This is a genomic window from Flavobacterium sp. RSSB_23 (assembly GCF_051547145.1).
Taxonomy (GTDB): Bacteria; Bacteroidota; Bacteroidia; order Flavobacteriales; family Flavobacteriaceae; genus Flavobacterium.
Genome location: NZ_JBPTTO010000012.1, coordinates 1 through 84,951, shown reverse-complemented (window position 1 = coordinate 84,951; position 84,951 = coordinate 1). Strand labels below are relative to the sequence as shown.

The window sequence follows — 84,951 nt, the reverse complement described above, 5'->3', positions numbered from 1 at the left end:
AGTGTACTGATTGTACTATTACTGAATTGAATCAAAATCCAAGTATCGAGGTGGTTAAAACTGCTATTACAACAAGTTTTGCAAAAATTGGAGATATAATCAATTATGTAATTACAGTTAAAAATACTGGAAACGTTACTTTGAACCAAGTAATGGTTAAAGACCCATTGACAGGTTTAAATGCAACCATTGAAGTATTAGCTACAGGTGAAACTAGAGAGTTTCCTCAAAGCTATACGGTAACACAAGAAGATTTGAACAAAGGCTCAGTGCTTAATGTGGCATCAGCTACTGGCAAAGATCCAAAAGGAGGTACTGTTTCTGATGAAGACAGCGAAATTGTTAGCGAAAAAGAAACTCCAATTGATGCCGTAAATGATACTGCTGGACCAATTGTTGGAATAAATCAAATTACAACTAATGTAATTAATGTTTTCACTAATGATACGCTAAACGGAACTGCTGTTAATCCAAATGATGTGATACTTTCAACAGACAATTCTAACCCATACCTACATTTAAATGAAGATGGTTCAGTTGATGTATTAGCAAATGCACCAGAAGGCACTTTGACACTAACCTATCAAATATGTGAAAAATTGAACACAACCAATTGTGATACTGCAACAGTAACTATTACAATTGTAAAACCAATTATGACGGTTACTGCAGAAGCTATTTGCATCAATGATGTTCCCTATTTAAAATACACCACGACAGCAGTAAACTTTACTCCTACTAACGGTGTTACATTAACTTGGGTAGATGGAACTAATAAAATAGTTAGTACAATGGAAAACTTACCATTAAACGGACAAGTTTTATGGCCAGGTGCTACCGTTGACTCAAATGGTGTAGGAACAGATTGGCCTGGTTGGTTGCTTGTTGATAATAAATGGATTCAAGGAGCAGATGGATTCGAAAACATCAGACCTACTGCCTCTGTAACTTTTGCATTGAATCCAGAAGTTACTGTGATAGTAAATTATCCACCTGCTGACCCTTTCTGTACTTCAAGACCAACATTCAAAATTGATGCAGTAGATGATACAGCTGGCCCAATTAACGGGTTCTATGGAGCAACTAATGTTCTAAATGTTTTCACAAATGACACTCTAAACACTGTGGCGGTTAATCCAAGTGATGTAAACTTAAAAGAAATTGCAAACAGTTCTAATGGTCTATTAACACTTAATGCAGACGGAACTGTAGATGTAAAACCTAATACGCCTACAGGAACTTACACATTAACTTATCAAATTTGTGAAAAAGCAGATGCTAACAATTGTGATACAGCTGTGGTAACAGTAACTGTTGTTAATACGCCACCAATAATTCCAATTGTAGCAGAAGATGACTTAGTTTTAAATGTAAATGGTGCTACAGGAGCTACAAACATTTTAAATGTTCTTACGAATGATTTCTTAGATAATAAAACACCAACATTAAATACTGTTACACTAACACTTGTAACTCCAGACCCAACAGGAAGTTTAACCTTAAATCCTGATGGTACTATTAATGTAAAAGAAGGCACTCCAGCTGGAACATACACTTTTGTGTATCAAATCTGTGAAATCGGTAAGCCAACAAATTGTGATACTGCTACGGTAAGAGTAACAGTTATTTGTAATGACTTCACCAAAGTTTATGGTAAAGTTAACAATGTAGATACTAATACACCATTGGCAAATGTGCCTATTACCTTAAAACCATTAAACGGAACTCCTGGACCAGTACTTTTCAGAGTTACTAAAGCAGACGGCTCTTATTCTTTTGACAATATGGTAGCTGGAGAGTATGTATTACAAGTTCAAGATGCTAACTTGAATAGTGCATACGAGTTATTCAACACTACTCCTAGTTTCTTGATTATTACAGTTGAAAAATGTAATTACCAAATAAGAGACTTTGGATATGGCAAAACAGACCTTCCTGTTTTAGGTGACTTTGTTTGGTATGATTTGAATAATAATGGTAAACAAGATGAATGGTATGATGCTAACAATGATAATTTGGTTACCCAAAATATTCCAGACGCTAATGGTATAATTGACTACAGCAAATGGGAATGGATTGATTTCAACGGTGATGGAAGTTACCAAGGAGTACAAAATACAGGAGAATTAAACGCTGCTGGTTTTGGAAACGGAACAACCAATGTGCCTAACATTTATATCACTGGACCTAATGGTTTCTCAAGAACTGTTACAATGGGTATTCTTGGATACTGGAGAACAAGACCTGCTGCAGGTGCCTATGGAGAGTATCGAATTGAAATCAAAGAGGAACCATTATTAGAAGCTGCCTCACAAGCTATTGCTGCAACTGGACTCGTAAAAGTATTACCATCAACTAGTAGTAAAGAAATTAATCCAAAGGTATACAAATCAACTAGCTATATTGATTGTGGTACTACAACAAACAATGTTCTTTTTGCTACACTTACAGCCCAAAAACCTATAAATCTAGATATTGATTTTGGAATTAGTTGTAAAACTTTTGCTGGACTAGATGCTATTGACGATAGCTACAGCTTTGTACAATGTAGCCAAACTGGTGTAATAGGAAATGTAATTACAGCCAACGACCTATTAAATGGAACTATTGCAACTACAAATGATGTTAACTTTAAAATCTTAACAGGTTCTAACCCATTCATCACTTTTGATGGTATTGGTAATGTGACTATTTTGAGTGGAATATCAGTTGGAAAATACACATTTACTTATCAAATATGTAATACTCAATTCCCAACGGATTGTGATACGGCAACCGTTACCATAGAAGTGACACCAATTGCTGGAATAACTATCAATAGTACTGCTTGTAATGCAGACACTTCTGTAATTGATTTGAATACATTGTTACCAACAACAGTTCCTACAGGTGGAACTTGGATTGACTCAAGTAATTCATCTGCACTAAATGGAAGTATTTTTTCTCCTTTTGAACTTGCTCTTGGAAATTATCAATTTGAGTACAAAATCACAAATGGAGATTGCCCACAAAGTGTTGTTATAGATATGAATGTGAATTTTGACTGTAAAGTTTTAGGTTGTGGAACTGTAATTGTTCATAATGCCTTTACCCCTAATGGTGATGGTTTAAACGAAATCTTTAAAATTGACAATATCGACGATACCATCTGTTATCCTGAAAATAGTATTGAAATTTATAATCGTTGGGGTGTATTAGTTTTCGAAACTAAAAACTACAATAATACTTCTAATTATTTTGACGGAGTTTCTAGAGGAAGAACTACTATTAGTCAATCATCAGGATTACCTACAGGAACTTATTTTTATATCTTGAATTACACTTCATTTGATTTAAATGGAAATCCTGTTCAAAATAAAAAAGATGGTTATTTGTATTTATCAAAATAAATACGTAATTTACTCATAATTAAATACATAGTACATTAAAAAAACCTATTAATCTACTGATTTCCTATTAAATCAAATGCTAAAAAATAGCTGTTATGAAAACAAGAATAATTTCCTTCATTACGATGTTACTAGCAATAGTGAGTTATGGCCAACAAGATGCACAATTCACCCAGTATATGTATAACACTATCAATATCAATCCAGCCTATGCAGGAAGTAGAGGTGCTATGAGTATATTTGCGCTACATCGTACACAATGGGTAGGTTTAGACGGTGCACCTACAACTAATACGGCATCTATTAATACTCCTATAAATAACAGTAATTTAGGATTAGGTGTTTCATTTGTGAATGACAAAATAGGCCCAACAAATGAAAACACTATTTCTGCTGACTTATCTTATACCATTCCTACTTCAGAGAATTTCAAACTTTCTTTTGGAATGAAAGCGACCGCAAATCTGTTTAATCTGAATGTCGATAAACTTAATCCAGCTGATCAAGGAGATCCACAATTTCAAAATTTGAGAAATGTATTTACTCCTAACATTGGAGCAGGTATTTACTATCATTCTGACAAAGCTTATTTGGGATTATCAGTACCCAATTTTATTCAAACTAATCGATATGACGATAATGATGTAGCGATTTTTAAAGAGAAGATTAATTACTATTTAATTGGAGGTTATGTTTTTGATTTATCGAATGATATTAAATTCAAGCCAGCATTCTTAACCAAATTAGTTGAAGGCTCTCCATTACAAGTCGATGTTTCAGCAAACTTTATGTTTATAGAAAAAGTAGTGGTTGGCGTAGCTTATCGATGGAGTGCTGCTATGAGTGCTATGGTTGGATTTCAGGTCACAGATGGGATGTATATTGGGTATGGGTACGATTTAGAAACCACTAATTTAGAAAACTATAATTCAGGATCACATGAGATTTTCTTGCGTTATGAAATCTTCAAAAACAATGAAAAAATTGTTACTCCAAGATTTTTCTAAAAATGAAAGTTAGAATAGCCATAGTAGTAATTATTTTATTTAAATACAGTTGGCTGTATAGCAATTTATTATATCAAGACAATAAAAAAAATACAATTAGTCCTTCACTTGATGACAAAAATAAATGGTACGAAGTAACGGAAACTATAAATATGCCCTTTGGAAAATCCATTATTGTCTACACTGTAAGTAACAAAAATCTAATAAGCACTAATGATTTAGGTCCCAACAATACAAGAGTTATAGTAGAAAAATCGAAAACTAAAAAAGGGATTGATAATCCTAAAGTAAATAGTAACACAGTTAATACTACTTCAATTGATTCTAATACAAGTAATGAAAAGAAAGAAACAAAAACTGTTAATGTAAGTCCTTTCGAAACCTATGAAAGAATGGTTGAAAAAGGTGTTAAATCAATTGATATTTTTAAAAGTTTAGGTGATTCCTATTTTTTTAAAAACGAATATGTAAAAGCAATAAAATACTACGAAGCGCTATTTAAAATGACTCATGATCTTGAACCAGAATACTACTTTAGATATTCAAATGCACTAAAAAATATGGGGCAAATAGCATCCTCGGAAGAATTATTGGAAAAATATAAATTACTTATAGCTAAGCAAAAAAACTAAAAGTTACAAGATTTAAAAAATAGATCATGAAAAAAAAGTACATCCTTTGTCTTGCTATCATTTTCCTTTTTTTGGGCCAAAGTTTTGCTCAAAAAGGGAAGATAGCTTCTGCTGATAAAAAATACAATAGCTATGCTTATGTTGATGCAATACAAACCTATGAGCGAATTGCTGCAAAAGGATATCAATCAGCCGAAATGTTCGAAAAATTAGGTAACGCTTATTATTTCAATTCCGATTTCGAAAAGTCCGCACATTGGTATGAACAATTATACCAACTGTCACCAGATTTAGAGCCAGAATATTATTATCGTTATGCACAATCCCTAAAGGCAATAGGAAAAGAATCAGAAGCAGCTACTATTTTGAATAAATTCGAAAGTAAATCCAATCAAGATAGCAGAGGTAAACTATTGAAAAAAAATAGTAACTATTTGAATGAAATAAAAGCTAATATTGGTAGATATACAATTGAAAATGCAGGTATAAATTCAAAATATTCAGATTATGGTAGTGCTATAGTTGATAATAAATTAATTTTTACATCCGCTAGAGATACTGGAGGAGTAAGTCAACGTATTCATACTTGGACAGGAGAACATTTCACAAATCTGTATTCAGCTAATGTTGACGGAGAACTCACACCAAGTGCTCCAATGAGATATGATGCCAATATAAATTCTAAATTTCATGAAGCTTCACCAGTCTTTACAAAAGACGGTACTACTATGTATTTTACTAGAAACAATTATTTAGATGGTAAAAAAGGAAAAGACACCAACAAAGTTACATTACTTAAAATTTACAAAGCAACATTAAAAAATAATCGATGGACTGATGTTACAGAATTACCTTTCAATAGCAATAATTTTAGTACAGCACACCCTGCGTTAAGTCCAGATGAGCAAACAATGTACTTTGCTTCAGATAGACCTGGCACTATAGGACAATCTGATTTGTATAAAGTATCAATCAATGCTGATGGAAGTTTTGGAACACCAATAAATTTAGGTAAAGAGATTAATACCGAAGGAAGAGAGACTTTCCCTTTTGTAACTAAAGACAATCAATTGTATTTTGCATCGGATGGCCATCCTGGACTTGGAGGATTAGATATTTTTACTACTAAAATTAATAATGATGGTACTATTGGAATTGTTGAAAACGACGGAGCTGAAGTAAACTCTCCAAAAGACGATTTTGGATACTACAGAGATAGCACAATTAATAAAGGTTTTTTTACTTCCAATCGTGATGGAGGAATAGGATCAGATGATATATATAAATTTAATTTCAAGCCTAGTTGCAAGCAAATTTTAAAAGGGACAATTACTGATGCCAGTACTGGTTCCGTTTTAGCTGGAACTGTGGTTACATTGATAGATAGTCAATACAATACTATTGCTTCGATTACTACAGATGCTTCAGGAAATTACAGTTTTGATGTGTCCTGTAATAAAAACTACAGTGTACGTGCCATCAAAACCGATTATACTCCAAAAGAAGTTAAAATCAGTATACCCTCCACAACAGGAGAAACAAAACTTGATATTCAGTTAGAAAGTAGCATTTGTAAAGTGGCTATTGGTGATAATCTAGGAAAATGTTTCGGTATTACGATGATATATTTTGATTTGGACAAATCGAATATTCGTAAGGAAGCTGCCTTAGATTTAGCTAAAATACTAGACGTATTGAACCAAAACCCAACAATGAAATTGGATATACGTTCCCATACAGATTGTAGACAAACCGCAAAATACAATATGGCATTATCAGAAAGAAGAGCAAAATCAACTATAGCTTGGTTAGTATCAAAAGGAATAGATCCATCAAGACTAACTGGACGTGGTTATGGAGAATCACAACTAATTAATGATTGCGGTTGTGAGCCGACAAATGCTTCAAGCTGTACCGAAGAACAGCATCAAATGAACAGAAGAAGTGAATTTATTATAACAGCGCTCTAATTATTTTTTCAAAACTAAAAAAGCTACTTATCAATAAGTAGCTTTTTTTATGAAATTGTAAAAAAGTTAATTTAAATCTTTGCAAAAATATTTACATAATATTTTTTTCCAGTAGCGGCATCTTGTCGGATTGATATTCCAAAATGTGTAAAATCACCTACTATGTTTTCTTTATGGCTTGGACTCTTTAACCAAGCGTCAAATGCTCCAGATGGCGTTTGATAATTATAAGCAATATTTTCTGAAACATTTCTTGCACCTAAAACTTTAATTATCTCATTGGATCTAGAAACAAAGTCATTATGATTAACAACATTATTTGCAATCATATATTTAGCATGTTCTTCAGACTTTAAAGAAATGAAGTTTATTTTTACAAGAGCATTTAATCCAATTGATTTTCTATAATTATTAACTAAATCTAGAGTTTCAATCTCATTAGCACTATAATTATAAACAGCTGAATTCTCAATTTCAGTTTTTGTATCTGAAAGGGTTGTTTCTTCAGGCTCAGTTGAGCAAGAGGTCAAAAATAACAGACCTAAAACAACAAACGACACTATTCGATTTGTAGTTTTCATGATAATGGTAGTTTAGGATTAAAGTAGATTTGGGAAAACTGCTTTAAATATTATTGGCTTTAATTATTATACAAATTTAATAATAACATCGGCAAACTACCAAATTTTATCGACGAACTACGTGATTATTAATCATTTATAGCTTAATTCTTATACTAAGGAGACAGTCTATTTATACTCCAAGAATAGTCTTCTTGGAGTACATATTGAATTCTGTCGTGCAAACGATTGGGTCTTCCTTGCCAAAACTCGACCTCGTGAGGAACAACTAAAAATCCGCCCCAAAAATCAGGTCTTGGGATTTCTTTTCCTTCAAATTTTCGTTCTAATTCTTTCAAGTTGTTTTCTAAAAAAGATCTTGATGGAATTACTTCACTTTGATTAGAAACGATTGCACCTAATTTACTTCCATCAGGTCTAGAATCAAAATAGCCATCAGAAACTATTTCACTTGTTTTTTGAGCACGCCCTTTGATTATAACTTGTCGTTCCATACTGTGCCAAAAAAAAGAAAGACAAACATTTGGATTTGCCGCTATTGCTCTCCCCTTTTGAGAATTATAATTAGTGTAAAAAACAAAACCTTCTTCATTAAATTTCTTCAATAAAACAACTCTAGATTTTGGAAATCCATCTAAACCAATGGTAGCAACAGTCATAGCATTAACTTCATCTACACCTCCAAAATCCTCTACTTCATGAAACCATCGGTTAAATAAATTAATAGGGTCTTCTGGAATAGAAGTCTCTAGTAATTCACTTTTATCATAGGACTTTCTGTAATTACTTAAATCTTTCATGGCTTTAAATTTTTAAAAAATATAACAAATTTAAAAAACATCCTTTGTAGTTTTTTAATGTCAAAAAATCTTAACTATATCTCAAAGGATTTTCCATCATCTGCCAATTGCACATTAGAAAAAACAGTTAAGGCTTCCTCTTTAAACGAAGAAATACTTTCGTATCGTGTAGAATAATGTCCCAATAGCAACGATTTAACATTTGCTTTTGACGCAATAGTCGCTGCTTGAATAGCCGTAGAATGCATCGTTTTAGCGGCCAATTGTGACTCACTTTCTAAAAAAGTACTTTCGTGATATAACAAATCTACTTCTTGTACTAAAGGAATTATTGACTCTGTATAAGCTGTGTCAGAACAAAAAGCATACGATTTTGTAGGCTCTCCTGGAAAAGTAAGCTGCTCATTGTCTATAACTTGTCCATTATCTAATGTAACAGTTCCTCCCTTTTTTATCTTTTTATAATAACAAACATCTATCGACAATTCTTTAATGGCATCAATGTTTAATTTTCTATCTCCTTCTTTCTCTCGAAATAAAAAGCCGTTGGTATATACTCTATGTTTTAATGGAATAGTGTGAACTGTTACTTTTTCATCTTCAAATATCAATTCACTTTCTTTGGCATCTAACTCATGAAAATGTATTTCATAATTGGTCCACGAGTGTGAAAGCTTTAATTGTAATTGAATAATTTCTTTCAAGCCTTTGGGACCATAGATATGCAAATCTGCCACTCTTGATAAAAGGGAGAAAGAAGAAATTAAACCTATAAGGCCATAAAAATGATCTCCGTGTAAATGAGAAATAAAAATATGACTGATTTTGGTAAACTTAACTTTGTTTTTACGAAGTTGTACTTGAGTTCCTTCACCGCAATCAATTAAAAAATACCTATTTTTTACTTCCAACAATTGAGCTGTTGGATTTGTAAAAGTTCGAGGTGTTGCAGCATAGCAGCCAAGTACGGTTAATTTCAAAGTTATGAATGTTGTTTTTAGATAAAATGTAATCTAATCTTGAGAAAGTTTTTATTAAAAGCCTAAATCTCTTTCAATTTCTTCCATTTCAATGATATCATTTGCTTCTAACAAAGAGGGAACTACAGTTATGGTTTGTGGAACCGCATTAAAATCAATAGCATCAGCAACAATAACCAATGACTTTTTAGCTTTTTTATGTGCTTTAGCCAAAGGCAAAAAAAGTTTTATTGAAGCAATATCGACTGTTTTATCATTGGATACATCCAAAATCAAATTAAAATCTTTGAAACTGGCATATTGATTTGTTACTTTTTCAATAAAAGTAGTTACAACACCTTCAGTATCTTTAATAGTTATTGTATGTCCTTTAGTATCTACTTTCATCTTATTGAATTTTTGAAGCTAATAAATAAATCACTGCCATTCGAATGGCTACTCCATTCTCTACCTGATTCAAAATAACAGATTGTTGAGAATCTGCCACATCAGAAGTAATTTCAACTCCACGATTGATAGGTCCTGGGTGCATAATTACAATCTCTTTACTTAACGAATCTAATAAATTTTTATCGACTCCATATTGTTGAGCATATTCTCGTGTAGAAGGGAAAAAGTTAACATCCATTCGTTCATTTTGCACTCTCAACATATTTGCTACATCACACCATTCTAACGCTTTACGTAAATCAGATTCAACTGTTACTCCAAGTGATTCAATATATCTAGGGATTAATGTTTTTGGTCCACAAACTTTAACTTCTGCACCTTGCATTTGCAAAGCATATATATTAGATAAAGCTACTCGCGAGTGTAAAATATCTCCAACAATAACTACTTTTTTTCCTCCTACATCACCTAATTTTTCTCTTATAGAATAACTATCTAACAACGCTTGTGTAGGATGTTCATGAGCACCATCTCCTGCATTTACGATACTTGCTTTTACATTTTTTGACAAAAAATAAGCAGCTCCCGGATTTGCATGACGCATAACAACCATATCCACCTTCATTGATAAAATGTTGTTAACGGTATCAATTAACGTCTCCCCTTTTTTAACAGAAGATTGAGCGGCAGAAAAACTAATTACATCTGCGGATAAACGCTTTTGAGCCAGCTCGAACGAAAGCTTGGTTCTTGTACTGTTTTCAAAAAAAATATTGGCTATGGTAATGTCTCGTAAAGAAGGAACTTTTTTGATGGGTCTATTGATAACTTCTTTAAAATGATCAGCTGTTTCAAAAATAAGGTCAATATCGTTTTTGGTGATATATTTAATTCCTAATAAATGATTTACGCTTAACTCGCTCATTTTTATATTTATTGATTATTATTGATTAAAAAAACACCATCTTCTCCTCCTTGTTCAGCCCAAGTAACTTTAACTTTTTCGTCATTAATTGCATCCACTTGACGACCGCGATAATCCGGCTGAATGGGTAAATCACGACTAAATCTTCTATCGATTAAGGTCAAAAGTTCAATACCTGAAGGTCTACCAAAGGACTGAATTGCAGTTAAAGCAGCTCTAATACTTCTTCCTGTATACAAGACATCATCAACAAAAATTACTTTTTTATTTTCGACCAAAAAATCGATTTGTGTAATATTAGCTTCCAAAGGTTTATCGGTTCTTCTAAAATCATCTCTAAAAAAAGTGATGTCTAAAAATCCTATTTTAATGTTTGCTACTTGGTAGTCGTTTTCTAAAATACTTTTTAAACGTTTGGCCAAAAATGTACCTCTAGGCTGAATTCCGATTAAGATGGTTTCAGAAAAGTCAAGATGTTTTTCGATTAATTGACAAGCCAAACGGTTAAGGATGATATTGACTTCTTTGGAAGTGAGCAATACTTTTTGATTCATGGTATAGTTTTGTTTGGTGTACAAATATACAAATTTCGATTTAGCTATAAACTAGGATTAGTGATAAAAGTAAATCTCCTATAAAAAAACCAAAGGCTTTTTAGATTGAGATTAAAACAAAAAAACCTTTCTTTCGAAAGGTTTTAATTAAATTATCGAGTATACATTTTAACTCTTAATTCTTGTATTTTATCGTCATCTAAGTATTCGTCAAATGTCATGTAACGGTCAATGGCTCCATTTGGTGTAAGCTCCACTACTCTATTACCAACAGTTTGTGCAAACTCGTGGTCATGAGTGGTAAAAATAACTGAACCTTTGTAGTTTTTTAATGAATTATTAAAAGCTGTAATAGACTCCAAATCTAAGTGGTTGGTTGGCTCATCTAACATTAAGATATTGGCGCGTTCCATCATCATTCTAGACAACATACAACGCACTTTCTCTCCTCCAGATAAAACTCTACTCGTTTTCAAAGCTTCTTCTCCAGAAAAAATCATTTTTCCAAGAAAACCTCTGATAAATACTTCATCACGCTCTTCTTCAGTTTTTGCATATTGACGTAACCAATCTACTAAAGTTAAATCATTTTCAAAGAAAGAATGATTCTCACTTGGTAAATAGGCTTGATTTGTTGTAACTCCCCAATCAAATTTTCCTGAATCTGCAACTTGATTACCATTCAAAATTTCATAAAAAGCAGTTGTTGCACGAGAATCTTTTGAAAAAAGTACAATTTTATCTCCTTTGGCCATATTCAAATCAACGCCTTTGAACAAAAGTTCTCCATCTACAGAAGCACTCAAATCTTGTACATTCAAAATTTGGTCACCTGCTTCACGGTCTTGATCAAAAATAATAGCAGGATAACGACGGCTTGAAGGTCTAATTTCAGAAATATTCAATTTCGAAATCATTTTTTTACGAGAAGTGGCCTGTTTTGATTTTGCAACGTTGGCACTGAAACGACGGATAAACTCTTCTAATTCTTGTTTCTTCTCCTCGGCTTTTTTGTTTTGTTGTGCACGTTGCTTTGCCGCTAATTGACTAGATTCGTACCAAAACGTATAGTTACCAGAATAATGACTAATTTTATTAAAATCAATATCTGAAATATGCGTACAAACTGCATCTAAAAAGTGTCTGTCGTGAGAAACTACAATTACGGTATTTTCATAATTAGCTAAGAAATTTTCTAACCAAGCAATAGTTTCAAAATCCAAGTCGTTGGTAGGCTCATCCATAATCAACAAGTCAGGATTTCCGAATAAAGCTTGTGCCAAAAGGACACGCACCTTCATTTTTCCTTCCAAATCGGCCATCAAAGTATAATGATTGTCTTCTGTAATACCAAGATTTGATAACATAGCAGCTGCATCAGAATCAGCATTCCATCCATTCATTTCTTCAAATTGCACTTGCAATTCTCCAATTCTATCAGCATTTTTATCGTTATAATCCAAATAAAGTTCGTCCATTTCTTTTTTGACAGCATACAAAACTTTATTACCCATCATCACCGTTTCAAGTACCGTATGTTCATCAAACATGTTGTGATTTTGGTTCAGAACTGACATTCTTTTTCCTGGTTCTAAATGAATATGTCCAGAAGTTGGGTCCATTTCACCAGAAATTATTTTTAAAAAGGTAGATTTTCCAGCACCATTGGCTCCGATTACTCCATAAACATTACCATGAGTAAATGTAGTGTTTACTTCGTCGAATAAAATTCTTTTACCAAATTGAACTGATAAATTATTAACTGTTAACATGAATTGCTTTTTTAAAAATTTTTTGCAAAAATACAAAAAAATACTGATTTAATTTTGCAGAAATAAATCAGTATTTTCGGAAACAATCTCGAGTTACTTAATTGACTTGTTTTACTTTATCAATTGCATCCACCATTCCGTTTTGGTTTTTATCCAATATCAATTCCCAAAACATGATGCCTCCAAGCTTCTTCTTGATAGCATATCTTGTTTTAACTCCTACTGATTTAAGGTCATCGCCAGTAGCAAACAATTGCTCTTTTTCGTTGTACCAATAAGGAGCTTGTGCTTTTTCATCCCAGAAATAGTTCCAACCTTTATCCTTGGTCAATTTGGTATCAAAATCTTTAAAATCTATTCCGTTTGTAGCGGCACCTGATTGATACAAACCGTTATTGATAGAAGCGACATCTTTCCAAATACGAGTATAAAAAGCCGCCCCAATAACAAGTTTTTTAGCTGGTAAACCCAACTTTAAAAGGTAGTCAACAGCTTTGTTTGTTGATTCGTCTTCTATTCTAGAACTATATAAAGGCGTATGGTGACCTGTTACGACGGCATAGCCGTTTACTAAATCATAGCTCATAATATTTACTCTATCTACCAACGGAATAATCGCTTTCCAATCTACAGCTTCTTTCAGGTACTTCATAAACCCTCCTGCGGCAAAACTCAATTGGTTTTTGGGACCTAAAGCTTCACGTAATGCAACTACAAGAGCCGTAAAATTAGACTTATCTTGGGGTTGAAATTTATGCCCTGGAAAACCTTCGATTGTAGGGTATTCCCAATCTAAATCTAATCCATCGCATTTAAAATAGGCATTTACTTCCTGTACAGATTTGGCAAAAACAGCAATTTTCTCAGCTGAATCAAAACCCTCAGAGCAAGGTTCGCAACCTCCCCAACCTCCTAGAGACAACATCACTTTTAGTTTTGGGTTTATTGATTTTAGAGAAACCAAATGCTTTATAGCTGCTGTGTCTTTAGCTGTATCTACATTTAACTTTCCTCCTTTTAAATGACAAAAACTATAAATAATATGAGTTAATTTTTTAACATCATAAGTATCGATTTGCTTATCATCGCCTGTATAGTAGCCAATAACAGAAAAATCTTTATGCCTTTGTGCCACAGCAAAAAAAGAAAACAAAAGGAAAATAATCAAAAATTTACAATCTTTCATCGATATTTTAATTTAAATTAAAGACACTACTATTTACAAAAAAACCTGGTAAAACTACCAGGTTTTCTAAATTAATTTCTCAAAAAACAATAACCAAATTGAAAAGAAATTAACACCAATTCAAGTATTAATAGAAACTAAATAAACCAAACTTAATCAAACTAAACACTATTAATAATTGAACGAATAATTATAATTCTACCATTTTTTTTAATCCTAAATAAACCGCCAATTCAACATCTGCGTGTGCTTTGGAGTTGCATTTTTCTAATAACTCTTTCGCTGTACCAGCGTTATAACTAGAATTCTTTTGCAACTTATAAAGCAATTGTTCTGAAATGTCTTGCAATGCTTTGGATAAAGGTAAAAGAGGTTGTACCAATGGCGCATTTTGACTTAATACCTCTAATTCTTTATGATTTTGTATCCATTTGTTCAAAAATAAAGCAATCTCTTTCTCTGACTTCACCTCTTTGTTCTTTACAAATTCTTCAACCAATCCATTAAAAACCAATGCATCTTCAGCATCTGGAGTACAAGCATCAGCAAACAAAGTAAAAGGAGAATACATTTGATATTCAGTACCGCCCGCATTACGAGAATAAATTTTCAAAGGTTCACAAACTGCTGAAAATGTTTGTAAAGCAGTTGTATTTTGATTGTTACTAATATTTCTCAACACCACTTCTTTATTGCGAATATGCGTAATTCCTAATTCTTCCAATCGAAATGAAATTGTTTTCAATCTTTTTCGCATACTTGCCAAATCAGTTACACTAGCATCAGACCAAAGTCTTTCAGCAATAGCTGCAGTTCTTGGCCAAATTCTAGAATCAATTGTCTCGGGAGTAACTAATTCGCTCCACATTGTAGCTTCTCCACCTAAAATTCTAGCTTTTTCTTCTGATGAAAGTGAAGTATTTTTAGGCATTGGATCATTCAAATAATGATTCTCAACTCCTTGAACCAAGTCCACATAAAAACCATTGGACAAAACTGTTTTATAACCATTTGTTGCCGCAGCTATCAATGAACTACCAGCTGCTACACCTTCGTTTGGTCCTTTCCACGAATGAATTATCGCCTCCTTAGACATATTCTTAGTCATAATTTCTTCCCAACCCATCAATTCTTTTTGATGCTTTTTTAACATTGGAATTAACTGCATTGTAAAATAAGTTTGCAATTCATGATTGTTGGCTAACTTATTTTTTTTCATAAATTCCTGAATCTTAGGATTAGCATCCCAATCTTTACCTTCGTTTTCATCACCACCAATGTGGAAATATTTCCCAGGAAACAATGGGCAAACTTCATCAAAAATTTCATTCAACAACTGGTACGTTCTTGGATTAGAAGGATCTAATGTTGGTGTAAAAATACCTGCATTTCTTTCTAAGGTATAAGTTACTAGACCAGATGCTTTCTGGGTAGTTTCAGAAGAGCCTTTATTTATCGTAACAACTTTACTTCCTATTTCTGGAAAAGCAGTCAAAATTGCAGAAGCATGACCTGGAACATCAATTTCAGGTACAATCAAAATACCTCTATCAGCAGCATATTTTACGATACCTTTAATTTCTTCTCGAGTGTAAAATAGACCATCAGAAGCTTTATCTGTAAGCACTTTATGCTTTTTCATTTCTATTCTCCAACCTTGATCGTCTACCAAATGCCAATGAAAAACATTCATTTTCATAGCAGCCATAGCATCTAAGTTTCTTTTAATAACATCAACAGGTTGAAAATGTCTTGCAGCATCAATCATTAGTCCACGCCAAGTAAAACGAGGCATATCTGTGATGGTTACGTTAGGAAAATAGAAAGAAGTAGCATTATTTTGAAGCAATTGCAAAAGAGTTTCCAATGCATGCATCGCTCCTAAATCTGAGGAAGCATTGATTGCAATAGTATTTGATTCAATAATCAATTGATAACTTTCATCTTCATACAAACCAATTTTGCCTGATTTTACACAATTAATTTGCAATTGTGCATTAGGAAATTCATTGGTTGCAGTTACAAAACCTTGCTTAAAAAACAACCCTGTTCTACCATCCAATCGTCTCAAAAAGTTAGAAGCTGCTACAAAAATTCTCGAATTAGGTTGCCCAGTAACATTTACTTTAAAAGATGAATTTAAAGCAAAATTTCCAGACTTTAATTCAATTTTTTGCGGCCAAGGCATTAAATTTAAAGACTCTTTACTGACTTGAGCAGTGGTCGATAATGTTATAAAAAACAGTATAAAAAGGTATTTCATAAGTGGTTTTGGTATATAAAATCTTCCATCAGGTGGTTAATCCTAATGTTGAGAAGAACCATTCGGCCGAATACACAACCGAATGGATTTTTAATTCTTAATAGTCAAATCGTTTAAATGCCTCGATGGCTTCATATTCTGCCAAACCTAAGTCATCGTATAATTTGGCTGTATTTTTATTGCGGTCTTCAGCGCGTACCCAAAATTCTCTTGAGTCATTACCTTGGAACATCACGCGATCTTTTTGAGATTGGTGAAATAAAATCGCTTGTCGTTTTAACAACACTTCGTCAGGGCTTAATGGAACAGCCATATCAATTTCGTGTAAATCCCATTCGTGCCAAGCACCTCTGTATAACCACAACCAACAATCTTTCATGTAAGGTTTGCCTTTTAATTGTTTTAAAGCGGCAAAAATGGCATTCAAACATACTTCGTGAGTTCCGTGTGGATCTGCTAAATCCCCTGCTGCAAAAACTTGATGTGGTTTAATTTTAGCGATGATATCAGCTACAATTTCAATATCTTCTGTTCCAAGAGGGTTTTTCTTTACTTGACCTGTTTCATAAAAAGGCAAATCCAAGAAGTGAACATTTTCATCTTTTAAACCGATGTAACGTACTGCAGCATACGACTCTCTTCTTCTAATTAATCCTTTTAATTTTCTAACTTCTAAAGAATCGATTTGATTGTCATTCTTGTTTTTTAAGAAATCAATTACGGCTTGGAAGTTGATTTTACTGCTATCTTCACCAACAAAATCATTACATACTTCGGCAAATTTTAAGGCCTCATCATCAGTTACCGCTATATTTCCAGACGTTTGATACACTACATGAACTTCATGTCCTTGTTTGATTAATTTAGCGAAAGTACCTCCCATAGAAATCACATCATCATCAGGATGAGGGCTAAATAAAATCACTCTCTTTTTAGCTGGATTAGCTCTTTCAGGTCGGTGTGCGTCATCAGCATTTGGTTTTCCTCCAGGCCAACCAGTAATGGTATGCTGCAACACATTGAACATGTTTATATTCAAATCATAAGCAGAACCTTCTTGCGCTAACAAGTCAGACATACCGTTGTTGTTGTAATCTCTATCGGTAAGTTTTAAAATAGACTGATTTGTTTTTTGGCACAACCAAACAATCGCTTTACTTTTTAGTTCTTGATTCCAAATACACTCCCCTACTAACCAAGGCGTTTCAAAACGAGTTAGTGCAGAAGCAGCCGATTGATCCAAAACAAATGTTGCGTTAGGATGATTTTGCAAAAAAGTCGCAGGTACTTCTGAACTAATCTCACCTTGAATGGTTCTTTTTATTACGTCCGCTTTATTTTGCCCCCATGCCAATAAAACGATACGTTTAGAACGCATAATGGTTGAAACTCCCATTGTAATTGCACGTTTTGGAACATTTGCAATTCCGTTAAAATCAGAAGATGCATCTACTCTAGTGATATGGTCCAAAGTTATTATTCTTGTTCCTGAATTGATATGTGATCCAGGTTCATTGAAACCAACGTGACCTGTACGTCCAATCCCTAACAGTTGAAAATCAAGACCTCCTGCATTTTTAATGTTCATTTCATAATCAATACAATATTGATTCAATTCATCGATTGCCACTGTTCCGTCTGGAATATGTACATTATCTGGATGAATATCAATATGATTGAAAAGATGTTGATGCATAAAATAATGATAGCTCTGCTTGCTTTCTTTATTCATTGGATAGTATTCATCCAAGTTAAAAGTAATCACATTTTTAAAGCTTAAGCCTTCTTCTTTATGCATACGAACCAACTCTTCGTATACTTTTATTGGTGAAGAACCTGTTGCAAGACCTAAAACACAGTTTTTGTTTTCTTCTTGTTTGATTCTGATCAAAGTGGCAATTTCTTCGGCTACAATTTTTGAGGCTTCAACTGAATTTTTAAAAATTTCGTTATGAATTTTTTCAAATCTAGTTTCTTCAAATTTACCAGCACTTTTGTAACTAATATCCGGTTTTATCTCTAAAGCATTTTTCATTGTACTATTATTTTTAATTCTATAAGTTCTTTTGGTTTTTTGCTAAATAATTGGTTGAAATATTTAAAAAAGGGGTTGAGTATTTTTTACATTTAATTTACTGATATATTTTGATTTATATCTTAAAAATACTCCTCTAATTTTAAATATACCTCAAATGTAGGCGTATTATTTGTGGCAAAAAAATAAAAAAAACAAACGGTCAGAGTTTATATACCAACGACATTATTTAGTCAATAAAGTGCGTTTCTGGTATGCATATTTGAGAAAATACAGTATTTATGTACCATAAATTTGTTTTTCTACTTCTTCTTAACCCTACCAAAAAAGGAAGAAAAAATTGCATAACTTATATGTTACAGCAAAATATAAATTATGCAATTTGTAATAAAAAGGAATAAGTAACTCTTACATTACTTATTCCCTTTTTTATAAAAACTAAAAGTTAGGTCCTGTAGTATCCCACCACAATCTTGTTCCACCTGTATCAGGCCCACCTAATTTTGCTACACCAGTAGCAACACCACCAGCATTACCATCTTTTTCAGATTGTACGAAGTTTACTCTACGTACACCTAAAGGAGTAGATATTTTTCCTCCACTAGTGTTTTTAAGCACCGGTAACAATTTTGGATAACCTGTTCTTCTGTACTCAGACCATGCTTCTTGTCCTTCTGGGAAACCAGCAATCCATTTTTGAGTGATAATTTTTTGCAATTTCACTTCATTAGAAGCAGCTGCGTCCCAAGCAACAGTTACTGTATTTAGTGCAGCTCCATTATTTACTGGGAAATTTGGATCCACATAATCTTTGGCTGTTTTAGTATTATCAGCAATGTAAGAAGCTACACCAGAAACTCCATGTTGAGCAAAAGAGTTTGTGATTCCTAATTCATACAAACTTTGAGCTGTTCCTCCCATATTCCATCCTCTTAATGCTCCTTCAGCTCTTAATAAATAAACTTCGGCGGTTGTCATTAATACAATTTCTTTAGAATTAACTATTGGTCCAATTTCAGAAAAATCTACGTGATCCGCTTTGGCTGCAATCTCGATACCTGTTCTAACACCTTTGAATTGACCAGGAAATTGTGCAGATGTTTTGAAGTAAACTGGAAGCCTTGGATCTTCATATCCTCCCATAATTGACTCCATATCTGCTGACATTCTGATATCACCCCAAGCACCACTAATAGTTGCTATTGGATTAGTAAAGTTTGGTGAAACTACTTTGAAAATATCATCATTTGTAGTCATCACACCGAATTTATGTGCCAATGCTTTCTCTGCTTCAGCTTTAGCCAAAGTTGGATTTTTCTTTACAATACGCATAGCTAGACGCAAACGCAAAGAGTTAGCAAACTTTACCCATTTCTTGTAATCTCCTTTGTATCCAGATAAATCTGTAGTGGTAAAAGTTGAAGCTTCTCCCGCATCTACTCTTTTCGTCAAATCAGTAACTGCAAAATCCAATTCTTTGAACATCAAATTGTATACTTCTTCTTGAGAATCGTATTCAATTGTTTTATCTGTTGTTCCAAATTTTGAATATACAATAGGACCATAGGTATCCGTAACTCTATGCATTCCCTCTACTTTCAAAATCAAAGCTAAAGCATAAAATTGATCATATTTTCCTTTGGCTTTTTGCTCTACTGAGTAAGCATTGTACATTACATCACCGTAAGCAGCACCCCAAGCAAAACCATTCCAACCATCTACTAAGTCATATGTAGTATTGTTTGTTCCTCCTCTAAAGGCAGTTCCTGTTGCCATATAACCAGACCAAATATCTCCCTGGAGACCTTGTTGAACTTGGTATTTCCATTCTGGAGTCAAAACAATAATGTTATTGAACATAGGAGCAAAGGCTCCTTTTATGTTGTTAAAATCTTGTTCATATTGCGCTTCAGTAATACCAGTCGGGTTGGTATTTATTTCCTCAAAATTGCTTGTGCAACTTACTGCTGCGAGTAAGGAAACACAAATAGCTGTTTTTTTAATTGTATTTAGTTTCATGTTTTTTTAATTAGAAAGTTACGTTTAAGTTAAGACCGATACTTCTTGTAGATGGCATTCCATAAACATCTATCCCTTGTAAACCTTCACCAGTACTTAATGAAATGTTTGGATCAAAAGGAGCATCTTTGTAGATAAATCCTAAGTTTCTAGCAATTAAAGACAAGCTTGCAGATTGTAAAAATGGTAATTTCTTAGTATTGAAAGTATATCCAATAGAAACCTCTCTTAAACTTACATTTGTAGCATCATATACATATTCTCCTGTTGCTCCTGCTCTACCACCAACTTGTTTGTAATAACTTTCTGCAGGATATTTACCTGAATAAGCTGTTCCGTTTGGATAAACCGCATTAATAGTAACACCACCTGCATTTCTAGCATCTCCTGTAGCTCTTGAAACACCAAACTCATCGTTTGTAGCTTCTGTCAAACTCATTACTTCACCACCAAATCTTGCATCAATCAACACATTTGCAAAGAAAGAACCAACTTTGAATGAGTTAGAAAAACCTAACATAAAATCAGGATTAGCGTTTCCTACTTCTTCAAATTCTGTTTTTTGAATGGTTCCGTCAGCATTTAATAGTACTCTACCTTGTGCATCTTTTTTAATGTTAACACCTTCAATCACACCAAAAGGTCTTCCTTGTTGTAAAACATATCTGTAGTTATTCACTCCAGCTTCTGTCAAAATTACTTTTCCTCCTAATTCGGCAGGAATTTCTTCTACTCTATTTGTGTTTTTAGAATAGTTAACGGTTGCATCCCAAGAGAATTTATCTCCTTTTATGATTTTTCCAGTAACTACAGCTTCAAATCCTTTATTAGAAATACTTCCTGCATTAATTCCGTAATATTTAACTCCTTGTGCATTTGTTGGCGGAGCCAAAACTTGCAAGTATTGGTTTTTTGTTTTAGAATCGTAGTAAGACAATTCAAAACCTAAACGGCTGTCAAACATTCTCCACTCTGTACCAATTTCAATCTCAGATTTTAATTCAGGACGTAAAGAAGTTCCTGGTTGTGGAGCTACTGTTGCTGGCTTATTACCTTCAGCTGTAAAACCATAAGTTGGTGATGTTACGAAAGGAAAAATATCATTACCTACTTGAGCATAAGTTGCACGAACTTTACCGTAATTAATAAAATCTGGCATTTTTACCATTTCGCTAAGAATAGCTGTTACCCCAACAGATGGATAGAAAAACCCTGTATTATCAGTATTTGCCAATGTTGATGACCAGTCATTTCTAGCAGCTAAGTCTAAGAATAACATCTCTTTGTAACCTAAAGTTGTAGCCGCAAAAACAGATTGTACTTCTTTTCTTGAGTCAACTGTTTGTAAATTCAAGGCATTATTTACAAAGTTTCCTAAGGTAAACCAGTTAGCGATTTGCAAACCTCCACCAATTCCAGAATCTAATGTCGTTCTTTTGTTTGCCATAGTATTGGTTATACTTGTACCAATGTTAGCATTAAAAGTAAAATCATCATTGAATTTTGTATTGATAGTAGCAATCAAATCACCGTAACGTTGAGTACTTAGGTTGTTTACATCAATATATCTACCATTGATATGAGATAGCGTTCCTTGAGTAGTTGCGAAAATTTCTTTTGTAAATCCGCTTTCAATTCTATTATAACTATATCTAGCTGCAATAGACAACCAATCCGTAGCTTTATAATCTAAAGCTAAATTACCATTGAAAAATTGATTAGTATCTTCTGATTGATTTCTGTTGATTCCCCAAAAAGGATTTTGCATGATATCTCTATCGGTCATCCAATTTTGAACATACATGTTTCTAACTGGATCAAATACTTCAAAATTCTTTTTGTAATCGTTAAAATCATTCCCTCTTGGCATTAAGTAAACACCTGTCAATGGGTTAAAGTACAAACCATTCACAGGTCTATTGTTTACTGTTCTTGTTGTGTAGTTTGCATTAGCTGCAACAGTTAACTTATCAAACAATTTACCAGATTGACGGAAACCAAAGTTGTTTTGTTTCAAACCATTTCCAGGAATAATCCCAGATGCTGTTGTATTTGCATAAGACAATGAAGTCGAAGCTACATCAGAAGCTGTAGTAAAGTTCACGGAAGAAATTTGAGTACTTCCAGTTTCAAAAAAACCTTTTACGTGATCGTTAACTTTTTGTTTTGCTCCCCAAGTTTCCTCACCACCAGCAACAGCTGCATAATCACTTTGGAATTTTGGCAAAAATGCCGCAGACTCAAAAGTTGTTACAGAAGAAGCTTTTAATTGTGATTTTCCTTGTTTAGCTTTTTTAGTTGACAACAACACAACACCATTTGCTCCTTGTGAACCATACAATACAGAAGCCGCTGCACCTTTCAATACAGTCATTCCTTCATAATCATCAGGGTTAATTAAAGAAACTACGTCGCCACCATCACGGTTACCTCCAGCAGTATCACCAAAAGCATTATTTGGTTGTCCTGAAGTACCATTGTACAATGGAATACCATCAATAACATATAATGGTTGGTTGTTGCTTACAGAAGAGTTACCACGAATAACTACTTTAGTAGAACCTCCAGTACCACCAGAACTTCTAGTTACAGCAACACCAGCAATTTTACCAGCTACAGTATTAATAATGTTAGCATCTTTTACTCTTGTAAATTCTTCGCCTTTTAACTCTTGAGCGGCATAAGTAATCGATTTTCTAGTTTTCTTAATACCTAATGAAGTTACTACTACTTCACTTAATGCAGTTGTAGAACCACTTTTTAAGATTACTTTAATAGTATCTTCATCACCTACTACCACCGATTTAGATTCGTAACCTAAATAAGAAATTACTAAAGTCTTACCTACACTTACTTGGATAGCAAAACTACCATCAAAATCGGTAGTGGTTCCTTTGGACTCTCCTTGCACTTGTACATTTGCAGAAGGAATTGGTGCACCACTGGCATCAACTACCGTTCCTTTGAGCGTTTTTACTTGCGCAAATGAGAGTTGCGAAGCAAAAATAATCATAACGATTAATAAAATTTGTTTCATTTTTTTAAATGTATTTGTTAGTTATGATGTAAACTTATCCTTAAGGGTTTGTTAAAAAAAATAAATTATACCAACAGTAACTTTTTTTAAACGAACGACATCTTTTGTTCAATAATATGTTTTGCGAAAACGTTTTCTTGTTTTGTAATTTATTAGCTTTTCTATTTTTACTTCCTTTTTTACTCGAAAAAGCTTGTTTTTATTGACAAAATGATTAAAGTTGCATGTTCAAATAAAAAATGACAAAAGTAATCATCATAATACTTTCCAACCATAAATTTGTATGAGTAAAATAAAAGACATGAATTTCGATATCAAAATCCAGAATCATTTTTGGTTTTGGGGATTGTACTTTTTATTAAATTTTCTGCGTTGGGGAGCCTACTTTAATGATTATGAGTATTCGTTTAAATCTAACCTAATAGAATTTGCTTTGCACATTCCATTAGTATACTTCAATCTATTCGTATTGGTTCCAAGATTGGTTTTGAAATCAAAATACTCACTCTATACTTTAGCACTCTTAATTAGTTTAGGTTGTATTTATATTTTAAAAACGGGGTTGACTTATTTTTTAATTTCAAAAAATATTTGGCCAGAAGCCAACAGAGATTATCAACCGTTCGAAATCAATCATATTCTAGCTGTTTGTATAGGAGAACTATATGTCTTAGCTATGGCATCATCTGTATACCTAACACTAACTTGGCTTAGAGAACGAGAGAGAAACAGAATATTAAGAGAAAACCAATACAAAATCAAGCTAGAGTATTTGAAAAATCAAATTCAACCCCACTTTTTCTTTAATACCTTAAATAACCTGTATGCCCTTTCTCTTGAAGCATCTGATAAAGTTCCCAATGTAATTATAAAATTATCGCATTTGATGGAGTATGTTCTTTATAAAATTGAAGGCACTAAATTTGTTCCTTTGATAAAAGAACTAGACTATATTCACAATTATATCGAAATAGAAAAATTACGTTTTGAAAACGCAACAGTGTTTATTAATCTCGAATCCAACATTGACCAAGTAAGTGTTCCTCCATTATTATTAATTTCTTTGATTGAAAATGCTTTCAAACACGGAGGAATCAACAATAAGGACTTAAAAATTAAAATCAATTGCAAAGTTAGCTCTCAAAATACTCTTGATTTTGAAATAATAAATAATTTTGTACTTTCACAACATGAAAAATCAAAAAAAGGTATTGGGTTAACCAATACCAAAGAAAGATTGAATTTAATATTTAAAAACGATTATCAATTAAGCCATCAAGTCAAGTTTAATTTCTACATAATTCGTTTACAAATCCCTATAAGCAATGAAGATTAAGTGTGTATTGATTGATGATGAACCATTAGCGATTAAAGTCTTATTAAACTATTTTCAAAATTTTCCCGAGTTTGAAATCATTGCTACTTTTAATAATTCTATTGAGGCACTTGACTTTTTGAACAACAATACAGTAGATGCCTTATTTCTTGACATTAATATGCCTTTAATGTCGGGTTTTGAATTGATTCAATTGTACAAAAACAAATCGAATACCAAAATTATAATCACCACTGCCTTTAGAGAATTTGCTGCTGAAAGTTATGATTTAGACGTTTTAGATTACTTAGTTAAACCAATACCATTACCACGTTTTATAAAATGTATTTCGAAAATAACTGGTGAGTTTCAAAACCGAATGATTTCAAAACAAGATAATCACCGTGTTGAACCCCACATTTTTATCAAAGTCGATAAGAAAATGGTTAAGATTAACATTGATGAAATTCTTTTTATTGAGGGAATGAAAGAATACATTAAAGTAGTAACTCCAGAAAAAACTTATATTACACACAAATCCCTTTCTTCATTGACTGAAGAACTCCCTGAAGAACGTTTTATTCGTATTCACAAATCCTTCACTATAGCCTTAGATAAAGTAAAAACTATTGAAGGAAATAGAATACAAATTACTTCCTATACATTACCAATTGGCAGAAATTATAGTAAAGAAGTGAAGAGTAAGATTTTAGATTAAATTCCCTCTCATATTTAAAATAGAAAATTAGCATTTTGTAGAAAAAAACAGGCTGTTGGTTTAAAAGTAACGATTTTTCATCGAAATAATTTTTTTATCTGTTAGTTAAGAAATACATTTACGGTATTGCAGCAACAATTATTTTACTAACCTATTAATTAAATTTAAATTATGAATTCTGAAAATTTAAAAACCAATTGGGGGCAATTTATTCCCCTAGTAACTGTCTTCTTTTTTTGGGGGTTTGTCGCTGCAAGTAATGACATTCTAATCCCTGTTTTTAAAACCGCATTTAATTTATCACAAGGCGAAAGCCAATTAGTTGCTTTTGCATTTTATATTGCTTACACCGTAGGTTCATTAATCTATATGGGAATTTCCCTAGCGATTAAAGAAGATTTAGTAAACAAAATCGGCTATAAAAATGGTTTATCATTAGGACTATTAATCTCTGCTTTAGGTACACTTCTATTTTATCCAGCAGCAAATACAGGTTCTTTCCCTTTAATGCTTGCAGGTCTTTTTATTGTTGGTTTAGGTTTTTCATTGCAACAAACTGTTGCCAATCCACTTGCGATTGCTTTAGGTCCAATTTCAACAGGCTCACAACGTCTTACTTTAGCGGGAGGTATAAACAATTTCGGTACAACAATAGGGCCGCTTATTGTTAGTTTTGCCATTTTTGGTTCAAGTGCAAATGCCAATACAAGTGCAAGCATAGAAAGTGTAAAAATTCCTTATTTAGTGCTAGGAGTTGCCTTTTTATTAGTGGCAATACTTCTTAAATTTTCATCTTTACCAGACAAACCAGCTTTGGTTGAAGAAACAGAAGCTCACGATGGAGTTCCTGCAAAAAAATCAGCTTTACAATACCCTCAGTTAGTAATGGGTATGATTGCTATTTTCTTGTATGTAGGTGTCGAAGTTTCTACAGCAAGTAACTTACCAGCTTATATGGAAAGTAAATTAGGCTTTTTAACGAAAGATGTAGCACCATATATCTCTTTATATTGGGCGAGTTTGATGATTGGTCGTTGGACAGGAGCGGTTGAAGCTTTCACTGACAATATGAGTTGGCAAAAAATATTGCGATTTATTGCTCCATACCTAGCTTTTGGTGTGTTTTTAGGAGTTAACGCAATTGCAAAACACGACTTAACTCCTTTTTACGTTTACGGATTAGTAATTTTGGTTTTAATTGCTGCTGATATGGCTAGTAAAGGAAACCCAGCTAGAATGTTATTAATTTTTTCAACGCTTGGAATCATAGCGACAGGAATAGGAATGACAACAAGTGGAATGGTAAGTGTTTACGCTTTCACAAGTGTTGGTTTATTTTGTAGCACCTTATGGCCTTGTATCTTTACATTAGCAGTAAGTGGACTTGGAAAAAACACTAGCCAAGGAAGTAGTTTCTTGATTATGATGATTATGGGTGGTGGTTTTATCAGTGTGTTACAAGGTAAAGTAGCTGAAGGAATCGGAATACAAGAAAGTTATATTGTTGGAATTCTATGTTTTGCTTACTTAGCTTTTTATGCTTGGAGAGTAAGCGGAATCCTTAGAGCCCAAGGTATTGATTTCGATAAAAAAATAGCTGGAGGACATTAATTTGTCTATTAAATTTTTCAAAAAAAATCTCATTCTTTGCTGAATGAGATTTTTTTTTGAGGATTATACAATTTAAAGCTAAATGTACTTCTTCAATTCATCTGCTTGAATATCGCTATGAGAGGCATCATAGACTACCTTCCCTTCTTTAATAAAAAGAAGTTGTGGTGATTGATGTATAATTCCAAAGCGACTTGCAATTTCATTTGAAATATCCCTGAACTCCAACAGGTCCAGAAAATAAGGATCGATTTGGTTATGCAAATCAAATTCATTTTCAAATTGCTTTAATGCAAACCTACTAATACTACAACGTGTGCTATGCTTAAAGATTAGAACTGGTTTTTCATTTGATAAAGCAATTATTTCATCCAATTGCCCCATCAATTGCAATGGAATCCAATTGACGCCGCTAAGCTTTTCTTTTTTTTCATCAGAACTACCAAAAATGGAATTAAATAGGCTCATATTGTCTCTTTTTATGACTTTTTGTCGTTAAATATTTTGAAAATTAATTAAAAATAGGTCAAAATGTCGTTGATTTTATATTGGAATACCATTTGACGTCTACTCAACAAAATTAGCTAATAAATAGTTATTAATCATCAAATCTACCAATCATGAATAGTAATAAATTTACAATCAAATCCCAAGAGGCAATTCAGCACTCACAACAACTGGTGCAAAGTCTAGGGCAACAACAAATAGAAAATGAGCACATCTTCAAAGCAATTTTTGAAGTTGATGAAAATGTAGCACCATTTATTTTAAAAAAACTACAAGTAAACGTTCCGCTATTTCTTCAATTATTGGATAGCGTTATAAAGAATTTCCCAAAAGTTTCTGGAGGTGAAATTCAATTGTCTAGAAGTGCCAACACCGCACTCAACGAGGCTGAAATTATTGCTAAGAAAATGAATGATGAATTCGTTGCAATAGAACATTTACTAATTGCAATTTTTAACACAAAAAGTAAAGTAGCGCAAATTTTAAAAGACCAAGGAGTAACTGAAAAAAACTTAAAAGCTGCAATTGATGAATTACGAAAAGGTGAAAGAGTAACCTCTGCTTCTGCAGAAGAAACCTATAATTCTTTGAATAAGTATGCAAAAAACCTAAATGATTTAGCCAGAAACAGCAAACTCGACCCTGTTATTGGTCGTGATGAGGAAATACGTCGCGTACTTCAAATTTTAACAAGAAGAACCAAAAACAATCCTATGCTCGTAGGAGAACCTGGTGTAGGTAAAACTGCTATTGCCGAAGGTCTTGCACATCGAATTGTTGCAGGTGACGTCCCAGAGAATTTAAAAGATAAAATCATTTTCTCACTTGACATGGGTGCTTTAATAGCAGGTGCTAAATATAAAGGTGAATTTGAAGAACGTCTAAAATCTGTGGTCAAAGAAGTGATATCTTCTGAAGGTGATATCGTTTTATTTATCGACGAAATTCATACTCTTGTAGGTGCTGGAGGTGGCGAAGGAGCAATGGATGCCGCTAATATTTTAAAACCTGCATTAGCACGTGGAGAACTTCGCGCTATTGGAGCCACGACTTTAGACGAATACCAAAAATATTTTGAAAAAGACAAAGCATTAGAACGACGTTTTCAGAAAGTAATGGTTGAAGAACCCGATACGGAGAGTGCTATTTCTATCCTGAGAGGTATTAAAGAAAAATATGAAACGCACCATCAAGTACAAATTAAGGATGAAGCAATTATAGCATCAGTAGAACTATCACAACGATACATTACCAATCGTTTTTTACCAGATAAAGCTATTGATTTAATGGACGAAGCTGCTTCTAAACTACGTATGGAAATTAATTCTAAGCCAGAAGAACTTGATGTTTTGGACCGTAAAATAATGCAACTTGAAATTGAAATTGAAGCAATTAAAAGAGAAAAAGATGAGAGCAAACTAAAAGTTTTGGGATTGGATTTAGCCAATCTAAAAGATGAACGAAACGAAATTTTTGCCAAATGGAAATCTGAAAAAGACATTGTAGATAGTATTCAATTTACAAAAACTGAAATCGAAAACTTTAAATACGAAGCCGAACGTGCTGAACGAGAAGGTGATTATGGCAAAGTTGCAGAAATTAGATATGGAAAAATTAAAGAAGCACAAGAGAAATTATCCGAACTTACGCATCAATTGCAAGAGAATCAATCTGGAGGAACTTCATTAATTAAAGAAGAAGTAACTCGCGAAGATATTGCAGAAGTTGTTGCAAAATGGACAGGCATACCCGTTGTAAAAATGCTCCAAGGTGAAAGAGAAAAACTTTTAAAACTCGAAGATGAATTACACAAAAGAGTTGTTGGACAAGAAGAAGCTATTGAAGCTGTAAGTGATGCAGTTCGCAGAAGCCGAGCAGGACTTCAGGATATGAAAAAACCCGTAGGTACTTTTCTCTTTTTGGGAACTACAGGAGTAGGAAAAACAGAATTAGCAAAAGCTTTAGCTGAGTATTTATTCGATGATGAAAATGCCATGACTAGAATTGATATGAGTGAATACCAGGAACGTCATAGCGTGAGCAGATTAGTGGGAGCGCCTCCAGGCTATGTAGGATATGACGAAGGTGGACAATTGACAGAAGCTGTTCGTAGAAAACCCTATTCAGTTATTTTGTTAGACGAAATTGAAAAAGCTCATCCAGATACATTCAACATTCTACTTCAAGTGTTAGACGAAGGTCGATTGACTGACAACAAAGGGCGTTTGGCTGATTTTAAAAACACAATTATTATCATGACCTCAAATATGGGTAGTCAAATCATTCAAGATAAATTTGAAAACTTAAAAGGAAGTATTGATGCAGCCACAGAAGCCGCCAAAATTGAAGTGTTAGGTTTGTTAAAACAAACAGTCCGTCCTGAATTTATCAATCGAATTGATGAAATTGTAATGTTCACGCCATTAACAAGTGCAAATATTGCACAAATTGTAAGTTTTCAATTAAAATCAGTGACTAAAATGTTAGCACAACAAGGGATTGTTATGGACGCTACTCCGGAAGCAATTGTTTACTTGTCCGAAAAAGGATATGACCCACAATTTGGAGCAAGACCTGTAAAACGTGTTATTCAACGTGAAGTTCTCAATGAACTTTCAAAGGAGATTCTATCAGGAAAAATTACTGCTGATAGCATCATTTTAATTGATGCTTTTGATGGTAAATTAGTTTTTAGAAATCAAAGTGAATTAGTTAGTTAATTTCTAATTTATTTGAAAACAACCCTTTTAGAACTCAAAAATCTGAAAGGGTTGCTTCTTTAAAAGTAAGTATGTTGCAAAAAAATGCCCCAAAAAGCTAAGTTCTTTTTGGGACATTTTGTTAAAGAATAGAACATTTCATCAATAGAAGAAAACAATTATCAAAATCTATCGAGAAGCGCTTTTTAATGATTTAAATTCTCAACTTCTTTTGGATGATGTTCATGTTTGAATAAGACCGCAAAAGCCACAGCAATAATCAAAGAATAAATAGCGAAAGCTAGCCATATTTGATGCCAATCTTTCATCAATAAAGCAGAATCTAACAAACCATCAGCCGCTACTTTTTTACCTTGAGCGCTAATGAACTCCATCATTTTAGGATTAGTTACTTCAGTTTGTAAAAAACCAGCTAAATCTGTAGTACTTGTAAATGATTTAGTAAAAAACTGGTCAATAGCCCAACCCGACGTAAAACTTCCTAAAATAGCCCCAATACCATTAGTCATCATCATAAACAAACCTTGTGCAGAAGAACGATTCTTAGAATCCGTATTGGTTTCAACAAACAATGAACCTGAGATGTTAAAGAAGTCAAAAGCCATTCCGTATACTACACACGATAAAATAATCATCCACAATCCATTCACTGGGTCACCAAAAGCAAACAAACCAAATCGCAATACCCAAGCCAACATACTAATCAACATTACTTGTTTGATTCCAAAACGCTTTAAAAAAAATGGAATAGCTAAAATAAACAAGGTTTCAGATATTTGAGAAATCGACATAATGATGGTGGAATACTTTACCACAAAAGAATCGGCATATTTTGGAAAATGCTTGAATTCATCCAAGAACACATCACCATAAGCATTGGTTAGCTGTAAGGCTGCTCCCAAAAACATTGAAAATATAAAAAACAAAGCCATTTTATAATTGGCAAACAATTTAAATGACTCTAATCCCATTAGCTCCATAAAAGAAGCGTTTTCTTTGGTTAAATTCTGTGGTTTGCATTTTGGTAATGAAAAAGCATACAATCCCAATCCAATGGCAGCAACTCCCGCAATATAAAACTGGTAAGCCGATGCTTTATTCCCTGTTAAATTGGTAATCCACATCGCAACAATAAAACCAATGGTTCCAAAAACACGAATCGGTGGAAAATCTTTAACAACATCACAATTGTTTAGTTTTAAAGCATTATATGAAATTGAATTACTCAAAGCAATGGTTGGCATATAACAACACATCGCCAAAAGCATCACATAAATAAAGTTATCAGGAGTAGTAATTTGAGGTAAATAGAATAAAACTAGAGCGTATAAAATATGCAAAATACCATAAAGTTTTTCAGCATTCACCCAACGGTCTGCAAGAATACCTGTAAGCGTTGGCATAAACAATGAGGCGATTCCCATTGTACTGAAGACTAATCCAAATTGTGTTCCGTCCCAGCTTTTTGTGCCAAACCAAAAATTGGCAATAGTAATGAGCCAAGCTCCCCAAACAAAAAATTGAAGAAAACTCATTATAATCAATCTAATTTTAATTCCCATATTGTTGAATTGAAGTAGTAAATATAAGTAAGCGGTAAATCTACTATTTTAAAAAGAGATTTACAAAACTTAGATGGCTTTAATCACTTCATTTACTAAATCTAAAACAATGGTAAATTGTTCTGCTTTATTAAGTTCAGAATTATCAATTTCTATTGCATCATCAGCGATTACAAGTGGTGAATCGGCTCTATGTGTGTCAATATAATCGCGTTCTTCAACATTTTTAAGCACTTCTTCATAGCTTACTTCGTCTCCTTTTTGTTGCAACTCAGCAAAACGTCTTTGGGCACGAGTTGCAGCGCTTGCAGTCATAAAAATTTTAAGTTCCGCTTCAGGAAAAACTACGGTTCCAATATCACGCCCGTCCATAACGATTCCTTTATTTTTTCCCATTTCTTGTTGTTGCTCAACCAATTTTGCTCTCACTTCTGAAACCTCGGCTACTTTACTCACATAATTAGACACTTCAATAGTTCTGATTTGAGTTTCTACATTTTCATTGTTCAAATACATTTCAGCAAAGCCTAATGTTTCATTGAATTCAAAAGACAATTGAATAGTAGGAAGCGCTGCTATCAACGCAGATTTATCAAAAGTTGATGAAGTAATAAATCCTTTTTGCATAGCAAAATATGCAACAGCTCGGTACATTGCTCCTGTATCTACATAAATATATCCTAAATGTTTAGCTAATTGTTTTGCTAAAGTGCTTTTACCTGTAGACGAGAATCCGTCAATAGCGATAGTGATTTTAGTATTCAAAATGAAGGCGATTTTTTGCAATCCTCCCAATGAGAAAATTGCTGATTTTTAATAATGGACAAAGTTAACAAACTCTTATTGCAAGTTCAACGTCAAACCAAACAAACTTGTGTTTGCCGCCAAGGTATATCGAGAGTAGGAATAATTGAATTTCAATCTATTCATTTTTAAGCCAAAACCAACAGAAATCCCAGAAAAATGACGTTTATCTACTACACGTAATTCTTCTCCACGTCTAAAATTATAGCCAAGTCTTACGTTAAAAGCCCTTTTCGGGAACAATTCTACGCCAAAAATAACGTGGCGCAACGCATTATTTACAAAAGAAACTTTTTCATCGGTCTGCTTTCCGTCAATAGATGTTTCCCCACGAACTGGATTTGAAAAACCAACATTCCATTGTTGCAAATTTTCTAATGTCAAATGCCAACGAATGGGAACATTGTCTAATTCTTGCGAAACACCAAGTAGTACTTCTAATGGTAATTTTTCACGGACTCCTGAATAGGTAGTGAATTGTGTCCCTATATTTCTTATCACCAAAGCCCAGTTCACATCGTTGCGTTCATCAACATAAACCGCACCTATATCCAATGCGCCACCTAATGAATTATAGTTTTCTAAAACAGATGAGATTACTTTGGCATTGGCGCCAATATGTAAACTTGTAAAAGGAATATTATAAGCGTATCCCAAAGAAACCGCTACTTCGCTACCGGTAAAAGAGTTGGTTGCTTGACCATTTTCGTCATAGCCTTCAAATTTACCATAATTGATATAATTGATTCCTGCTTGAAAAGTTTGTAAATGCCTATCATAAGTGTACGCATAGGACGCTGTACCATAACTGACTTCCCCTAAATAACTTCCGTAATTTAGTGCCAATTGATTATGCATTTCTGGATTAATCGAAGCTGGATTAAAATGCGCTTGATTGACATCTTCGTCATAAATCGTTACTGTTTTTCCACCCAAAGCAGCTTGACGTGGAGAAGTAACCAAATTCAAAAACTGATAGGTATATCTTCCTCCTATTTGCCCAAAAACTGGCAAACAAAGTAAAATTATGAGTACAACTAAAAACTTTTTGAATACCCTCAAGACGGTGTTTTTTTGATTAACTAGAACGATAAAACGAAGATAAAATTATATCCAATAAAAAAATGCTTTTCCGTATAAAAAAGAAATTCCAAATTCCGAACTTGATAAACAGCTGGAATTTGGAATAACAATAAACCTTTGTTTTATTTTAAATCTTTGGCATTTTTCACTTTTTGATTTGTAATAGCGATAGCTAAAACTTCACTCATTTCTTTCACATAATGAAACGTAAGTCCTTCTAAATACTCCGATTTAATTTCATCAATATCACTTTTATTTTCGTGACAAAGGATGATTTCTTTGATATTCGCTCTTTTAGCAGCTAATATTTTTTCTTTGATTCCGCCAACAGGCAATACTTTTCCACGTAAAGTAATTTCGCCAGTCATCGCTAAGTTTTTCTTCACTCGCTTTTGCGTAAACAGGGATACCAAAGAAGTCAACATTGCAATACCCGCACTTGGACCGTCTTTTGGCGTAGCTCCTTCAGGAACGTGCAAGTGAATGTTATATTTAGAAATGATTTCAGGATTTAGTCCCAACAACTCAGCGTTAGCTTTGATGTATTCTAAAGCAATCGTAGCCGATTCTTTCATCACATTACCTAAATTCCCAGTAATCGTCATACTTCCTTTACCTGGAGAAATCAATGATTCTATAAATAAAATATCACCGCCAACACTTGTCCAAGCCAGACCAGTAACTACTCCTGCTACATCATTGCTTTCGTATTTATCACGCTCCAATCTTGGAACACCTAATACTTTTACGATGTCTTCGTCTGTTACTTTTTTGTTGTACTCCTCCTCCATTGCAACAGATTTCGCGGCATTTCGAACAATTTGAGCAATTTTATTCTCCAAACCACGCACACCAGATTCTCTAGTGTAACCTTCAATGATTTTTTCTAGTTGTTTTTTTCCAATAGTCAAATCTTTAGAAGTCAAACCGTGAGCCTCAAGTTGTTTAGCAAATAAATGCTTTTTGGCAATTTCAACTTTTTCTTCAATTGTGTATCCCGACATTTTTATCACCTCCATACGGTCACGTAATGCAGGTTGAATAGCCGACATATTATTCGAAGTAGCAATAAACATTACTTTAGACAAATCATACCCCATTTCTAGGAAATTATCATAAAAAGCATTGTTCTGTTCAGGGTCCAAAACCTCTAACAAAGCCGAAGAAGGATCTCCGTTATGACTACTTGACAATTTATCGATTTCATCTAAAACAAAAACTGGATTAGATGTACCTGCTTTTTTCAAACTTTGAATGATTCGTCCAGGCATTGCCCCAATATAGGTTTTTCTGTGACCACGAATTTCTGCTTCGTCACGTAAACCACCCAACGAAATGCGAACATATTCTCTTCCTAAAGCTTCTGCAACCGAACGCCCAATTGAAGTTTTTCCAACACCCGGAGGTCCAGTTAAACAAATAATTGGAGACTTCATATCATTTCTTAGTTTAAGAACTGCTAAATGCTCTATCATTCGTTTTTTTACTTCCTCTAATCCAAAATGGTCTTTGTCTAAAACTTTTTGAGCGTGTTTTAAATCAAAATTGTCTTTTGAAAACTCTCCCCAAGGAAGGTCTAAAAACATTTCTAAATAGTTTCTTTGAATACCAAAATCTGGAGCTTGAGGATTCATTCTACGCATTTTAGACAACTCTTTTTCGAAGTGTTGTTGCGTTTTTTCGTCCCATTTTTTGGTTTTGGCTTTTTGACTCATTTCGTCCATTTCTTCCTCTTGAGAAACGCCTCCCAATTCTTCTTGGATGGTTTTCATCTGTTGATGCAAGAAATATTCTCTTTGTTGCTGGTCAAGGTCAAAACGAACTTTGGATTGAATGTCATTTTTCAATTCTAACTTTTGCAATTCTACATTCATAAATCGCAAAGTTTCTAATGCACGCTCCTTTAAACCATTAATGGCTAATAAATCTTGTTTTTCTTTTACAGAAAGATTCATATTAGACGAAACGAAATTCACCAAAAACGACTGGCTTTCGATGTTTTTAATTGCAAAAGTAGCTTCGGTTGGAATATTTGGACTTTCTTGAATAATCTTAATCGCTAATTCTTTGATAGAATCAATAATTGCAGAGAATTCAGTATCGTTTTTTCGAGGTCTTTTTTCTGAAACTTCTTTGATAGTTGCTGTTAGATAAGGTTCTTCAGCTACAACTTCGTCGATTTCGAAACGCTTTTTACCTTGTAGAATTACGGTAACATTACCGTCAGGCATTTTTAAAACACGTAAAATTTTGGCAACAGTACCAATTTTGTTGATATCGTTTTTAGAAGGGTCTTCGTCGGCTTCGTTGATTTGAGCCACTACTCCAATTACTTTTCCTGAAGCATTGGCATCATTGATTAATTTGATGGATTTATCTCTTCCTGCAGAAATTGGAATCACTACTCCAGGAAACAAAACGGTGTTGCGCAAAGGCAAAATTGGTAATGTCTCTGGCAATATTTCGTTGTTCATTTCCTCTTCATCCTCGGGAGTTAAAAGTGGAATTAAATCTGATTCGGAATCAAATTCTTGAAGTGACAAGTTGTCAATTGTAAGTATTTTGTGATTTGACATATCGTTATTAAGTCATTTTGTCATTAAATGAAAAATCATTCAATGCAAAGTTAATGATTTATACTTTTTATTTATCTGGAATTCAATACTTATGCCGTTTGGCGTTGTATTATTCACACTAGCAAAGACAATCTTTGTGCCAGAGCTTTTAAAACGAAAAAGGTAAAGGTATATTTTACAGTTTGCCAGCAAAAGAAAAACAATACTAACTGCTAGCCCCGATGGTAGTGGCATCCTTTGCTTTTTTTCTTTATAAAAGCAAAGATAGAACGAACAGCGGGACTATGTTTACAAAAAAGCCAAATCTTTCTGCTCCAAAAGAAAAGAACGAAATTGAAAATAAAGCTTTTCGTCCTAAATAGCTTTATTTTGATACCTTTAAATATTTTTTTTTCAAAAACTGTAACACTGCAAAAAAAGGAACGTCTTTCATTAAAACGATTACTAGCTACTTGTCATATCAACAATCACATATCGAAGAATTGGTAACACTTTGCCAACAACAAAACCAAAAGGCTCAATTTGAAGTCTACAATAGGTATTGTAAAGCAATGTATAATGTGGCTTTTCGAATTGTAAAAGATGAGCATTTTGCTGAAGATGTGATGCAAGAGAGTTTTTTGAAAGCGTTTACAAAAATAGATTCTTATAAAAAAGAAGTTGCTTTTGGTGCTTGGTTAAAACGAATCGTTATTAATTATAGTATTGATTTTTGTAAAAAGAACAACAAATTAAAGTCAGATGATTTCGAGAAAAATCTTTACAAAATTGAAGATAAAGAAGCTGAATTTACTGAAGTTATCAACTTTGATGAAATAAAAGTAAAAGAAGTTTTGAATGCTATTCAGTCGTTGAAAAGTAGTTACAGTACGGTTTTGACTTTGTTTTATATTGAAGGTTACGACCAAGAAGAAATAAGCGAAATCCTAAAAATAAGCTACGCGAATTGTAGAACAACTTTGAGTAGAGCCAAAGAAAGTTTAAGAAATAAATTATGCGAAATATGAGAAATGAAGAGGAAAAATTAGACCAATTATTTGCAAAATTCGATTCAGATTGGGATGTTGTTGAATTACCCAAAAATCACGAAAATCGATTTATTGACAAACTGAATACAAAATCTATTAAGAATAGAAAACGAAATTTATACACAACGATTGCTATTGCAGCGACTTTGGTAGTGATGTTTAGTTTGTCTTTCTTTTTCAAACCTGAGGCAAAAACGAACAAGCTCACTTTTGCTTCAAAAGAAACCAAACAAACGGATTCTATTTTTAATGTTCTTATTAAAAATGAATTGAACAAACTCAAGGAAAAAGAATCTCCTCAGAATCAAAAAATTATTGCTGATGCCTTACAGCAAATGAAGGTTTTGGATAATGATTATCAAAAAATCATTAAAGAGATTGCTAGAAATGGAGAAAATAAGCAAATTATTTATGCGATGATTAGCAATTTGCAAACTCGAATTTCATTTCTGCAAAATGTATTAAATCAAATTGAAACAACAGAACAACTTAATATTCGGAATGATGAAAAAACTTTATAAAACAATTATTGTATTGCTGCTTTCACCAATTATTGGTTTTGCGAATGATGATGCAATAATCACAAAACAAAAAAATATTAAGAAAGCATTTATTGTAAACGCTGATGCTGGTATTAACATCACCAATTCATACGGGACGGTATTCGTAACCACTTGGGATGAAGACAAAATTGAGCTAGATATTTTAATAAAAGTAAGTGGTGATAGCGAAAACTGGGTTAATCAACGTTTAAACGACATAACAGTTGACATTATTGGACTAAAATCACTAGTTACTGCAAAAACGCAAATCGAAAACAACAATTATCGCTCAAAAGGAAGAAATAACAGTTTTGAGATTAATTATGTTATTAAGATTCCAAAAAATGGTGGGGTAACGATAGATAACAAATACGGGAATATTTCCACTACCGATTTGAATGCTCCTACCAATATTCTTTGTAAATATGGAAAAATTACGATGGGAAGATTGAATAGTAACAAAAACAACATCACCATAGAATACTGCTCCAACTCCAGCATTTCTTATTTAAAAAATGGAAATATCACTGGTCGTTATTCTGGGCTTAGTATTGATGCCCTCTCGAAAATAGATTTAATTTCTGACTACACAGACACCGCAATTGGTGATGCAGGCGATGTAAAATACACCAGTAAATACGGTACTGTAAAAATCAAAGAAGTGAATTCGCTTGATGGAATTGGGAACTATTTGACCATAAAAGTAGGAACGTTAAACAACCAACTCAAATTACAAACCAAATACAGCAGTGTAGATGTTGGATTAGTACAAGCCAAAGCCAATTCGATTGCAATTAATGCTGGATATACTGGAGTAAAAGTAGGTTTTAGCCCCAATTATGCTTTCGATTTTGACGTAACGCTTCGATATGCTGATTTTAAATATGATAGTGATTTTGAGTTTTTAAATAAAGCCGAAACCAATTACACCAAAAACTTTAATGGTTACTACAAGAAAAAAGGAGTGAATAGTGTAGTAATTACATCAGATTACGGAAATGTTGCCTTAACTAAAAAACTATAACTATAAAAAAACAATACTTATGAAAAATCTATCTATTGCAAGTGTTTTATTGCTGTCCTTTAGCTCTTTCCTTTCCTACGGGCAATGGAATATGGGGAAACAAATTAAAGGCAACGGGAATGTGATTACAGAAACCCGAACCACTACAAGTTATGAATCCATAAAAGTTTCGGGCTTTTTTGATGTGGATTTAGTATCTGGAAAAGAAGGTAGTATCACCATCAAAGGAGAACAAAATATTTTGGATTATATTGATGTGGAAGTGGTAGACAATGTCTTAAAAATTGGAACTGAGAAAGGATACAATTTTAAATTATCGCCTGGAAAATCTGTTCATATCACTATTCCTTTTGAATCGATTAATGGTTTGGTATTAAGCGGCTCAGGTGATATTGTTAGTAAAGATGTTATCAAAACAGATGCTTTTGACGCAAAACTTTCGGGTTCTGGTGATTTAAAACTAGCTGTAGATGCTCAAAAATTCAATATGAGTTTGAGCGGTTCTGGAGACATCGTTTTAAGTGGAACTGCCGATGACTTCTCAAGCAGTATTTCAGGTTCAGGAGACATCAATGCCTCGAATTTAAAATCAAAAACAGCCTCAATCAGCATTTCGGGCTCTGGCGATACGAAAGTAAGTTGTTCTGAGAGTCTATACGCAAGAGTTTCTGGTTCAGGAGATATTGTGTATTATGGAAATCCAACAAAAAAAGACACTAAAGTGAATGGCTCAGGTGAGATTTCTAAAGGTTAATTATTTTTGTTTTTAGTCACTAAAAGCGTCTTTATTTAAGACGCTTTTTTTGATGGTACACGTTTTAATAAAAGAACCGCAATGAAAAAGAATAAAGCCAAGAAAACAATAGCAAATCTTGGACTTCCAGTCACTTGGTCGATTATACCATACACACACATACCGATAACGATACCTACTTTTTCAGCCACATCATAAAAACTAAAAAAGGAAGCCGTATCGGTAGTTTCTGGTAAATATTTAGAATAAGTTGAACGTGACAAAGCCTGAATTCCTCCCATTACTAAACCTACAAAAGCAGCCATAATATAGAATTGGTCAGGAGAAGTAATTATAAAAGCACCAATACAAAGTAATAACCAAAAACTGTTAATCACAATTAGGGTTTTGATATTTCCGAATTTTTCAGAAGCTTTTGATGTCAAATAAGCACCAACAACCGCCACCAATTGAATCAACAAAATACATATAATCAATCCTGTGGTACTGTCTTCCTTTGTTTTCCATTCGATTTCTTGAGCACCAAAATAAGTAGCGACCAACATCACTGTTTGCACCGCCATACTTGAAACAAAGAAACCATACAAATAACGTTTCAACGGCAAATTTTCACTCAGAATAAGCCATACTTTTTTTAGCTCTTTAAAACCATTGAAAATAATATCTTTATTTATAGCTTCTCCTGTTTTTTTATTTCCTTTAGGCAAAAAATAGTAAGTATACTGACTGAATAAAATCCACCAAACTCCAACCATCACAAACGAGTAGCGCATCGCTTTCATTGCAGCTTCACCTTCAGTCCCTGTGATTCCAAATAATTTTGGCTTCATAATCATCGCCAAATTGATAATCAACAAAATCACACTACCTATGTATCCTAAAGAGTAACCTTTGGCACTAATCGCATCTTGTTGTTCAGTAAAAGCAATATCTGGCAAATAGGAATTATAAAAAACCAAACTTCCCCAATACCCTAGTAAACCCAAAAAATAGAATAACAATCCACTATAAATTGAATCCAAATCAAACCAATACAACCCCATACAAGACAAAGCTCCTAAGTAGCAAAAAAACTTCATAAAGCTTTTTTTATTCCCCACATAATCAGCAATTCCTGATAACAAGGGTGAAATAAAAGCTACTACCAAAAAAGCCAAAGCCGTAATAAAACTTATTAAAGCTGAGTTTTTTAAATGCATTCCAAAAACATCAATATAATGACTCTTATCGGTAAACAAAGCCTCATAAAAAATTGGAAAAACCGCCGATGCAATGGTTAAAGTATATACTGAATTTGCCCAATCATAGAAAGCCCAAGCATTCAGTAATTTTTTATCTCCTTTAGGTAAGTTTGCCATATGTTTTTGATTGTTTTTAAGTAATGTAAAAATATCTTTTTTCTTCAATTAAGAAAATAAAACCGCTTTAAATTATAGTCAAAAAAAAACCAAGCTGAAACTTGGTTTTTAATCTATTCCTAAATATTCAATTTAATATACCTTTCCGAATTTAGCTGCAATGGCTTTTGCTTCTGGTACAAGGTTTTGTAAATTAGCAACTCTCGTCGCATCTGAAGGGTGAGTACTCATAAACTCTGGTTGTGATTTTCCACCAGATTGTGCTGCCATTCGTTTCCAAAAAGCGATTGCTTCTTGTGGATTATAACCCGCTATTGCCATTAAAGTCAAACCAATTTTATCAGCCTCACTCTCGTGTCCGCGGCTAAAGGGAAGCATTACTCCTACTTGAGAACCAACTCCGTATAATTGTTGCCACATGTACTGACTTTCTGCTGATTGACCACCAGTTAAAACAGCCAAACCAACCGCTCCAACACCTTGCAACTTTGCAGCACTCATACGTTGTGCACCATGGTTGGCTAATGCATGCGAAACTTCATGAGCCATAACAGTGGCTAATCCAGCATCATCTTTTGTTACAGGCAAAATACCTGTGTAAACAACAATCTTTCCACCTGGCAAGCACCATGCATTTACATCCTTACTATCTACCAACTTATATTCCCAACGATAATCATTTAAATATTGATTCTGACCAATAGAGGTTAAATATTTCTCAGCAGCTTCTTTTATTTTAATACCAATATTTTCAACTCTTTTGGCATCAGCAGTACCTTGGATTACTTTATTTTCTTTCAAGAATTGACCATATTGCTGAAATGAAGCTGGAAACAACTCACTATTGGAAACAAGATTTAAAGTTTTTTTTCCAGTCATTGGATTAGTAGCGCATGATAAAAAAAACAGCAACCCTAAAAACGTAATAACACCGTAACAATTTCTCATATATCATTTTTTAAATTAAGTAAATACATAAATTTCTATTTCCTTTTTATTTAAGACTCAAGTTATTGTTTTTTTTTCTGAAACTAAACCTAAGCATAAAGTATAATACAAATTTAGACTATCAGATTTTAATAAGCCAAAAAGTCTCATTCCAAGAATGAAATGAGACTTTTTTTGTAACTAAAATTGATTATAAATATTATCAAATGTTGATAAAAAAAATCAATTTTTATTTATTTCCTTTTTCAAAATCAGCAACAAATTGAGCTAATCCAATATCAGTCAAAGGGTGTTTCAATAAACCATAAATAGCTGAAAGTGGGCCAGTCATAACATCAGCACCAATTTTAGCACAATTTACGATATGCATTGTATGACGAACTGAAGCTGCCAAAATTTGAGTTTCGTAACCGTAGTTATCATAAACCAATCGAATTTCTTCAATTAAATTTAAACCATCAGTAGAAACATCGTCTAAACGACCAACGAAAGGAGAAACATAAGTAGCTCCTGCTTTTGCTGCCAAAATAGCTTGACCTACAGAGAAAACAAGAGTAACGTTTGTTTTAATGCCTTTATCAGAAAAGTATTTCGCTGCCATTACCCCTTCTTTAGTCATTGGTAATTTTACAACAATTTGCTCATGCAATTCAGCTAATTCTTCACCTTCTTTAATCATCCCATCATAATCCAAGGCATTTACTTCAGCACTAACATCGCCATCAACTAGATTGCAAATATCTACGTAATGCTTTAAGATGTTGTTTTTTCCAGTAATTCCTTCTTTCGCCATTAAAGATGGATTGGTAGTTACTCCATCCAAAACTCCTAAAGCTTGAGCTTCTTTAATTTGACTTAAATTAGCTGTGTCAATAAAAAACTTCATAATTGATTTATATTTAATTGTGTGTTTATTTTATTTTACAAAACTACAATTTAGAATCTTAATTTAGCACCAATTGCCAAATCAATTCTCCACAAATTTTCGTATTCGTCTTCGTTTAACTTTATGGTTTCAGATGAACCATCACCATAAGTATACTTTAACTTTTTAAGCATTCCTCCAACGAAATTTATCTGAGGTCCAATTAAAAAATTGGGAGCCAATCTAAAATGATAGCCCATTCCACCAATCATACCCAAATTACCACCAGTAATCTTTAATGGATTTCCAATTATTCTTGAGTCATTTTTATACGAAATATAACCAATAGCTAATTCTAAATTTGCTTCTCCTAACTTAGAATTTTGATTTTCAGAAATAATAAAGGAAGGTCCAATAAATGAAATCGTAATGTCATCGCTAAAGTCCCCAGAAATGACAGTTCCATCACTCAAAAATAGTGATTGATTTCTAATAGTTCCACTTGATTGATAAACATTATATTTGATACCAAAACCATTACTACCATCCTTTAAATAATAAGCTGTTAAATCATAACTTAATCCAGATTTCAAATCCTTAAAATATTTTTTTTGCTCATAATTTAACCCATCAGGCGATGATGCTAATCTAAAACTCTGTGCAATATTTGCAAGAAACATAAATCTAGGTCTTTTATAAGAAATACTCTTAAAAACTTCATTTTTAGAATCAACAGTACCAGAAAAGTGGAAATCTTTTTTATTTTTTGTGGTATCAATTACGGATGAATTTGCTTTGTTTTCTATAAAAGAGTTTGGCTCTTGGAGTTCTTTTCTTTCAATAGAATTTAAATTATTTTTAACTGAGCCTAGACAAACAATAGGAAAAACTAATAGTAATTTTTTAAACATAATTTTACTTTATTTATAATTTGTAATGATTCATTAGCATTTTTTCATAGACTTTATCAGGAAGTATTCGCTTTAGAACAATAGAAAACTTCTGCATAAAAGCACCAACTTTATAATGAATTTTAGGTGAAGGCGTTTCGATGATTTTGTAAACTGCTTCTGCCATTTCGAGAGGATTGCTCCCACTATCTACATGTTCATTCATAGCTTGAAGTATATTACCATAAACTATTTCATAATCAGAACCTTTAACAATTGGAGCGTGATATCTTCCTGCTGCAATATTTGTTGCAAAATCGCCAGGCGCAATGTTTGTAATTGTTATGCCAAAAGACTGAACTTCCATACGAAGCGCTTCTGTAATGAGTTCCAAAGCACCTTTAGAAGCAGAATACACACTTCTGTAAGGCAATCCCATATAACCTGCAATAGAAGTAACATTAATAATCAATCCTGATTTTTGAAGACGCATTTGTGGTAGAACTGCCTTCATAACTTCGATTGGACCGAATAAATTGGTTTCGAAATTATTTTTTATTTCTTCTGATGGAATCTCTTCTAAAGGCCCTGTGATACCAACCCCAGCATTATTAATTACAACATCAATTTTTCCTGAAGTAGTAATAATATAATCTACAGCTTCTTTAATTGATGCTACATCCCTAACATCAAGTTTAATTAAAGGAAAAACAGAATCTTTATTCAGAGCAGGATTTCTACTGGTCCCGTAAACAACAAAACCTTTTTGTTGCAAATAAATACCAATTGATTTACCAATACCCGAAGACCCGCCTGTTATCAATACAACTTTACTCATTGTTTTATGTTTATTATTTACCAAATACTTGGCAAAATCATTTTCAAAATCAAAATCACTATTGGGTAAAAATAAAAAAATCTTCCAAGAGGAAGACTGTATTGAATAAAATAAAAAAAGGCAAGCGACCTACATCGCACCGCTCAACCGCTTACCCTTGCTGCGTTCCCACCCTGGGGGAGTCTGCAGGAGCTGGTCGTGTAGGACTTGCCGGTGCAAATATACAATCTTTTTATATTTTTGCAAGAGCTTTGACTCTTAAAAATATCGTTGTATATTGGCTTAATCAAAAAAATTAGAAATGAAAAAACTCAACCTCCTTTATATCATTTTATTAGGAATTATTTTAACTAACTGTGGTAACACAAAAAATGGCGAAAATTCTATTTTTACTATTGATAATTCTACTTTTAAACCTTTTTACACAGCAAAAGATGTCTTAAAAGTTGGTGTTTTGAATCCCAATTCTAAAACAATTGACAGTATTGTATATTTTATCAATGAGATTAAAATCTCCACTACTAAAGGAAATGCAGGTCTTGATTTTCCATTTAACAATCAAAAATTGGGTTACCAAAACATAAAAGCCTTGGTTTATTTCGGAGGAGATAGTTCTGAAGCGAACGCTAGAGTAGAATTGGTTTCTGATGTTCAACCAAAATTATTAAAATACACCATCGTCAATACATTTCCTCATGATACAGCGGCTTATACTCAAGGGTTAGAATTCTATAGAGATACTCTTTTTGAAGGCACTGGAAATGGTCAGGGTGCAAGTGGAAAAAAAGGAATTTCAAGTTTAAGAAAAACAGATTATAGAACAGGAAAGATTTATAAAAAAGTAGAACTAGCAGAAAAGTTTTTTGGTGAGGGCATTACCGTTCTTAACAACAAAGTATATCAATTAACGTATAAAAATAACGAGGGTTATGTTTATAATGCTGACACCTTCAAAAAAGAAAAAACATTCCCTTATTTTAAAAATATGGAAGGATGGGGACTAACAACAGATGGTACAAATTTATACATGACAGATAGTACAGAGAATATTCATATTCTAGACCCCAACACTTTTCAACCTATTGGTAGTATTTTTGTTTATTCTCTTGATAGCAAAATTAAAGCTGTTAATGAATTGGAATGGGTAAATGGTAAAATTTATGGAAATGTTTATCAAAAAGATGCAATCGCTGTAATTAATCCAAAAAATGGAGCAGTTGAAGCGATTATAAATTTAGCCGATTTAAAAAAGAAAATCACCCAAAAAATAGATACCGATGTTTTGAATGGTATCGCCTATAACACAAAAACAAAAACTTTTTTTGTAACCGGAAAAAATTGGGATAAAATGTTTGAGATTAAAGTCTCAGAATAATTTATTTTTAAAAAAAATACACAAGTTTCACAGATTTCATGAATGTATTCGTGATAATTTGTGAAATTTGTGTTTATACACTTCATACTTATGATTACATTAATTACCAACATAAAAGAACTTTTGCAAGTACGAAACTCAGATATTACAAAGGTTTCTGGTGAAGAAATGTCTATTTTACCGACCATCAAAAATGCGTATTTGGTTATTACTGATGATTTGATATCGGATTTTGGTCCAATGGAAAGCTTACCCAATATAAAAGCCGACGTAACTATTGATGCCAGTGGTAAAATTGTATTCCCTTCTTGGTGTGATAGTCATACTCATATTGTTTACGCTGGAAATCGTGAACAAGAATTTGTAGACAGAATCAACGGTTTGACTTATGAAGAAATCGCAAATCGTGGTGGTGGCATATTAAATTCAGCTCAAAAATTAAACGAAACCTCCGAAGAAGAATTGTTTCGCCAATCAGAAGATAGACTTAAAGAAGTAATACAATTGGGTACCGGTGCCGTAGAAATAAAATCGGGATACGGATTAACCGTAGAAGGAGAGTTAAAAATGTTACGCGTCATAAAAAAATTGGCCAGTAACTACCCTATAGCAATTAAAGCTACTTTTTTAGGAGCACACGCCTTCCCTAGCCTATTCAAAGACAATAAAGAAGCCTATATTGATTTAATTATTAATGAGATGCTTCCTGAAATTGCTAAAGAAAATTTAGCTGATTTTATCGATGTTTTTTGTGAAAACGATTATTTTACCGTAGCACAAACCGAAAAAATTATTGCGGCTGGAATTCAATATGGCTTGCAACCAAAAATCCATGTCAATCAATTCAATTCTATTGGTGGAATTCAAATTGGAGTCCAAAACAAAGCGCTTTCTGTTGACCATCTTGAAATAATGAAACCCGAAGATATAGAAGTACTAAAAGGAACCGTAACAATGCCAGTTGCTTTACCGTCTTGCTCTTATTTCTTGAGTATTCCTTACACTCCTGCACGTGAAATGATAAAAGCAGGGCTTCCGCTAGCTCTAGCCACAGATTTTAACCCTGGCTCTACACCGTCTGGAAATATGAACTTTGTTGTCGCGACAGCTTGTATCAAAATGAAAATGACACCTGAAGAAGCAATAAATGCTGCTACCATAAACGGAGCATACGCTATGGGAATCAGTTCTACTCATGGAAGTATTACTATTGGAAAAAAAGCAAATCTTATCATCACAAAACCTATTCCTTCCTACTATCAGATTCCTTATGCTTTTGGAAGTAATCTCATAGAAAGTGTACTATTGGATGGCAAGCTTTATCAATAAAAAAAGGAGGAATTTACATTCCTCCTTTTTTATAAAAATCTAAATTTTCTTTATTATCTCAAAGTAAAACTTGTTTTAGAAACCAATACATCTTTATCGAAAATGTTGATAAAATAAGCTCCTTTTTCAAAGTTTTTACCTGGTAAATCTTCAGAAACATTTACAGTTTTATTTTCATATGTTACTGTTGTAGCAAAACTGTAGGTCAAAGTATTTTCACCAAAAGTTTCAGTTTGTTTTTCTCCTAAAACATTGTTTTTACTATCAATTACCTGAACATAATAAGTTTTGTCGCCTGATTTTGCAATTTGATTTTCAGCAATGGTAAAACTAATTTTTAAGATATCTGCTCTACTTGCTTTATCTGTTTCAATTTGTTTACCAGAACTTCTCAATTTATAAGCTGATGTTTTGGTGTTCAAAATAGTTAATTTTGCACCTTTTTCAACTGTTTTAGAAAGCTCCTCGTTTTGACCAACTAAAACCTCATTAAACTTTTTGGATTCACCTAAAACTACTACAGTACTGTCTCTTTGAGCAGTTACTTTTTCATTTGCAATTTTCAATCCTTCATTTTCTGTCATCAAAGCTTTCATTTTGTTTTGTAAAGCTGATAATTGCGTCTTGAATTTTGAAACATCGCCTTTAGATTGATTTAACTCGTCCATAAGAGCAACGATTTTGTCTCTTTCTTGGATTAATTCTTCAGACATTGAAGTATTTTCAGCAATTGCTGCGTCATAAGTTGTTTTTAACGTTTGTAGATCCTTCATTACAGATTCTTTCTCCGTTAAAGTCGTTGTTAATTCCGATTTAACCACCTCTGCGTCGGATGACATTTTGAAAATATATACTAAACTACCTACTAATAATACTGCTAAAACGGCAATAATTGCCTTTAGACTTGAATTGTTTTGTTGTTTTTCCATGCTTTTTTAATTTTTATTCAAATTTAGGGATATAATACAAAGGTATAACGTCTGTTAACATATTTATAGTATTTTTGAAATAAAAAAAATGGAAAAATTAATCCAATTCACGGCAAGTGATCTGGCTAAAATTACCAATCATAGAAGTGGGGAAATTAAGTTCGGTGAAAAAATGGTTACCATACCAAAGGACACGGATCTTAATTCCTTTATTAAAACTACTGAGGCAAAATATGTTTTATTAGGAATTCCTGAAGACATAGGAATTAGAGCTAATTATGGCAGACCCGGAGCAGCATCAGCATGGGAAAGCGCTATAAAAAGCATTGCAAATATCCAGCATAATCGTTTTTGCAAGGGCAGTCAAATTCTTGTTTTAGGACAAATAGATGTCCAAGAACAAATGAATGAAGTAGAAAATCTAGACTTCAATGATGTAGATGACCGATCAAAACTCAGTCAATTAGTAAAGAAAATTGATAAAGAAGTATCTTATATTGTTTGTAAAATTATTCAAGCGGGCAAAATACCTATTATCATTGGCGGTGGACACAACAATTCCTACGGAAACATAAAAGGAACCGCATTAGCAAAAGGAAAAGCAATTAATGCTGTTAACTTCGATGCTCATTCCGACTTCAGAATTCTTGAAGGAAGACACAGTGGCAATGGTTTTTCCTATGCATTTGAAGAAGGTTTTCTTAAAAAATACTTCATTTTTGGTTTACACGAAAATTATACCTCGAAAAGTGTACTAGACATTATTAAGAAACTTGAAGATCGAGTTCGCTATAATACATACGATAGCATTAATATTAGAAAAGAAAAAAACTTCAGACAAGAAATGGCTGTAGCACTAGATTTTATTAAAAATGACCCCTTTGGAATAGAAATTGACTTGGATGCAATTCCAAATATTGCCAGTAGTGCAATGACTTTGAGTGGTTTTTCAATAGAAGAATTAAGAAGTTTTATTTCCTTTTTTGCTAAGCAAAAAAACGCTTCTTATATTCATATTTGTGAAGGAGCTCCAGATTTAGACCAAGAAAAAAACAATCACTTAATTGGAAAATTGATTGGTTATTTAGTAACCGATTTCATAAAAGGATACAACTTAAATTTACTATAAAGTAAAAACAAAACCTTTCGATAATTTAAAAGAAAAACCTTCGATTATTAAATAAAATAGGCAACAAAAATAATAACACTATCTTTGTTGCCTTATTCTTTGTACTATACAAAGAATTTAAATTTCAAAAAATATGTTATTCGAAGATTTATCCCTTTCAAAAAGTATACAAAAAGCAGTATTTGAAGAAGGCTACACAGAGCCAACTCCAATACAAGAACAATCCATTCCGCTAGTTTTGTCTGGTAGAGACTTAGTAGGTTGTGCTCAAACAGGAACTGGAAAAACTGCTGCATTTGCAATACCTATCATCCATCAGTTACATCGAATCGTAGGGTCATCAAAAAAAGCTAAGGTCGTTAGAGCGCTTGTAGTAACTCCTACTAGAGAATTAGCTGTTCAAATTGGACAAAATTTTGATACCTATGCAAAATATACTAATCTAACGCAATTAACTATTTTCGGAGGTGTCTCACAAAATCCTCAAGTCGATACCTTAAGACAAGGAGTTGATGTTTTAATTGCTACTCCAGGAAGACTATTAGACCTTCATAAACAAGGTTTTATCAACTTAGATCATTTACACACTTTAGTTCTAGACGAAGCAGATCAGATGCTAGATATGGGATTCGTAAACGATGTAAAGAAAATCGTTAAACTAACTCCAAAAAACAGACAAACGCTTCTTTTCTCTGCAACAATGCCAATTGCAATTAGAGAATTAGCAGAAATGTTTTTAACTGATCCTGCTACGGTTACGGTTTCTCCTGTATCTTCTACAGCAGAAAAAGTAGAACAGCGCTTGTATTTTGTTGAGAAATCAGAAAAAAGAAACCTTTTATACCATTTAATTAAAAATGAAAATCTAACTGATGTTTTAGTATTTTCAAGAACAAAACATGGTGCAGACAACGTTGTAAAAGCATTACGTAAAAAAGGTATTCCGGCAGAAGCAATACATGGCGATAAATCACAAAATGCCAGACAAAGAGTTTTAGATGCTTTCAAAAACAAAGAAGTTGGAGTTCTTGTAGCTACAGATATTGCTGCAAGAGGAATAGACATTGATCAATTGCCTTTTGTAATTAATTTTGATTTACCTAATATACCTGAAACCTATGTTCATAGAATTGGAAGAACAGGTCGTGCTGGAAATGGTGGTATAGCCATTTCTTTTTGTGGAAAAGATGAGCACCCATATTGGAAAGACATTCAAAAGCTAATTAAGGTTGATGTTAAAACTATCAGTGATCACCCCTATCCATGGCAATCAGGAAACCCTGTAACACCAAATGAAAAACCAAAAAATTCAAACAGAAGTGGTGGAGCACATAAATCAAGAAAATCTGCAAATGCAAAACAAAATAAAAAACGTTGGTACTAACCAACGTTTTTTGCATCATATATTAATGTACTCATAGCTTTAAAAAGCTTCGATTGATCAAATGGTTTGATAATTATATCATTCATTCCTGCAGAAATAGCCTCTTCTGATATTTCCTCTTTATCAAAAGCCGTTAAAGCAATAATTGGAGTGCTAATGTTTTTATTTCTTATCAAACGGGTAGTTTCAAACCCATTCAATAATGGCATATTAATATCCATTAAAATAATATCAAAAATTTCGGTTTCAAGAATTTTCAAAGCTTCATATCCGTCATCAACTACGCAACATTTATAGAGATTTTTTTCCATTATCTTTTTTGTTACCAATTGATTTATTCTATTATCCTCAACTACCAATACTTTAAAGATTTGACTGGTTGACAAATCAACTCTAATATTGTTTATTAAATCATTCGTTTTATCAAGATCACTTTCAAAAGGTATACTAAAACTAAATATTGTTCCCTGTCCAATTGCACTCTCTAAAGTAATCTCACTTCCAAATAGATGTAACAATCGCTTAACAATAGACAATCCAAGTCCTGTACCTTGATAATCTGTATCATTTCGACCTACTTGAACAAACTTATCAAAGATTTTATCTTGGTCTACAGCAGCAATTCCTACTCCAGTATCTTTTATTTTAAAACCAATATGATTTATTTTTCCTTCCTTCTTTTCTAGAACAACGTGTATTGAAATTATTCCGTTTTTTGTAAACTTCAACGCATTGCTTACTAAATTCATAATGATTTGAGAGAAACGTAACTTATCTCCAATCACGTATTCTGGGATTTTGGGGTCAACCAGCAACTCCACTTTATTTTTATTGTTTTGAGACAAAAAGGAGAGAGAACGAATAATCATTTCTATTTCATCATAAATATTAAAAGTCATACTCTCAAGCACTACCCTATTTTCTTCTATTTTATTAATTTGTAAAATATCGTTTACTAGTGAAAGTAAATATCGTGCAGAAAACTTTAAGGAACTTAAATGCTGACTTTTGGATAAATCTTTATATTCATCAATAAGCATGTTTGTGATTCCAATTACTCCATATAGAGGTGTTCTCAACTCATGACTAATAGTGGAGACAAACTGAGATTTCATTTGTGAAGCTTCTTCAGCTTTTTCTTTAGCCAATAACAAATCATTATTTGCAATGGTCAATTCTCTATTAACTTTTCTTTTAAAACTATTGTTTCTTATCAAAGTAAAAATCAACATTAGCAAAACAAAAAGAACAATTACAAATAAAATAACAATGATTTTGGATTTCCTAAGGTTTTGATTTTGTGCTTCTTTTATAAGCTCGATTTTAGTTAATTCCCTTTTGTATTCATCAAGCTCAAGATTTAAGCCCGCAATAGAAGCTTTAAAAAGTTTATCTTCATTGTATATTTTGTCTTTAATTTCATTGAATTTATTTAGATGAATATAAGCTTCTTTATAATTGCCCATTCTAAAAAGCATTTTTGAAAACTCATTATGCGCATAGGAAACATCGTTCAATTCATTATACTTATACCCTAATAAAATTGCTTTTTCAAAAAATACTCTAGCTTTTTTGTAATCACCAATATGAGAACTGTAAATACCATTAACCATTTGGTAAACAACACTCAAAGCATCACTTCCATATTCCTTAAAATTTGCATTACAATAATTTAAAAACAACAAGCCTTCTTCAAAATTAGACTTATCGAAATAAGCCCATGTAAGATTTAAGCTGGTAAGTAAAGTGTAGGTATGATTAGAAATGTTTTGGCTATGAAAAATAGCTTTTTTATAATGCTTAATTCCTAGCTCATATTGTCCCTTTTCAAAACAATATAAATTTCCTAAATTATTATTAACCTTAAATTTTAGACTATCATTTGTAGTTTTGTTAGCATAAAACAATGCTTTCTTATAATATTCAATCGATTTGTCAAACTCCGAAAATTCATTGTAATTAGAACCAATAGTATTGTAAGAAGCAGCTATCAAAACACTATCATTTATTAATAATGCTTTTTTTAAAACTTCTCTTGATAGCAATAGAGACTTTTCAAAATCTTGTTCCCTAAAGTATTTAGTCGCCTGTCTTGACTTTTGTAAAAGACTATTTCTTACAAAATCAGCATTTTGAGCAGTTAAAAAAGAATTTAAGCTGAAAAATAAAACAAAGAATAATACAACTCGATTTGGGAACATAACCGCTCATTATTTATTCAAATATACATTTATATATAAATAAATAATCATTTAATTTCAGAAATTTATTTAAGTAATTTAAAAATTATCACAATTTAACACGTATAATGTTATTTTTTTAAGACTAAAAAAAACTGCTTAATTTACAAGCAGGTTCTATTAAAAAAATATGATTCTATTTTATTTATCTTCTTCCCATTTTCCAACTACGGAAGTAGCCAATGCATTTCCTAATACATTTGTAGCACTTCTAAACATATCACAAAAATGGTCTATTGGAAGAATTAAAGCAATTCCTTCTACAGGAATATCAAACATCCCACAAGTAGCAGCAACAACTACCAAACTAGCTCTTGGTACACCAGCAATCCCTTTACTAGTTAACATCAAAACAAATAACATTGTAAATTGAGTTGGCAAATCCAAATGAATCCCATATGCCTGAGCAATAAAAATACCAGCAAATGTCATGTACATCATACTTCCATCAAGATTAAATGAATAACCAAGTGGTAGCATAAAAGAAACGATTTTATCTTTTACCCCAAAATTCTCTAATTCTTCGGTTAATTTTGGAAAAACAGCTTCAGAACTTGTAGTACCAAAAGCAATAATCAATGGGCTAACTATTCGTTGCAACAAAACTTTCATTTGTTTTCCCAAGAAGAAATAACCAACTAAAATAAGTATAACCCACAAAGTACTTATTCCTATCAAAAACGAACCGAAAAACTTAAAATAAGTAATCGCTAGTTCATTAAAATCTCTTACAGCAAAAACACCTGCAATTGCACCAAAAACACCAATAGGAGCAAAATTCATGACAAAATTCACCATTTTTAAAACAATATGAGAAATTTTATCCATTGCATTAACAATAGGTTTTGCCGTTTCTCCTAATGAAGCAGCAGCTAATCCAAAAAAGATTGAAAAAACAACAATTTGAAGGATTTCATTTGTGGCCATCGCTTCAAAAATACTTTTAGGAACAATATGCTCGATGAAGTTATTAAAGGACAGACTTTGTGTTTTTGACGTAACATCAGATACTGAAGCAGCATCTACATTTGAAAGATTCAATCCAACACCAGGCTCTAAAATATTCACATAGAACATCCCTATTAAAAGAGAAATAAAAGAAGCAGTAAAAAACCATCCTAAAGCCTTTCCACCAATTCTTCCAACTGCCTTTATATCACCCAATTTTGCTATTCCTACAACAAGAGTTGTAAAAACTAATGGAGAAATAATCATTTGAACCAAACGAATAAATACAGTTGCCAAAATCTTTATTTTGTTACTAAATTCTTGGGCTGTTTCTGTCGATGCAGAATTATGTATTACTACACCTAATACAGCACCCAATAGCATAGCAATTAAGATTTGTCCTGTTAGACTTTTGAAAAAAGGTTTCTTAGAAGTTTGGTTTGATTCCATTGGTTGTTTAAATATTAATTTTGAAAGTATTTAGCTCGTTAAAATACTAAAATATAATTTGAATCTATAAATAAGTCTTGTTTAACAAATAGAAATCTGCCAAAACAATTGCTGCCATTGCTTCAACAATTGGAACTGCTCTTGGAACAACACAAGGGTCGTGTCTTCCTTTTCCAGTCATTTCTACAATATTTCCTTGATTATCTATTGTTTCTTGCATTTGCATAATTGTCGCAACAGGCTTAAAAGCTACTCGGAAATATATATCCATTCCGTTACTAATACCACCTTGAATTCCACCAGACAGATTTGTTTTTGTGGTACCATCTGCATTATACAAATCATTGTGTTCACTGCCTTTCATTTTAGCTCCGCAAAAACCACTTCCATATTCAAAACCTTTAACGGCATTAATAGAAAGCATGGCTTTTCCTAACTCAGCGTGTAATTTATCAAAAACTGGCTCTCCTAATCCAACAGGAACGTTTTGAATTACACAAGTTACAGTTCCACCAACGGTATCGCCTTGCTTGCGAATATCTCTTATATACTCTTCCATTTTCGCTGCCATTTCTTCATCGGGACAACGAACAGGGTTACTCTCAATTTTTGAAAAATCAATGTCTTGATAAGGTTTCTCGAGAAAAAGAGGTCCTACCGAAGATACGAAAGCATTGATTTTAATATTAGACAACATTTGTTTTGCAATAGCACCAGCAACAACCCTGCTTGCTGTTTCTCTAGCAGAACTTCTTCCTCCGCCTCTATAATCACGTGTACCGTACTTTTGGTCATAAACATAATCCGCATGGCTAGGGCGATAATTGTCTTTTATATGAGAATAATCATTCGACTTCTGATTCGTGTTGGGAATAATAAAACCAATAGGAGTACCAGTAGTTTTTCCTTCAAAAATTCCAGATAAAAACTGTACTGCGTCTGGTTCTTTTCTTTGAGTTACAATAGCGGATTGACCTGGCTTTCTCCTTGCCATTTCTAATTCTATCGCTTCAAAATCAATTGTGATTCCTGGAGGACAACCATCAATGATTCCGCCAAGAGCTTCTCCGTGTGATTCTCCAAAAGTAGTTATCTTATATAGTGTTCCGTAACTATTTCCTGCCATTTTAAAAAATTTTAAGCAAATGTAAGTTTTAAGAATTAAACAAAAAAATTTCGCCTAGGTTATATTTTGAAATTTTTAATACAAAACAATGTTTTTTAGTTAAATTTTTCCTTTTTAAACAATAATAAAAATAAATTTTAACTATAAACCTTTTAAAAAAGTCAATACAAATAAAACAAAAAGACAATTTGATGTAAAAACAGCCATAAACAACTTAAAAAACAAAAACAAGAAGATGAATTCTTTTATAGTTTAAACATCTTTTTATTGTTAAAAAATTAAAATAAATTATGAGTACTTATATTTTTTTTAACTTTACCTACGTTAACTGCATAAATACTAATTATTTAAACTACAAATTATGAAAAAATTACTTTTAGGAATGTTTTTTATGGGCGTATCACATTTTGCTAGTGCACAAGAAATTGGTGTTAGATTTGGAGATGTCACTGGTAATGATGTTGCAGTAGATGCTGTATTCTCTGCTGGTAAATTTAGCCGTATTCACGCAGATGTTTCTTTCGGCAACGGAGGAGTTGGTGTAGAAGCGCTATATGATTTTATCTACAGACCTCTTGGAGGAGAATCTTTTAATTGGTATTTAGGTGTTGGACCTTCTGCTTTTATTGGAGATGATTTCTTATTAGGCGCAAGTGGTGAAATTGGTCTTGAATACAAATTCAAAGGAGCTCCAATAGCCTTAGGTTTAGATTGGAGACCTACACTTTGGATTGTTGAAGACACTGACTTTCACGCAGGAGGATTCGGACTTAACTTAAGATATGTATTTTAATCTTTATCAAACCAATAAAAAAGGGAAGCAGTTTTGCTTCCCTTTTTTATTGGTATTTTTGAATTGCTCGCTGATAGAGATCTTCATATAAGGGCAAGATTTTCTTTATATCAAATTTTTCAGCAATACTTAAAGCATTTCTCTTAAATTTATTTAAAACATCATCATCTTTTAAAATTGCTAAGGCATTTTTAGCCATTTCATCAACATTGCCAACATCACTTAAAAAACCTGAAAAACCATCAAAATTGACTTCAGGCAAACCACCAGAATTACTAGAAATAACAGGTACAGAACAGGCCATAGCTTCAAGAGCTACTAATCCAAAACTTTCGGTTTGAGAAGGCAACAAAAACAAATCAGTAAGACACAAAATTTTATCAATTTCATTACTGTTCCCAAAAAAGATTACTTTGTCTTGAATTCCTAACTCAAAACAAAGTTCTTCGGCTTTTTCTTTTTCAGGCCCATCCCCAACCATCATTAATTTGGCAGGTATCTCTTTTTGAATTTTATAAAATATCTTAACAACATCAATAATTCTCTTTACTCCTCTAAAATTACTAATATGCGTAATTATTCTTTCATCAGCTGCCGCCATTACGGATCTATGACAAGGCGTATTTGGGTCTTTTTTTTCTTTATCTAAATCAATAAAATTAGGAATCACCTGAATTTCATTTTTAATAGAAAACAATTTAAGCGTATCCGCTTTTAGACTCTCAGAAACCGAGGTTACAAAATCAGATTTATTGATACTAAAAGTAACAGCCGGTTTGTAAAAAGGATGATTTCCAACCAAAGTAATATCAGTACCATGTAATGTAGTAACCATAGGTATGTTTATACCCTCGTCTTTAAGCATTTGTTTAGCCATATAACCTGCATAAGCATGAGGAATGGCATAATGTACATGAAGCACATCTATTTTATACAGCTTTACCATATCAACTAGCTTACTGGAAAGCGCAAGTTCATACGGCTGGTAATGAAATAATGGATATTCAGGAACATTCACTTGGTGGTAATGCACATTTGGATTTAAAAGTGCTAAACGAACTGGCTGACTATATGTTATGAAGTGAATTTCGTGTCCCCTTCTTGCTAGTTCAAGACCTAATTCTGTTGCTACAACACCACTTCCACCAAATGTGGGATAACAAACAATTGCTATTTTCATGTATTTATTTTAGGGTAACGAATTTACTCAAAAATGAGTTATTAAAAGTTAAGAAAAGTTAAAAATGAACTATAATTGTTCTTTACTTCTTTTCTTATTCAACCATTTATTGATTTTATAAGTTAGATAGGCTGAACCACTACCAACAAGAGCTCCAGCTATAACATCTGTAGGATAATGAACACCTAGATGCATTCTTGAATAGCCAACTGCAGATGCCCATACAAAAGATGGCGCAATAACATACCATTTGGGATAAGCCATACTCAAAGAGGTTGCTGTTGCAAAAGCAATTGACGTATGACCTGAAGGCATTGAATATCCGCCTGATGAAGTTAATTTTTCAATTTCAGGATAAGAAGTAGCGGGACGATCTCTTTTAATCGTTTCTTTTAAAGCAATCGTAATAAAAACAGAAGCTGCTACAGATTCCCCAACAAATAAAGCTTTTTGTCTTAATCCAGTATTGTTATCAATCAATCCAACCGTATAAAGAGTCAAAGGAATCCCAACACTAACTATTGCATAACTATTAGTAACGTGTTTAAAAGTAGCATCTAAATCTGCATTACGATTTACATTTATTGAACGCAGCGTATTGATATCAAAGTTTTGCGAAAATAAACGTGAGACGAATAGTAATAAAAAAAGAATGAAATATTTTTTTGCCATTTAGAAATGAGGAAAGGTTGAAAACAAAAAAACTAGATTACATTTAAAATAATCTAGTTTAAAATTTCTTTACTATTTTTTAGAAGAACCTGCTATGCCAACTATCTGCTGCTGGGACTTCCCACGATTCATTAAATTCTTGAATATTGTTGACTAAGTTGTTAAAAACAATGGTATTTTCAGTAACTGCTTTGTCTTTAACCATTTTTTTAAAATCGATTAAAGGTTTATGCGCAACGTGTTCACCTAATTTGAATGTAACATTCATCTTATCCAATAAATCTACGTCGTATTTCTTTTCTAAACTTTGGATGAATTCAACCGAGCTATCAATTGAACAACCCGTTGCAGCTTGAACTTCTTGGTTTACTGCAATAATTATAAAACGATTGTATTTTAAAAGATAAGATGACTCCAAACTTGTACCATGAGCGGCCCAATCTTTCAAAAAAGCTTGTAATGCTTCTTCTATTTCGGTCATTTCAGCATCAGAAAACTTTCTATTAGATTGATAAATCCATATTCTAGATTCCTCAGGTAAACTTTCAAAGGGTACGTACATAGTTTTGAATTAAATTCTTTTATAAATCTTGAGCATTAGCAATAAGTTCCGCAATGTCTAAAACTTTTACATCAGCTTCTTTTTCTTTATTTTTTATGCCATCAGTAAGCATCGTATTACAGAAAGGACAACCTGCTGCAATAATACTAGGTTGTACTTCTAAAGCATCCTCTGTTCTTTCGATGTTTACTTCTTTATTACCAGGCTCTGCATCTTTAAACATCTGAGCACCTCCAGCACCACAACATAATCCATTCGCTTTAGAACGTTTCATTTCTACTAATTCGGCGTCTAATTTTTGGATTAAATCTCTTGGTGCCTCATAAATTTGATTCGCTCTTCCCAAATAACAGGGATCGTGGAACGTGATTTTTTTACCTTTGAATTGACCTCCTTCAATTGTTAATCGTCCATCATCAAGTAAAGATTTTAAAAATTCAGTATGATGTACTACTTCGTAGTGACCACCCAATTCAGGATATTCATTTTTTAATGTATTAAAACAATGAGGACAAGCTGTTACGATTTTTTTAGCTTCGTATGCATTCAAGACCTCAATATTCATCATCGCTTGCATTTGAAACAAAAATTCATTTCCCGCTCTTTTAGCTGGATCTCCAGTACAACTTTCCTCTGTACCCAAAACAGCAAAAGAAACGTTAGATCGATTTAAAATTCTAACAAATGCTTTAGTTATTTTCTTGGCTCTATCGTCAAAACTTCCTGCACAACCTACCCAAAACAATACTTCTGGTTGTTTGCCTTGTGCTAACATTTCGGCCATTGTAGGCACTACTAAATTTTCTGACATTGTATATTGGTTATTAGTTAATGGGTTAAGTAACTAACCGATTAAAAATTTAAACTTTTATTATATTTCGTTTTTCCAGTTCAAACGGTCTTGTTGATTGTATTGCCAAGGAGCTCCGTTGTTTTCTATATTCGTCATCATTGCGTTCAAAGGCATTGGTGCAGCACTTTGCTCCATCACTAAATAACGACGCATATCTAAAATGATTGATAATGGGCTAATATTTACTGGACATTCTTCTACACAAGCATTACATGAAGTACATGCCCATAGTTCTTCGGCAGTAATATAATTATTCAAAAGCGAAACTGAATCTGGCACAAAAACACCTTTGTTTTTGTCAATATTCCTTCCAACTTCCTCTAAACGATCTCTTGTATCCATCATAATTTTACGAGGAGACAATTTCTTACCTGTTTGATTTGCTGGACATGAAGAAGTACAACGTCCACATTCTGTACAAGTATATGCATTCATTAACTGTACCCAATTCAAATCCATTACATCACTTGCGCCAAACTTACTTGGAGCAGCATTAGCATCTGCAGGTGCTGCAAAAGGATCTGCGTTTGGATCCATCATTAACTTCACTTCATTTGTAACCGAAGATAAATTATCAAATTGACCTTGAGGTTTTAAGTTGGCAAAATAAGTATTTGGGAAAGCTAAAAGAATATGTAAGTGTTTTGAAAAATATAAATAATTCATAAAAATCAAAATACCAACAATATGCAACCACCAAAAAGCTTCTGATAAAAGCATCACCAATTCATTAGACATTCCATTAAAAATAGGCTCAATAAATTGGCTTATAGGAAAAGATCCCGCTTTGATGAAATGAGAAAAACCTCCAGGTACTTGTTGTAAATGCAAATCAGATGCATTCATTAACAAAAACAAAGACATCAAAACTACTTCAAAATATAATATATAATTGGCGTCATTCTTAGGATATCCGTTCAAATCAGAACTTATAAAACGCTTTAAACGAATAATATTTCTTCTGGTCCAAAAAGTAAAAACAGCCAGCAATACTAAAACAGCTAAAATCTCAAAAGAACCAATAAGGAAATCGTAAGTTCCACCCAAAAAAGCAAAAACACGATGCGTACCAAATAACCCATCAATAATGATTTCTAATAATTCAATATTAATGATTATGAATCCAAGGTAAACAACAATATGTAAAATTCCAGCAACTGGTCTTTTTACCATTTTTGATTGTCCTAAGGCAATCATTGCCATATTTTTCCATCGCTCTTTAGGATTATCACTTCGGTCAACTGCGGTACCTAACTTAATGTTTCGAATGATTTTTTTGACATTCATAAAGAAATATCCAAAACCAATTGCCAAAACGATGGCGAACAATACATTGTCTAAAAAATTCATATAATTAATTATTAGCTTTTACTATTGAATCAGCAGCAGGAGCTACATAAGGTTTGTTTTTCTTTCCAAAGACAGAAACATTAACATATCTCGTAGGGTTCAAGCGAACATCTTGAAGTAACAATTCCAACTCTTTTGATGTTTTTGATAAATTAGCATATAGTGCTTCATCATTAAGTAATTTACCCATAGTTCCTTTTCCTGATTGCAAATTACTCATTAACTTGTCAACATTTGCCAAAGTTCTATTCAATTCTTTTACTGTTTTTCCTAAATCAGCTTTTTGTAAAGAATCTGAAATTTTAGAAAAATCACCAGAAACTTTATTGAAATTAGTTACTATGCCATTAATTTTAGACTTATTCGTATCTAAAATTCCATTAACACTAACCGAGGCTTTGTGAAATTGCTCCATAGTCTTACTCAATTCAGCTAAGCTGTTTTTCAAATCAGCTTGTCCTTTTTGATCTAAAACAGCATTGATTCCATTTATCATTTGATCAGCACTTACCAATAATTTTTCAATTTTTTGCTGAACAGGAACAAGTTTCTCACCCATACTTGCTGCCATACCTAATTCAATGTCACCTTTTATAGTTGCGCCATCTTCAATTAAGGTCTTATCATTAAAATTAGGACGAATAGCTATTTGCTTACCTCCTATCAATCCAGGCTCATAAATAACTGCAGTACTGGTTTTAGAAATTGGAAAATCTGTATTTATTTGCAATTCAACTTGTAGTTTCCCAGTAGTGTTATTAATAGTAATGCTAGCAACTTTACCAATTACTAATCCATTTAAAGTTACAGCAGAGGAAGGAGCAATCCCTTCTACATTACTATACTCAACAAAATAAGTCTTATAGTTAGTAAAAAGATCTCGGCCTTTTAAAAAGCTATAACCCCAAATAAATAATAAAATAGCAGTAATTACTATAATAGCTGTTTTGATTTCTCTTGTTAGTTTCAAAATATAAGATTTTGCGCAAAAATAATATAAAAATTTAACTTCAATGAATTATTTAATCGCTTCTTGAATGCTAATTTTCTTTCCATTTTTATAAGCTATCAAAAAAGCAGAATCATAGCCTTTTGCTTTAGCCGTTTTTAAATTTTCTTTGGCTACATTGTAGTCTGCGGTTTCACCATAAAAATATTTATACAAATTATTGTCACGCTCCATAGAAATAAAATTTAATCCTTTAAAATTCTTAGGTTGCAACTCTAATTGAATGTAACTAGCAGATAATTGCACTTTAAAAATTGTCCCTGTAGTTGGTAAGGTAGCAACCTTAGGAACCTCGTGAAAATCAGAAGTATCTTTAGGTTTTATAACCTCTTTTTTTTCGGTGGTATCTGCTTTAGGTGCTGGAAAGTTTTCAAAACCCTCACTTTCAAAAAATTCGGTCTTATATTTTAAAATCGCTTTAGCAATTGCTTGTGCTATATCATTTTGACCTTCTTCGGAAACCAAAATAGCACCCTCAGCTGGATTAGAAATAAATCCCATCTCTACCAAAACTCTCGGCATATAAGCTTTGTGTAAAACCATGTAAGGAGCTTGTTTTACTCCTCCTCCACGGATCTTTTTTCCCAAATTTTGAAATTCATCTTCAATGTTTGAAGCCAAAGAAATACTGTTGTCCAAATACTCCTCTTGCATCAAAGTCATTCCAATCATAGTCTCTGGAGAGTTAGGGTCAAAACCTTCATATTTTTGCTTGTAATCTTTTTCCAAAGTAATTACGGAGTTCTCTTTTTTAGCAGCTTCCAAGTTTGAGGCAATTTTAGTCATACCCATAACATAAGTTTCTGTACCATCAGCTGCTGTATTTCTATTGGCATTGCAATGTATAGAAACAAATATTGACGCTCTAGCTCTGTTAGCAATATTTGCTCGTTCTATTAAATCAATAAAAACATCCGTTTTTCGTGTATAAACTACTTCAACTTTTTTAGAATCTTCAAGAATTTTTCCAACCTTCAAAACTACAGCCAATGCTACATCTTTTTCAACTCGGCCGCTGTATTTTGCACCTGTATCATGACCTCCGTGTCCCGCATCTAAAGCCACACGAAAAACTTCCGATTGACTGTAAGAAAAAAAAGAAAAAAAGAAGAAGGTAATAATAAACATTACTTTTAGACAAATCTTCGTATTCATAAATTTAAAAGTTAATTTTTATTAGGAGGCGTCCGCTATAATTTTGTTAATTGATTATTTTTGCAAAAAAATATATGTAAGTTTGGTGCTTCAAAAAGTAAGCCATCATTTTTACAAAAATAGCATTAAAACCTTTGCATACAAACTTATTTAATATCGTTTTAATATCATTTTTTCTTACACTAGGAACTACTAGTGCTTATTCGCAAGATATAAAGAAAAAAAATACTACTATTCCTCCTAAAAAGGAAACCACAAAAGCAAAAGAAGACAAAACTAAAAACATAGTCCAAGTTCCAACTAAAGATTCAATCAAAGCGGACACGGTCAAAGTAAAAAAGGCTTTCTTGGAAGGAAAAGTGAGATACAAAGCTCATGATTATACCAAAATTGACCAAAAAAAGAAGCTAATTACACTTTATGACAAAGCCGAATTGTATTACCAAGACATTGAGTTAAAGTCTGGAATCATAGTTATGGATTATGAGAAAAATGAAGTATATGCTGGACGAATTAAAGATTCTACTGGCAAATACACGCAATATCCTAACTTCAAACAAGGTACTAATGTAGTTGAACCAGATTCGATACGTTTTAATTTTAAAACAAAAAAAGCCTTGATTTGGAATTCAAGAACTGATCAAGGAGAATTTAAAATTAAAGCTGCCATTACCAAAAAAGAAAATGATTCGGTTTATTTCTTAAAAGGAGCACGATTTTCTACCTCAAAAGATGTCGATAATCCTGAATACTATTTCCAAACCAATAAAGTAAAATTTATTCCTGGTAAAAAAGTTATTACTGGATTAACCAATATGGTCATTGCCGATGTACCAACACCAATTGGCCTTCCGTTTGCATACTTTCCAATGAGTAAAGAAACAAGCATTTCTGGTATTATTTTACCAAATTACAACGACTCTAATGCCCGTGGTTTTTCATTGCAAAATTTTGGATATTACTTTGCTTTAAGTGATCATTATGACTTAACGGTACTTGGTGATTACTATACCAACGGAAGTTACGGAATGCGCTTAGAGTCTAGCTATGCGAAACGATACAATTATAGAGGAAATTTTAATTTTAGATTTGAAAACCTAATCAACAGTGAAAGAGGTTATCCAGATTACTCCAAACAGACTATCTACAACATTCAATGGTCCCATTCCAAAGACTCTAAATCCAATCCGAATTCTACTTTCTCAGCCTCAGTAAACTTAGGTAGTAGTAAGTATTTCCAACAATCTATAAATGTCGTGAATTTAGGATCAAATCTAAACAACACATTGAGCTCTTCTGTTTCGTATTCCAAAACATTCAACTCTATACCACAAGTAAGAATGTCGCTATCCGCAACACATTCTCAAAACACTCAAACAAGCGAAATCAATATGACTTTACCTACGCTTCAGTTAAGTGTAGATAGAGTTTTTCCCTTTGCAAAAGGAGATGGAATCAAGAAAGGAATAATAAAAAACATCAATTTTCAATACAACTTAAACGGAAGAAATAGCTTTGTAACCACAGATTCATTATTCTTTAAACCTGAAATGTTTAAAAATGCTCAAGTGGGAATGCAACACAGTATTCCAATAAGCACCAACTTTAAGTTATTCAAATATTTTAGCGCTTCGGCTTCGGCTAATTACAACGAGGTTTGGTACTTAAAAACGATTAGAAGATTTTATGACTCCAACCAAAGTAAAGTCGTTGACGAAACCGTAAATGGTTTTGATGCATTCAGAACTTACACTCTATCAAGTAGCATTGGAACAACGATTTATGGTACTTTTAACTTTGGTAAAGACAAAAAAATAAAATCCATTCGACATGTCATGCGTCCTTCTATTTCGTATGGCTACACTCCTAGTTTTGAAAAGTACTACGATACCTATTCATCTGATGCAAGTGGCACTATGATAAAACCTTATACTCGTTTTGAAGGAGGAATTTATGGAGCACCTGGTCTTTCCAATTCTAACAATATTGGGTTTGATTTGAGCAACACTTTTGAAGCAAAAGTAACTGATAGTGATACTACAAAAGTTGAACCCAAAAAAATCATGTTGCTTAACAACTTAAACCTGTCAACCAGCTATGACCTTAATGCCGATGGCAAAACAACTTTAGCTTGGTCACCTGTTCGTGTGAGTGGAGGAACTCAATTGTTTAAAAACAAAATGAATGTGAATTTTGGAGCCACTCTAGATCCTTATGCTATTGACAACTCTGGAACCCGTATCAATATGTATAATATAAACAATGGAGGAAGTTTATTCAGGATGACTAGCGCCAATATGACTTTAAATTACTCTATTTCAAGTAGTGAATTTGATGACACTAAAAAAGAAGATGATCAAGTAAAAAGAAATGGTGGAAGAGAAGATGACTTATTTGGAAAAAGCAGGGATGTTCTAAATCAAAAAAGTCAATTTGACGACAAAGACGATTCCAAAGGAGAAGATGCTATTACGACATTTTTTAAGTCTAAATTGCCTTGGGATATGACTTTTGCTTACTCCTTAACCTACGGAAATAACAATCGTGAAAGGAAAATTATCAATAATTCCATAATGATTTCTGCTAATGCTGATTTAACCCCAAAATGGAAAGGTGGAATCTCTACAGGTTATGATTTTGTACAAAAAGGAGTAACTTTTACACAAATACGTTTTGAAAGAGATTTATTAAGCTGGAGAATGGATTTCAATTGGACACCTTTTGGTGACTATTCGAATTGGAATTTCTTCATCGGTATTAAATCAGGCGTATTAAGTGATATTAAGTGGAATAAACAACGAGTAAACGACAGAACCATACGATAACAACTTTTTTTATGAAAAAAATAATTTTTACAGACAAAGCACCTTCACCAATTGGACCTTATAATCAAGCCGTTTTAAAAGGTGATACATTATACACTTCTGGACAAATTGCCATTAATCCTGCAACTGGTGATTTAGTTACCGATTCTATCCAAGCAGAAACAGAACAAGTTATGCAAAATATGAAAGCGGTTTTAGAAGCAGCAAATATGACGTTTGAAAACGTAGTAAAAACTAGTATTTTCATCATGAATATGAATGATTTTGCAGCTATCAATGAGGTTTACGGTTCTTATTTTAACGAAAAAACCGCTCCAGCACGTGAAACGGTTCAAGTGGCATGTTTGCCAAAAAATGTAAATGTAGAAATATCTATGATTGCCGTGCTATAGCATTTAGCAACAACTGAGCGGTAGCTCCATTCGTAGCCAATGGCACATTGTGTACATCACAAACCCGAATCAACATATTAATATCTGCCTCGTGTGGGTGACTGGATAACGGGTCTTTAAAAAAAAGCACCATATTCGTTTTCCCTTCACCTACTCTACCGGCAATTTGAGCATCACCTCCAAGCGGTCCCGAAAGCATTTTTTTTACTTTGAAACCAGCTTCTTCAGCTTTCCCTCCAGTAGTTCCAGTTGCAATTAACTTAATATTTGAAGAATCAAGAATCGCTCTATTTTTTATTAAAAACTGAACCAATTCTGATTTCTTCCCATCGTGTGCAATGATAGCGATTTCCATTGTATTAACTATTAGCAACGTGATATGCAATTAAACCATCAATAGGTCTACGCAACACATTACCTAATTTCATTTCATACTTATCAAAAGTCACTTGTAATTCTTCTTTTAAATAAAAAGCAATAGATCCTACAAAATGAACAGGCACTTCTTGATAATTATCAAATTGCTTAATATAATTTTTCACGAAAGACTTCATTCCTTTGTAAATAATTTTTTTGCAGAATTCTTCTTCTTTATGCTTGATTAAAAACTTCGCAAATGTTGCCAAATATGCATTTGGATTAGGCTCTTTGTACAATTTGCTTTTAATAAAGTCTGGATCAACATTGTATTCTTTTTCAAATTCTTCTGCAATGTGTTTTGGCATTTTATTAAAATAGTACTTTCTAATTAACTCTTTACCAAAAACATTTCCACTACAATCATCCATGATAATGTACCCTAATGACTGTACTTTTTGATGCAATTTTTTTCCATCAAAATAACTACAATTTGAACCTGTTCCCAAGATGCTTACAATAGCTTCTTCTCCTTTTGGAGTAGTAGCATACACCGCCGCATAGGTATCCTCTTCAACTGATACAATTGCATTTGGAAAATAGTCTTGAAAAATAAGCGTTAATGACTCTTTCATTCGAGCTGTTCCGCAGCCAGCACCATAGAAAAATAAATGAGTTGCTGTTTTTTTGTTTTGTAAAATATCGAAACGATCATTCAAACGATCAATAATTTCGTGACCTTCTAAAATTTCAGGGTTTAATCCAAGCGTTTGGGTTGTAAATAGGACTTTTCCTTTGTCATCAATTGCAATCCAATCTGCTTTTGTTGAACCACTGTCTACTATTAATTTCATATACTTTTTTTTGAATTTGGTTTTATATACAAAAATACACAAGAAATGGATTAAACCTTCTTGTGTGTTTTTGTATAAACAAAAAGATTCCAAAAGCTATTGCTTCTGGAATCTTGCTTATTTTCTTATTTTAAACCTGCAATATGAACAGACAAGTCAATCAATTTGCTTGAATATCCATACTCATTATCGTACCAAGATACTAGTTTAAAGAAAGTAGAATTTAAACCAATTCCTGCAGTAGCATCAATGATTGAAGTTCTTTTATCAGAGATGAAATCCTGAGAAACCACTGCATCTTCAGTGAATCCCATAATTCCTTTCAATGTAGTTTCTGAAGCTAATTTTAATGCAGCCATAATTTCTTCGTATGAAGTTTCTTTAGCCACTTTTACAGTTAAATCTACTACAGAAACGTCAGCTGTAGGAACACGGAAAGCCATACCAGTTAATTTTCCATTCAATGCAGGGATAACTTTTCCAACAGCTTTTGCAGCTCCAGTTGAAGAAGGAATGATGTTAATTGCAGCAGCACGTCCACCTCTCCAGTCTTTTCTTGAAGGTCCATCAGCAGTCATTTGCGTAGAAGTTGTAGCGTGAACTGTAGTCATTAATGCTTCCTCAATTCCGAAATTATCGTGAATAACTTTAGCTAATGGAGCTAAACAGTTTGTAGTACAAGATGCGTTTGAAACAACTAAATCAGAAGCTTTTGCAGTTTCGTGGTTTACTCCCATTACAAACATTGGCGCATCAGCCGATGGAGCAGAAATGATTACTTTTTTAGCACCACCTTTAATGTGCTCAGTTGCAGTTTCGATAGTTGTAAAAATACCTGTACATTCAGCAACTACATCAACATCAACTTCATTCCATTTTAAGTCAGCTGGATTTCTTTCAGCAGTAATACGGATGTTTTTTCCATTTACATATAATTTCCCTTCTTTCACTTCAACAGTTCCGTCAAAACGTCCGTGAACAGAATCATATTTCAATAAGTAAGCTAAGTGATCAACGTCTAATAAATCATTGATTGCTACTACTTCTACATTATCTCTATTGAAAGACTCTCTAAAAACAATTCTTCCAATTCTTCCAAAACCGTTTATTCCTAATTTTACTTTTGACATTTTTACTTAATTTAAATTATTTTTTATTTTTATTTGTTTCTATATAAGACTAAATCGACATAATATCAGATACTCTAAGTAACTCTCTGTCAATTTCTGTATGTCCTTTAATTGCTTGTTCTAGTGGTGTTAATTCAATTTTATCATTTAATAATCCCACCATAAAATTTGTTTTTCCTTCAAGAATAGTTTCTACTGCTTTCACACCAAGTCTACTAGCTAAAACTCTATCGAAACAAGAAGGAGCGCCACCACGTTGCATATGACCTAACACCGAAACACGTACATCGTATTCAGGGAAATTAGATTCTACATAATCTTTTAGTTCAAAAACATTTTTACCTGTTTTATCACCTTCAGCAATGACAACTATACTTGAGGTTTTTCCTGTAGATTTACTTTTCTTTAAGGAATCTAATAATCTTTCTAACCCTAAATCTTCTTCAGGAATTAAGATTTCTTCTGCTCCAGCTCCAATTCCAGCATTCAAAGCAATATGTCCAGCATCTCTACCCATTACTTCGATTAAGAACAATCTATTGTGTGAACTTGCAGTATCTCTAATTTTATCAATTACTTCTACTACTGTATTTAAGGCAGTATCATAACCTAAAGTATGGCTAGTCCCATATATATCATTATCGATTGTACCAGGAATCCCGATAACAGGAAAGCCATATTCGGTATTGAACAAAAGTCCTCCGGTAAAAGAACCATCACCTCCAATAACTACCAAGGCTTCAACACCTTCTTTAACTAAGTTATCATACGCTTTTTTGCGTCCTTCAGGAGTTCTAAATTCAAGAGAACGAGCTGACTTTAAAAAAGTTCCTCCCTTATTGATAATATTATTAACGCTTCTAGGACCTAATTCTTTGAAGTCTCCTTCAATCATTCCTTGATATCCTCTATAAATACCTACACACTCAATATTATGAAATGCACAAGTTCTAACAACAGAACGTATTGCAGCATTCATTCCTGGTGAGTCACCTCCAGAGGTAAGTACACCTATTTTTTTTATTGTTTTTGACATTTTTTAAGTATTAATATGTAAATTTAATAAACATAGACTAGTTTTAATAATATCTTATTATATTTTTAATAAAAGAGCCGAAATTCAAACGTTTTCGTTGATAAGTTTTGGTTTTAGCAAAAAAAATTCATTAATTTTCAACAAAAACCAATAAAATAGTTTTTTTTTGCATTATTGTCAAAATTTAGAAAAACATCACTAATTGATTCACTTACAATTATTTATAAAAGAGTGTAAAAAACTATTTATTAATGAATTATTGTGAGTCTTAAAAATAAAAAAGCCAGTTGAAATAAAATATACAACTGGCTTTTTGTCGATTTAATATTCTTCTTCAGGAATAAGTCCTTCCTGATTTTTTTTAGGTTTTTCAGGGACTGGTTTTTTTGATTTATTAAAATTAATATAATCAGGAGTCATAGAAGAATCATTATCTACATCAATAGTAGAAGCTGGAATGACTAATTTTCGTTTTTTGAAAATTTGTTGAACAAATTCTTTAAAAGTATCATAATCTACATCATAAGATATACCGATACCTTGCGTATAACCTATTCCCTGACCGATATAATTGATATCATTCTCTTTATTGAACAGTCTTAAATTAAAATTCCCTGCTTCATTTACACGGTACAAAATCTCAACATCACCAATAACAGCAGACTCATTGACCCCACCAAAAGGCACACCTACTTTACCATTAAAAGTAATTCTTTCATTAAGTTGAGAGGAAACTGTAGCCACAAAGCGCCCGTCTGTCTCTCTACCTGCTCTCCTATCAGCAGTAATAACATTCATTCCAAACTTAAACTTATCATTGTCAGATTGAATAATATCACCTAAAAGCCCAGAAGCTGTTTCAAATAAACTAGTAGAAAAATCAGATTGACTAATTCCTTCCGCACTTAAAAAACTTCCTGAGGACAATAAATACAGTGCCTGGGTTTGCCTTGTGTCTTTGTCATTCAATTTATATTGAATTTCAGATTCTAAAACCGAACTTACCGTTGGGAAAACAATATTAAAATCGGGTTCTGGACGAGCCAAATCACCTCTAATCCCAACAACCACTTCTACCGGCACCTTAGTATTAAAAGAAGAATTTTCCAATAAAACAGATGGATTGGCTGATGTTTTATAGACAGCTTCAAGATTTAATTGCGCTTTCATTGGATTACCTTCCCAGATAATTGACCCTCCTTTTTTTACAACAAATTTTTTGTCTATTAAACCTCCATACTTAAAGTTATAAGTTCCTTCATATGCCTGAAAATCTCCCCACATATTGAATTTACCCAAAGTGTTGATTTTAAACAATAAAGAACCGTATCCTTTTCCTTTCATTCCGTGACCTGTATTCCTATCCAAAATCACTTCTACTTCTGCATTAGGGTTGATATCAAAATCAAATTCGAGTTCAAGACCGTTATAATCTCTTTCTCTCTCTAATAAACCATTTTTACTATTACTTTTTTCCTTTGCAGTAATAAAATGTATAAAACCATTTTCACTAACACTTTCTGCGTTGTTTATTGGAATTTTTACAGAAGTTCCCTTTTCTGATTTAGCATCAACTTTTATAAAAAGCCCTGCTACTGGACCTTTTATAGTGGCTGAACCATCAATAAAAGCAGTACCAAAATAGGCAGCATCTTCAGAATCTTTCGTATCCAAAGCAAGAAAACGTTTTGAAGTTATATTTAAATCTAACTTCCAATCCGAAAATTGATTGTGCTCGACAACACCATTTAAAATCCCACTTGTTTTGTATCGAGTATCAAAAATTGCATTATTCCTAAACAAAAACTTTTCATTAGATAAATCAACAATTGTTCTATCACCCAACTCGTAATCAACATTAAGATAAGGTATATTCATTCCTGCACCTTCTAAATACAATCGACCATTTATGTCCGGTTTTGCAAGTGTTCCTTGTATTTTGGTGTTGCCCGAAACAAGTCCTCTAATATTTGTGAGTACCTCGCCTCCAACTGGACTTAAAAAAGCAAGATTAAATTTATCTAACTTGACATCTAAATCCAATAACGTTTCATTATTAACAACTTCAAAGTTCCCATTTGCACTAAAAGATTCAAAACTATCATTCTCTAAACTAGAATGTATTGTGAATTTTTTAAAACTTTGATCTCCCTCAATTCCAAGATCTAAATTCCCAAAAAAAGTATCATTTATCTTTAATCGATCGACATAAATAGATGCTGTAGGTTTATATACTTGTCCTTCTTGCTCAAAATTAACTTGTCCACTGATATTCCCATTAAACTTAAACTGCTCATTTGAAGGTGTTATTTTTTTTAAATCAACACCTTTAAAATTAAGATGCAAATCTTTATAACTATTTCCTTTTATCAGACCATTCAAGTCAATTTGCTGGTTTTCATGCGTAAGCACCACATCGTTAATTGCTATATTTTTGAAAGCTCTATCAAAAATTATTTGATTACTCTTAGTATCTACTTCATTCAAATTCCAAATGTAATTCTTGAATTTTATTTCAGATTTACTGAAGCCAACAACATTATTTTTATTCTTATCAATAGTGTGATATAAATTTAGATTATATAAATCCTCACCCTTTTCTCCTCCTTTAAATTCAGTTCTTACCTTTAAAGAATCCTTCATTGTTACATTAATAAGACTAAAATCTCTAATTTTATAAAAGCTTGTTTTGATACTGTCAAGCTCTACATATGTATTATATAGAGGATTTTTGTTATCTATCGATAATCTAATATTATCCATAGTGGTTCCCGTTGCAGTAATTCTCTCAGAATTAAAATTCATTTTAAACTCCCTATCATCAGCATCAATTTCGCCTTTTATTTTAGCATCTGAAGAGAGGGTGACATCTTTAAAAAGGGCTTCAACTATTTTATTGTATATAATAAAATCAAATTTGAGATATTGCCCTTTGGTTACAACCAATGGTTTATAATTACCATAAAGGCTTCCTAATGAATTTTGAACTAAAGCTTGTAATTGGTCAAACTTAAATTTTCCTACTACTTTACCTTGACCCACATCAGTAGAGTTGATTGTAACAGTACGAACATTTCTTGCGTCAAAAGTCGAGGTCACATTTACATCATCAAAAGAATATGCTTTTTTAGAATTATTGTATACTACATTTTTAACAAAAACATCACCAATAACATTATCTATTGAATTTCCTGAAGCATTAACAACAATATCTCCTTTGAAATTTGAAACAGGTTCTTTATCAAAATGCAATGCATGTAGATTTGCTTTATCAATTCCTAAATGAAAATCATACTTATTTTGTTTTCCAGTTAAATCAATAAAACCATCAAAATCTAGAACTAAATTTGGATCATTAATTGTTGCTTTACCTTTGTAAATAGGCATTTTAAAATATCCGTCTAAATCAATATTACTATAGGTATAGTTGTTATAATTAATTTTTAAAACCTCACCTTTGACTGATGTATTTAAACTCTTTTGATCAAAACCAACACCGTCTACTGCCAATTTTAAATTTGTTTGTCCAAGATCTTTTGCATTAAATAAAATACCCAAATCAAAATTTTGCAAATCAATAGTACCTTTGTATTTGGCTTTATTTACTTGATTCATATTAAGAATGACCAAATCGGAGGTTACATTTCCGATATCCGTTTTCATACTAAAGTCAGCTTGAATATTTTTTGTTGTCAATTCTGTTGTCCCTACCAAATCAACTTTCCCAATTTTCTTTAGAATTTCTGGCAAACTTTCGCCTAAAACATTTGGCAAAATAGTAACCAAATCATCATATGTTGTAGTTAACGAGCGGAATTTTCCGTTCATATAGAATTCCTGTGATTTTGAAGGAAATAAATTTCTAAAATTTATACTACCAATAATCTTTGATCCCTTTCTATCAAAAAGTACAAGATCCGTTAGTTTTAAATTGTTTAGCGTTCCTTCTATCCTTGATCGTGCATTAAAAAATAAATTTTTACCTAATTCATCATAAAAACATCGAATATCATTTGAAGCAATTACAGAAGACTTTAGTTTAATGTCAAATTTTACTTTATTATTAAAATCAGCAAAATCCTCTATTTTATAATTTAACTGAACATCTCCTTTTAGTTTAGATTCTGAAGTTGCTAACTCCAAATTTTTTAGACGTATACGTTTCTTATTATAACTAAACTTTGCCGTCAATTTTTTCAAAAAAACGCCTCTATGATCTTTAAAAGAAAGCTGATTGATATTTGTTTCAACTTCTGGCCCAAGAATTTGAAAGTTACTAATTTGGGCATTAAGTCTTGTAAAATCAACATCTTTTGGGTCTCTCCTATTTTCATCTATTAACAAAAAATGTCCATTAGAAATAAAAGCTTCTCTAACAGTCATTAAAAAAGGTTTTGTTGAAGGTTTACCAGTTTCAAAAGCTTCTATAAAAACATCTAAATTCGTTAATTTTTCCTTTTTATAGGTTTTGAGATTGAACAATAAACCATCTAAATGAATACTATTAAAAATTAAATCTCCATCAATTACTTTTTTTATACCAATCAAGTTTGTTTTAATTCGATTAGCATAAATTAAAGTATCCTTATGATGATCTTTAATCAGAACTTTTTTTAGTTTAACACCTCCAAAAACGGAAATTGCAACTTCATCAATTTCAATTGAAGTTCCGTAAGAAGTATTAATTTTTGTCATCAACTCTTGAGCGATTCGAGTTTGAACTGCAGGTAAAGAAAGTGCTATTCCTGCTACTAATAAAAGTAGAAGAAAAAGTAGCAATAATCGTAATAGTATTTTTTTTATTTTTTTAATAGTAGAAAGAGTTAAGTATTATTTGTAAATCAAAATGTAGTAGCATAGTGTCATCAAGCAAGTTACCCAATCAATCTATAAAACTAATCCTATCAAGTGCTATTTGATAAAAAATAGCTAATTTTGACCAAGCTGTAAAATTAAAGAATTTTACGACCATTAATCAAATAAATTTCAAATTTGTCCCTTTTTATGCGAAATCAAGGTGTTTTTATTCTTGCCATTGAAAGCTCTTGTGATGATACAGCAGCCGCGGTTCTTTATAACGATAAAGTATTGTCAAATGTTGTAGCAAATCAGTTGATTCACAATCAATACGGTGGAGTTGTTCCAGAGTTGGCTTCTAGAGCGCATCAGCAAAATATTGTTCCAGTTATTGATGCTGCACTAAAAAAAGCAGGTATAACCAAAGAACAACTTTCAGCTATTGCCTTTACACAAGGACCAGGGTTAATGGGGTCACTACTAGTTGGCAGTTCCTTTGCAAAGTCTTTATCTACGGCACTCAATATCCCATTAGTCGCTGTAAACCATATGCATGCTCATATTTTGGCTCATTTTATAGATGAAGAAGGATATGAAAAACCTGAATTTCCTTTTTTAGCTTTAACCATCAGCGGTGGTCATACACAGATTGTTCGTGTAGACGGTTATTTTGACATGACCATCATAGGTGAAACTACAGATGATGCTGTAGGTGAAGCATTTGACAAGAGTGCCAAAATCCTTGGGTTACCCTACCCAGGTGGACCGTTAGTTGACAAATTAGCCCAAAGTGGTAATCCAAAAGCATTCGCATTTACAAAGCCAAAAGTAGCTGGATTAGATTTTAGCTTCTCTGGATTGAAAACTGCAATTTTATATTTCATACAAAAAAATCAAAAAGAAAACCCTTCTTTTATTGAAGACAATAAAAATGATATTTGTGCTTCTATACAACATACCATTATTGAAATTTTAATGGATAAACTAAAACAAGCTGTAAAAGAAACTGGAATAAATCAGATTGCAATCGGAGGTGGCGTTTCTGCAAATTCAGGAATTAGAAGTACCTTAAAAGAAGCAGAAAAAAAGTATGGCTGGAAAACTTTCATACCAAAATTTGAATATACAACAGATAATGCAGCCATGATCGGAATAGTTGGCTACCAAAAATATTTATCTCAACATTTTGAAACTGCCTCTGTCGTTTCAAAAGCAAGAATCCAATTTTAAATATGCAATTATTTTATAGTTCCCTTATAAACGAATCCAATACCTCTTTTGTTTTTGAAAAAGAAGAAAGCAAACATATTATTAAAGTATTACGCAAAAAAGATGGCGATATACTTTTTGTAACTAATGGTTTAGGCGATTTATTTAAAACAGAAATTTCACTTGCTTCTGATAGTAAATGCACAGTTGCAATACTATCGAAAGAAAAAAAAGAAGCAACACAGTATCCTTTACATTTAGCAGTTGCTCCAACAAAAATGAATGATCGCTATGAATGGTTTTTGGAAAAAGCGACCGAAATTGGAATTCAAGAAATCACACCCATAATCTGTGATCGTTCCGAAAGAAAAGTCATCAATAAAGAGCGTTTTGAAAAAATAATTTTGACAGCAATGAAACAGTGTAATCAATTTTATTTACCAAAACTAAACGAAGCTATAACATTTAAAAATTTCATTAAACAACAACACGAAGGACAATTACTGATTGCGCATTGCGAAGAGACGGATAAAAAATCATTAAAATCTGTTTTGAATACAAATACGAAAACTACAATTCTGATTGGCCCAGAAGGTGATTTTTCAGAGAAAGAGATTGAATTGGCTTTAGCTAACAATTTCATTCCTGTCACTCTTGGAAATACTAGGTTAAGAACAGAGACCGCAGCAGTTGTTGCCTGTCACAGTGTAGTGTTTTTTAATGAGTAAAACCATTAATTTCTTTTAAATCAACTTCATAATGATAAGAAGTCTTTTAATTTTCGCTTTTTTAATTTCTTCTGTAAGTCATGCTCAAGAAATTGCTTTATTAAAATATAATGGAGGTGGCGATTGGTATGCTAACCCTACTTCCTTACCTAATTTAATTAAATTCTGCAACTCAAATATAAATACAAGGATAAAACCAAAACCTGCAACAGTAGAACCAAGTAATCCTGATTTATTTTCATACCCTTTCATTCATATGACAGGACACGGCAATGTAGTGTTTAGCGATAATGACAGAGACAATTTAAAAAAATATTTGGAAGCAGGCGGATTTCTGCATATTGATGATAATTATGGAATGGACCAGTATATAAGAAAAGAAATAAAAAAGCTTTTCCCAAATAATGAGTTAACAGAGATTCCATCAAACCATACTATTTTTCAAAAACCTTATGTTTTTACTTCAGGATTACCCAAAATCCATGAGCACGATGGCAAAAGACCACAAGCATTTGGAATTTTCGTAGCTGATAGATTAGTACTACTCTATACTTTTGAATGTGATTTGGGAGATGGTTGGGAAGATGCTGAAGTAAACAATGACCCAGTTGAAGTACGCCAAAAAGCTTTAAAAATGGGCGCTAACATCATTAATTATATTTTCAACAATTAAAATCATGCAATTAAATCATGAATCGGTTCCTTTCCGAAACCAAGAATTTCCCATAATTTTAGTGTGTGATACCATTCTTTTTCAACCCAACATTGGCTCACTTTTTAGAATCAGTGAAGCTTTTGGCGTTGAAAAAATTCTTTTTCTTGGCATAGGAAACCAAATGAATCCAAGAAAAATTAATAAAACTTCTAGAAGTACACACCTTCATGTGGCCTATGAATTATTCGAAACAAAAGAAGCGCTTTCGAATTATTTAACAACAAATGATTTTGAAATTATTGCTTTAGAAATAACATCAGAAAGCAAACCGTTAGCCGAAGTTGAAATTCCGAAAAATAAAAAAATTGCATTGCTAATTGGAAATGAAATTGATGGAATTTCAGAAACCTTTTTAAAAAAATCGCATCAAGTCATTCATATTGAAATGTTTGGAAAAAACAGCAGTATGAATGTCGTTCAGGCCACTGGAATTGCGCTCTACGAGCTTACCAGAAAAATGAAATAACATTCAAACAACTGAATGACAAACAATTATTTTAAAATATTTCATAAAAAAAATTGGTAGTTTAAAAAAAATGTTATAAAATTGTTAATGAATTAACCAAATTAACTTTTTTATAACAATTTAACAAAACCCAAATTATGAAAAAAATTTTATTGAGTGCAGGGCTTATTCTAATGCTTTTTTCTTGTCAAAATGAAGAAACATTAAATTCAAATTCATCAGAACAAGCCGTTGCAAGAAGAGGTTGCGCAACAAATGAAGTATTTCAAGCACAATTAGCAGCCGACCCAACTTTAGCAATTCGTATGAACCAAATCGAAGAGTTTACACAAAAAGCTAAACTAACAGGTAAATTAGTAAACGGAAAAGTAGTAATTCCTGTTGTTGTAAACGTACTTTACCGTACTGCAGCAGAAAACATCTCTGATGCCTTGATTCAATCTCAAATCGATGTTTTAAACAAAGACTTCACTGCAACAAACGCTGATTTTTCAAGTACTCCTGCTCTATTTGCTGGTGTTGCTGCCAATGTTGGAATTACTTTTGAATTAGTTAAAATCAACCGTAAGTCTACTACAAAAACATCCTGGGGAACTAGAGATGCTATGAAAAAAACAAATCAAGGTGGTATTGCTCCAACTTCTCCATCAAACACTCTAAACTTATGGGCTTGTACTATTGGCGGAGGTATTTTAGGATACGCACAATTCCCTGGTGGCGCAGCTGCTACAGACGGTGTTGTAATCGATTCTAAATATTTTGGAGTTACAAGCAACTCAGGTACAAGCTATCCTTACAACTTAGGAAGAACAGCTAGCCACGAAGTAGGACACTGGATGAATCTAAGACATATTTGGGGTGATGCAACTTGCGGAAGTGATTTAGTTGCTGATACACCTACTCATAATGCTGCAAACTACGGAGTTCCAGCTTACCCACACTTAAGCACTTGTACAGGAACACCTGTAGAAATGACAATGAACTATATGGATTATACAGATGACAGAGGAATGTACATGTTTACTAATGGGCAAAAAGCTAGAATGGCTGCGCTATTTGTAAGCGGCGGTGCTAGAGCTGGATTCGGAATTTAATTCCAAACAAAATAATTGCAATTAAAACTCGCTAGACATAGCGAGTTTTTTTTATATTTATAAACTAAATTAACTCATATGATCAATTCAAAAATAATAGCCAACGGAATAATTAGAGCATTAGTTATTATTGTAGCCTCAGCGTTAGGTATTTATTTTTTATATCAAATACAATCCGTTTTAATTTACCTTGTGGTTTCTTTAATTTTGACTTTGATTGGTAATCCTTTTTTGGATTTCTTCAAAAAAAGATTAAAATTTTCACATAACCTAGCGACAATCACAACAATAGCAATATTTGTGGCCATAATCTTTGGAATTATAATTTTATTCGTACCTCTAATTACCTCACAAAGTCAGAATCTTTCCCTCTTAAATACGAGAGAAATTGAACAAAATGCCATTGAACTCATTAACCAAATCAATGCATTCCTAGAAAGCCATCACATTAATGCAAAAAAAATACTCAATTTCAATAGCATTACTTCAAAAATAAATTTTGGTGTCATTCCTAATTTTTTAAATTCTATTTTAGGCACCATCAGTAGTTTTGGAATGGGATTAGCCTCAGTTTTATTCATCACCTTTTTTTTCCTAAAAGACCGTGTCCTTTTTATTGTGGGCGCCAAAAAGTTAATTCCTGATAGTCATGAAGAACAAATATTGAATTCATTAGAAAAAATCAACCATTTGCTCTCTCGCTATTTTATTGGTCTATTACTCCAACTCTTTATTGTATTCCTTTTGTATTTAATCGTTTTACTAATTTTCGGTATTCCAAATGCCATTATCATTGCTTTTTTGTGTGCTGTATTAAATATCATTCCCTACATTGGACCACTAATCGCATCAGTTTTAGCTGCAATTCTTTCTATGATTAGTCATCTTGGCAGCGATTTTCAAACCGAAATACTTCCTACAACTATATATGTTTTGATTGGATTTTGGATTGTACAACTTATCGACAACAACCTATCCCAACCCATTATTTTTTCCAAAAGTGTAAGTTCACATCCCTTAGAAATCTTTTTAGTCATCCTTATTGCAGGTTTTTTATTTGGAATATTAGGAATGGTAATAGCTGTACCTTTGTACACTATTTTGAAAGTAATAGGAAAAGAATTTTTTCCAGATAATAAAATTATTCAATTGTTAACCAAAGACATTTAAACTTGAATTTCGACTTTTTAAACTTTGACGTTCAAAATTTCATAAACGATCAATTAGACCAAAACATCACTAAACTTGCTTTACAAAAAAATCCATTCCCAAACATTGAATGGAAAACAATTTTAGGACAGATAGAAAGCAAAGCAAAAGCTAAGGAAAAGCTTCCAACTTGGTTTTCAACTCCAAACATTATATATCCTCCAAAAATTTCGATAGAACAAACCTCTTCTGAAATTACCGCTTCTTATAAATCTAACTTAATTTCAGGAACCAACTTAATAGATTTAACAGGTGGATTTGGAGTAGACGACTTTTACTTCGCTAAAAAGTTCCAAAAAATAGTGCATTGTGAAATTAATCCTGAACTGTCAGCTATTACAACTCATAACTTCACACAATTAAAGGCTTCAAATATTGAATGTAAAACTGGTGATAGCCAAGACATTCTAAACAATATTGATAAAAATTGGGATTGGATATACATTGATCCTTCCAGAAGAAACGAAAGCAAAGGCAAAGTTTTTATGCTTAAAGACTGTCTTCCAAACGTACCTGAAAATATTGATTTTTATTTTACAAAATCAACATCAATCTTAATCAAAACAGCACCATTATTAGACTTAACTGCTGGTTTATCAGAATTAAAAAATGTAAAATCCATACATATCGTGGCCTTAAACAATGAAGTAAAAGAACTATTATGGGAACTTCATAAAGACTATACTGGGTACGTTTTCATAAAAACGGTAAATCTCCTTAAAAATAAAGAGGAAAAATTTGAGCTTCCTACTTATGACTGCGAGCCAACTTATGATTTGCCAGAAGAATACTTATATGAACCTAATAGTGCAATAATGAAATCTGGTGGTTTTGATGCCGTTAGTTCCGTTTTTAAGTTGAATAAATTACATCTAAATTCACATTTGTATACTAATTCAGAATTGATTGACTTTCCTGGAAGAAGATTCAAAATCAACAAAAAACTGAATTACAACAAATTAGACATAAAAAAAAACTTAGCCAATCAAAAAGTAAATATTACGACACGAAATTTCCCTGAAAGTGTTGAAAACATCAGAAAAAAATGGAAAATAAAAGATGGAGGAAATAGTTATTGTTTTTTCACAACCGATATAAATAACGACAAAATAGTTTTAATTTGCAGCAAAATATAAAACAATATGAAGCAACTATTACTCACCATTTTTACCATTTCAACTTTTTCTTTATTTGCACAAAAACAATGCGACTATAGCACCAATGTCGTAGACTCAATAGGAAGCTATAAAGTCACAAAAGAATACATGATTAGTGAAAAAAACTTTGCAGGTACTTCAAGCTATATTTTCTTTTCACTAGCCCTAACTGACGGTGTACCCACTTTAAACATTCAATTAATACAAAAAAGTAAAGGCTTCATAAAAGCCAATTGCTTTGATAAAAACTCAAAATTATTCCTTCAATTAAATGATGGAAGTATCATTTCTTTAATCCACAAAGATCAAGAAAACTGCGGAACACTTTTAAGAGACGATAAAGGATTTGATAACAGAGTCACTACAGGAGAATTTTATTTTTTGAAAGATAGTTTTGAAAAATTAAAAAGCTCCCCATTATCACTAATGCGAATAAAATATTTGACGGATTTAGAAGATTACATCATAAAAAAGGAATTCACATCTGAATTAGACAACAAAGTCTACCAACCAGAGAACTATTTTATAAAAAATATTTCTTGCATAGAAAACTAATCACATTTCCATTTAGTATTGGCTATTTTATCAGACATAGCAGAAGCTAAATTGTAATGCCACCATTCTGACTCAAATGCTTTAAATCCACTTTGAAGCATAATTTTCTTAAGCATATTGCGGTTATCCATTATCTTTTTATCTAAAAATGGATAACTGTGACTTGCTTCCTTTCCAAAAAAATCAAAAGCAGTCCCCATATCTAATTCGTTACCCTCCAAAGTTACAAGAGTTATATCTACAGCTCCTCCTCTATTGTGAATGGAACCTTTAGCGGGATCCGCCACATATTCCGGATTTGGTACTAATGCCCACATTTTTTTTTGAATATCTAAAGGACGATAACAATCAAACAGTTTAATCTTATACCCCTTTTTAATAAACTTATCATTAGCCTTAATCAAAGCTTTTACTGTTTTTAATCTCAAAAAGCATTCCGCACAATCATACACTTTTGATTTCAAAAAATTATCGTTAGTGGCATATTTCATATCGTAAATAAAATCATCGCTATACTCACTCAAATTAACAAAAGTTGTATCAGCCACTATAGTATTTACAATATCTTTTGTACTAGTCTGAGGCGACTGAGCATAAGTAAAAGAAGGTAAAAAAAAGATAAAAAAAGAAGGAAAAAAAAGTAAACGCATGATCAAATATTTTTATAAATGTATACTATTTGAATCAAAAAAAAGGATATAAAACAAAAAAACGATACTATTTCTAGTATCGTTTTAAGTGAACGCAGAAGGATTCGAACCTTCGACCGCCTGCTTAGAAGGCAGGTGCTCTATCCAGCTGAGCTATGCGTCCATTGTTGTCGGGGTGGCAGGATTCGAACCTGCGACCTCCTGCTCCCAAAGCAGGCGCGATAACCGGGCTACGCTACACCCCGAGTGCAAGCGGAGAGACAGGGACTCGAACCCTGGCGACGGTTACCCGTCGACAGATTAGCAATCTGCTCCATTACCGCTCTGGCACCTCTCCTAAAACAAGAAAACTATCTCGTTTTGCGGTTGCAAATTTAAGTTAACTTTACGTTTCTCACAACTATTTTGTAGCTTTTTTTTAAATAAAATTCAATAAAAATTCAAAACACTTCACAATCAAACAAATAGAATAAAATAGTTTTAAAATTTTCAAATTATTCCATATTATTTGATAAAAATATGAAATAGGATCAAAAAAGATTAAATTTGCTAAACAAATCAACATATTTTTACATTATGAATAAGAAAGTAGTCATAGTCTCAGCTGTTAGAACTCCAATTGGCAGTTTTATGGGAGGTTTATCAAGTATTACAGCCCCAAAACTTGGAGCAGCTGCAATAAAGGGGGCTTTGGAAAAAATTCAATTAGACCCTAATTTGGTCAATGAAGTTTATATGGGAAATGTTGTTCAAGCAGGTGTTGGACAAGCACCCGCTAGACAAGCAGCAATTTTTGCTGGATTATCTAATGAAGTAGCATGCACTACAATCAATAAAGTTTGTGCATCAGGAATGAAAGCAGTAATGCTTGCATCACAAGCTATTCAATGTGGTGATGCCGATATTGTTATTGCTGGTGGTATGGAGAATATGAGTTTAATCCCTCATTACATGAATCTTCGCTCAGGGACAAAATTTGGGCCTAATACAATGGTTGATGGAATGCAAAAAGATGGACTTACCGATGCTTATGACAATAACGCAATGGGTGTTAGTGCTGATTTATGCGCAAATGAGTATAACATTTCAAGAGAAGAGCAAGATGCATTTGCAATTCAATCCTACAAAAGATCATCTGAAGCATGGAACTCAGGTAAATTTAACAACGAAGTAATTCCAGTTTCTGTTCCACAAAGAAAAGGTGATCCAATTATTATTAGCAAAGACGAAGAATTTTCAAATGTAAATTTAGATAAAATTCCTAGCTTGAATCCTGCGTTTACCAAAGAAGGTACTGTAACCGCTGCAAATGCTTCAACAATCAATGATGGTGCAGCTGCACTTGTACTTATGAGCGAAGAAAAAGCACTATCTTTGAACTTAAAACCTTTAGCATACGTTAGAAGTTATGCTGATGCAGCACAAGAACCTAAATGGTTTACAACTAGTCCTGCAAAAGCATTACCTATTGCACTAAAAAAAGCTGGTTTAACTACCAGTGATGTTGACTTTTTTGAATTTAACGAAGCATTTTCAGTTGTTGGCTTGGCTAATTCAAAAATACTTGGATTAAATAATGATAAAGTCAACGTTAATGGAGGTGCAGTATCATTAGGACACCCTCTTGGTTGTTCAGGAGCAAGAATAATAGTTACATTAATTAATGTTCTTGAACAAAACAATGCTAAAATCGGAGCCGCAGCAATCTGCAATGGTGGCGGAGGAGCATCAGCAATAGTAATTGAGAAAATATAAACAAAAGGATAATTGAGGTTTAAAAATTAAACCTCAATTTTTAAATTTAAGATAATGTTTGGAATCTGTAATTTAGCCATTATACCCCTACGGTCTGAGTCAAGTGATAAAAGTGAGATTGTTTCACAAGTTCTTTTCGGAGAGCATTTTCAAATAATTGACACTTATAATCAATGGTCAAAAATAAGATTACAGTATGATCAATACGAAGGATGGGTTGACAGCAAACAATATCAGTTGATTAGCGAACAAGACTTTAAGCATTTATCAAATGACAGTATCATATTAAGTGCCGATTTAATTGAATACATTACAGACTCAAATGGCTTATTACTACCTATTCCACTTGGTTCTAGTCTTTCTTTTTTAAATTACAATGAAATTAACACTAAGAAATTCAGTTTTGAAGGAACAAGAACTAGTGGCATCAAGAAAAAAAACAATCTTATAAAAACTGCTTATATGTATTTAAATGCTCCGTATCTATGGGGCGGTAAAACACCATTTGGAATTGATTGTTCAGGATTTACACAAATGGTGTATAAATTAAATGGGTACCATTTAAAAAGAGATGCTTCTCAACAAGCTTTTCAAGGAGAACCACTTAGTTTTATTGAAGAAAGCGAACCTGGAGACTTAGCTTTTTTTGATAATGAAGATGGAAAAATAATACATGTCGGAATTATTATGTCTGACAATTACATCATTCATGCAAGTGGAAAAGTAAGAATTGATAGACTCGATCATTTAGGCATTTACAATACCGAAACTCAAAAACACAGTCACAAATTAAGAGTCATAAAAAAAATTATTTAAGAAAAAAAATGTTCCTCAATTGGGAACATTTTTTTTGTT

General features: G+C 32.7%; 68 protein-coding genes, 3 tRNA genes and 1 other RNA gene. 29 read left to right on the top strand and 43 right to left on the bottom strand.

What is annotated here, in order from left to right; translation table 11 throughout:
* From ACSVH9_RS14715 to ACSVH9_RS14700, 4 genes are all read left to right on the top strand, one after another.
* Positions 1 to 3,389: gliding motility-associated C-terminal domain-containing protein (locus ACSVH9_RS14715; RefSeq protein ID WP_438064368.1), on the top strand; the 3,389-nt coding region annotated here is incomplete at its 5' end.
* A gap of 95 nt (positions 3,390 to 3,484) precedes the next feature.
* Positions 3,485 to 4,396: a PorP/SprF family type IX secretion system membrane protein gene (locus ACSVH9_RS14710; RefSeq protein WP_438064367.1), complete on the top strand. Its 912-nt coding sequence runs from the start codon at positions 3,485 to 3,487 to the stop codon at positions 4,394 to 4,396.
* A gap of 2 nt (positions 4,397 to 4,398) precedes the next feature.
* On the top strand, positions 4,399 to 5,028 hold the full coding sequence (locus ACSVH9_RS14705) for a tetratricopeptide repeat protein (RefSeq protein WP_438064366.1): 630 nt from the start codon (positions 4,399 to 4,401) through the stop codon (positions 5,026 to 5,028).
* 26 nt (positions 5,029 to 5,054) lie between these two features.
* Positions 5,055 to 6,998, top strand: coding sequence for an OmpA family protein (locus ACSVH9_RS14700; protein ID WP_438064365.1), 1,944 nt, complete (start codon positions 5,055 to 5,057; stop codon positions 6,996 to 6,998).
* 71 nt (positions 6,999 to 7,069) lie between these two features.
* Here the strand turns inward: ACSVH9_RS14700 and ACSVH9_RS14695 are convergent, their stop codons facing one another.
* The 12 genes from ACSVH9_RS14695 to ACSVH9_RS14640 all read right to left on the bottom strand — a co-directional run bounded on the left by ACSVH9_RS14695 (position 7,070) and on the right by ACSVH9_RS14640 (position 23,540).
* Positions 7,070 to 7,579 (bottom strand): CAP domain-containing protein, encoded by a 510-nt coding sequence (locus tag ACSVH9_RS14695; RefSeq protein ID WP_438064364.1) that lies wholly within the window; start codon positions 7,577 to 7,579, stop codon positions 7,070 to 7,072.
* Between the two features lie 155 nt (positions 7,580 to 7,734).
* Positions 7,735 to 8,379: a pyridoxamine 5'-phosphate oxidase gene (gene pdxH / locus ACSVH9_RS14690; RefSeq protein ID WP_438064363.1), complete on the bottom strand. Its 645-nt coding sequence runs from the start codon at positions 8,377 to 8,379 to the stop codon at positions 7,735 to 7,737.
* Positions 8,380 to 8,453: 74 nt separating this feature from the next.
* Positions 8,454 to 9,359, bottom strand: a complete 906-nt coding sequence (locus tag ACSVH9_RS14685; protein WP_438064362.1) for a ribonuclease Z — start codon at positions 9,357 to 9,359, stop codon at positions 8,454 to 8,456.
* Positions 9,360 to 9,413: 54 nt separating this feature from the next.
* Entirely contained in the window at positions 9,414 to 9,746 is a 333-nt protein-coding gene (locus ACSVH9_RS14680; protein ID WP_078212745.1) for a ribonuclease Z, read from the bottom strand.
* A 1-nt stretch (position 9,747) separates the two neighbouring features.
* On the bottom strand, positions 9,748 to 10,674 hold the full coding sequence (locus ACSVH9_RS14675; protein ID WP_024982693.1) for an aspartate carbamoyltransferase catalytic subunit: 927 nt from the start codon (positions 10,672 to 10,674) through the stop codon (positions 9,748 to 9,750).
* An 8-nt stretch (positions 10,675 to 10,682) separates the two neighbouring features.
* Positions 10,683 to 11,228: a bifunctional pyr operon transcriptional regulator/uracil phosphoribosyltransferase PyrR gene (gene pyrR, locus ACSVH9_RS14670; RefSeq protein WP_024982694.1), complete on the bottom strand. Its 546-nt coding sequence runs from the start codon at positions 11,226 to 11,228 to the stop codon at positions 10,683 to 10,685.
* Positions 11,229 to 11,380: 152 nt separating this feature from the next.
* Positions 11,381 to 13,000, bottom strand: a complete 1,620-nt coding sequence (locus ACSVH9_RS14665) for an ABC-F family ATP-binding cassette domain-containing protein (protein WP_438064361.1) — start codon at positions 12,998 to 13,000, stop codon at positions 11,381 to 11,383.
* A gap of 97 nt (positions 13,001 to 13,097) precedes the next feature.
* Entirely contained in the window at positions 13,098 to 14,186 is a 1,089-nt protein-coding gene (locus tag ACSVH9_RS14660; RefSeq protein ID WP_438064360.1) for a glycoside hydrolase family 18 protein, read from the bottom strand.
* Between the two features lie 190 nt (positions 14,187 to 14,376).
* Positions 14,377 to 16,449, bottom strand: a complete 2,073-nt coding sequence (locus ACSVH9_RS14655; protein WP_438064359.1) for a beta-N-acetylhexosaminidase — start codon at positions 16,447 to 16,449, stop codon at positions 14,377 to 14,379.
* A 97-nt stretch (positions 16,450 to 16,546) separates the two neighbouring features.
* Positions 16,547 to 18,484: a glucosamine-6-phosphate deaminase gene (nagB, locus tag ACSVH9_RS14650; RefSeq protein ID WP_438064358.1), complete on the bottom strand. Its 1,938-nt coding sequence runs from the start codon at positions 18,482 to 18,484 to the stop codon at positions 16,547 to 16,549.
* A gap of 438 nt (positions 18,485 to 18,922) precedes the next feature.
* Positions 18,923 to 20,503: a RagB/SusD family nutrient uptake outer membrane protein gene (locus ACSVH9_RS14645; RefSeq protein WP_438064357.1), complete on the bottom strand. Its 1,581-nt coding sequence runs from the start codon at positions 20,501 to 20,503 to the stop codon at positions 18,923 to 18,925.
* A gap of 10 nt (positions 20,504 to 20,513) precedes the next feature.
* Complete coding sequence (locus ACSVH9_RS14640) at positions 20,514 to 23,540, bottom strand: SusC/RagA family TonB-linked outer membrane protein (protein WP_438064356.1); 3,027 nt, start codon at positions 23,538 to 23,540, stop codon at positions 20,514 to 20,516.
* Between the two features lie 283 nt (positions 23,541 to 23,823).
* Between ACSVH9_RS14640 and ACSVH9_RS14635 the strand changes: the two genes are divergently transcribed.
* From ACSVH9_RS14635 to ACSVH9_RS14625, 3 genes are all read left to right on the top strand, one after another.
* Positions 23,824 to 24,876: a sensor histidine kinase gene (locus tag ACSVH9_RS14635; protein ID WP_438064355.1), complete on the top strand. Its 1,053-nt coding sequence runs from the start codon at positions 23,824 to 23,826 to the stop codon at positions 24,874 to 24,876.
* Entirely contained in the window at positions 24,866 to 25,573 is a 708-nt protein-coding gene (locus tag ACSVH9_RS14630; RefSeq protein ID WP_438064354.1) for a LytR/AlgR family response regulator transcription factor, read from the top strand. Before ACSVH9_RS14635 ends, ACSVH9_RS14630 begins: the two co-directional genes overlap by 11 nt.
* 171 nt (positions 25,574 to 25,744) lie before the next feature.
* Entirely contained in the window at positions 25,745 to 27,184 is a 1,440-nt protein-coding gene (locus ACSVH9_RS14625) for an MFS transporter (protein ID WP_438064353.1), read from the top strand.
* Between the two features lie 78 nt (positions 27,185 to 27,262).
* Here ACSVH9_RS14625 and ytxJ read toward each other — a convergent pair whose 3' ends face one another.
* Positions 27,263 to 27,652 carry a bacillithiol system redox-active protein YtxJ gene (gene ytxJ / locus ACSVH9_RS14620; RefSeq protein ID WP_438064352.1) on the bottom strand — a complete coding sequence of 130 codons (390 nt, stop codon included), beginning with the start codon at positions 27,650 to 27,652 and terminating at the stop codon, positions 27,263 to 27,265.
* A gap of 152 nt (positions 27,653 to 27,804) precedes the next feature.
* Between ytxJ and clpB the strand changes: the two genes are divergently transcribed.
* The gene (clpB, locus tag ACSVH9_RS14615; protein ID WP_438064351.1) at positions 27,805 to 30,411 is read left to right on the top strand and encodes an ATP-dependent chaperone ClpB; all 2,607 of its coding nucleotides are present in this window, start codon (positions 27,805 to 27,807) and stop codon (positions 30,409 to 30,411) included.
* Between the two features lie 185 nt (positions 30,412 to 30,596).
* Here clpB and ACSVH9_RS14610 read toward each other — a convergent pair whose 3' ends face one another.
* From ACSVH9_RS14610 to lon, 4 genes are all read right to left on the bottom strand, one after another.
* The gene (locus ACSVH9_RS14610) at positions 30,597 to 31,973 is read right to left on the bottom strand and encodes a nucleoside permease (protein ID WP_438064350.1); all 1,377 of its coding nucleotides are present in this window, start codon (positions 31,971 to 31,973) and stop codon (positions 30,597 to 30,599) included.
* 69 nt (positions 31,974 to 32,042) lie between these two features.
* On the bottom strand, positions 32,043 to 32,738 hold the full coding sequence (gene cmk / locus ACSVH9_RS14605) for a (d)CMP kinase (protein WP_438064349.1): 696 nt from the start codon (positions 32,736 to 32,738) through the stop codon (positions 32,043 to 32,045).
* A 75-nt stretch (positions 32,739 to 32,813) separates the two neighbouring features.
* A complete protein-coding gene (porQ, locus tag ACSVH9_RS14600; RefSeq protein ID WP_438064348.1) occupies positions 32,814 to 33,839 on the bottom strand; it encodes a type IX secretion system protein PorQ in 1,026 nt (341 codons plus the stop codon).
* 143 nt (positions 33,840 to 33,982) lie between these two features.
* Positions 33,983 to 36,436 (bottom strand): endopeptidase La, encoded by a 2,454-nt coding sequence (gene lon / locus ACSVH9_RS14595; RefSeq protein ID WP_438064347.1) that lies wholly within the window; start codon positions 36,434 to 36,436, stop codon positions 33,983 to 33,985.
* A 452-nt stretch (positions 36,437 to 36,888) separates the two neighbouring features.
* Between lon and ACSVH9_RS14590 the strand changes: the two genes are divergently transcribed.
* The 4 genes from ACSVH9_RS14590 to ACSVH9_RS14575 are packed head-to-tail and all read left to right on the top strand — an operon-like array spanning position 36,889 to position 39,784.
* Positions 36,889 to 37,443: an RNA polymerase sigma factor gene (locus ACSVH9_RS14590; RefSeq protein ID WP_438064346.1), complete on the top strand. Its 555-nt coding sequence runs from the start codon at positions 36,889 to 36,891 to the stop codon at positions 37,441 to 37,443.
* Positions 37,440 to 37,985: an anti-sigma factor gene (locus ACSVH9_RS14585; protein ID WP_438064345.1), complete on the top strand. Its 546-nt coding sequence runs from the start codon at positions 37,440 to 37,442 to the stop codon at positions 37,983 to 37,985. The genes ACSVH9_RS14590 and ACSVH9_RS14585 overlap by 4 nt, the downstream gene beginning before the upstream one ends.
* A complete protein-coding gene (locus ACSVH9_RS14580) occupies positions 37,966 to 39,030 on the top strand; it encodes a hypothetical protein (RefSeq protein ID WP_438064344.1) in 1,065 nt (354 codons plus the stop codon). The genes ACSVH9_RS14585 and ACSVH9_RS14580 overlap by 20 nt, the downstream gene beginning before the upstream one ends.
* A 19-nt stretch (positions 39,031 to 39,049) precedes the next feature.
* Positions 39,050 to 39,784, top strand: coding sequence for a head GIN domain-containing protein (locus ACSVH9_RS14575; RefSeq protein ID WP_300977989.1), 735 nt, complete (start codon positions 39,050 to 39,052; stop codon positions 39,782 to 39,784).
* Positions 39,785 to 39,819: 35 nt separating this feature from the next.
* Here the strand turns inward: ACSVH9_RS14575 and ACSVH9_RS14570 are convergent, their stop codons facing one another.
* The 6 genes from ACSVH9_RS14570 to ffs all read right to left on the bottom strand — a co-directional run bounded on the left by ACSVH9_RS14570 (position 39,820) and on the right by ffs (position 44,896).
* Positions 39,820 to 41,142 (bottom strand): MFS transporter, encoded by a 1,323-nt coding sequence (locus tag ACSVH9_RS14570; RefSeq protein ID WP_438064343.1) that lies wholly within the window; start codon positions 41,140 to 41,142, stop codon positions 39,820 to 39,822.
* A 132-nt stretch (positions 41,143 to 41,274) separates the two neighbouring features.
* Positions 41,275 to 42,090, bottom strand: a complete 816-nt coding sequence (locus ACSVH9_RS14565) for a M48 family metallopeptidase (protein ID WP_438064342.1) — start codon at positions 42,088 to 42,090, stop codon at positions 41,275 to 41,277.
* Between the two features lie 229 nt (positions 42,091 to 42,319).
* Complete coding sequence (gene fsa, locus ACSVH9_RS14560; protein WP_315140450.1) at positions 42,320 to 42,976, bottom strand: fructose-6-phosphate aldolase; 657 nt, start codon at positions 42,974 to 42,976, stop codon at positions 42,320 to 42,322.
* 50 nt (positions 42,977 to 43,026) lie between these two features.
* Positions 43,027 to 43,866, bottom strand: a complete 840-nt coding sequence (locus ACSVH9_RS14555; protein WP_438064341.1) for a hypothetical protein — start codon at positions 43,864 to 43,866, stop codon at positions 43,027 to 43,029.
* Between the two features lie 13 nt (positions 43,867 to 43,879).
* A complete protein-coding gene (locus ACSVH9_RS14550) occupies positions 43,880 to 44,683 on the bottom strand; it encodes an SDR family oxidoreductase (RefSeq protein WP_438064340.1) in 804 nt (267 codons plus the stop codon).
* Between the two features lie 115 nt (positions 44,684 to 44,798).
* Positions 44,799 to 44,896: signal recognition particle sRNA small type (gene ffs / locus ACSVH9_RS14545), an RNA gene on the bottom strand.
* An 88-nt stretch (positions 44,897 to 44,984) separates the two neighbouring features.
* Here ffs and ACSVH9_RS14540 point away from each other — a divergent pair.
* Together ACSVH9_RS14540 and hutI are read left to right on the top strand one after the other, a co-directional pair.
* Positions 44,985 to 46,058, top strand: coding sequence for a glutaminyl-peptide cyclotransferase (locus ACSVH9_RS14540; protein ID WP_438064339.1), 1,074 nt, complete (start codon positions 44,985 to 44,987; stop codon positions 46,056 to 46,058).
* A gap of 90 nt (positions 46,059 to 46,148) precedes the next feature.
* On the top strand, positions 46,149 to 47,387 hold the full coding sequence (hutI, locus tag ACSVH9_RS14535; protein ID WP_438064338.1) for an imidazolonepropionase: 1,239 nt from the start codon (positions 46,149 to 46,151) through the stop codon (positions 47,385 to 47,387).
* Between the two features lie 53 nt (positions 47,388 to 47,440).
* Here hutI and ACSVH9_RS14530 read toward each other — a convergent pair whose 3' ends face one another.
* The gene (locus tag ACSVH9_RS14530; protein ID WP_159684513.1) at positions 47,441 to 48,316 is read right to left on the bottom strand and encodes a hypothetical protein; all 876 of its coding nucleotides are present in this window, start codon (positions 48,314 to 48,316) and stop codon (positions 47,441 to 47,443) included.
* Positions 48,317 to 48,404: 88 nt separating this feature from the next.
* Here ACSVH9_RS14530 and ACSVH9_RS14525 point away from each other — a divergent pair, with 88 nt between their 5' ends.
* Together ACSVH9_RS14525 and ACSVH9_RS14520 are read left to right on the top strand one after the other, a co-directional pair.
* Positions 48,405 to 49,445 carry a formimidoylglutamase gene (locus ACSVH9_RS14525; protein ID WP_438064337.1) on the top strand — a complete coding sequence of 347 codons (1,041 nt, stop codon included), beginning with the start codon at positions 48,405 to 48,407 and terminating at the stop codon, positions 49,443 to 49,445.
* A gap of 133 nt (positions 49,446 to 49,578) precedes the next feature.
* Positions 49,579 to 50,829, top strand: a complete 1,251-nt coding sequence (locus ACSVH9_RS14520) for a DEAD/DEAH box helicase (protein ID WP_438064336.1) — start codon at positions 49,579 to 49,581, stop codon at positions 50,827 to 50,829.
* Here the strand turns inward: ACSVH9_RS14520 and ACSVH9_RS14515 are convergent.
* The 3 genes from ACSVH9_RS14515 to aroC all read right to left on the bottom strand — a co-directional run bounded on the left by ACSVH9_RS14515 (position 50,826) and on the right by aroC (position 55,593).
* Complete coding sequence (locus tag ACSVH9_RS14515; protein WP_438064335.1) at positions 50,826 to 53,030, bottom strand: response regulator; 2,205 nt, start codon at positions 53,028 to 53,030, stop codon at positions 50,826 to 50,828. The two genes, ACSVH9_RS14520 and ACSVH9_RS14515, sit on opposite strands and share 4 nt — an antisense overlap.
* 180 nt (positions 53,031 to 53,210) lie before the next feature.
* On the bottom strand, positions 53,211 to 54,467 hold the full coding sequence (locus ACSVH9_RS14510; protein WP_438064334.1) for a dicarboxylate/amino acid:cation symporter: 1,257 nt from the start codon (positions 54,465 to 54,467) through the stop codon (positions 53,211 to 53,213).
* Between the two features lie 64 nt (positions 54,468 to 54,531).
* The gene (gene aroC, locus ACSVH9_RS14505) at positions 54,532 to 55,593 is read right to left on the bottom strand and encodes a chorismate synthase (protein ID WP_438064333.1); all 1,062 of its coding nucleotides are present in this window, start codon (positions 55,591 to 55,593) and stop codon (positions 54,532 to 54,534) included.
* 361 nt (positions 55,594 to 55,954) lie between these two features.
* Between aroC and ACSVH9_RS14500 the strand changes: the two genes are divergently transcribed.
* Positions 55,955 to 56,386, top strand: coding sequence for a hypothetical protein (locus ACSVH9_RS14500; protein ID WP_438064332.1), 432 nt, complete (start codon positions 55,955 to 55,957; stop codon positions 56,384 to 56,386).
* 46 nt (positions 56,387 to 56,432) lie between these two features.
* Here ACSVH9_RS14500 and bshA read toward each other — a convergent pair whose 3' ends face one another.
* The 7 genes from bshA to ACSVH9_RS14465 form a co-directional block, all read right to left on the bottom strand.
* On the bottom strand, positions 56,433 to 57,566 hold the full coding sequence (gene bshA, locus ACSVH9_RS14495) for an N-acetyl-alpha-D-glucosaminyl L-malate synthase BshA (RefSeq protein WP_438064331.1): 1,134 nt from the start codon (positions 57,564 to 57,566) through the stop codon (positions 56,433 to 56,435).
* 69 nt (positions 57,567 to 57,635) lie between these two features.
* Complete coding sequence (locus ACSVH9_RS14490; protein WP_438064330.1) at positions 57,636 to 58,238, bottom strand: phosphatase PAP2 family protein; 603 nt, start codon at positions 58,236 to 58,238, stop codon at positions 57,636 to 57,638.
* Between the two features lie 79 nt (positions 58,239 to 58,317).
* The gene (locus ACSVH9_RS14485) at positions 58,318 to 58,800 is read right to left on the bottom strand and encodes an ABC transporter ATPase (protein WP_438064329.1); all 483 of its coding nucleotides are present in this window, start codon (positions 58,798 to 58,800) and stop codon (positions 58,318 to 58,320) included.
* Between the two features lie 19 nt (positions 58,801 to 58,819).
* Positions 58,820 to 59,611 (bottom strand): (Fe-S)-binding protein, encoded by a 792-nt coding sequence (locus ACSVH9_RS14480; protein WP_159684482.1) that lies wholly within the window; start codon positions 59,609 to 59,611, stop codon positions 58,820 to 58,822.
* 60 nt (positions 59,612 to 59,671) lie between these two features.
* Positions 59,672 to 61,003: a 4Fe-4S dicluster domain-containing protein gene (locus tag ACSVH9_RS14475; RefSeq protein ID WP_438064328.1), complete on the bottom strand. Its 1,332-nt coding sequence runs from the start codon at positions 61,001 to 61,003 to the stop codon at positions 59,672 to 59,674.
* Positions 61,004 to 61,007: 4 nt separating this feature from the next.
* Positions 61,008 to 61,973 carry an MlaD family protein gene (locus ACSVH9_RS14470; RefSeq protein ID WP_438064327.1) on the bottom strand — a complete coding sequence of 322 codons (966 nt, stop codon included), beginning with the start codon at positions 61,971 to 61,973 and terminating at the stop codon, positions 61,008 to 61,010.
* Between the two features lie 48 nt (positions 61,974 to 62,021).
* Complete coding sequence (locus tag ACSVH9_RS14465) at positions 62,022 to 63,167, bottom strand: N-acetylmuramoyl-L-alanine amidase family protein (protein WP_438064326.1); 1,146 nt, start codon at positions 63,165 to 63,167, stop codon at positions 62,022 to 62,024.
* A 134-nt stretch (positions 63,168 to 63,301) separates the two neighbouring features.
* Here ACSVH9_RS14465 and ACSVH9_RS14460 point away from each other — a divergent pair, with 134 nt between their 5' ends.
* Positions 63,302 to 65,992 (top strand): putative LPS assembly protein LptD, encoded by a 2,691-nt coding sequence (locus ACSVH9_RS14460; protein WP_438064325.1) that lies wholly within the window; start codon positions 63,302 to 63,304, stop codon positions 65,990 to 65,992.
* 11 nt (positions 65,993 to 66,003) lie between these two features.
* Positions 66,004 to 66,384: a RidA family protein gene (locus ACSVH9_RS14455; RefSeq protein WP_438064324.1), complete on the top strand. Its 381-nt coding sequence runs from the start codon at positions 66,004 to 66,006 to the stop codon at positions 66,382 to 66,384.
* Here the strand turns inward: ACSVH9_RS14455 and ACSVH9_RS14450 are convergent.
* The 5 genes from ACSVH9_RS14450 to ACSVH9_RS14430 all read right to left on the bottom strand — a co-directional run bounded on the left by ACSVH9_RS14450 (position 66,365) and on the right by ACSVH9_RS14430 (position 74,540).
* Complete coding sequence (locus ACSVH9_RS14450) at positions 66,365 to 66,739, bottom strand: methylglyoxal synthase (RefSeq protein ID WP_438064323.1); 375 nt, start codon at positions 66,737 to 66,739, stop codon at positions 66,365 to 66,367. The two genes, ACSVH9_RS14455 and ACSVH9_RS14450, sit on opposite strands and share 20 nt — an antisense overlap.
* A gap of 4 nt (positions 66,740 to 66,743) precedes the next feature.
* Positions 66,744 to 67,595, bottom strand: coding sequence for an N-acetylglucosamine kinase (locus ACSVH9_RS14445; RefSeq protein ID WP_159684460.1), 852 nt, complete (start codon positions 67,593 to 67,595; stop codon positions 66,744 to 66,746).
* A gap of 125 nt (positions 67,596 to 67,720) precedes the next feature.
* The gene (gene gap, locus ACSVH9_RS14440) at positions 67,721 to 68,725 is read right to left on the bottom strand and encodes a type I glyceraldehyde-3-phosphate dehydrogenase (RefSeq protein ID WP_159684457.1); all 1,005 of its coding nucleotides are present in this window, start codon (positions 68,723 to 68,725) and stop codon (positions 67,721 to 67,723) included.
* 49 nt (positions 68,726 to 68,774) lie between these two features.
* Positions 68,775 to 69,761, bottom strand: a complete 987-nt coding sequence (gene pfkA / locus ACSVH9_RS14435; RefSeq protein WP_438064322.1) for a 6-phosphofructokinase — start codon at positions 69,759 to 69,761, stop codon at positions 68,775 to 68,777.
* Positions 69,762 to 70,082: 321 nt separating this feature from the next.
* Positions 70,083 to 74,540, bottom strand: a complete 4,458-nt coding sequence (locus ACSVH9_RS14430; RefSeq protein WP_438064321.1) for a translocation/assembly module TamB domain-containing protein — start codon at positions 74,538 to 74,540, stop codon at positions 70,083 to 70,085.
* A gap of 225 nt (positions 74,541 to 74,765) precedes the next feature.
* Between ACSVH9_RS14430 and tsaD the strand changes: the two genes are divergently transcribed.
* From tsaD to ACSVH9_RS14390, 8 genes are all read left to right on the top strand, one after another.
* On the top strand, positions 74,766 to 75,788 hold the full coding sequence (gene tsaD, locus ACSVH9_RS14425) for a tRNA (adenosine(37)-N6)-threonylcarbamoyltransferase complex transferase subunit TsaD (RefSeq protein WP_438064320.1): 1,023 nt from the start codon (positions 74,766 to 74,768) through the stop codon (positions 75,786 to 75,788).
* 2 nt (positions 75,789 to 75,790) lie between these two features.
* The gene (locus ACSVH9_RS14420) at positions 75,791 to 76,495 is read left to right on the top strand and encodes a 16S rRNA (uracil(1498)-N(3))-methyltransferase (protein ID WP_438064319.1); all 705 of its coding nucleotides are present in this window, start codon (positions 75,791 to 75,793) and stop codon (positions 76,493 to 76,495) included.
* A 31-nt stretch (positions 76,496 to 76,526) separates the two neighbouring features.
* Entirely contained in the window at positions 76,527 to 77,168 is a 642-nt protein-coding gene (locus ACSVH9_RS14415; protein ID WP_438064318.1) for a DUF4159 domain-containing protein, read from the top strand.
* 4 nt (positions 77,169 to 77,172) lie between these two features.
* Positions 77,173 to 77,676 (top strand): TrmH family RNA methyltransferase, encoded by a 504-nt coding sequence (locus ACSVH9_RS14410; protein WP_438064317.1) that lies wholly within the window; start codon positions 77,173 to 77,175, stop codon positions 77,674 to 77,676.
* Between the two features lie 137 nt (positions 77,677 to 77,813).
* On the top strand, positions 77,814 to 78,770 hold the full coding sequence (locus ACSVH9_RS14405; protein WP_438064316.1) for a zinc metalloprotease: 957 nt from the start codon (positions 77,814 to 77,816) through the stop codon (positions 78,768 to 78,770).
* Positions 78,771 to 78,848: 78 nt separating this feature from the next.
* Positions 78,849 to 79,940 (top strand): AI-2E family transporter, encoded by a 1,092-nt coding sequence (locus ACSVH9_RS14400; RefSeq protein WP_438064315.1) that lies wholly within the window; start codon positions 78,849 to 78,851, stop codon positions 79,938 to 79,940.
* Between the two features lie 2 nt (positions 79,941 to 79,942).
* A complete protein-coding gene (locus ACSVH9_RS14395) occupies positions 79,943 to 81,115 on the top strand; it encodes a THUMP-like domain-containing protein (RefSeq protein ID WP_438064314.1) in 1,173 nt (390 codons plus the stop codon).
* Between the two features lie 6 nt (positions 81,116 to 81,121).
* Positions 81,122 to 81,691: a hypothetical protein gene (locus tag ACSVH9_RS14390; protein ID WP_438064313.1), complete on the top strand. Its 570-nt coding sequence runs from the start codon at positions 81,122 to 81,124 to the stop codon at positions 81,689 to 81,691.
* On the opposite strand, the gene ACSVH9_RS14385 is transcribed toward ACSVH9_RS14390, so the two are convergent.
* The 4 genes from ACSVH9_RS14385 to ACSVH9_RS14370 form a co-directional block, all read right to left on the bottom strand.
* Positions 81,688 to 82,341, bottom strand: a complete 654-nt coding sequence (locus ACSVH9_RS14385) for a M15 family metallopeptidase (protein ID WP_438064312.1) — start codon at positions 82,339 to 82,341, stop codon at positions 81,688 to 81,690. The genes ACSVH9_RS14390 and ACSVH9_RS14385 overlap by 4 nt on opposite strands.
* 89 nt (positions 82,342 to 82,430) lie before the next feature.
* Positions 82,431 to 82,504 (bottom strand) — tRNA-Arg (locus tag ACSVH9_RS14380).
* Between the two features lie 7 nt (positions 82,505 to 82,511).
* Positions 82,512 to 82,586 (bottom strand) — tRNA-Pro (locus ACSVH9_RS14375).
* Positions 82,587 to 82,594: 8 nt separating this feature from the next.
* A tRNA-Ser gene (locus ACSVH9_RS14370) sits at positions 82,595 to 82,678 on the bottom strand.
* A gap of 239 nt (positions 82,679 to 82,917) precedes the next feature.
* Between ACSVH9_RS14370 and ACSVH9_RS14365 the strand changes: the two genes are divergently transcribed.
* On the top strand, positions 82,918 to 84,096 hold the full coding sequence (locus tag ACSVH9_RS14365) for an acetyl-CoA C-acyltransferase (protein ID WP_438064311.1): 1,179 nt from the start codon (positions 82,918 to 82,920) through the stop codon (positions 84,094 to 84,096).
* A 54-nt stretch (positions 84,097 to 84,150) separates the two neighbouring features.
* Positions 84,151 to 84,912 carry an NlpC/P60 family protein gene (locus tag ACSVH9_RS14360; protein ID WP_438064310.1) on the top strand — a complete coding sequence of 254 codons (762 nt, stop codon included), beginning with the start codon at positions 84,151 to 84,153 and terminating at the stop codon, positions 84,910 to 84,912.
* Positions 84,913 to 84,951 lie beyond the last annotated feature (39 nt).

Coding starts and splice junctions, on each gene's coding strand:
- ACSVH9_RS14710 (WP_438064367.1), top strand. CDS start 3,485: ATGAAAACAAGAATAATTTCCTTCATTACGATGTTACTAGCAATAGTG.
- ACSVH9_RS14705 (WP_438064366.1), top strand. CDS start 4,399: ATGAAAGTTAGAATAGCCATAGTAGTAATTATTTTATTTAAATACAGT.
- ACSVH9_RS14700 (WP_438064365.1), top strand. CDS start 5,055: ATGAAAAAAAAGTACATCCTTTGTCTTGCTATCATTTTCCTTTTTTTG.
- ACSVH9_RS14695 (WP_438064364.1), bottom strand. CDS start 7,579: ATGAAAACTACAAATCGAATAGTGTCGTTTGTTGTTTTAGGTCTGTTA.
- pdxH (WP_438064363.1), bottom strand. CDS start 8,379: ATGAAAGATTTAAGTAATTACAGAAAGTCCTATGATAAAAGTGAATTA.
- ACSVH9_RS14680 (WP_078212745.1), bottom strand. CDS start 9,746: ATGAAAGTAGATACTAAAGGACATACAATAACTATTAAAGATACTGAA.
- ACSVH9_RS14675 (WP_024982693.1), bottom strand. CDS start 10,674: ATGAGCGAGTTAAGCGTAAATCATTTATTAGGAATTAAATATATCACC.
- pyrR (WP_024982694.1), bottom strand. CDS start 11,228: ATGAATCAAAAAGTATTGCTCACTTCCAAAGAAGTCAATATCATCCTT.
- ACSVH9_RS14665 (WP_438064361.1), bottom strand. CDS start 13,000: ATGTTAACAGTTAATAATTTATCAGTTCAATTTGGTAAAAGAATTTTA.
- ACSVH9_RS14660 (WP_438064360.1), bottom strand. CDS start 14,186: ATGAAAGATTGTAAATTTTTGATTATTTTCCTTTTGTTTTCTTTTTTT.
- ACSVH9_RS14655 (WP_438064359.1), bottom strand. CDS start 16,449: ATGAAATACCTTTTTATACTGTTTTTTATAACATTATCGACCACTGCT.
- nagB (WP_438064358.1), bottom strand. CDS start 18,484: ATGAAAAATGCTTTAGAGATAAAACCGGATATTAGTTACAAAAGTGCT.
- ACSVH9_RS14645 (WP_438064357.1), bottom strand. CDS start 20,503: ATGAAACTAAATACAATTAAAAAAACAGCTATTTGTGTTTCCTTACTC.
- ACSVH9_RS14640 (WP_438064356.1), bottom strand. CDS start 23,540: ATGAAACAAATTTTATTAATCGTTATGATTATTTTTGCTTCGCAACTC.
- ACSVH9_RS14635 (WP_438064355.1), top strand. CDS start 23,824: ATGAGTAAAATAAAAGACATGAATTTCGATATCAAAATCCAGAATCAT.
- ACSVH9_RS14630 (WP_438064354.1), top strand. CDS start 24,866: ATGAAGATTAAGTGTGTATTGATTGATGATGAACCATTAGCGATTAAA.
- ACSVH9_RS14625 (WP_438064353.1), top strand. CDS start 25,745: ATGAATTCTGAAAATTTAAAAACCAATTGGGGGCAATTTATTCCCCTA.
- ytxJ (WP_438064352.1), bottom strand. CDS start 27,652: ATGAGCCTATTTAATTCCATTTTTGGTAGTTCTGATGAAAAAAAAGAA.
- clpB (WP_438064351.1), top strand. CDS start 27,805: ATGAATAGTAATAAATTTACAATCAAATCCCAAGAGGCAATTCAGCAC.
- ACSVH9_RS14610 (WP_438064350.1), bottom strand. CDS start 31,973: ATGGGAATTAAAATTAGATTGATTATAATGAGTTTTCTTCAATTTTTT.
- lon (WP_438064347.1), bottom strand. CDS start 36,436: ATGTCAAATCACAAAATACTTACAATTGACAACTTGTCACTTCAAGAA.
- ACSVH9_RS14585 (WP_438064345.1), top strand. CDS start 37,440: ATGAGAAATGAAGAGGAAAAATTAGACCAATTATTTGCAAAATTCGAT.
- ACSVH9_RS14580 (WP_438064344.1), top strand. CDS start 37,966: ATGATGAAAAAACTTTATAAAACAATTATTGTATTGCTGCTTTCACCA.
- ACSVH9_RS14575 (WP_300977989.1), top strand. CDS start 39,050: ATGAAAAATCTATCTATTGCAAGTGTTTTATTGCTGTCCTTTAGCTCT.
- ACSVH9_RS14570 (WP_438064343.1), bottom strand. CDS start 41,142: ATGGCAAACTTACCTAAAGGAGATAAAAAATTACTGAATGCTTGGGCT.
- ACSVH9_RS14565 (WP_438064342.1), bottom strand. CDS start 42,090: ATGAGAAATTGTTACGGTGTTATTACGTTTTTAGGGTTGCTGTTTTTT.
- fsa (WP_315140450.1), bottom strand. CDS start 42,976: ATGAAGTTTTTTATTGACACAGCTAATTTAAGTCAAATTAAAGAAGCT.
- ACSVH9_RS14555 (WP_438064341.1), bottom strand. CDS start 43,866: ATGTTTAAAAAATTACTATTAGTTTTTCCTATTGTTTGTCTAGGCTCA.
- ACSVH9_RS14550 (WP_438064340.1), bottom strand. CDS start 44,683: ATGAGTAAAGTTGTATTGATAACAGGCGGGTCTTCGGGTATTGGTAAA.
- ACSVH9_RS14540 (WP_438064339.1), top strand. CDS start 44,985: ATGAAAAAACTCAACCTCCTTTATATCATTTTATTAGGAATTATTTTA.
- hutI (WP_438064338.1), top strand. CDS start 46,149: ATGATTACATTAATTACCAACATAAAAGAACTTTTGCAAGTACGAAAC.
- ACSVH9_RS14530 (WP_159684513.1), bottom strand. CDS start 48,316: ATGGAAAAACAACAAAACAATTCAAGTCTAAAGGCAATTATTGCCGTT.
- ACSVH9_RS14525 (WP_438064337.1), top strand. CDS start 48,405: ATGGAAAAATTAATCCAATTCACGGCAAGTGATCTGGCTAAAATTACC.
- ACSVH9_RS14520 (WP_438064336.1), top strand. CDS start 49,579: ATGTTATTCGAAGATTTATCCCTTTCAAAAAGTATACAAAAAGCAGTA.
- ACSVH9_RS14515 (WP_438064335.1), bottom strand. CDS start 53,030: ATGTTCCCAAATCGAGTTGTATTATTCTTTGTTTTATTTTTCAGCTTA.
- ACSVH9_RS14510 (WP_438064334.1), bottom strand. CDS start 54,467: ATGGAATCAAACCAAACTTCTAAGAAACCTTTTTTCAAAAGTCTAACA.
- aroC (WP_438064333.1), bottom strand. CDS start 55,593: ATGGCAGGAAATAGTTACGGAACACTATATAAGATAACTACTTTTGGA.
- ACSVH9_RS14500 (WP_438064332.1), top strand. CDS start 55,955: ATGAAAAAATTACTTTTAGGAATGTTTTTTATGGGCGTATCACATTTT.
- bshA (WP_438064331.1), bottom strand. CDS start 57,566: ATGAAAATAGCAATTGTTTGTTATCCCACATTTGGTGGAAGTGGTGTT.
- ACSVH9_RS14490 (WP_438064330.1), bottom strand. CDS start 58,238: ATGGCAAAAAAATATTTCATTCTTTTTTTATTACTATTCGTCTCACGT.
- ACSVH9_RS14485 (WP_438064329.1), bottom strand. CDS start 58,800: ATGTACGTACCCTTTGAAAGTTTACCTGAGGAATCTAGAATATGGATT.
- ACSVH9_RS14480 (WP_159684482.1), bottom strand. CDS start 59,611: ATGTCAGAAAATTTAGTAGTGCCTACAATGGCCGAAATGTTAGCACAA.
- ACSVH9_RS14475 (WP_438064328.1), bottom strand. CDS start 61,003: ATGAATTTTTTAGACAATGTATTGTTCGCCATCGTTTTGGCAATTGGT.
- ACSVH9_RS14465 (WP_438064326.1), bottom strand. CDS start 63,167: ATGAATACGAAGATTTGTCTAAAAGTAATGTTTATTATTACCTTCTTC.
- ACSVH9_RS14455 (WP_438064324.1), top strand. CDS start 66,004: ATGAAAAAAATAATTTTTACAGACAAAGCACCTTCACCAATTGGACCT.
- ACSVH9_RS14450 (WP_438064323.1), bottom strand. CDS start 66,739: ATGGAAATCGCTATCATTGCACACGATGGGAAGAAATCAGAATTGGTT.
- ACSVH9_RS14445 (WP_159684460.1), bottom strand. CDS start 67,595: ATGAAATTAATAGTAGACAGTGGTTCAACAAAAGCAGATTGGATTGCA.
- gap (WP_159684457.1), bottom strand. CDS start 68,725: ATGTCAAAAGTAAAATTAGGAATAAACGGTTTTGGAAGAATTGGAAGA.
- pfkA (WP_438064322.1), bottom strand. CDS start 69,761: ATGTCAAAAACAATAAAAAAAATAGGTGTACTTACCTCTGGAGGTGAC.
- tsaD (WP_438064320.1), top strand. CDS start 74,766: ATGCGAAATCAAGGTGTTTTTATTCTTGCCATTGAAAGCTCTTGTGAT.
- ACSVH9_RS14420 (WP_438064319.1), top strand. CDS start 75,791: ATGCAATTATTTTATAGTTCCCTTATAAACGAATCCAATACCTCTTTT.
- ACSVH9_RS14415 (WP_438064318.1), top strand. CDS start 76,527: ATGATAAGAAGTCTTTTAATTTTCGCTTTTTTAATTTCTTCTGTAAGT.
- ACSVH9_RS14410 (WP_438064317.1), top strand. CDS start 77,173: ATGCAATTAAATCATGAATCGGTTCCTTTCCGAAACCAAGAATTTCCC.
- ACSVH9_RS14405 (WP_438064316.1), top strand. CDS start 77,814: ATGAAAAAAATTTTATTGAGTGCAGGGCTTATTCTAATGCTTTTTTCT.
- ACSVH9_RS14400 (WP_438064315.1), top strand. CDS start 78,849: ATGATCAATTCAAAAATAATAGCCAACGGAATAATTAGAGCATTAGTT.
- ACSVH9_RS14390 (WP_438064313.1), top strand. CDS start 81,122: ATGAAGCAACTATTACTCACCATTTTTACCATTTCAACTTTTTCTTTA.
- ACSVH9_RS14385 (WP_438064312.1), bottom strand. CDS start 82,341: ATGCGTTTACTTTTTTTTCCTTCTTTTTTTATCTTTTTTTTACCTTCT.
- ACSVH9_RS14365 (WP_438064311.1), top strand. CDS start 82,918: ATGAATAAGAAAGTAGTCATAGTCTCAGCTGTTAGAACTCCAATTGGC.
- ACSVH9_RS14360 (WP_438064310.1), top strand. CDS start 84,151: ATGTTTGGAATCTGTAATTTAGCCATTATACCCCTACGGTCTGAGTCA.